Origin of the sequence: Undibacterium sp. Jales W-56 (genome assembly GCF_025548535.1) — a bacterium.
Taxonomy (GTDB): Bacteria; Pseudomonadota; Gammaproteobacteria; order Burkholderiales; family Burkholderiaceae_D; genus Undibacterium.
The window spans coordinates 57672-173014 of sequence record NZ_JAJLQW010000003.1 but is presented as its reverse complement, the minus strand read 5'-3'; the positions used below and the strand labels follow the sequence as shown (position 1 = coordinate 173014).

Here is a 115343-nt window from a genome sequence, read left to right as displayed (position 1 = left end):
CATTGACGAATATTTCCTTCAACGTCAAGGAGCATGAAATCCGCGCCATCATAGGGCCGAACGGCGCAGGTAAAAGCTCGATGTTGAACGTCATCAATGGCGTATATCATCCGCAAGAAGGCGATATTACTTATCGCGGCCAGCATCGGCGCGGCATGAATACCCATGCAGCAGCCAAAAGCGGGATTGCCCGCACCTTCCAGAACATCGCCTTGTTTAAAGGCATGAGCGTGCTCGACAATATCATGACGGGACGCAACCTGAAGATGAAAAGTAATTTTCTGATGCAGGCTTTGTATTGGGGACCGGCGCAAAAAGAAGAAATCGCCCATCGCCAAAAGGCCGAAGAGATCATCGACTTCCTGGAAATCCAGCACATCCGTAAAACGCCGGTCGGCCGCCTGTCGTATGGCTTGCAAAAGCGCGTGGAATTGGGTCGGGCGCTGGCAGCAGAGCCGGAAATCCTCTTGCTGGATGAACCGATGGCCGGCATGAACGTGGAAGAGAAGCAGGACATGAGCCGCTTCATTCTCGATGTGAATGATCAACTCGGTACCACGATCGTCTTGATCGAACACGACATGGGGGTGGTGATGGATATCTCGGACCGTGTAGTGGTGCTCGATTACGGTAAAAAAATTGGCGACGGCACGCCGGCAGAAGTGCTGGCGAATCAGGATGTGATTAATGCCTATCTGGGTGTGGCGCATTAATGAACAATCTTAAGACCCTTCACCACAGAGGCACAGAGAAAGGCAGGAGAAGAGCCAAATTTTCTGATGTTTTTCCTCTGTGTCTCTGTGCCTTTGTGTTGCGGGGTCTTGGTTAACAATTCATGTTTGCTTAACGTAAGCTGAAAGCTAGAAATGAATATCAATTTTTTCTTTGAAGTGCTGATCGGCGGCTTGCTGTCAGGCGTGATGTACGCGCTGGTGGCACTGGGTTTCGTGCTGATTTATAAGGCTTCGGGCGTGTTCAATTTTGCCCAGGGCGCGATGGTGTTTTTTGCGGCGCTGACTTGTGTCGGCCTGACCGAACAATTCCATCTCTCGCTATGGCTGGCGATCCCGCTGACGATGGTCGTGATGGTCGCGCTGGGTCTGGCGATTGAACGTATCGTCTTGCGCCCGCTGGTCAATCAGCCTGAGATCACGCTGTTCATGGCGACGATTGGCCTGACGTTTTTCATCGAAGGTCTGGCGCAATTATTATGGGGCTCGCAACCGCATCGCCTGAGCCTGCCGATTGACGATGTGCCTATCGAATTCCTGATGGAAAAATTCAATATCATCGTTTCGCAATTTGATGTGATCGCCGCCCTGATTTGCGCCTTATTGGTCACGGGCCTGGCCTTGTTATTCTCAAAGACCAAAATCGGCCGGGCGCTGCGTGCCGTCGCAGACGATCATCAGGCCGCACTCGCGGTCGGCATTCCTTTGCAACAGATCTGGGGCGTAGTGTGGGCCGTTGCCGGTTTTGTTGCGCTGGTCGCCGGTTTGCTGTGGGGCGCGCGCAATGGCGTGCAGTTTGCGCTTACCTTTGTCGCCCTGAAAGCCTTGCCGGTGCTGATCCTCGGCGGTTTTACCTCGGTCCCCGGTGCAATTGTCGGCGGCCTGATTATCGGTGCATCGGAAAAACTCGCCGAAGTGTATATCGGGCCGATGGTCGGGGGTGGCATCGAAGGCTGGTTCCCTTATGTGCTGGCGCTGCTGTTCTTGCTGGTGCGGCCTGAGGGATTGTTCGGGGAAAAAATTATCCGGCGTATTTAATCTTTGAGATTTTGTGCGAGCCCCTCGCCTGCCGGCGGTAGAGGGAGTGCAACGAAGTGTGCAGTGGATAGCGCAACAGGAATGCGCCTTCCAGGCTGAAAATGGCTCAAAACCCGCATGGATAGTGCGGGATCAATCTAGAGGAAGCCCATGTTTTATCGTGAAGCAGGTCAGTTCAAGCCCAGCTATGCTGCCGACAACCAGATTTTTCCTATAAGGCAGGACAGGATAGGCATTGCCATTATTCTGGCGCTGGCGTTTTTGGTGGTGCCGCTGATCGCCTCGCCCTATACGTTTTCGGCGATCCTGATCCCGTTCCTGATTTTTTCTCTGGCGGCCTTGGGACTGAATATTCTGACCGGTTATGCGGGACAACTGTCTTTGGGTTCGGCCGCGTTTATGGCGGTCGGCGCCTTTGCTTCGTACAACTTTGTATTGCGCATCCCCGGCATCCCGGTGTTGCTGGCGTTTGTGCTCGGCGGCCTGTGCGCTGCGCTGGTCGGGATTGCGTTCGGGCTGCCTTCGCTGCGTATCCGCGGCTTCTATCTGGCAGCGGCGACGCTGGCAACCCAGTTCTTCGTGGTCTGGTGTCTGACCAAAATACAGTGGTTCACCAATTACAGCTCGTCCGGCGTGATCACGGCGCAAGAGATGGTGATCTTGGGCATGAGCTTTAACACCCCGGTCAAAAAATATCTGCTGACGCTGTGCATCGTCTGCCTGCTGGCGCTGTTAGCAAAAAACATGGTGCGCTCGAATGTCGGGCGCTCGTGGATGGCGGTGCGCGACATGGACGTGGCGGCAGAGGTGATCGGTTTTCGTCTGATGCGCACCAAGTTGCTGGCGTTTGCGGTGTCCTCGTTTTACTGCGGCGTCGCCGGTGCTTTGTATGCGTATGCGTATCTCGGCACGGTCGAGCCGGAAGCCTACAACCTCGACTTATCGTTCAGGATCCTGTTCATGATCATCATTGGCGGCGTTGGCTCCATCCTCGGTTCTTTCCTGGGTTCGGCCTTCATCATCCTGTTGCCTATCATGTTGAACCTGATGGCGCACGCCTTGTCGCTGCCGACCAATGTGGCGTCGAATCTGGAGCTGATGGTGTTCGGCGCACTGATCATTTTTTTCCTGATTGTGGAGCCGCATGGCCTGGCGAGACTGTGGCAAATCGCGAAAGAGAAATTACGTTTGTGGCCGTTCCCATATTGATACGGCGATCCGCAAAACCTTCAAGCTCTCAACCCCGAGGCACAGGGACGCGGAGAGAAACAGGAGTCATTCTTATGATGCATGGCTGTTCTTGCACGAAGTCAGTTATTTGAGTTGTAAACCGGGAAAACATGGTTATTCCCTGATTCAAGAAGATGCGATGGCACTGTTGCGGTGTTCAGCAAGCATCCGGTAACACCTTTATCCAACCACGAAGGAGATATCATGAAATTACTCAAGTCAGTATTGCTGGGCGCTGCCTTTGCCGGTGCCGTCGGCATCGCCCAGGCGGATGAACAATTCATTCCTCTGCTGTCATATCGGGTCGGCCCGTATGCGGCTGGCGGGTCAGGCTTTTATGGCGGCGCGATCGATTACTTCAACCTGATCAATGCCAAAGGCGGCTTGAACGGCGTCAAGATTGCGTGGGAAGAATGCGAAACCGAATACAACGCGTCGCGCGGCATCGAATGCTATGAGCGCCTGAAAAAATCGAATGGCGGCGCCTCGCTGGTTGAGCCGCTGTCCACCGGGATCGCCTACGGTATTTTAGATCGCCTGGCGGAAGACAAAATCCCGATGACCACCCTCGGCTATGGCCGCTCTGATGCCGCGAACGGCAAGGTATTTCCGTATGTTTTTCCGCTGATTACCAGTTACTGGAATCAGGCCGCCGCGATGACCAAGTACCTCGGCGACAAGTCGGGCGGCATGGATAAGCTCAAAGGTAAAAAAATCGTGCATCTGTACCACGATTCTGCGTTTGGCAAAGAGCCTCTGCCGGTACTCGAAGCGCAAGCCAAGCAATACGGTTTTGAACTGATCAAGATCCCGGTCGCGCATCCGGGCAATGAACAGCAATCGCAGTGGCTGCAAATCCGCCAGGCCAATCCCGACTATGTGATTCTGTGGGGCTGGGGTGTGATGAATGCCGTCGCGATCAAGACCGCGCAGCGTAATGGCTTCCCGCGTGAAAAGATGCTGGGCGTGTGGTGGGCCGGTTCCGAGGAAGACACCATCCCGGCAGGCGACGCGGCCAAGGGTTATAGCACCATGACCTTCAATACCCCGGGCAATTATCCGGTGCTCGATGAAATCCGCAGCAAGATCTATGCGGCAGGCAAAGGCAATCTGGGCGACAAGAACCGGGTCGGCTCGGTGTATCACATGCGTGGCGTGACAGCTGCCATGTTGTGGGCAGAAGCGATCCTGAAAGCGCAAGAGAAATACGGCAAGGGAAAAGCCGTGAGCTCGGAACAAATCCGTTGGGGTTTTGAAAACCTGAACGTCGATGAGGCACGGCAAAAAGCCCTGGGTGCCTTGGGGATGTTTCCCCCGGTGAAGACCTCGTGCGAAGACCATGAAGGTTCCGGCGCCGTCAAAGTACAGCAATGGACTGGCGATAAATGGCACGCCATCACACCGAACTGGGTCACGGGCGACAAGGCTTTGACACGCGCCATGCTGGAAGAGTCGTCGAATAAATATGCGGTAGAGAAAAAAATCACGCCTGCCTGTCTGAAATAAGCAGGGCGTAACGCGGGAGTTTCCTTAGTGGATTTCCCGCTCCTGCGTCTTCATGCACACCGGATGAAGCACGGGAGCGGGTTCTTTTGCAGCGACGCAAGCAAGATGATGTCAGCAAGACGATGGTAACAATACCTGGCCAATGCAATTGCGGGTGCGCCGTTCGCACCCGCCTGAGATGAATGAGAACACCATGACGATGCCCACGACCAGCAATGCGAGCAACACAACCGCGATGGAACACAATCCGGCCTATCTGAGCGTCAACAATATCGAGGTTATTTACGATCATGTGATACTGGTGCTCAAAGGAATTTCGCTGCAAGTCCCGCAAGGCAAGATCGTGGCTTTGCTGGGCGCTAACGGGGCCGGCAAATCAACCACGCTGAAGGCGATTTCCACGCTGTTGCGCAATGAACGCGGCGATATTACCAAAGGCGATATTTGCTTTAAAGGCCAGCGGGTCGATCACCTGACCCCGAATGAACTGGTCAAGCGCGGCTTGTCGCAAGTGATGGAAGGACGCCATTGTTTTGCGCACCTGAGCATAGAAGAAAATCTGCTGACCGGCGCCTACACACGCAGTATTTCGCGGTCAGAATTAAAAGACTCGCTGGACATGGTGTACCGCTATTTTCCGCGCTTGCGGCAGCGTCGTAGTTCGCTGGCGGGTTACACCTCCGGCGGCGAGCAACAGATGTGCGCGATCGGACGCGCCTTGATGGCAAAGCCGTCGATGATTTTGCTGGACGAGCCATCGATGGGGATCGCACCGCAACTGGTCGAGGAAATTTTTGACATTGTGAAGAGCCTCAACACCGTGGAAAACGTCTCCTTCCTGCTGGCCGAACAAAATACCAATGTCGCTTTACGCTATGCCGACTTCGGCTACATCCTGGAAAACGGCCGGGTCGTGATGGAAGGTGATGCCAAAGATTTAGCGACCAATGAAGACGTCAAAGAATTCTATCTCGGGGTCTCCGGTGCCGGCCGCAAGAGCTTTCGCGATATGAAGTTCTATCGTCGCCGTAAGCGCTGGCTGGCGTAAGCATCACAGCGTCACTAATGGCTACCCCGATTTTTACCGATCAACTTAATCTCTACTCACCATGAGCGCATATCTGGACGCATTGGAAACCCGCCATCCGCAAAGCCGCGAACAGGCATTGATGACGCGGCTGCCGCAATTGATCGCGCAGGCACAGACAGCGGCGGGCTGGGCCGCCATTCTGCATGGTGTGCAAGCCGCTGATATCCAGAGTCGCGTAGCCTTGGCGCAGCTACCAGTGACACGAAAATCGGATCTGAAAAACATCCAGAGAGCAGCGCTGCCGTTTGGCGCTCTGACCACCACCGCAGCGCGCCAGATGAGCCGTATCTTTATGTCGCCTGGCCCGATCTTTGATCCCGAAGGCCGGGCCCAGGACTGGTGGCGTTTTGCGCGGCCATTGCATGCGGTCGGCTTGCGCGCCGGACATATTATCCAAAACTGTTTTTCGTATCACTTCACGCCTGCCGCCTTTATGGTCGAGGGCGGCGCTGCCAAAATCGGTTGCGCCGTGATCCCGGCAGGCACCGGGCAAACCGAGATGCAGGTCCAGGCGATCGTCGAGTTGCGTCCCGATGCGTATGTCGGCACCCCGAGCTTTTTAAAAATCATTATTGAAAAAGCGGCAGAGATGAACGCGGATATCTCCAGTCTGCAATATGCGATCGTTGGCGCCGAAGCCTTGCCGCCGAGTCTGCGGCAATGGCTGCAAGATCAGGGCATACCGCATGTCGTGCAAATGTATGCGACTGCCGACATCGGCAATATCGCCTATGAAACGGTCAGCGACGGAACCTTAAATCCCGGCATGATTCTCGATGAAGACCTGATTCTGGAAATCGTCCGGCCGGGCACCGGCGATCTGGTCGATGCCGGGGAGGTCGGTGAAGTCGTGGTCACCTCATTTAATCCCGACTATCCCTTGATCCGTTTTGGCACCGGGGATATGTCGGCGATCCTGCCGGGCATGTCGCCTTGCGGCCGCACCAATACGCGCATCAAGGGCTGGTTGGGGCGGGCCGATCAGACCACCAAGGTTAAAGGCATGTTTGTCCATCCGTCGCAAGTCGCCGAAGTCGTCAAGCGTCATCCGGAAATCCGCAAAGCGCGGCTGGTGGTCAGCGGTGAAATGGCGAATGATGTGATGACCCTGCAATGCGAGAGCGAGGTACGCGACGCGGCCTTGAAGGCAGCGATTATCGGCAGCTTGCGTGAGGTCACCAAATTACGTGGTGAAGTGATTTTTGTCGATTATCAGCAGTTGCCGAATGACGGCAAAGTGATAGACGATGCGCGCAAATACGAATGATATGTAGTAACTCAGACTTGGTCTGACGGTTCATGTCATGATCGGCGGCACCCGTGCCGAACCGGCGGTCGCTTACTTGCAGTCGGGCAGTCGATCACTCTACAAGGTAGCTGAATTTAGCGGAATTGCTGGGCTTTTCCACCGCCAGCGCACTAGGCTTCTGGCGCTGTCCAGACCAGGTTCCACAGGTGGCCATCGATATCCTCGAAGCCCTGGTCATACATAAAGCCATGGTCCTCGGGCGGATGCGGTGTGCGGCCACCAGCGGCAACGGCCTTGGCGATCAGGCTGTCTACCTCTTCCCGGCTTTCGCAACTAAGGCAAATGACGACTTCATTGGCTTCCTTTGCATTCGCGAGGGGCTTGTCGATCAGTGACTTGAAGAAAGGTTCGGTCGTCAGCATAGCCTGGATGGTGCCGTCGACGATATTCATGAACGCCGCGTTCTCTCCGCTAAATCGGGGATTGAAGGTAAAGCCAAGAGCGGAAAAGAAGGCCTTGGATTTGTCGAGGTCCTTCACGGGCAGATTGAGGATGATCTGTTTGTTCATAGCGTTTCCTTGGTTAAGGTGGAATGGACAACCGGTGCTTCATTCCTACGACGGATGACGGCACACAAAATCGACACGCTTGCAAAAAATATTTTTCTCTAGGATGGCAATAGATCAAAGCTCAGAAAGTGATGGGAAAAACGACGTGAACGATGCGCCACATCGTTCATATTCAGGTGAGCCCAATATTCTTTCCATATATTTCCAATCGAGATGTACGCTGCTGGCCGACAAATCATCTGACAGAGACTGTCAGCGCAAGTCTGAGCTACTACAAATGATATGGCCCAGACCAGCGTTGAGTGATGGGCTGAAATTGCCATCGTAAAAATCGCCATGGGGATTTTTACGATGAATGTTTAGTTGGATTCTTTAATCAGGCGACCCGAGAGTTTTTGGATCGGTCGCGCGTTCATGGGATATAAACGGTTAAAAATCGCCAGTTGTTCGGGTGAAATTTCGATCGGTTCTTTCATCACCAGCCACAACACGCCTTCGCTGCACGGCGGCGTCGTCAGCGATCCCATATAGGTGTAGTAGTCGCGCTTGGTGGGCAAAATCTGGTTCATGTCTATCGTGCTCAGGGCTTTGACCGGATCGTCTTTTTCTAAAGGTAAATTGTTCCAGATCATCTGCACCAGCGGCTGCGGTTTGCCGCGTTCGATCAGCACGGCGACCACGGCGAGTTTGCCGTTGCTGTCTTTATGCACCAGATGCGCGACCATCTCAAAACTCTTGCCATTCACGCGTTCTTCCGATGGTTTATGGAAATGGAATTGCACCAGTTCGTAGCTGCGCCCGCCGACCGTGATGTAATTGCCGGCGCCCAGATTGACCTGGATGGTGTGACCGTTATCGACTACGCTGAAGCTCGCCGCCTTGTAATCAAACCCGATCGGATCTAGCTCTACCCTGATGCCGTCGCGAATATCGATCGGCGACTGGCGTTCACCGGTGTCGCATTTGGCGTTGGCGGGATTCAGCTTGCCCCAGCTTAAAGGCCCGCCTTCACCTTCATAGCTCCAATGCTCGGCGCTGTGGGCGGCGATTGTGCTGACGCCATTGGCATTGCCCATCGCGGCGGGCTTTCGGACCGGCGCAATGAAGGAATTTCTGAGCAGCGGACGTGGATTCGGATTGGAGCGGGCCTTGGCTTCTTCTTTTTCCTTGCGAATGATCGCCAGTTTGTCGGCAATTTTTGCCGCTATATCATCGGCCGCCTGCTCTTCTTTCGCGCGTGCCAAGGCGGCCGCCTTACTCTCTTTGCTTGGCTTTTCCTTGGATTCTTTATCTTTGGATTCTTTGCCGGGCGGCTTGCTGTCCTCTTTGACAGAGGCATCTTCTTTCGCCGACGCTTGCTTGATCGGCTTGGACGGCGTGGCATCGTCACGCGCCTGCACCTGAGCACATAGCAATGACACAAACAGCACAAGCGGGAGACGATGCATCATAGGATTCTTCGGGGGAAAAGGCGGGAGATAGTTTGGTTACGGCAAACTATCGTAGAAACTTGAATGACGGCCGGTCGTTCCGGCTGATTTTTATTCGATTCTTCACGAAGTAGTCTGTATGTGCGGCTTGGTCTTTCTCATCGACATGCTGATTGCAGCAAGGATCCGAACTGCTGCCTCCATCTGCTCGTTGCTGAATCCACCTAAACCGAGGACGAGTCCTGAGCGACCATTGCCCTCCGAATACATTGGAGACACTGCACGCACAGCGACTCCAGCCTCCACCGCGCGTGACGCCAGCAAAACGTCGTCGATACCGTCCGCTAGCCAGAGGACCAGATGCATGCCTTGATCGCTAGGCTGCAGCCATCCAAGATCCTTGGGAATCCATCGCTCGAGCATGCCTAACAGCTGGCTGCGCCGGTCAGCGTACACACCGCGAATGCGTCGGATATGCCGATCCAGATAACCTTCGGTGATGAAAGCGGCGAGGACGTGTTGGTCGGCGCTTGGCGTATGTCTGTCCATCAGTACACGCGCACCGCAGAAGGCGGGTACCAAGGCGTCAGGAACGATGGCATAGCCAAGGCGCAGCGATGGAAACAGGATCTTGCTGAAGGTGCCAAGGTAGACGACGCGATCCGGTGCAAGCCCCTGCAGTGAAGGAAACGGATGGCCGGCATAGCGCAGTTCGCTGTCGTAGTCGTCCTCTACGATCCAGGCGCCGTTCTTCCGTGCCCAAGCCAGCAATGCATTCCTGCGCCCCATGCTCATCGGCATTCCCAACGGATATTGATGCGAAGGCGTGACGAATGCAGCACGCGCATCCTTTGCCATTGCCACGCCTGCGTCGACGTCGATGCCGGCATCGTCAACTGGAACGCGCACCATGCGATCCTGCCGCCCTGTGCTTTCGAGAATTCCGGTAATGCCCCGATAGGCGGGGTCTTCCACCCACGCGATGTCGGTGGCGCCCAGCAGCACTTGGCAGGCGACGTACAACCCTTGCTGGGTTCCCGTCGTGATGATGACTTGTTCAGCACTGCACTGCACCGAGCGCGACCTCCGCACGTACTCAGCCACGGCTTCCCGGAGGGCCTTGACACCTTGAGGATCGTCATACCCCGAGGGCGCGCCTGGTCCTCGGGCGCGGATGCGGTTGCCGAGTCGTCGCCACGCTTCATCGGGCGCTGCCGGGCCTGTGGGAACGGAAACGGCAAAGGGTACCGGCGGCAGCGGCTTGAATTGCTCCGCGACTTTAGCGAAGGCGGCTGCAGGCGCCGGCAGTGAAGCGGACGTCGCCTTTGCCGCCGGCTTTTGCGAACTGCTGGCAGCGGACCGCGATTGGGTCAACGCGGCAGCGACTCGCGTGCCCGCCCTTGGTTGTGCGTCGAGAAATCCCTCGGCGATCAGTTGTTCGTACGCCTCCGTGACGGTGCCGCGCGCGATATCGAGCGCGCTGGCTAGCTGACGGCTCGAAGGCAGAAGATCGCCAGGCTTCAAGTTGCCGCTACGTATTGCCTCGCGCAGAGCGTACGTCAATTGCCGGCCAAGATGCCCGCTGCTACGGTCCAGGCCGCTAATGGGCGGCAAATCCACAGCTTGGGGACGTCGTGGCATACGATTCTGGCCTGCTGAAATTGTTCAATTGTGGACCTACATAGTAATCCAGAAAATGGCGATAATCCACGTCGGATAACTGCCTCCAAAGGCATAAGCGTTTCAATCAGGGTTAACACCGGGAGAACTGAGATGTATGTACCCAACCATTTCGATGAGTCTCGTACAGAAGTGCTGCATGACCTCATCAAGCAACATCCTTTTGGAATGCTGGTCACGCATGGCGCAAGTGGACTGGATGCCAACCATATTCCTTTTGAACTCAATCCCCAGCAGGGTGAGATGGGTGTGCTGAATGCCCATGTGGCGCGCGCCAACCCGGTGTGGAAGGACGTATCCGATGGCGATGAGGTACTGGTGGTCTTTCGGGCCGCCGATGCGTATATTTCGCCCAATTGGTATCCGTCCAAGCATGAGTTCCACAAGCAGGTACCCACCTGGAATTACATGCTGGCCCATGCCTACGGACGCATCACCATCCGCGACGACGAGCGCTTCGTGCGCGGCGTGGTTGCCCGTCTGACCCGAACCCATGAAGCGTCACAGCCGGCACCATGGAAGATGACGGACAGCTCCAAGGAGGACATTGACACGATGCTCAAGGCCATCGTGGGTCTGGAGATTGAAATCACGCGCCTTGTCGGCAAGTCAAAACTGAGCCAGAACAAGGAAGTTCGCGACATACGCGGCGCCGGCGAAACGCTCAAGGCCCAAGGTGATCGCATGATTGGCGATGCCATGCTGGCTTGTGCTGACGCCAAGTCGGCATAAATTTTCTACCTATTTGTAATTAGAGCTCACAGGTCAGCCGACGCTGACCCTCACCTGAAAGACACCAACACCATGTCATTCCTTGCCTTCGTACTCGCCGCCGTGGTCCTTGCCATCACCCCTGGTCCGGGCATTGCTTACGTCGTCGCCCGTACGGTCGCTGGCGGTCGCGCAGAAGGCTTGGCCTCATGCTTCGGCACCGGAATCGGCGGAATGCTCCACGTTTTTGCGGCGGCGCTCGGCCTGTCCCTGATAATTGCCCAGTCCGCCGTGGCCTACAACCTGGTCAAGTACCTTGGTGCTGCCTATCTCGTCTACATGGGCATTCGCCTGCTTCTGCGCAAGGACCAGGCGCTCACGGTGGAGCCCGTTACTTCTCAGGGGGCGCGCCGATCACTGTACGAGGGAATCATTGTTGAGGCGTTAAACGTCAAGACAGCGCTTTTTTTTCTGGCGTTTCTGCCTCAGTTTGTCTCGCCAGGCGAACCCTTGGCCCCACAGTTGGTGATACTTGGAAGTATTTGCGTCACCCTTAACACGACGGTCGATGTCATAGCGGTTTTCGCAGCTGATCGCTTACTCAAGTCAGGCGTCGCGCGCGCCGCTCGCGCACGACTACTCACCAAGGTGTCAGGCGTCACAATGCTGGGGCTGGGCGCCTCCTTGGCGCTGGCAGGGCGTGAGGCCTAGCCCCCCGTTGCATCGATCTGCTACAGCGGGCTTCGTCCACTTCGGGGCGTTTGCGGACGGTGAAGCCTGACATGTATGTCAGGTCTAGTTTAAGCCGGTACAACTTATACGCAGTCGGGAAAACTATTTTCCGCAAAGACGCAGAGAACGCAAAAAAACCTCTTTTCTTACTCTGCGACCGTCCTTGCGGATATCTTTTCAAACGGCGTCCATTGATGATTCAGCTCGCCAATACGCGCTGCTTGGCCGCGTCGTATTCCGCCTTCAGGCGCGCTACCACTTCGGCCACGCTAGGCGCATCCTCCATCAAGCCTACGCCCTGACCTGCGCCCCAGATATCGCGCCAGGCTTTGGCTTTGCTGCCGCTGCCGGAACCGAAGTTCATCGCGGTCTTGTCGGCGACCGGCAGGTTTTCTGGATCGAGTCCGGCCGCGACTATCGATTTTTTCAGGTAATTGCCATGCACGCCGGTGAACAGGTTGGTGTAGACGATGTCGGCGGCGCTCGATTCGATAATCGCCTGGCGGTATGCCTCATCGACATTCGATTCTTGCGTGGCCAGCCAGCGTGAGCCGATATACGCAAAGTCGGCCCCCATGGCTTGCGCTGCCAGCACCGCATCGCCGGAGGCAATCGAACCGGACAAGGCGACCGGGCCTTTAAAAAATTTACGCACCTCGCCGACCAGTGCGAAAGGCGACAAACCGCCGGCATGGCCGCCCGCACCGGCAGCGACCAGGATCAGGCCGTCGACACCGGCTTCCAGCGCTTTCTTGGCGTGACGGATCGAGATCACGTCATGCAAAACGATGCCGCCGTAGCTATGGATCGCATCCAGCATCTCTTTGGGCGGCGCACGCAGCGAGGAGATGATGATGGGGATCTGGTGCTTGACGCAGACTTCGACGTCATGCGCCAGCCTGTCATTCGATTGATGCACGATCTGGTTGACGGCGATCGGCCCCACCTTGGCAGCAGGATTGGCGGCCTGAAACGCTGCCAGCTCGGCCTGCAACTCGGTCAGCCAGGTATCCAGCAATTCTGCCGGGCGGGCGTTCAAGGCCGGGAAGGAGCCGACGATACCGGCTTTGCACTGCGCCGCGACCAGTTTGGGACCGCTGGCGATAAACAAAGGGGAGCCGATCACCGGCAAGGAAAGATTCTGTAACGCTTTGGGCAAATGAGAAGTCGTCATAAGGGGATCCGGTCTCGTAATTAAAATGGTTCTCACTGGACTGCGCTGACGCTGGGTGTCGCAAGCGCCGGTAAAAACACATGGAAACGATGTTTTTGCTGGCGTTTTTTAGTGAGGCTGATATGATGTTATCAGAAAAAACGTTGTTTTTCACAAGAATTTTGCGGACCCTCCATGTCAACACCAAAAACCAAAGTCATCGATTTCAAACAAGGTCAGGAAGAGCTGCGCAATACCCTGCGTCAAGGCATGCTGGATGCCGCCACCCGCTTGCTGGTGGAACAAGGAGCAGCGGCGCTGACCGTGCGCAAGGTCGCCGATGCGGTGAATTGCTCCACCACCTTGCTGTATTCGCTATTCGGCGGCAAGGACGGTTTATCGAATGCCCTGTACCTGGAAGGTTTCAGCCGCCTGATCCGGGATTTCGCGAGTTACGAAGCGAGTTTGCCCGCCATGCAAAAGACCCACGGACTCGATCGCATTTGGATGTATGCGACCAATTACCATGAGTACGCCAGACGCAATCCCAGCTATTACATGGTGATGTTCGGCGATGCGATTGCCGGCTTTGTGCCGCCGCTCGAATCGCGGGTGGCCGCCTGGGAATCCTTCACCCCGCTGATCAATGAGTTCGAACACTGCATGCAAGAAGGCAGCTTACCCAAGTCGAGTCCGAGCGCTGCGGCCCGCTTGCTATGGGCCGCGATGCACGGCGTGATCAGCCTGGAACTCAAAGGGTATTACCTGAAAAAAGAACATTCGGACGAACTGTATCGCGCTGCCGTCAGGGCAGTATTGCATTCGCTGAAAAACCCCGAACCCGATGCAGGAAATTGAATTTGCCTCACGGCGCTTGCATCAATAATGACAATCACTGGAGACTGTATGACCTATCACTGTTTCGATTTCAGCATCAAGGATAAAGTCGCTCATTTGCAATTCAATCGTCCGGACAGCATGAATACCATGCAGCCGGTATTTTTCCGTGAGCTGGTCAGTATTCTGAGCGATCTGCAACGCGACGCTCCGGCCCGCGCCCTGGTGATCTCATCGAGCGGCAAGCACTTCACCGCCGGTATGGCGCTCGATGTCTTCGCCGGCGGCGGGGTCAGCCTGGACGATGCCAGCGCGGCCGGGCGCGCCAACATCGCCCTGGTGCTGCAAGAGATGCATCGTTCGTTTAACCTGATCGAGCAACTACGCATGCCGGTGATCAGTGCGATTCATGGCGGCTGCATCGGCGGCGGCGTCGATCTGATCTGCGCCAGCGACATCCGCCTGGCCAGCGCAGACGCTTTTTTCTGCATCCAGGAAATCAACATCGGCATGACCGCCGATCTCGGCACTTTGCAACGCCTGCCAAAACTGATCCCCGAAGGCATCGTGCATGAAATGGCCTACACTGGACGCCGCCTGCCAGCCCGACGCGCGCTCGCGGTCGGCTTGGTAAACGAGCTATTCGACAGCCGAGAATTAATGATAGAAGCCGCGCTGCAAATGGCCGCCGAAATCGCCACGAAGCCACCGGTCGCCATCTGGGGCAGCAAACAAGCCATCCACTACGCACGCGACCACTCGACTCACGACGCCTTGCAACAAATGGGCTGGCTGCAATCCGGTATCTGGCAAAGCAGCAACCTGATGGAAGCCTTTATGGCGAAACAGCAAGGCCGGGCAACGCACTATGCGGATCTGGCGCCCGTGAGTTCGTTTGACGACGCAGCATATCAACTGAAATAAGCGAAGGCAGCGATCAGTCCAGGCTCATGGATTGCTGGCCGCCATCACGAAGTCTTCGAAGAGGCAAGCTGGAGTTGATCACCGCACAAACGCGGCCGGTCTTCGAAGTGCGACGATAGTACGATGGAGGTCGTCGTTTTGCCGATCGCACCTAGCGATTTGATCAGTGCCTGCAGATGCTCGGGCGCCGTCACCGCGAGACGGATCAAGGCACAATGAGTCCCCGTGGTTGCATGCAGCGCCAACACCTCCTGATGCGAAGCCGCCCACGCATCGAGCGCATCGTGCGAATCCACCGTAATGTTGACAAACGCCTCGAAGCTGTAACCCAGTGCCCGCAAATTTAAGCGCGTCGTGAATCCTTCGATCACCTGCGCCTCTTCAAGCCGGTGTACCCGTTCGGCGACGGCGGGTGAAGTGAGATGAATCCTGCGCCCGATTTCTGAATAACTGAGTCGTGCATCGCCTTGTAAAAGAGCGAGAATTTTGCGGTCGTAAGCGTCCAGTACAAAGCTCAAAGAAAACCTTTCAAAAAACCTTAAAATTTGCCGTAGTCTGGTTGCAAAAACCGTTGATCCTACGTTGTTTCTGGCACTTGGCGACTATATCATGAGTTCTTTTTGTCAAGAAAGCAAAGCACGTGAAACAGCTCATTGAAATAAGAACGTATACCCTCAATGCGGGCATGTCAGAACAATTCCAACAGGTCATGGGGGAGCGATCTGTGCCCATGCTGCTGGCGGCAGGCACCGATGTCGTTGCCGCCCGCCCGTCACTGCATACACCGGATGTCTATTTGCTGATTCGAGCCTATTCCAGCCTGGCGCAACGCAGCCAGAGCCAGGATGAATTTTATGCTAGTGCTGAGTGGATACACGGTCCGCGTGACGCTGTCATGGCCTGCATCGATACTTATACAACTGTCGTGATCGAGGCCGATCCATTCATCATCGACGGTTTGAGGTACCTGCCACAGTCGGCATGAAGCAGCATCATTTCGAAAAAACCGGCAACCCAGCGAGACGGCGTACGCTGAAAGCAATCGTTGTTTCAGCGCATCCCTCATGCTTACTGGCGGTCTGTAAATCAATGAATCTCCAGCAGTCTAACCAAATAGAAATGAGCGCCATGCAAACCAATCACCATAACCACGACGGCATCCACGATTTCGATTTCCTGATCGGCCACTGGAGGGTTGAAAATCGGCGTCTGGTCAAACGCCTGCAAGATAACCACGAGTGGGAAACTTTTGAGGCCACCCAGTACAACCAGTCGCTGCCCGCAGGGATAGGTAATTATGATGACTTCGTCGCCGCCAGCTGGCGTCCCGGCTTTGTCGGTATGTCGTTACGGCTATTCAATCCACAAACCAGGCTATGGAGTATCTATTGGCTCGACAATCAGAGCGCGGGTCTGAATGCAGCGGGCGTATTGCTGCCGCCCGTGGTCGGCAAATTCGAGAATGGGATCGGCGTCTTTGAATGCGACGATGAACTGGACGGCAAGCCGATTCGGGTTCGCTATACCTGGTCGGATATCCAGCGCGATAGCGCCTGCTGGGAACAGGCCATGTCGCCAGATCAAGGCAAGACCTGGGAAATGAACTGGCAAATGCGGTTCCAAAGAATCGCCTGATGTGGTCGCGCGATGGTGATCCGGTCGGCACAATTGGCATCTCTTATCGGACTTGCGCAGAACGACCAGCTGTTTAAACACTTTGGATCGCCACCGCAAGCTGGATGCGGCTTTCAGAGGCTTTTCGCGCCAACAGGCGCATCCAGATTGCGGGTTCGTTTAATAGCAAACGCCATGTATCCAGTCCCTCTCTTGCCTTTTCTCTGTGTCTCCGTGTCTCTGTGGTGAGAGGTTTTGGTTTGTGCCTGAGTCGTATCTGATTGTTTAGATGGTCATCGATCAACATCGTCCTTGCTGCGCTACCGGGCGGATGGAATGGATCGCCACAGCCAGCTTAAAAATTGCAAGACATTTACATTGTCCTCAGATTTATGCATTATCTGCGGGGCAAGCCATTCTGGTCTGTCCTGACAAGAATCGCACTGAGCAACAGAATGGTTCTTTTAAGATGTCAACATTTTTAAGCTATCTTTCCCATCGCCTCAACATCAGGAGTACCGCAGAATGACCAGTTCCAGCAGTTGGTTTTATTGGGCAATGTTGTCCGCTGTCTTTGCTGCAATGACGGCGATTTTTGCCAAAATCGGTATCCAGGGTGTCGATTCTGATCTGGCCACGCTGGTCAGAACGGCGATTGTCATGATCGTTCTATCGGTCTTTATCTGGTTTGCCGGTAAATGGAGCAATCCTTTCGCCTTGTCGCCAAAAACCTGGTTATTCCTTGCGCTGTCGGCACTGGCGACGGGCGCTTCATGGGTTTGCTATTTCCGCGCACTCCAATTGGGAGAAGCGTCGAAAGTTGCTCCGGTGGATAAACTGAGCCTGGTATTGGTAGCGATCTTCGCATTTAGCTTTCTGGGTGAACGGCCATCCCTGCGCGAATGGACAGGCATCGCGATGGTCGCTGGCGGCGTGCTGGTGCTGGCTTTTAAACGTTAAACTTTAGCTACACTGCACCTACCATCAGACATTATTGCCGACGCATTGCTCGCTTTAATACCCGACTTATCCCTCTTAAGAAATAACAAGGCATTCAACCTGTAATGACCCGAGCGCCCGAACTATCCGGTAAATTCCGTCCCCGTATCAGCCTACAGACTCTGCATCGCGGCGATGGTTTGTTGGGCATGAAGCCGACCGGTACTTTTGGCCCGCGCGGCGGTAGCGTGACCGTAGTGCAGATCGACTGGCTGTACACGACAGAGCGCGGCGTCCACTGGCAGACTCCGGCACCGACTACCTTACTCAATCGCCGGCCGCAGTCCAGCCATACACTGACCGATGCGCAAGGGCAGTCTGTGGTCTTGTTACGCGATCTCGGTGCCGAGGCGGATGCCCTGGATAAGGTTTGGGACCTGAATTTGCAGCCGGTGCCGGCGGCGAGTCTGCAATGGCGTAGCGAAGACGCGGCGCTTGCGTTCGGTCCCTTATGGAGTTTGCAGCAGGAAGATTTTTTTGCCGACTTTTGGGCCGAGCAATTACCAGCGTTACAGGCGCTCGGCTGGTCGGTGCTGGTCCATCCCGGCTTTGCTCATGAGAGTGTGCCGGTCGATGCCTGGCACCTGATCGTCGATCAGCAGACTGGCGAAATAACGGGTAAGGAAGTCGCGTCGCGCCTGCGCGGATATGCCCCGGCGATCGTGCCGCTCGGCCTGCCTGCACGCGAGGGATCGTGGCTGCTCAGTTTAGGGGTGGAAATCGAAGGGCAGGTACTTGACCTGGTGCCCATGCTCGCGAATTTGATACAACGCGATGCACGCTGGCTTAGCGCGGCGCAAGTTGCCGCGATTGACGATCTGGCGGTGATACAGCTGCGTGCGCCGGGCGGCAAGCGGATCGATGCACTGGCTGCCCCGCTCAAAGCGATTGTCATGCACATGCTGGAACTGCTGACCGATGAAAAACGTTTGCACGATAAGCGGCAAAGTCCCTTGCAATTGTCTGCCTGGGATGCCCACAGGCTGGAAGCATTGCGTCTGAGCTTGGCAAACAGCCAGGCTGCGCGCGCCGGTGCGCATGGCGGCTGGCAATTGCAGGGTGAATTGGGGTTACGCGCACTGGCGAAACGCTTGCAGCTTGCCGGCAGTCCGCGGGACATCGTTGCGCCTGAAGGTTTGGGCGTCACGCTGCGCCCGTACCAATTGCATGGCGTGGCATGGCTGCAATATTTACGGGAAAATCATCTGGCCGGCATTCTGGCTGATGATATGGGGCTGGGTAAAACCGCCCAGGCACTCGCGCATATCCTGCTTGAAAAGCAGGCCGGACGGCTCGATTATCCCGCGCTGGTGGTGCTGCCGACCTCGCTGGTGTTTAACTGGCAGGCTGAAGCCCGCCGCATGGCGCCAGGCTTGCGTGTGCTGGCGCTGCAGGGATCGCAACGCGCCGATGAATTCGCCAGCATGGCAGACGCCGATATTGTGCTGACCACCTATCCGCTGCTGTGGCGCGATCTGGCGACGCTGGAAGCGCAGCCCTTCCATTTGCTGATACTCGATGAAGCGCAAACCGTTAAAAACGCGGCCAGCCGCAGTGCCGATGCGGTACGGCGCTTGCGTGCCCGGCACCGGCTATGCATCACCGGCACCCCGCTGGAAAATAACCTGGGCGAACTGTGGACGCAGTTCGATTTTTTGATGCCGGGCTTTCTCGGCGACATGCGCAACTTCACGCGGCTCTGGCGCAAACCGATCGAAGTGAATGGCGAAACCCTGCGCGCGCAATTGCTGGCGCAGCGGGTCCGGCCGTTTATTTTGCGACGACGCAAACAAGACGTCGCCAGCGAATTGCCGCCCAAGACCGAGGTCATCAAACGCCTCAAGCTGACTGGTCAGCAGCGCGATCTGTACGAGAGCGTGCGGGTCGCCGCCGATGAGCAGGTACGCCGCATCCTGCAGCGCAAAGGCTTTGCCGGCGCGCAGATCAGCATCCTCGATGCCTTGCTGAAGTTGCGCCAGGTCTGTTGCGATCCGTATCTTCTGAAGGGGACAAAAACACCGGACAGCATGGAACGCGCCAAACTCGGAATGCTCAGCGACATGCTGCCTAACCTGGTGGCCGAAGGCCGCCGTGTGCTGGTGTTTTCGCAGTTCACCGAAATGCTGGATCTGATCGCCGTCCAACTGACGATCTTGGAATTGCCCTACCTGGCATTGACCGGAAAAACGCCACCGGCGCAGCGTGGCACGGTGGTCGCACAGTTCCAGAGCAAGACCGTTCCCGTCATGCTGATCAGCCTGAAAGCCGGCGGCGTCGGCCTCAACCTGACCGCCGCCGATACCGTAATCCACATGGATCCGTGGTGGAATCCGGCCGTTGAAGAACAGGCCACAGCACGCGCCCATCGCATCGGCCAGCAGCAGGCCGTGTTTGTGTACAAGCTGGTGGTGGAGGGCAGCATAGAAGAACGCATCCTCGACCTGCAAGCGCGCAAGGCAGCGCTGGCAGAAGGCGTGCTGGGCAGCGATGCGGCTCTGGCACCGAAGTTTAATGCGGCGGATTTACAGGCTTTGCTGGCACCGTTGAGCGGGTAGAAACTGTGCCTCTGCGGCGACAGGTTTTACACAATGAGAGCACTATCTGCAGAGGGCATCCGCAATATCCATGCGCTTTTCCAAGGCTTATCGCTCCAGAAGGCGCATGGAATAAGCGGATAGGTTTTGCATTTTGTACATTTAGAAAAATCATATTCCAGAAGCGCCGCCGTAAAATTGACTTAAATTTACTTGCATCAATGTCGTAATCGTTCAATACCTTGCCCTTTCATCCGGATACTATTTCTTCCATGTCAGAGACCAATCTCAAAAATAGTCCGCAAACCAGCATGTGGCCGGCCAGCACGCGCTGGACTGAGCATGTCCTGATGTACGTGGTACGGGACACGCGCGGCTGCGGATTGAGCGAGACCGAGCGCATGAATCGTTTTCCTGCAACGCCGTTTTGCTGCATCTCCTGGATGCTGGAAGGTGAAGTGCATTTGCTGCAGCAAGGTGAACAAGTGCGTGATCAGCGCTTGCCGCGTATTGCTCTGGTTGGTTGCCAGAGTCACTACGGCAACTCGATCAATATCGGTGATCGACATAGCTTTATGGCGGTATTTTTTTCAGATGCGTTTCATCGCTTGTTTGAGGTTGACCTGTCGCTGCTGCAAGATCGGTTTGTCGATGCGTGCGACTACCTGAATGCAGCGGGACGGGATTTATTACAGGCAGTCGCGGCGGCATCGGATCATACGCAAAGACGTGTTTTGATTGAAGAGTTTGTCGCGGCGCACGCACATCGTTTGGAGAGCAATCCCTGGCTCAAACTCAGACGTCTGGGCAGCAATCTTAGTCTGCGTGTGACCAGTATCTTGCTCGGAGTCGGTGCGCGGCAGGCGCAACGTCGGGTGCGCCGTGAAACTGGCTTGCCTTTGCTCGGTTTATCTAAATTATGGCGTGCTAAACGTAGTCATCACAAATTGAAAGAAACCCTGGATCAGGGTAAGCCTTTGAATTGGGCAGAGCATGCCAGCGCTCAGGGTTATGCGGATCAATCGCATATGGTCAGGGACTGTAAAGAAATTACCGGGCGCAGCCCTCAGCAGATTTTGAACGACATCCAGAAGAATGAAAACGATTGGATGTATCGCCTGTAGAATTTTTTTGGATAGCCTGACTGGTATTTGGATTTGAAGCCGGTATTCATCATAGAAAGTATTTCATGAGCCAAGGACAACGCCTGCATTCACTCGACAACCTGCGCGCAATCATGATGTGGCTGGGCATCGTGTTGCATGTTTCTGTCAATTACACGGCAGGGCCGAGGATATTGCCGTGGCATGATAATCAAAGCACCTTGCTGGCTGATTTGCTGGTGGTCGTGATTCATGTATTTCGTATGCCGGTATTTTTTATATTAGCGGGGTTTTTTGTTACGCTGCAGATACATCAACGCGGTGTTGAAGGGATGCTGCACAATCGCATGCGTCGCCTTGCTTTGCCTTTTATGTTGTTCTGGCCTGTGCTCTTTCTCGCATCGGGTTTGCTGGTGAGTTTGTACGCGCATCTGAACCTCTATGGCACAGTCGGATTGGATGCATCGATTGTTCCAAAGATACCGGACAAGCCCTTGGTGAATACCGCACATCTGTGGTTTATCTATTACCTGATCTTATTTTGCCTGACTACTGCCGTAACGCATCACCTGAGCAAGTACCTGACCGAAGCACATAAAACACGCATTGCCAGCATTTGGAAAACATTATCAGAAAAATGGTGGGGTTTCACTGTATTGGCATTGCCATTGGCCCTGACCGGTTTTTTATATCGCGGCGGCGTGGTGATGCCAGGCGGGTCATTTATTCCGAATCCGGCCGAGTTCATTCATAACGGGATGTTTTTTCTATTCGGCTGTTACCTGTATCGACATCAGTCCGACTTGCTGGCTTTATATGTGCGCTATCGCTGGCGTTATATGCTGGCGGGTTTCCTTGTCCTATTCGTCTATCTGGCGCTCTTCAAACGCCTTGAATCTTTGCAAGACACACTGCTGCCGCTCAAGGCAGGAATGGCTCTCTTGTATAACTGCGTCAGTTGGCTGTGGTGCTTTGGATTGATAGGACTTTTTTTACATTACCTGCCAAAGCAGAATCGTGGTTTAGCGTATATCGCCGACAGTTCTTACTGGGTGTATCTGGTACATCTGCTGGCGACCATCGGTTTTGGGGCTTTGCTATACGACAGTCCGCTCAATGCCATTGGAAGGATGGGCTGTAATATTGTGCTGACCACAGCCACGTGCCTGCTCAGTTATCAATTGCTGGTACGTCATACCTGGCTAGGCCGGTTTTTAAACGGACAAATCGGGCTGAAGAAATTAAACCCTGTCACCAATCCATCTTAATGACTAAATCGGATTAGTGCGATACCAGCGGTGCTGGATTTCTGCCTGCGTCGCTTAGCACAAACTGGCTGACCGTATCCAGGGTCGGTGCCAGGCTGCGCAAAGGCCAGGCCATGCTGCCGATGAGACTGACGTGACTGGTTTTGTCGAAATGAAATTCCTGTACCGGCACACCGGCGGCACGCAGCTTGTTCGCCAGGCCGGTCGTATTGCGCACCGGGTTGACCAACTTGTCTTCCAGCGGCGCGATCAGCAAACTCGACGGCGCGCCGCTGCTGACATGGTTGATCGGCTGTGAATCAGCTGGTGTGTCCGGATAAAAAAATACCGGACGCGCTTCGACATTGGTAATCGGAATAAAGTCATACGGTCCGGCCAGGCCTATCCAGCCGCGCAACGCCGATGGCTGCATGCCGACCTCTGCCAGCCAGCGCGGATCGAGCGCCAGCATCGCCGCATTGTAAGCACCGGCACTGTGTCCCATCACGAACAGGCGCTTGGGGTCGCCGCCGTAATGCTGGATTTCTTTGCTGACATAAGCCATGGCTAAGGCGCCATCCTGTAAAAATGCCGGGTAGCGGACTTGTGGATACAGCCGGTAATCGGCAAGCACGCAAAGAATGCCGCGCGATGCCAGCGCCTCGGCCACAAACAGATAGTCCGCGCGCTGGCCCGAGTTCCAGGTACCGCCGTAGAAAAAAACCACCACCGGCCAGCTACCGGTGGGCGAGGTTTTGCTAGGTGTGTAGATATCCAGTTTTTGTCTGGGATCCAGGCCATAGGCGACGTCAGCCGTCTTGACATAGGCCGAACCCGGGGTCAGCGCATTAATCGTCCGCACTGGTGAGCACGCCGCAACCAGCCCGAACAGGATCAGCAATGCGCTAAAGGAAAGTAATATTTTGAGCCAGACTGTCACGCCACCTCCGAAATGAGTTCTATATCTTATTCGCTGGGAGAGTCTTTTCGGTTTCAACAAAATGCGTCAGCGCGTACTAACTAAACTACCGCCTTGCAGACGGGCGACGCCGGATTTGACCAGATCAGCAGTCAGTGATTCCAGCAATGGATCCAGCGGTTCATCCAACAGACTTGCCGATGCTTGCATCAGGCGATTGCGATTGAATGCCTGTCTGATCTGCGGCAGCGGTAGTTGCTGCGATTCCAGCAATTGAAACGCGATCATGACCTTGAGGGCATTGCGTGCATTGCGCCTGGGATCAGCCGACAGATAATCGAGCCGGCTGCGGGCACGTTCCAATGCGTCGGCAACATCGCTAAACGGCGCGCCATGCCCAGGGATCACGATGCGTACATCCAGCGCTTCAATCAGGTTCAATACGGCGGCTTGCTCGGCGAAACCCGACTCGCCTTCCAGCTCAGGAAAAATCACGCCGAAACCGTTTTGCCACAGCGCGTCGGCAGAGATCAGGATGGCTTCGCTGGCGCAATACAGCATGAACGAGTGGGGATCATGCCCCGGCGCCGCCAGCGCCTGCCATGTCAGCCCGCCCAGATGAAGTTGCTGGCCTGGGGATAAGCTGTCATCAAAAGTAAAGCGCTGACAGCGTTGTCCGGTCGCCTTGAACGTCAGCAGGTCTTCATCCCAGGCAGCCACCGCTAGCACATCGGCGACCGGAATCAAGGTGCGGCATCGATAGGCCTGCTGCAATACCGCGTTGCCGCCGCAATGGTCGGAATGCAGATGGGTATTGATCAGCAGCTCAAGTGGACGGCCTTGCAGCGCATGCTGTACCAGCGCCAGCGTTTGAGCGGCATGCGTCATGTAGCCGCTGTCGACCAAGGCAGTCGAGTTGGCATCGATGAATAAAATATTGTTCGACGACAGCCAGCCACGCTCGAATACCTGTAAGCCGGCGGGCAGTTCTGTTCGTGGCATTTCAGCGTGGGACATGAATGTGATCGCTTGTATTGAGGACTTACTAGGACTTACGCAAAACGGCAAGCTGCTTACCACCATGTACATTGAAGCCGCAGGCTGGATGCGGCTTTCAGAGGCATTTCGTGCCAACAGGCGCATCCAGCTTGCGGCTTCGTTTTGATATCAACACCGCATGAAGCCGGTTCCTCTTGCCTTTTCTCTGTGTCTCCGTGTCTCTGTAGTGAGCGGTTTTGGGTTTTGCCTCAGTCCTAATATGGTTAAACTAGCCCGGTTCAAACATGCGCTGTTTGATCTCTATCCAGATGCGGCGCTTGGCGTCGTTGGTGGCGCGGCTCCATAGTGTGATCTCATCAATGGTGCGGAAGCAGCCGACGCACCATTGCTGCGAACTGTTCATCCTGCAGATTCCTATGCACGGTGACGGCACATCGTTCAGCGGCGCATGCGCGGCGGCAGGATCATAGTCGTACAGGATGCTCATCAGGCCGCCCTCAACGCGATATCGACGACCGGTGCCTCGGTCATGCTGACTAACTGCGTCGGTGTGAGTTTAAACACGGCATGCGGGTGGCCGGCAGCGGCCCAGACTGCGGGATATTGCAGCAAGTCCCGGTCGATCAGCATGACGGTTTTTTCGATATGGCCAATCGGACAAACGCCGCCGATGGCATAGCCGATTTTTTCTTTGACGAACTTCGCATCGGCCTTGCCCAAGGGACCAACAATGGCAGCGACTTTGGCTTCGTCGACGCGATTGCTGCCGCTGGCAACCACCATCACGGCGGCATTATCGGACAAGCGGCGGAACACGATGGATTTGGCGATTTCGGCGACGCTGCAACCGAGACCTGCGGCGGCTTCGGCGGAAGTTTTACCGGTAGCCGGCAGCATCACGATGCTTTGGTCGTGTGCCAGTTGTTGCAACAGCCGGGCGACGCGTTGCGCCGTTTCCGGAAGAACGGAATGGGTAGATTCGGATAGAGACATGAGCTGGCGATTAAAACGGAACAGCTCATTTATAACACAGCATAAAGCGCCATGCTCGTGAAAGCTTTGCAGACAATGATTCCATGCCGACTGCAGCAGCGGCCAACTTTGCAGTAGGTCCTGACATAAGATGATTTATTCTTGCCGTGCCAGCCATTCGATCGCGCCGGATCCCGCTCGTTTGCCGGTTGCAAAACATCCGGTCAGCAGATAGCCGCCCGTCGGCGCTTCCCAGTCCAGCATTTCACCGGCACAAAAAACGCCGGGCGCATTACGCAGCATGAGCCCGGCATCCAGCGCGTCGAAACGCACCCCGCCTGCGCTGCTGATCGCTTCATCAATCGGCCGGGCCGCGTGTAAAACTAAGGGCAGGGCTTTGATCGCCGCCGCCAGCAAAGCCGGTTGTTGAAATTGCTCAGGCGCTAAACATTCCCGCAGCAAAGCCGTCTTCAATGCATCGAGCCCGACTTTACTTTGCAGATGACTGGAGAGCGAGCGCGATCCGCGTGGCTGCAGGACTTCTTGCGTGACGCGTTCGGCACTCTTGCCCGGCGCCAGATCGAGATGCAGAAGCGTTGTTCCGCGACTCGCAATACGATTGCGCAACAAGGCGGACAAGGCGTAAATCAGGCTGCCTTCAACGCCGTTCTGCGTGATCACAAATTGTCCCTGGCGCACCAGCGGCGTACCGTCGTCCTGTTCAAACCGGGCGGCCACCGTCATCAATGCCTGTCCGGCAAAACGCTGTCGCAAGTAATCCGACCAGGCCACATCGAAACCGCAATTGGACGGCATTAAAGGCGCAACCGCGATGCCGCGTTGCTGCAAAGGCGCCACCCATGCGCCGTCCGACCCCAGGCGCGCCCAACTGCCGCCGCCCAGTGCCAATACCGCGGCAGCGGCCGCTACGCTTTGTTCGCCGTCCGGGGTGACAAACACATAATCGTCGCCATCCCAGCCCAGCCAGCGATGGCGCATATGAAATCGCACCCCCGCTTGTCGCAAGCGATGCAGCCAGGCGCGCAGCAAGGGCGCGGCTTTCATATCGACCGGAAATACCCGTCCCGAACTGCCGATAAAGGTGGCAATTCCCAAACCATCAGCCCATGCCCGTAACTCCTGTGCGCCAAACTCGGCGAGCATCGGCGCCAACTCGCTCTGGCGTTCGCGATAGCGTGCCCGGAAGGCGTCTGCAGGCTCGGAATGCGTGAGATTCATGCCGCCTTTCCCTGCCAATAAAAACTTGCGGCCGACCGAAGGCATCGCGTCGTAGAGGTCGACCTGGATGCCTGCATCAGCCATGGTTTCGGCTGCCATCAAGCCGGCCGGACCGCCGCCGATCACGATGGCCCGGGGCGTTTCGGCAGTTCTATTTTTTCCGTCTTTTTTCATGCGCGCATTGTAATTCTATTTCACCGGCAAACCTAGATGTTGTTATGACCGGCGGCCCGTACCAACGCAAGAAGGGCGACCAGTTGCCTGATCGCCCTTCGTGAATTACTGGCTTTACGGATTAAGCGCTTCGCTTATTTGGCCCAGATTCTTTGGTATTGGCTGCGATAGTCGTTACCCGGATCAAACACATTTTTCGGTCCGCCGTCATACGCGATATTTTGTGCGGTGACCAAATGCACGGGGGTCACGTAACCGCTAGGCGCAACATCGGAGAAGGCGCGATTGAGTTCATCGACTAGTTGCCAGCCATGCATCAGCAAAGGCTCAGGCACCGTACCGATTTGCAATGAGCTGGCACGAATCCGTTTAAAGGCGCCGCTCGAGCCATCACCGGCCGACAAGCCGGATACCTTGTTGGTCGAGATCAGGGCGGCAATTGCCGGACGCTCCATCAAATCAAAATACACGTCATTGACGCCAATCGCGTGCGTCCATTTAGCGCCAAATTTTTTGGTCAGATTCTCCACCACATGCAGCATCTTGGTGTTGGCTTCCGCTACTGGGACATCTTCCACGCTTAACAAACGGCAGCTTTCGCATTGCTTGATGACTTCCACAATCGCATTCGATTTAGCCACGGAATAAGGATTCGAGGTATCTGAAAAAACCACGATACCCGCTTTGCTATTCGATTCGACGACGCCATACAAAGCGGCGATCTGCGCGGCTTCTTTCGGATTCGAAGTGATATTCGTGAACAGGCCATCGGCAGGGCCGCTCTTTATCGAGGCATGCCAGCCGACCACCGGGACTTTGGCGTGTGCGGCGGCGGCCAGTCCTTTTGCCTGCCCCGCGGCATCAACACCTGCCAGGATAATACCGTTCGGCGACATATCCAGAGCCTGGCTCACAATCGCGGCGCCCTGATTGCATCGACCGCGGCAATCGATATACAGGATTTCCCAGCCGGCACCGTTAATCGCTTCTTTGACGCCATTAAACAAGCCGGAGATACTTGGATCGCTCAGGTCGGAGGCGATGAAGACGATTTTTTTCTTCTTGAGTAACTTAGGTCCATCGACCGGACCTTCCCAGCGCGTCTTCAATGCGGCGGCCTTGGCTACTTTGGCATTCGCCCGGCTCAGGAATTGCATCGGGTTTTCCTGGGCTACGGCATCGGTAATCAGACAAAAAGCGACAAGCAACACGGTCAGGCACTTACTTTGGATAGCAGTCATGATTCTGGGTCGGTCAAGTTAAGAGGGAAAACCGGCATGTCGCTATGTTGTTGCAGACATCCGCACCACGTATGTAACTTTTTTTACAAATGCGGAACGATTATTGCAGAAAATTGTCCCAAGTAAATAGAGTTTCACTACCAAGTCATGCTCATCGAATTTTATTTCATTTTACTGAAACATTACTACATTATATTTGGTGCGAAGCAATATTTTCCAATGTAAATGCCAAAATCAGTGGTTGTAGCGCGACACCATTTCCCGGCCGCCATGCATTGATTTGCCGCTCATTCGGGTAGCGCCCAGCGCCACTCTCTGCCCTGCGATCTGGTAGCGAGATCCTTTCAATTTTCCCGACTTTTACTGCCAGTAAATATTCCCGGATCCGCTTTTGCTGAGCTGGCGTTTAGCCGGATTTCCGTAAATTCTGAGGTCGCCGCTGCCGCTCAATTGGCCTTTGATTTCTTGTGTGACCGTTACTTTGGCATTGGATGAGCCGCTGGCATGGATGCTCGCCAGACTGGTCTTTAAACCTGAGGCATCCAAATTGCCGGAACCGGTTAATCTGGCATTCAATGATCGGGCCTGCCCCTTGATCACGACATCGCCGGAACCCGTCATGCTGATGTCCACGTTTTCGCTGGCCGCCAGATTCATCTTCATATCGCCGCTGCCGGTTACACTGGCCTGTACTTCCTGGAAATCACTATCGAATTGCAGGTCGCCGGAACCGTGGATCGAGATATCCATTTTTTTACCGCGAAAACCTTTAATGCCGGCATCGCCGCTACCCTGCATCTGCAATTTTTCCAATGCCGGTAAAGCGATTTCCACGATCAAGGGCTGACGTATCAGCACAAACATGCCACGCGTGCCGATGTACAAGGTATGGCCTTCAATTCGGGTCGTCACGCGTGACAGCATATTGGTTTCGCCGTGCACCGTCAGCTCCGGTGCAGCCGCTTGTTTGAGCAGCAGATCGATGGGGCCGTTCATCACGATATTGACGACACCTGCCTCGATCGTGCGTGTTTCCCTGGAGACGGAAGCACTGGCAGAAGCTGGCGCGCCGGTTTCTGCATGAGCGCGCATGACGGCGGTGCTGAGCGCAATTAAGACGATCGCCAGCACCAACATGCCGAGACCGGTTTTAATTAATTTTTTCATGATGTTCTCCTGTTCCAGATGGATGGCTTAAGCATTGACCGGCAAGCGCAGCAAAGAAATATTCCATTGCAAATAGTTTTTAAAACCGACGAACGTGTATCTGGTCATCAGCAAACTCAGCAGGAACAAGGCAATGCCGCCCAGCAAAATACCGATGCCTTGCAGTGCGTTGTAATGCCGCAATTTATTCTCTACATTGACCTCAACCCGGCCGGGAGCGGCGGTCGTTATGCTGGCCGACGCGACCTTCACGCCCGCCATCGTGGCGACCGCAACAGGCTCGGCAGAGCTTGTTGCACTGGCGGCAGATGCGCTCGCAGCGGCATTTGCGGGACTATTTGCAGAGGCGCTTTCCTGATCCTCGACAACGATGCCTGACGATGAAATATCGACTTTGAAGCCATCGCGGGAACGCGACCGAATAGATAAATCTTCGTCTTCGTCATTCATGGTGGCGTGGTAATGATGCGATGGCAGATTGACTTTGAAGTGCTCAATGCCCGACAAGCTGCCTGCGGTAATGACAATGCCCATGACATAGAAAGTCATCGATGCGATGAAGGCGGTGAATAACATGCTGGCATACACCATCGCAGGGATGATCATAAAGAAGTTAAAGACCATCACGCCGATCAGGGATACGAACAGGCCAGCCAGATTGGCCGGACTGGCTTGCTGTTTAAATGCCTCCAGACGGAGTTTGTTGCGCTTTTGCGCCGCAACCAATTGTGGCGCTGGCAAGCTGGCTGCGACTTGTTCTTCGGTACGTCCTGCCACCAGGGCATTGACGAATTGCGCTTCGTAATCCCACATGGTTTCTTCCATCACCGATGCAGGCAAACCCTGCAGAGCTTGCTTGAGTGAGTTCATGTAGTCGGCTTTGTTCATGGCTTGTCTCCCTGATCAGGTAATGATGGATGCCGTAGCTGAATGAGGCGATACGGCTTGCTTATCTTGACTTTAAGCAAATCCAAAAGACAAGACCAGCGGGATGCGACAGTGCGCAGAAATCAGGGAATAGATGGTCGTGAACCTTGATGGGCGGATAAATATCAGATAAGCATCAGTCCAGCATTTTGTGCCCGCTGAAGCAGGTGATCGTCATTCGATCCGGGCATGGATGCGCCGGGCTTGCGTGCTTACTGTCGTTTTTTTTGCGCAATGTGCGCCAGCCAACAGATCAAGCGGCCGAATCGGCGAATAGTTCGTCTGTAGTCTCTTTGCCGAATTCTGTTTCGATCAATCATTTTGAATCTATCAAGATCTGTGCACGACCCGGTAGGTGATGTGAAGCCGCCACGAAGTCAATGATGCGTCAAGAAAAAGTACCGCCAACAAATCATTCACCCGCCAGTTCTACGCATAGCGCAATTTGCTCATCGCTCTTAAATAGAACCATCTGACATAGATCACAAAAGAAAAACACGATTTCGTTATGAGTGTTAATGAGTGTTAACCACCTGAAGGAAATAATATGAACGGCCTTAAACGTTACAGTAGTAACCTCTTCTATTCTGCAGGATTCCTGCTGGCAGCCCTCCTCGCAGGATGCGGCGGTGGCGATCAGGGACGGGATCCGATACTGGGATTGCCCGCTGCAGATTTAACCAGCGTCGCCGTAACTCCGGCGACTAGCTCAGTTGCCATTGGCAACACCCAGCAATTAGTAGCGACGGCAACGTTTGCAGACGGATCAACCCGCGATATCACCGCGGTGTCGGTATGGACTTCGGCGGCACCGGGCATTGCCACTGTCAATGGTATGACGGGTCTTGCTACCGGCGTCGCCAGCGGCACTGCGGCAATGACGGCCAGCTTCCGTAGCAAAACGGGATCGGCTAACGTCACCGTGCTGCCACCCGCCTTAGTCTCGATTGCTCTGACACCGGTTAACCCCACCGTCAATATCGGGGCATCGCTTCAACTGGTGGTGACCGGAACCTATTCGGATAAGACTACCGCCGATCTGACTAACGTCAGCACCTACGTTTCTGCCAGTCCGGCTATCGCGAGCGTCAATAGCACCACCGGAATGAGCAAGGGATTGTCCGGCGGTAGCGCAGTTATTACGGCAAGCTATGCAACGCAATCGGCCACCACGATTATCACGGTTCCGGCAGCGCCCGTTACGCCTCCAGCGACCCTGTCCTCCATTACAGTCACACCAGCCAATGCTTCTATTTTGGTCGGCGCTACCCAGGCTTACACGGCAACCGCCACTTATTCGGATAACTCGACGGTCAACATCACACAGTCGGCTATCTGGGCATCGGGCAATACAGCTGTTGCATCGGTGAACTCAACCGGACTGGCAACCGGCGTATCGGCTGGCGCAACCATGATTTCGGCGACTTCCGGCACTAAATCGGGCAGCGCAAACCTGATCGTGACTGTGCCCGTCAATCCACCGGCAAGCGGCATTAATCTCGGCACTGCTACCACCTTTGGCGTACTCGCCGGCACCTCCATTACCAATAACGCCGGCGGCACCACGCTGGTCACAGGTGATGTGGGATCGCCATCGCAGACCACCGACCCAGTCCAGGCTGCCGGTTTCACCAACTATAAATCAGGTGCGGTGTTGACTAATGCGCTGGCAGATCTGCAAACCGCCATCACGGACGCTAATAGCCGTACTTGCGACGTCAATTCGGCAGCCGGTATCGACCTGGGCGGCTTGACTCTCACTCCCGGCGTGTACTGCTACGCAGGTGCCATCAGCATTACCGGTACCTTTACCATGAGCGGACCTGGTTTGTATTTATTCAGAAGCAGCTCAACCCTGAATACTACTGCCAACTCGATCGTTGCCTTAACCAATGGCGCAACTTATGACAGCGTGTTTTGGGTGCCGGTTGGAGCGACAACCTTAGGCGCGAATAGTGTATTCAAAGGCACCATCATGGGCAAAGCCGCAGCGATCACTTTAGGTGATGGGGCATCGCTACTAAACGGTCGCGTATTGACCGGCGCAGCAGCAACTCTGCGCAATAACAAGATAACAAAATAAGTAGCTAACCACCCAAATGGACAAGCCTGACGGCTTGTCCTGTTCAAACAAAAAAAGCGACTGTTGACCTTTAACTGTTAGCAGGTTTCTTTGAATGGAGAAAATGATGAAATTACTCAAACAATTCGGCACTCTCGGCCTTGTCGGCTGCACTATGTTGACCAGTCAGATCGCACTCGGCGATGATGAGTTTAACAACCCAGAGTGGGCAAATTCAGCATGGTATATCGGTGCCGGCATCGGTAAATCACGCGCCACCATTGACGATAAAAGAATCATACGCAGCCTGATGGATAACGGCGCCAGCAGCGTCGATTTTCGTTCCAATGACCGCGATACCGCGTATAAACTTTTTATGGGCAAGCAACTGAACCAAAATTTTGCGCTGGAAGCCAGTTATTTTGATCTGGGGAAATTTGGTTTTAACGCCGCCACGACCCCTCCGGGAACCCTCAACGGTCAAGTCGGTTTTAAGGGCGTCAGCCTTGATTTACTAGGTCAGATTCCGCTCTCGGAACGCCTGTCCGCGTATGCCCGCGCCGGTGTGAATTACGCCAGAGCCGATGCTCATTTTAGGGGCGATCGCTTATTTGCCGTGACCAATCCCAATCCCTCCGAGCGTAAGCTCAATCCCAAACTAGGTATCGGACTTGAATATAAATTGTCTGAAGCCCTGGCGGTGCGCGGAGAAGTAGAACGTTATCGACTCAATGATGCGGTCGGCAATCGCGGAGACGCCGATTTTTATTCTGTGAATCTGGTCTACAAACTGGGGCGACCTGCGACGCGCGCACCCGTTGCCTACGCACCGCAAGCCGCACCGACACCAGCGCCCGTCGTGATGGAACCGGCACCGCCAGCAGCGCCGATGCCAGCACCGGTACCAAGTTCGGAAAAAGTCACATTTGCCGCAGAAGCCTTATTTGATTTTGACCGCTCGCTGGTGAAGCCCGAGGGCAAAGCCAGTCTGGATGACATGCTGAATAAACTGCAGGGGATGAATACCGAAGTCATGGTAACGGTCGGCCATACCGATTCCGTGGGTACCGACGCGTACAACCAGAAATTATCCCTGCGCCGTGCCGAAGCGGTTAAAGCTTACCTGGTGTCCAAAGGGATCGATGCCACCCGTATTTACACAGAAGGAAAAGGCAAAACCCAACCTATCGCCGACAACGGCAGCAAAGAAGGACGCGCCAAAAATCGCCGCGTCACAATCGAAGTTGTGGGTACGCGTACGGTAATGAAGTAATACTGAAGCAAGCGATAACAAAAACACGCCCGGGTATGTTGTACCGGGCGTGTTTTGCTATTGATTGAGAAACTCATCATCGTAAGCTCACATGGTTCGATCACTGCGGCCAATAAGCACTTGATGGGGAAACCTTGAGAAAAACACCTTGATGTGCCGTGATTTTTAAAACAAAACCCGCAATGCTGGCGCGCTTTCTGGCGGCTTTTTGCGCCAGAAAGCGCATGGAGCCTATGTAAATAGCTACCAGTTGCAATCTGACCTGACATGGTGTGTCAGATCAAGAGCGGCTGAAATCGGCACATTGCTGTCGCTCGCGGTTGTCGAACGTAGGTCTAGTTGGGACTGAAAAGAGATGGTCACGACTCGAAAATTTGATGTTTTAACGTTTGACTTGACCGGCGCACACGAAGCGCATGCGCGTCGAAGAACCTGTTATGTCGGATGCCTGAACTGGGCCACAACGCCCTCCTCGAAGATCTCAAGAAGCGTATCCATTGATAGTGAGGTCATGGTTATCGCGTTCTTGTGCTGCGACATTACCGGCAAGCTGGCGAGGTCGAGAACGAACTCGCCCTCGTGTACGAACTTGCTTCGCAGGTTATAAAGGAACTGAGCAACGTGCTTGATCGATTTCGCCGGCTGCTGATTAAAGGTGACGACCTTTAGCAGTTCCGCCTGACGAGAAGGCGCGAGGCGCTCGAAGAAGGCGACACAGCGGCGAATTGAGCCAAACGTGCTCTTGTATTGTTCATGAAGTACCTCCAGCGCGGCCCGGTCCGGGATCGGAAATACCTTGTCGGGATGGCATTGCAGCCAGTCATAGAAGTCCTGATGTCGCTCACCCGACATGGATTCAATGAGTGAGAAGAGCGAAACCAGCTTGAATGAGTTTGTGATGTAATCGACAACGGGATTTGAATTATCGACGTCAACATGCCAATCTCCCTGCTTGACGAGAAAGAGGTAATAGGACCCGACGCGCAGAAGCTCGTCTTTCTGTTCGTCGGTAAGCAGCGAGTAAAAGGCGTCGAACTGTTCGCGCGTGGGAAACTGGCGCGCCAATGCAGCCGCAGCGTATTCCTTCATATACGACTCTCGTGCTAGGTTCGGCAGACGACGGTCTTCGGGCGGTTGATTAGATTCTTGCAACATAACGTTTGACATGAGGGGCGGCCGACAACTGGCGAAGCCAGATGTTGGACGTCCCATCGATTGATGGGGTTAGCCCTTACTCTGCAAGAAGGGCTTGAGTGAAAGGACTCTATAGCCGCCGGCGCTGCTAGTGGTCATAGGGAAAGTTCCGACCACGAATATTCCTGCGAAGTTGGTGTCGGGCAGAACCTGTGTCGACAGAAGTTCTTCGAGTCGCTCCGCCGAGGTGACGCCGGGCGGCACTTCGATGAGAAGAGCCGTGTTCGCACCGTAGGCCTTCTTTGCCTTCTCTGCAACTCGCGTGGAGACGGCTGAGGCAAGCGACTTGTCAGGATTCTCTCCCCACCAACTAGCAGGAGCATCTGGCGCATTCTTCGCGCCTTTCCAAAGGAACTTCGCGTGTCTTCCGTCGTAGTAGGCAGCCGTGATCTCGATGAACAACTCGCGCCCTCGATAGGAATAGACGAGATCAGGGGCACGATCGGCTCTTCGCAAGAATATGCATGGATCGCCATAGGCGGCACTGATCCACGAAGCGAACCGATCGCCGACGCCTTGCTCGAATTGCTCTTGGAGTAGATCCATGCTCTGAGGGCTAACTTCAAATAGGGTGAAAAAAATTCCGCCTAACCTGGCGGTCCGTCCGTCTATCCTGGCTAGGCAGTTACTTCATAACCTTTGCCCGGCAATGCTTTCAACAATATACTGCAAATATACGCAGTACTAAATAACCGGGAAAGGCGGACAGCTTCCATGAAAGCCTCGCAGTTCACTTGCGCGGCATTTTCCAAACAAGCCAAGGTGTTCAGTCGCCTCAAAAATTGTCTGTGTGACAAGCGCCATAGCTTACGCACGGTTTAAGCCTATGTCTACTGGATTCGATGGTATGGCCACTTTGCTCCTATGCGGACGCTCAACAAATTCATGTGTCCGTCCGAATTGGGCACAACTGCGGACTTTCACGATCTGGCACATCCTGTAAGATCGAGTCACAACTTGTACACAAAGAATAGTGCGCCTTACGATAAGACATCCACTGCAGGTCACGCATCGAAGTTACGGTGACGGATTGGGTTTGCTTATCATCTACCTGAGCGAAAGATGTTTCTGCCTGCATTAGAAGGAGTGAAGCAAGGAGCAGGCAATTTTTGATATTGAACATTTGTAAATTTTAAGTAACACACCATCTCAATTGCCAAATATTACTCACTATGGCGATCTTCATTTTTAGATGGAGTTAAAAACAAAAGCTAAGCGGCCAGAGCCAATTTTTGCTTTGGGTGTGATGCCCGTCCAGAAACAAGCTGGATGCTCAGGCTTGTTGTATCCATTGGTCGAGAATAGCTAAAGCCTCCGGGCCATTATGCAAACCGAGTTTAGTACGGCGCCACAGTATGTCTTGCGCCGTACGCGCCCATTCATGCGACAACAGATATTCGGCTTCGGCTTCGTATAAGCCTGCAACGATCTGCTGTCCCATGGCAGCCAGAGAATGGCGTCCCTCCAGCAGCCGGTGGATACGCGTGCCGTAAGCGCGGGCGTAGCGCGCCAGCAGTGTCGCAGGCAACCAGGGATAGTCAGCGGCCAGGGCGCGCATGAACACATCGAATTCCAGTACAGCACGATTCTCTGGCTTACTGCTAAAGATATCGCCGCCCGGCAGGCAGGCATCCGCAGTCCAGGCTGTTTTGCGCGATTTTTCGCCTGCGATCACCGGTGCCAGCATATCGACCGCCTCTTCCGCGAGTTTGCGGAAGGTGGTTATCTTGCCGCCGAAGACGGTCAGCATAGGAGCGCCGCCGCCCGATAATTCGAGACGGTAATCGCGTGTAATCGCCTTGGCATCGACACTGCCGTCATCGACCAGCGGACGCACGCCCGCGTAGGACCACAGCACCTCGTCCGGCTTGATCGGCTGCTTGAAATACAGGCTGCTGAGCTGGCACAGATAATCTATCTCGGACGGTTCAATCGCGACCTGGTTGATATCGCCGTGATAGTCAATGTCCGTGGTGCCGATCAGGGTAAATTGATCCTCATAAGGAATCGCAAACACGATGCGGCCATCGGGATGCTGGAAGATGTAGGCATAGGGGTGTTCAAACAAGCGCTTGACCACGATATGGCTGCCCTTGATCAGGCGTAGCGTCTTGCCGGCCTGCTCAGGCGCGACCATTTGCTGGAATTGGGCGGCCCAGGAACCGCTGGCGTTGACTAAGGAGGCTGCGCGCACTTCCGTGAGTTGGCCATCCGCGCTGCGCAATTGCGCATGCCATTTGCCGTCTTGCTCGCGTGCCGATTCGCAGGCGGTACGTGTCAGTATCGTCGCCCCGCGTTCTGCCGCATCCATCGCATTCAATACGACCAGACGCGCATCGTCCACCCAGCCGTCGGAATATTCGAATCCCCTGAGCAGATGCGGTTGCAGCGGAACGCCGGCCGGATGCTGCCTGAGCTGGATGGCGCATGACGACGGCAATAGTTCGCGTGGTGCCAGGTAGTCATATAGAAATAGCCCAACGCGCAGTATCCATGCGGGTCTCAGCCCTGTCATATGGGGCATGACAAAGCGCAGCGGGGTGATGATATGCGGTGCCGAGCGCAGCAACACTTCGCGTTCGATCAGGGATTTTCTGACTAATCCGAATTCGTAATACTCAAGATAGCGCAAGCCGCCGTGGATCAGCTTGGAAGATGCCGATGAAGTATGCGAGGCGAGATCATCCTTCTCGCACAAGACCACCGATAAGCCGCGTCCGGCCGCATCGCGTGCAATTCCGGCGCCATTGATGCCGCCGCCGATCACCAGCACATCGCAGGTCATTGTGGTGGTGGGGGCAGGCTGAAAATTCGTTGAAGCTGACAAGTAACTAGACCTTCTCTACGCGATTACGTCCATTGTGCTTAGCACGATACAGTGCGCCGTCAGCACGACCCATCATCGCTTTGAGGTCGTCCCCTTGTTGAATATCCGTGACACCAAAACTCATCGTGATATGCAAACCGGCCGCGATACGTTGCCAGTCATTCGCCTCGATCGCTTTACGGATACGTTCGCAAGCTTCCATTGCCTTGGCCGTTCTATCCAGCACCAGCGCGAACTCTTCACCGCCAATGCGGGCCGCCAGATCGCCGGAGCGCAGGCAGGATTGTATCAAATGACCGACTTCGCGCAATACTTCGTCGCCGATCAGATGCGAATAATCATCGTTGACCTTTTTAAAGAAATCGATATCGCACATGGCGAACGCAATATTACTCACCCTGCCGGTCAGGTGTTGATGCATTTTTTCTTCGAGGGCGCGGCGATTCGGTAATCCGGTCAAGGTGTCTTCATGTACCTGGACCCGCAGGGTGCGGTTAAAGTCTTCCAGCTGATCGACCCGCGTTTTATGTACATTCGCTTCTTTTTGCGCGCGCTCCAAATCCATTTTGGCAGCAAAAATCTGTGCACTGATCTGGGCGCGCTGATCGCGCGATTTCAGCGTTACGCTATGAAATTCCTTATACGCTTTGAGCGCCGCGGCAAATTCCTGATTGGCTTCATAAGCGGTCGATAAAATCTTTAGCAGATCGCCCATGTAAGAGTAATTGCCGATACGCAAAGCCGAGTCGCGTGCTTCCAGCATGCACTGAATCGCCTCGGCGATCTGCCCCATATGCAATAGCAAGGCACCGATCCGGACTTTGATATCCAGTTCTTCTTTGGCAAAACCATGTCCAGAGGCGCTGGCCAGGCCGACTGCCAGCTCTTCCAGGGCGACGCTATAGAAACCGCGCGCCTCCAAAGCATGGGCGAGCGTCTCGGTCGCCAGCAACTGCGTCCTGAGCAAGGAGCCGCTCTGCGCATGCACCAGGGATTCGCGGGCAAAGCGGATCGAATCGTCCAGCATCTCCACTTTGGGCGAGGCATTGGCTTCGTGCAGCGCCTCAAAATACATGACCAGATTATCGGCCCAATTATTTTTAACCCTTGCCATCGCATCCTGATCGTTATGCAGCTGGCATAACTCCAGCGCCTCCGCATACATGGCGATTCCGCGGTCAAACTGCTGGGTATAAGTAAAAATCAGGCCGAGCGTGATCAGGATCTGGGCAAATTTTTTGGGATTATTGACTTCGCGCCCGATCAGCAAGGCTTTTTCACCATATTGCAGGGCGCTGTTGGTATCGCCGAAGGTGACAAAAGTCCGCGCCAGGCCATGAAACACGTCGGCTTTTAACGATGCATTGTTGCTGATTTCAGCGAATTCGAGCGCGGCCTCAAAGTCGCGCACGGCGACCGGGTCGTTGAGCATGATGCGGCAATTGCCGACTTTGCAGTACAAATCCCCCAGCAGCTTGGGGTCGGCGTCCCGATCCGCCGTCCGGATCGCCTCCATTAAGACCTCGATCGTCCTGGCGGGCTGGCTCTCAATCATGGCATCGGTCTGCTGATGCAACATAGCCAAGGCGTTATTGAACTGAGTTTGAGGCAAATCGGCAGAGTGAGACAAAATGTGTACTCCAGTTTGTCAACAAGCGGAAGGCGTTTTACCACATAGTAAGCCAATCTCATCTGAGTGCTAAGGATTTTACAATTGTTTGCTATACCATCATTTTGTCCAATGCCTGTACGCGCCCTAAGCTGCCGCGTTCAGCAAATCCATCATCGCCTGATCGATTTTCATCGCTCTGGCAGGCGGAATCACCAGGGTCGTGATCTGCTTCAGATTGGCTTGCGGCAAGTCGCCCAGGCGCAAGCGATCCATGCGGGTTTGTTCCAGCGGATGCGTGGCCGCCTCATACAAAATCACTTCGTGATCCAGCGGATAATCGCGTGCCAGCTTATTTACCAATAATTGCAAACGTTCGGCATTGGTATCAAAACGCTTCAGGCTCAAGTCCCCGGCGATACCCGGCTGCCACAGGATCAGCAAGGCGCTAGGATCGATGCTGCGCTGGTAGATCATGAACTGCGTCGTCTCCATCGATTGCATGCCGTGTTTGCCCGGATCGATTCCCAGGTCGGCGACCAGGCAATCTTCCGCAGAAATCCCCGGCTCCATCTCGGCACTGAAGCCCTCAGCCCGCGCGTCGGCAATCGCCATGTGCGAGATACAGGCAAAAATACCGGGATGCCCATAAAATGCCGCACACACGTTTTTACCCGCGCGCAGCTCGGCCAGAATGGTGTCCGCCATACGGCGATAAGTATCGCGCCGGTCTTTACCCGCCTCATCGCAATCGGCGTAATAGCCGAGCAGGCACACATATTCTTTAGCGATATCCTGCAACCATTTGCGCGTGAAAATATTCGGCACCGCCGCTACCACGACATCCGAGGTTTCGATATAACTCTGGGCGATAGGCGTCAATTGTCCAGCCATGCGCATGCCGGTGCCGACGCAGACTAATTTTCCTTTTTTTGTATTTGGCATTGATTACTTTGATGTGGGTGTTATTGAAAAGCCGAAACGCGATTGCGTCCATCTGTTTTTGATACGTACAGCGCTTTATCAGCGGCTGCCAGCATATCTTCAAAACTGGTAGAGGCATGTGCGGCGCGGGTGGCGACACCGAAGCTTGCAGAAATCGGGAAGCGATAGCCGCTGGGATTGGTATCGATCTCCATGATGGCGACACGGCAGCGCTCTGCCAGCGCTACCGTCTCTGCTTCACTAGCGCCCGGTGCGCAGATCACGAATTCTTCGCCGCCGAGACGGCCGAACAAGTCTTTTTTTCCCAGCAGCGTTTTGATTTTCTCTGCCACAGTGCGCAACACCCAATCACCGACCGCATGGCCGAAGCTGTCGTTGATACGTTTAAAAAAATCCATATCGAACAAGATCACACTAACCGCCGCATGATTCGACTGCATCGCCTGCACACCGCCGGCAATAAAGTGAGCGCGATTGCTGATCTGCGTCAGTCCATCAATTTGCGCGGTCTCACGGAATTGATTTTTTTGCTGCCAGATGCGGATCAGCCATGCAGTCAGGATCAGTAACATGACCGAGATCAGCGTCACCAGCAAAATCAGGTTTTGATTATTGCGCTTCTCCAGCTGACGCGCAATTGCCAGGGTTTTGTTTTTTTGTTCGAGCAAACTCAGCTGGTTTGCCTTGTCCTGGCTATCGTATTTGACGCGCTGATAAGCGAGATTTTTATGCAATTGATCGTCGAGAATTTTGTCTTTCAGCGCGAGGCTGGTGTCGTAGTATTCGAGTGCGCTGGAGAATTGACCTTGTGCGCGTTTGATTGCTGCCATGGTTCTGCTAGTTTTTTCTAATAATTGAACAAGATTTCTTGATTTCGCCTGTTGATAAGCTTGATCAGCAAAATGTTCTGCTTGATTTAGATTGCTCAATTTCAGATATGCGCGGGCAATACCTTCCTTTAACTGAATTACATAATCAGAATTTTCGTTTGTTTTTGCAAATTCAGTTAATACTGTCAATCCTGTTTTCAAACCTTGCTCAGTTAATCCAGAATTTACTGAGTCGACGGCATCTAGTGCTTTCAACATAAGGGCAATTGCTGCAATTCCATTTTCCTGACAAACTTGAATCGCCATAGGTAAAGCAGCTTTCGCTAAATTACGGGATCCCCTCAAAAAGTTAATTTCAATTTCATTACTACTCCCTAAACATGTCGCCAATTTGTTAGATCTATTTGGATCTATTAGATACATACGTTGAGCATACAAAATAGCATCATCATAGGCATGCAAAGACTTAAACAAAGTAGCTGCAGATTGCAACATACTTAGCTTTGCTTGCATATCCGATATTTGGGGTAACAGAGATATACTTTGATTCATTGCACTCAAAGCGTTCTCATACTCACCTTGATTTGTATATGCGTCAGATAACTCATATAAAAATTTGACTTTGCTATCTATATCAGAAACTTGTGCAATATAAGATTGAATCAATTCGATTCGATCTCTATGCATACCACTAAAGCCCAGCCATGAAGCTTTGAGAAGATAGTACCTATCAGTTTGCTTGGGAGTAAAGGTAGGTCGCAGTTTTTCAAGTCTAGCAAAAGTATCAAATGCTTTTTCTGGAGCTGAACCTAAATATTGAGTAGCTAAATTAAGTAGCTCATTATTTGAATTTGGTTCGTCGGAAGCAGCAATTGATGAAAAAAGGAGGGCAATCAAAAAAATTAAATTAGTAAATATAGAATTAGCATTTAACTTTAAGTTCGCCACGAGATTTTGCTTTCTTTAAGCAGCAAATTGAGGCATTTGAATAGCAGGAAGAGTATCTTCGTGAACACCAATCAACTTTGCAACTCTCTTTTTATCTCCAGAAATAAACGCTTCTTGTTCATGATCACTTAACCCAAATTTTTTCATCGCGCCTTTCGGATCTTTTTTGTGCGCTTCACGCGCTGCTGCATCTTTATCCAGAATATTCAGGTAATCCAATAATTTAGACATAATGACTCACTTTAGTTGTGGAAGAATGAATGTGTTACAGCAGAGAATTTTATAGCGTTTTGATATAGTCAAGCCAAGTATTTTTGACAAGTTTTGCTTTGCATCAAGTTAAATACCACTGCCTCGCGTTTTGGCAATGCATTTGTCTCGACAATGCAGATGAAAGTGTTCTCTTAAGGCAATCTGCGCTTTAGAAAATTCCGTGATGCCTGTTGTTCTGCCGCGTCATTTTTTTGCCAGCCAGGCGATGCTGCGGGCGCGCAGGCTCTGGAGATACAGGCGATCGGCGGTTTCGGTGACGCCGGAGGTTTCTGGATAGGCGCCGCTGGGGTCTTGCATATCCTTGAGTACTTTGCCGGTTTCATCGAAGGCAATCACGTGGCCGTAATCTTGCGGCACTTTCCACATTGAGCGCGGCAGCCGCAGGACCAGCGAGCGCAACCACGGCTTGACCGACATTTTGTCGAAATCAGCGCTGCGCGGTTTGACGATGCCGACCCACAATTTGCCATCGGTGCCGCGCATCAGGTTGTCCGGGAAACCCGGCAAATTATCCAGCACCACTGAGGCCAGTTGCGGATTCGGAGGATTCTGGAGTTGCAACTTATCCGCCAGTATTGAAAGCTTCCATACGCGATAACCGGCGGTCTCGCTGACGAACAGATGCTGTTCATCCTGGCTGAGCGCGATGCCATTGGAAAAACAGAATCCATCGGCTAATACGCGGGTACCCGCCGATGCCGGATCGTATTCAAGCACGCGTCCGGTACAGGAATGTTCTAAAAAATCGAGCATGCTGGCATTCAGCACGCCGCCAAATGCATTGACGCCAAAACGCTGTGTCGCATCGGTGAAATAGATTTTGCCATTTTGGGCCACCACTACGGCATCCACAAACTGCACTGGGACTTGATTAACCTGCGTGACCAGATCACTGACTTTTTTGTCCTGATCAATCATGAGCAAGCCGCGTGACGGCATGGCGACGATCATGCGCCCCCTGGCGTCAAACGCAAATCCTAATACGCGTTCGCCCATCGACATCCAGGTGTCAAGTTGTGAACCGTCGGGCTGCATACGCAAGATCGCACCGGACGCCACTGCCGCGTACAGCTTGCCGTCAGGACCGGGCAAAATATGCTCGGGGCCGGATTCGTTGCCGAGGGATATGACCTGTAAGCCAGACAGTTCGTGGTTGCGGGCATGGGCTCCGGTATAACCGGTATAGGGCGGCGCTTGCCAAGCGACAGGCTGGATCGCCACGGGGGCAAACAGCAGGTAGGCAAGCACTGCGAGCAGCAGTAGGAAGAGACCGATGGTGCCACGTGTAAGTATTTTTTTGAGCATGATTTGTCTGAGAGTGTGTAGTCAGGGTGTCTTGGTAGATGCAATGAGAATGACTGGTTTGTCGCTAATCACAATGGTTGTGCTAAACCGATAGCGGTTCTGGCATGCCCGGCGCGCATGTGCGACCTGGAATTACTGCGTTCTGCAGTCGTCAACATCCAGTTGGGAGTCAAAGGTGCGCAACCAGGTTAACTGCAGGATGCGGGCGTCGCTGCTGGCACGATGGCGTGAGACGTGCAGCTCTTCCTGAACGCGATCTTTGGTGGCATGCCAGCGCGTCTCTTGCTCATTCGAGATGATTTCACGCAGATCGGCCAATTTAAAGCGCGGTACTTTTTGAGCGGCATCGAACAGGCGTGCCATCCAGACGTAGTCTTGCGTCCAGCCATCCGTGTAAACGGTATAGCCGCTTAAAAAATAGTTCAGCTGGTCAGCGACGTAGATGGCAGAGCGGCCACGCTCAACCAGAATTTCACGCGGTATATGGTGCACCTTGGCGGCATCAAGGTCCCAGTGATTCCAGTCATCCTCGGGACGGATCAAGGTGCACCAGCCCTCACCATGCCGGCCGGAGAAGCCGACCTCGATGGGATAACTGCCCTTACCAAATCCTGATGCTTCAAAATCAATAATGATGGGCACGGTCATCATTACAAGCTCCTGTCTGGTAGCTGGTGCTTTAGCTTCGCTGTTAAAAAGCAAAACCGGCGAATGCCTGATGGGCGCTGCCGGAGGTATTTTGTTGTTGCCCGTTTTACTTGGAATATAGACCTGCTATCGTCAAATAACAGGCCAAAACCGCAGATGCGGCTTCATTTTGCGCTATTTACATTGCTTTGCAAGCCATATTCATCGTTTTTGCCGACACAACAACAGTCGACGTTGATGTTTGTATCGTGACAAGCAATAGCTCGCTGTATTGTCGTCGGACTGCTTAAGGTGGGTTCGGGTTCGGATGCGCCTTGATTCACTCCTTTGCAACTCTCGGCGCCACAATGTCTCTCTTCATCGGCGCCAATTTGGCGAGCAATTTATTTTGCACCGATGATGGAATCTGGTGCTTTTCCATCGCGATTTGTAAATCCTCGACCAGGGCATTGAATTGACTCACTGTGATGCCCAATTTGTCGTGCACCAATTTCATATCGTCGCCGGTGTAGTTGCACGGACCACCGCCGATGACACAAAACTGCTCTTTAAGTAATTTGCTCAGGCGCTTGATATTGGTTTCTTTGAACGAATCTTTGATGCGCGCATCGGCCAGTATCAAGACCATCAGGTCGTCCACGATCAGGTTGATGCCAGTCTCGCTGCCGAGCGCCCGATACAGGGCATCGGTACCGGTTTGCGCGGAATTATCCGGCGCCGCTACGAGCAAGGGCAGGCTGATCAATAATGCCTGCAAGGTTTTGTATAGAGGCGTATTGCGCATAACATGATCCGTGTACTTACTTAGTTATCAACTTAATTGCCGACTTGCAGTGACATATACCAAACCGCGTTTCTTGGGATTAAAAATCGTCATGTCAGCCTAGACTGATATGCGTTGCGGTGCTATCAATCAGATACGGAGTCGGAAAATTGCCTGCGACCGCATTCAATGCGGCACCCGGACAGCCGTACTCAATAAGCAATTTAAGAATAAGAGTAATCTGGGATGAGTCATCGCTTGTTTTGTAATTTTCTCAACGTACGGGTACATGAATTTAGTTTAAGCAAATAAAGGATGAGATTTCAATAAAAAATTTTAAATGAATCTCCGCCATCTGGTATTTACTTTAACAACGCTCTGCCAAAAAATACTGGATATGCTGATGGTATTTCCTACCATGTTTAAGCAAGCCTCTTTATATTGTTAAGTGCGCATACATTTGACGCTATTCAGATACTATCTCAGGTTGGCGCATCAAGTCAGGTATATCAAATGAGGCTGTTGCCGAACTGGGTCATGTTGAAGCAATTCACGACCGAAGCGATGCTAATTCAATTTTTGGGCAATAGAAAAAAAGTGAAAGACCTTTACCGATAGCGGCAGGGTAATTCAACGCACTTGTCGGATCGTCGCCAGGAACCTAAGGAAATGAGCAAGTCCTCATTACGCCGAGAGCTGGTCGTACCAATTACCGTGCTGGTGATAGGCGTATCTGTAGCTATTGCCTGGGTATCGATGAAGGCAGGTACTGATGCGGTTCATACCTTGACTCAAAGAATATTGATTGATATGGTCAACCGTATCAGTAGTGCAACTGAACGGCACCTCGATAGTGCATTGATTGTGCTCGAATCGGTTGCGCCGGATCCGAAGAAACAACCGCAGACGCAAAACTTCTCAGACGATCTGCATAACCTGGAAGACAAATTATGGGCTGCCAGCGGCTTGTTCATGGATGTGAACAATTATGTTTATTACGGCGGTGCAGATGGCCGCATGATTGGCGTGTTCAGGATCAGAAACGATTTTGTCGAATTGTATTGGCATGAGCCGAACGCTCCCTTGCGTCAGGTGTACAAAGTAAAAGCGCCTGGCGATCGCTCCGACAAGCTCCGTACGGATCAATATGATCCTCGCCAGCGTCCTTGGTATCAATCTGCTGTGCAGGCAACTCAACCCATATGGTCAAAAATTTACAATGACTTTACGTCTGCTGAACCCACGATCACTCTGGCAAAAGCGATCCATCGGCAAGACCGCTCCTTGGCTGGCGTGGTAGCGACTGATGTGACTTTAAAAGTCTTATCCGATTTTTTGCGCACTTTGGACATCAGTAAAAACAGCGTTGCTTATATTATCGACAGCGAAGGTTATATCGTCGCTACGTCTGGTGAAGAATCGGCGGTGAGGCGGGTAAATGGCGTACCTGAACGCTTGTTGGCGTCTGAGATGAAGTCGCCATTGATTAGCGAAACTTATAAAAAAAGCGATTACTGGCAGAGAAAGATTTTGCAGGACAACAACGCCATTTCTTCTACTCAGCAGTTGCAGCTGGCGATCGGCACGGTAGATGTAGCGGTTTCATCTTTGGGAGTCCGGCAGGGATTGAATTGGTTGACGGTAGTCGCGGTACCGCGCTCTGATTTTATGAGCAGTATTAATCAGGGATTTTTCCAGAGTCTGGTGATTGCGGTTGCTTGTGTCGTATTTGCCCTGACCATAGGTTTGACGATAGTCGACCGGGTGATTCGCGATATCCGTAAATTGACCAGCGCTGCAGAAAAGTTTGGCGATGGGCAGGCTTTGCCAGAGCTGCATATACGACGCGATGATGAAATCGGTATCCTGGCGCAAACCTTGATTGAAATGGAAAACAAGCTGCGTTTCGATAAATTGACCCAGGTCGCGAACCGCGAGTCTTTGTTTGCGCAAATCAATTATCTGCAAAAGAATGCGATCAATAAGGCCTATGGTTTAGAGGTATTTACCTTATTGTTTGTTGATCTCGACCGCTTTAAAGACATCAACGATAATCATGGTCACGATGCCGGCGACCGCGCCCTGGTGATTATCGCAGCGCGTCTGAAAGCGGCAATCCGCGACACCGATACCGTGGCTCGCTACGGTGGCGATGAGTTTGTTTTGTTATTGAAAGATACCAAGAACTCCATTGACATTCATAACATGGTCGAGAAAATTTCCAGTCTGGTAGAGGAGCCGATTGCGCTAGACGACGTGATCGTCAGCGTCGGGGTGTCGATAGGCTGGGCCAGTTATCCCGAGGATGGCGAAGATTATGTGCGACTGATTAAGATCGCTGACAGCCGTATGTATAAGCGCAAGCAGGATCGTAAAACCACGCAGATACATTTAGTCTGAGATCCTTTATCTTCGATTGCCCATTGCGCTACCGTGTATGTATCTGCGCATACTTTGTCACCAGCGGCGCTCAGCTTTGCGCAGATTCCCAGATGTGCAACCATGTCAGGAACTGATCCGATGGCATAGGTTTACTGATGTAGTAGCCTTGTGCCTGATCGCAGCCCATCTCCTTGAGTAAACTCATTACCTCCTTGTTTTCTACCCCTTCGGCGACGACCCGTAGTCCCATATTGTGACCAAGATCAATGGTCGATTTGACGATCTTGGTGTCGTCAATATCCTGCTCCATTTTCAGGACAAATGATTTGTCAATTTTGAGTTCGTCAACCGGCAGACTTTTCAGATAGGCCAGCGATGAATAGCCGGTGCCGAAATCATCGATCGATAAATCTGTCCCCATCGCATGCAGCCGTTCCAGGGTATTTTGTGCACGCACCGGATCATCCATAATCGCGCTCTCGGTAATTTCCAGACAAAATGCGGCAGGTGTGATGTGATGGCGTTCCAGGATATCGGCAAACTTATTCGGTAAATCCTGGTCCATCAAATCGCGGGTAGAGAGATTGACCGACATCTTCAATTGGTGACCATCGGCAATCCAGCTGCTGCAAACCCGGGCAGCTTCGTTCAATACCCAGCGCGTCAATTGCCGGATGAAGCCGGTTTGTTCGGCAAAAGGAATAAACTGGTCCGGGTAAATAAAGCCGCGCTCAGGATGGATCCAGCGTATCAGCGCTTCGACTGCAATCACCTTGCCACTGTCGAGCGCTACTTTAGGCTGTACATACAGGCGAAAATTTTCCTGTTCTAAAGCTGTTCGTAACTCACTCAGCAGCGACAAACTTTGCTGGCTGGTTTTGTCAATCTCCGGCATATATGTGACTGCGCCGCTGTTCGCATGCTTGGCGGCGTACATCGCGACTTCAGCGCGGCTCAGCAAAGACTCTGCGTCATTGGCGTTGTCCGGGAAACCGGCAATACCGATGCCAGCGCCCAAGTCAACGGTTTGATCTTCAATCGATATCGGTTTTTCCAATGATTGTAAAATTCTTGTAGCAAGCTCTTGAGCTTCTTTCAGCGAAGAATTCGGTAATAAAACAGCGAATTCGTCGCCGCCCAGTCGTGCCGGCTTGGTGGCACCCTGACCAAGTTCGTTGCTGAGCCTGAGGGCTACCTGTTTGAGTAATTGGTCGCCGAAACTATGGCCCATCACGTCATTCACATGCTTAAAACGATCCAGATCCATCATCAATACAAAACAGGCCTGTTCTTTTGCCTGTGCCTGCTTGATCGCATCTTGCAGCATGCTGACAAACAAAGCGCGATTCGGCAAATTGGTCAGTGTGTCCCAGTAGGCCAGCCGTCGGATTTCTTTTTCGCGATTGGCAATGCCGTCGCGCATCGTTGCGAAGGTTTGTGCCAGATCCCCGATTTCATCGTTCCGCTTTACCGTGATCGCGGCGGTATAGTCGCCAGCGCCCAACCGTTTGGCGGTATCGGCTAATTGACGCATAGGCCCGGTGATTCTTTTTGTCGTGAGTACGCTGATGACGCTGGCGATAAACACACCCAATACCGTGAGTATCAAGAGATTTCTTTGTAATTTTTTATACGGTGCAATCGCTTCACTGACCGAAATCTGCAGCACCGCCACGGTCATCAGCTCGGCATTTTGAGCGAGCTTTAAGACGCGCGCACTGTAATCTTCATCGCCGATTTTCAGATCGGCGATGAGTTGACTTTTATCGCTGATTCTCGGAACTATTTGCGCCAGTTGTTCAACTTGCTCGCGGTTCAGGGTCGATACGCCGGGTTTCCAGTTGCCGTCGCTTTTGCTGGTGAGTAAGCTCACTTGCATTGCCGATAGCTCGCGCATATCGGCAACAATTTTTTGATCAATGGGAATTGCCATGACAACCCAGGCAATTCTGACTGGCGCTTTGACAGAAATCATCACCAGTTGGTAAGGATGTCCCTCAACGATGGCGGTACTGGACGCACTGCCGTTGTCTGATTGTTCAGCTTGAACAAATAGCGGTAATAGCGCTGACGCGGTATTGTCTGTCAGGGAATTATTAGTTGAGGCCGCCGTTGTTCTATCTAATCTGAGCAACATAGAAAAGCTGGCGCCAAACCGATTGCCCAAATTATCCAGTGCAGAGACAATGGTCTCAGTATCATTGGTTGCGATTGCTTCCCGGAAGGCGAATTCGGATGCGAGTACGCGCGCGCCCTCAGTCAGTTTTTGTTTATTTTGTTCGAGTAAGTGGCCAAAAATTTTTTCACTTATTTTGAGTTCTTCCCGGATCGCCGCACGTGCATTACTATCGATAGCATTACGAATAGCAAAAAAACCCGCCAGCTGCACTGCGAGAATGAGAACAATAAATAAGGTAACGACACGGCTTTGAAGGCTATGCAAACGCATGAATTTCCTTACAGGTGCATTGGATGTATTCGTGGAGTTCGCCATTTGATGAGCGAATTTCCGGTTAGAAATAGCCTATTATTTTAATGCCTTGGATAGCAAGATGACGGGTCAATTTAATTTGAAACCTAATTTGACATTGAAAGTGCCGTTATCTTCTTTAATATTGACGATTTGTTCGCTCAACGCACCGCCACCCATTTGTTTGTAATGCCAGGTTTTTAGTGTGTATTTGCCATTCGGGATAGAAAGGATGCTCGCTTTGCCGTTCGCATCTGTTTTTGCAAAATAGGGTGTATCGACCACTTGAATATACGCCAACATCTGGTCGTGAATATTACATCCGACAACGATGGTACCCGACTTGTCGAACAAAATCGGCGCTTCAGGTTTGCCTGCATAGAGTTTCAGCTCAAACGATTTCGCCGGGGAGAATGAGTAGGCGTGATGTCTGACCGTATCGTTGTTGGGAAAATTGATCGCGGTTCCGGTTTGCACCACGGTGACCAGGGGCATGAATTTTTTATCTTTTTGCTGGATCTCGGCGCTGGCAGATTTGGTTTTTTCTGCATTGCCATTCTCAAAATACACTACCGCATCAGGAACCGCTTGTCCCGCACTATCCACCACTTGAACCAATTGACTTGCCTGCGCCGACAATATGAACGTCGAGAGGATTACAGTGACTATAAATTGCTGGAATTTTTTGTTATGAGGCATGGTGGCCCTCCTTGTGGGCGCCGAGCGGCATCGCTCTCTGGCAATCGAGAATAGGAATAAATGACGTTATCAGCGATCAACTTTACTAGTTTCTCTGCTTTCTTGCCGAGACTAAGGGCCTACTTGTTATAATGGTGTAAAAATTACCATAAAATAGTCTGTGTTTTCCTGTTTTTATATGGATAATGAGTAAAATCGTAAGATTTTTGAGCAAGTGCAGGCTTGCTGCAAAAATTGCCGCTCAAGGGTAAATGCACTGCAATTGTGGTAAATGTTTTCGCGCTTCTTGTGTCATGGCTGCAGCTAAGGTATTGTCGTTCGACTTTATTTGCTTTTTACGAACCTCTCTTAGATAGAGTATGGATTCCATCATTAAACACCTTGTGGAAATCACCGGTCACCGCGACCATGATCTCCTCAACATTTCCGTGATTTCTGCGCTGTGCGAGCTGACGAACGCAGAGTACGCGCGCGTGCTTGATATTGCGACGGTCGGTTTGCAGATCTTCGTGCAACCGCAAATTACGATTAAAGATGGCAAGGTAGTGGCGTTGGCAGAACATGCCGTTGCCAGCAAAGGTGGCGATGTGATCGGTCAATATCCGGCTTTGGAAGAAGGGGTTAAGCAGCATTTGAACTTGATCGAAGGCCGCTCCGACGAGGGGAAGCGCCTGATCTGGTTGCCTATATGGGTGAATGAGAAACTCAATACCTGTCTTGAAATCGCCAATCCGGCTTCGTATTCAGACAATACCATGCAGGTCATGGAGGGGATACTGATTGTCTATCGGAACTTCCAAAATCTGCTCGATTACAGCGAGCGCGATTCGCTCACGGGCTTATTGAACCGTAAAACCTTCGATGATAATTTCTCAAAAATTTTGCGCACCAGTTCTCAGCAATCCAGCGGGCTGGATCCTGAAGATGTGCAACAAGATCGGCGCGCCAATGAACCTGAAAAGCAAAACTGGTTAGCGGTGCTGGATATTGATCACTTCAAACGTGTGAATGATCAATTCGGTCATCTGTATGGCGACGAAGTATTGATTTTGATCGCGAATCTGTTGCGCTCTTCATTCCGGCCGACCGATCGCCTGTTCCGGTTTGGCGGGGAAGAGTTTGTGATTCTGTTACGTTCCACTTCGCAAGAAGATGCTCAGCATATTTTTGACCGTTTCCGCGAAAATGTAGAGCAATATAATTTCCCGCAGGTGGGTAGAGTGACGGTGAGTATTGGCTTCGCCCGGATCGATACATATGAACCGGCAGTGGCGATCATGGGCCGTGCCGATCAAGCTTTGTATTTTGCCAAGAGCAATGGCCGCAATCGCACCTGTTACTACGACACACTCGTTATCAGCGGCGACCTGCACGCAGAGCAGTCGAACGATACGGCTGAATTTTTCTAAAACCTGGCTCGCTGTCCGCTTATCCAGCTTATCAATTCATCGTTTTTGCTTATTACGTGCCGTTGTCAGCATAAACACGCTGGCTAAAATAATCGTCATCGCCAGCATTTCGCGCGCTGCGATTTGTTCGCCTCCGAGCATCACACCCAAAGCGACGGCAATTACCGGATTCACATACGCATAGCTGCCTGCCAGGGCTGGCGGTACTGCCGATAACAAATACATATACGCGGTAAATGCCAGCAAGGATCCTGCCACCACCAGGTAGGACCAGGCGAGCATCGCGTTGACCGTGATGGGTGTAATGAATTTTTCACCAGCAAAAAAACCGATCGCGGTTAAAAATACGCCGCCCAGCAACATCTCGCTGGCAAATCCCATCGCACCCGGTGCCATCTTCAATTTACGCTGCGACAGGACAGAACCAATATCCCAGCAAAGAATAGCGCCGAGCAAGCTGATGACGCCGATAGGACGCGCCGAAAATTCTCCGCCCAGCGAAAGCAGTACGGCACCGGCAAATCCTGCCACGATGCCTATCCACTCGCGCCGGTTCGGCCAGTCGCCAAACAGGCCGACGCAGAACGATAAAATCATCGGCGAACAAGCGATAAATACCGCGGTCAATCCCGAGGAAATGCTTTGTTGCGCGACCGCAGTCAACCCCATACCGCCACCCAACATCAGCACGCCGACCACACCGGCATCCCGCCATTCACGCCAGCTCGGATTGACGGCGCCACGCGATTTTTGCCATGCAAACAGCAAGCCGCCCGCCATCAGGAATCGCGTACCCATCAGTAAAAATGGCGGAAACGAGCTCAATGCGACATGAATGGCAAAATAAGTTGATCCCCACACGATATACACCGTGAGCAAAGCGATCAGAACAGGACGTGGCAGGCGCGACATGACAATCTTTCGATAAAACGAGCTTGAATATGAGCAGTTTAGGCGACTGAAACCAGTTTTTGAATGGATAAGCCAAGGTAAATCAGTTACATTACTTTGGAATTAATTGAAAAACAGGTGATTTTCCATGAAGTTGGATTTAGATCAGATGGATGCAAAAATTCTCGATATTTTGCAGGCCGATGCCAGGGTGACGCTGGCTGAAATCGGACGGCGCATCCACATGAGCCAGCCCGCAGTCGCGGAGCGGGTCAAGCGCATGGAGGCCGCGCACGTAATCACGGGCTATCATGCGCGCGTCAATCCCGAGGCGCTCGGATATGGCATCACGGCCTTTGTCCGTATTGCCAGCCGCTCCAGCGATATTCCGGTGACGAAGATTGCCGAGCAGGTTCCCGAGGTCATCGAGTGTCATGCGATTACCGGCGAAGACTGCGTGATTGTGAAAGTGGTCGCGCCATCCGTCAAAGAACTTGAGCGCGTGATCGTCAGCCTGGCGCGTTGCGGTGTGACATCGACTTCCCTGATCTTGTCCTCGTCCATAGAACGACGTGCCATCTCACCTGTTACAGCTATCGTGTAAGCCGGTATTAAGCCAGCAGCCAGTAAAATAAATTCTATGGAACTACGCCAACTCCGTTATTTCGTCGCCATCGTTGATCACGGCTCCTTGTCGCGTGCGGCGCGCGTGCTGCACATCGTGCAACCTGCATTGACCCAGCAATTACAGCAACTCGAAGAAGAATTGGGCACGATGTTGCTGCACCGTTCTGCGCAAGGCATGCAGGCGACCGATGCCGGCAAGCTGTTTTACGAACACGCGCAAGCGATCCTCAAGCAAGTCAGCGATGCCAAATCGGCAGTCGCACAATCCACGGATAAGCCCACCGGCACAGTCGTACTTGGGATACCGCAAAGCGTATCCGGAGCACTGGCTTTTCCTTTGCTCAAGGCCGTACGTGCTACCTATCCCGATATTGTGTTTCAGTTGACCGAAGAGCTGACCGGCAATCTGACGGAGCAGCTGCGTTCGGGGCGATTGAATTTAGCGATCCTGTTCGACGATGGTCAGTTGGGTAATTTCGCCGGCAAGCCGCTGGTTGAAGAAGAACTCATGTATATCACCCGCAGTGATTCCCAGTTTGCCTGCAAGCGCAAAACAATCACTTTAGAAAAGGCCTTGCAAGCGACCCTGATACTACCCAGCATTCAGCACGGCGTCAGGCCAAGGATAGAGCAAGTGGTGCGGCAACAAGGCAAGCAGATCGATCATGTCATCGACATTACGTCGATCGCTATTTTGAAGTCGGCTTTAATGGCGGATATGGGCGCGACGATTTTGCCGGTATCACCGCTGCTGGCAGAGATAGAACGCGGCGAGATGCGCGCCTCGTCTATCAGCGATGTACCGCTGTCGCGCACCGTGACCTTGTGCGCCTCAAAAAACATCCCCCTGACGAATGCGGCGATGGCGGTCGAGAATCTGGTGTTGACCGTCACCCGCGAGCTTTGTATCAGCGGCAAATGGCTGGGGACAACTAATTTAATGCCTTAGCCATGGTGATGTCGCTGTCATGACAGGTGTTCTTCATCAACACTGAATAGTGATGCAAGAACGCGCTGCATTCCCAAAGGGAACTTCTAAAGACCCCATGCTCGAGCGCATCGCGTCGTTACAAAGCCTCGCAATACCGACGTATTGCTGCGTTTGTACCTAGCGCTGCATCTTGATTAAAGGGTTTTTAGAAGTTCCCCAAAGCGAATCCGCAGACTGGATAAGCCTTCCGGCACGAAATGCCCCTGAAAGCCGCATCCAGGCTGCGGATTCAATTTTAGAAATTCCCTTTAGAAATCCCCATTATTTATCGCAATCCGAATCTCATGTTCTAGCTTCAAGCCAGTCGCTGCTCGCTCACTGCGTCAAAAAATACCGCTTTAGAAAGATCAAACGCCAGCCGCATGGCCTGTCCAGGCATCGCAGCGGCGCGTGGATGGGTGCGGCAGGTCGTACGCGCACCATTGAAACTCGAGAACACCAGGGTATCCGGGCCGGTCGGCTCGGTCAGTTCAATCACGCAATCGACTTCGGTAGGATGATAAGCGTCTGCCGTTTCTGAGCGGCGGGCGCTGGCGGCATCTGTGACATGCTCGGGACGTATGCCCAATATGATGTCCGTTTGCGTCTGGCCGGCGAGATTTTGTTTCAGGGATTGCGCTAATTTTTCCGGCAAGGGTAGCAGGGTCGTCTTGCCGGCATGTGTCAGCGTGAACGAGATACGCTCTGCATCGGTGACTAACTTTCCGCGTAAAAAATTCATCGATGGCGAACCGATAAATCCGGCGACGAACATATTCGATGGCTGATCATAAATCTCTTGCGGGCTGCCGAATTGCTGCACCACGCCGTCTTTCATGACGGCGATGCGATCACCCAGAGTCATCGCTTCCACCTGGTCATGTGTGACATACACGGTCGTGGTGCCGAGACGCTGGTGCATCAATTTGATTTCGGCGCGCATTTCTACCCGCAACTTGGCGTCCAGATTCGACAGCGGCTCATCAAACAAAAACAGGGAGGGATTACGCGCAATCGCCCGTCCCATCGCGACACGCTGGCGCTGGCCGCCCGATAAGTGGGCAGGCTTGCGATCTAACAGATGAGTCATCTGCAAGGTCTCGGCGACACGCTCAACGATGCGCTTCTGCTCATCCTTAGGGACTTTGCGGATGCCGAGTCCGAACGAAATATTTTCCCTGACGGTCATCGTCGGATACAAGGCATACGACTGGAATACCATCGCGATATCACGCGACTTCGGCGGCACATTATTTACGCAACGGTCACCGATACGGATTTCTCCTTCGGTCACGGTTTCTAAACCGGCAATCATATTCAGCAAGGTGGATTTTCCGCAACCGGAACCACCGACCAGGATCAGAAATTCCCCTTCTTTGATCTCCAGATTAATGCCTTTTAAAATCTCTGCACCGTTCGGATATACCTTGCGTATGTTGCGTATCGATAAACTTGCCATTGCTGCTGTCTCCTGAAACTTTATCTCGTCTATGACTTTATATGGTCTATATTGCTGACGAATTTACTTTGATGGTTATGCCAGATTCTTGTTTTGTATGGATCTCGACTTCCGCCTCATCCCTTCACCGCACCGGCGGTCAAGCCCCGCACAAAATATTTACCTGCGATCAGATACAACACTAATGTCGGCAGCGCGGCGATGATCGCAGCCGCCATATTCACGTTGTATTCCGTCACTCCTGTAGACGTATTCACCAGATTGTTTAAAGCGACCGTGACCGGTTGCGCATCGGACCCGCCAAACACCACGCCGAACAAAAAATCATTCCAGATCTGTGTGAATTGCCAGATAAAGCAGACCATGAAAATCGGCAAGGAAAGCGGCAGGATGATGCGCCAGTAAATCATGCTAAACCCCGCGCCATCAATGCGCGCCGCCTTGACCAGTTCATCGGGTACCGACACGTAGTAATTACGGAAAAACAAGGTCGTGAAGGCGATGCCATAAATGATATGCACCAGGATCAAGCCGTATGTCGTGTTCGCCAGATGCATCAAACCGAGCAAGCGCGCCATCGGCAATATCACGACCTGGAAAGGGATAAAGCAACCCACCATCAAAGCGGTAAACACGATCTCAGAACCGCGAAAACGCCAGTGCGCCAGCACATAGCCATTCACCGAACCGATGAAGGTTGAGATCAGAACCGCGGGAATCACCATCTTTACCGAGTTCCAGAAATACGGCGCCAGGCCTTCGCATTGCACGCCGGTACAGGCACCGCTCCAGGCCTTCGCCCATGCAACCGTATTCGGATGCAAAGGAATATCGAGCAGATTCCCGCTGCGAATTTCATCGAGCGATTTCAATGAGGTTGTGATCATTACATACAGCGGCGCCAGATAGTACAGGGCACAAAAAACCAGCAGCAGATAAATGGCGATGCGACCCAGGCGCACCCCTGACGATGTCGATGACTCAGCGTGCATGTCGCGCCTCTTTTGCTTCGAGATAAATCAATGGCACCAGCACGGCTAATACGGTTGCCAGCATCATCATTGCGGATGCCGCGCCCAGGCCGAGTTGTCCACGGGTGAAGGAAAACTGATACATGAAAATGGCAGGCACATCGGACGAGGTGCCGGGACCGCCTGCGGTCAGCGCCATGACCAAGTCAAAGCTCTTGATCGCGATATGCGACAAGACCAATAGCACGCTGAAGAACACGGGACGCAAGGACGGAATCACAATCCGGCGATAGATGGTTGGCAGGCTGGCTCCGTCGACCATGGCGGCTTTGATAATGCTGTCGTCGATGCCGCGTAAACCTGCAAGAAACAAGGCCATGACAAAGCCCGATGATTGCCAGACGCCGGCAATCACAACGGTATAAATCGCCATATCCGGATCGACCAGCCAGTCGAGCGTAAAGTTGGGGAAGCCCCAGTCCCGCACCATTTTTTCCAGGCCAAGACCGGGATTGAGTATCCATTTCCAGGCCGCCCCGGTGACGATGAAGGACAGTGCCATCGGATACAGGTAGATCGCCCGCAAAGCGCCTTCGGCACGGATGCGCTGATCGAGAAAAACCGCCAGCAGCAAGCCGACTACCAGGCATATCAGGATGAACAGTCCGCCGAAGATACCGAGATTGCTGGCGGATACCCACCAGCGATCGATATCGAACAAGGCGACGTATTGCGAAAAGCCGGACAAAGTGTAGTTCGGCATCAGGCGGGATTCGGTCAGCGACAGATATGCGGTGAGGCCGATAAAACCATACACAAAAATCAGGGAAGCGATGACGGTCGGCGATAACACGAGCCGGGGTAACCATACATCGGCAAAGCCGGCAAAACCATACGGCGTTTTGCGCGAGACGCTGGCGGGTGAAACACCCGGTGACGCGGGGGAAGACGTTGACATCAAAAATCTCCGGATCGATCAGATGGACAAACATCGCCTGACCGATTTTATACACATTTAAGTTGAACGTCAGCACGCCGACGTTCAACTTTGCACATTACTCTGCTGGATAATTTGGCGTAATTACCTCAGGTAATTACTTTACACAGTTACTTCGCCTTGGCGGCTTTAGCCAGGGCTTGAACCGCAGCCTGAGACGTCATGCTGGAGTTCATGAACTTGGCAATCACGTCCTGGATCGCACCTGCCTTGGCAGAATCGATCGCCATGCCGTGGGCAAAACTGGGCACCAGGCCGCCGCTCTTGCTGGTGGCTTCCATGTCGTCCATGGACTTAATGGCACAGCTATCGAACTTGGCGCGCGAGACGCCGGCTCGCGCCGGGATCGAGCCTTTATTCAGGTTGAATACTTCCTGAAACTCTGGGCTCATCACGGCACTCGCTAAAGTGAGCTGGGATTTTTGCTGCTCATCCTTGACCTTGAACATGGTCAGGGAATCGATATTGAAGGTAAAGGCTTTGTCGGTTCCCGGTGCCGATAGGCATAAGAAATCTTTGCCCGCGACCTTGCCAGCCGCAGTAAATTCGCCTTTGGCCCAATCGCCCATGAACTGCATGCCTGCTTTGCCGTTGATGACCATTGCCGTTGCCAGATTCCAGTCACGGCCTGCGGCATCTTTATCGATGTAGGTTTTGATCTTCGCCAAGGTATCAAACGTCTTGATCATGGTCGGACCTGTCAAACTTGCCGGATCCAGCTGGACAATCGCCTTTTTGTAAAAATCGGCGCCGCCTACACCCAGCGCAACGGATTCAAATACCGTCGCATCTTGCCAGGGTTGACCACCATGGGCGATCGCGATCATGCCGGCTTTTTTGATCTTGTCTGCAGCGTCAAAAAACTCCTCCCAATTGCCCGGCGTTTTAGCACCGGCTTTTTTCAGGACATCCGGATTGACCCATAACCAGTTGACGCGATGCACATTGACCGGTGCCGCGACATAATGCCCCTGGTATTTCATGATGTTGGAAACCACCTTGGGCAGGTTGGCATCCCATTTTCCCTCAAGCGCTGCGGCATCGATATTCGCCAATACGCCTTCTTTGCCCCATTCCTGTATCGATGGACCTTTGATCTGTGCCGCAGTCGGCGCGCTGCCGGCGATGACGCGGGCTTTTAACGCGGTCATCGCGTTCTCACCGCCGCCGCCTGCGACTGCGAAGTCTTTCCAGGCAACACCTTTGGCTTCCATCATTTTTTTCAGTTCCGCGACCGATTTTGCCTCACCGCCGGAAGTCCAGTAATGCAGCACTTCGACTTCGGCTGCCTGAACCTGTGTACCGACTGCCATCAGTGCAGTCATTGCCATTGTTGCCTGGACGATTTGTTTCAATTTCATGATGGTCTTCTCCATTACTTGCGAATCTGGTGATGTGTCCGCAATTAGATTGATTTGAGTTTGAGAGCAGGACGCGTATAAACTGCGCTTCCTGTTCTTCTATCTTGTTATTTTCTGCTATTCGACTTGCTATGTTCTTGAATCAGAACCAGGTTTCAAGGTGTATGCCTACCGATGTGCCGCTGGTGTTGTTGCCATAGACCGGGCCTGAATTATTGCTGGCATTAACCGCTGCGGTTGCTGCATTATTCCATTTGCCGTAGGTGACGAAGGCACGTAATTCAGGGCGCGACCAGTAACCTTGTCCAACGGTGATGGTCGGTGCAATCGTCAGCTTGGTCAGGCGCAGCGCATCGCCGCCATTGGCTTGCGTCACTCGGCTGGTACCGAGTTCAGCCTGGATTTTCAGATTTTTGGTCAAGGCATACACCGGCCGTGCTCCCAATGTAGTCCATGTAGACGAACCTTGCGCATTTGATTTGTCGCGTTGCATCAGGGCGATAAATTCCATGCTGAATTGCTCCGTTGGCTGGATCACCAGATCATCGAAAATGCGCAGGCGGGTGACATCGGAACCGAGCGTGGTGCTGCCCGAGCTGCCAATGCGATCGCAGCATGGCCCGCCGACGCCGGTACCCGGACCTACGCCATACTGGAAGCCCAGCGTATTGCTGCCGCCCATGAACTTGTCTTGTTTGTGGAAGATAGAAAATTGCCAGCCGTTATGCTTATTCTCACCCTGCGCACTGATCAGTGAGATGGCGGCATCTAAAGTGCCGCCTGCATTGACCGGCAAGCCTTCGTAGATGAAATTCTGGCGTAGCGCGGCATTGGTGCTGGTCACCTTACCCGTGACCGGATCGATGACATTGGTGTCATTGTCTTTGAACAGGGCATAGCTGAATTTGCCCGGGCCTGCGCCTATCTTGTCGAAACCGCCGCCGGTGCCGTTCAGGTTGATGTATTGCAGATCCAGCATATGGATATCGGGACGGAAGTAGTAACGCTTACCGATCCAGGCGACGCCGCCGTTCAGGAAATCGAGATTTTTGGCTTCCACATAGGCCTTGGCGATTTCCGGTTTCGCGTTACCGAAGTCAGAGCCGTTTTTATAGGCATCCAGCCATACGGTGCCGACAAAGCTGACGCCGTTATCGGCTTTGGCGAGTTCTTTGGTGTAACCGCCCTCAAAATAACTGTCGCACTCATTGCCGAGGCGATAGTTCATGGTATTGCCACCCAGTCCGAAACAGCTTTGCGGGCCATGGGTAGAGCTTGATCCTACACCGGCGCGGAAGTAACCATGGAATTCGCCTTCAGCTTCGCTGGCGTGCGCCAGGCCTGCTGCAAAAGTCAGGGAAAGTGCGAGAGGTAATGCTTTGAGGGCAGCACGAAATACGGTCTTGCTCATAATGTCTCCTTTGTTATTAATTGTTCGCTCGCTAGCAAGCTGACGCTGCTTTTGAGCATGCTGTCATTTCCGGTGTATCCCGGTTATTTATTCATTTGTTGCAGATGGTTGCCTGAATTTTCTGACCATCGTTTGCGCAAAACTCGTGCTGGAACTGCTCACGGCATTACTGCATTGTGTTGCGGCCAGCAGACATTAACATCGCAGAATATGTGTCGCCACCTGCCTGTGGTGCGACCTGTTATCTGATGTTAAGTGATTGATTTTTATGGAGAAGTGGAAAGTTGGGATGACGCGGCTTGTTACATAACTTTACGTTGGAGCTTTTGGGTTTTGCTTTTATGCTGTCAACTCTGCGGGGCGCTCTCATAGGGGAATTGCACCTATTTCCGGCAATTTTTAAGGCTGCAATAAATTGCAATGTAAGCTCACACTTCATTACAAATATCGATGCTTATTTACCTTCGCAACAACATTCACTTGGGCTATAGTCTGTACCGAGACAAAGAAGACCCGGAAAGATTCCGGAAGGACCCTCAGGTGCAAACAACAAATATAAGATTGTTGCCCTACACAAAATACCTATCCCCTCACTCCCCGCGATGGAGACATGCGCTGCGTGTGGTGATGGGGCTCATTTTGCTGATGGTGGCGAGCTCATCGACATGGGCGGATTCGTTACAGGTATTGCATTGGTGGAAATCCACCAGTGAGCATAAGGCCGTCGATTTTTTGGCAGGCAAATTAACGCAAGAAAATATCTTATGGCGCGATGCCGTGATCCCCAGCGGATCCGGTATCGGTGCCGGCATCGTGCTGAAAAGCCGGGTCTTGTCCGGCAATGCGCCGGAAGTCGCACAACTCAATGGCGTGCTGATCGGTGAGTGGGCGGAACTGGGCTTGTTGCTAGAATTTGATGCGGTGGGCAGCGTCGGTAAGTGGGACAAAATTCTGTTTCCCAGCGTCTGGTCCCTGACCCAATCCAAAGGGCATGTGGTCGCCGCGCCGCTTGGCATTCACCGCATCAATACCTTATTCGTCAATCGCAAGCTATTCAAAAAATACGACTTAGCCTTACCCGAAAGCTGGGACGACTTTGAACTCGCCGCCAAAAAATTACAACAGGCCGGCATCATTCCGCTGGCCCAAAGTAGCGAGCCGTGGCAGTTAGCGACTTTGTTTGAAACCCTGGTGTTATCGGAAGCGGGCGCCGGTTTTTATAACGATATTTTTGTAAAAAAAGAACAGTCGGCATTTTTTGATGCCCGCTTCGGTCAGGCCTTGAAGCGTTTCCGCTCGCTCAAGAAATGGATGCCGACGCCGCTTCAAGATCGCTCCTGGGATGAACTGGCACGCCAGTTTGCCGATGGCGGCGCGGCGATGATGGTGATGGGGGATTGGGTCAAGGCCGAGTTGAATGCCTGGGGGTTGGCAACCGATGTCGGCTTTGCCTGCATGGCGGTGCCGCAAACAGAAAATTATCATCTCTACGATATCGATACCCTGGTCATGCTGGCAGGAGACGGCTCGCACAGAGCCGCGCAGGAAAGGCTCGCGCAGCTGGTTCTATCGCCTGCGGTGCAGGTTGAGTACAACCAGATCAAAGGCTCGGTCCCGGTGTTGCGCAATCCCGATATGAGCAAAATGGATAGCTGTGCCCGGACTTCCTGGAAATTGTTTGCCCGCGGAGGTAGTACCCAGGTGCCTAGTCTGGCCCATCGCATGGCAACCGACGAAACGTCTAAAGATGCGATCATCGCTGAGATTTATCGTTTTTTTATGGATGACCAGGTCACGGTAAACGACACGCAACGCCGCCTCGGTGCGATCGCCCGTTCACTGAAAAAAATTTAGGCGACCAACAATGACGCGCAAGATACTCGTGGTCGATGACGACCAAAAAACCAGGACCCTGTTGAAGGCGTATCTGGAAAAGAACCAATATGAAGTCAAGCTCGCGCATAACGGCGAATCGTTTTTGACCGAATTTCAACGTTATGCCGATGAGTTATCGCTGGTGATTCTCGACGTCATGCTGCCTGATACCGATGGGTTTGCCTTGTGCAAAGTGGTGCGTAACCGCTCGAATGTGCCCATCATCATGCTGACCGCCAGCTCTGACGAAACCGACCGCATCGTCGGTCTGGAACTGGGCGCCGACGATTACATCGCCAAGCCGTATAGCCCGCGCGAATTGCTCGCCAGGATCAAGGCGATTCTACGCCGCACCGCTAATGAAAATCCTGCGGCTCCGCGCTATTACCGCTTCGTCGGATTTACCCTCGATACGGTGGAGCGTACCGTCAGTGATAGTCAGGGTGAAGTGATCGCATTGACGGGCCTGGATTTTCAGTTACTGAAATATTTTGTCGAGCATCCGGGCGACATCCTGGATCGCAATGTCTTATGCGAAGAGACCCGCGGTCGCGATGCCGGGCCGCTGGATCGCTCGCTCGATGTACAGATCAGCCGCCTGCGCTTGCGTCTGCACGACGATGGCAAGCAGCCGGCCTTGATCAAAACGGTGCGCGGTGCGGGTTATGTATTTTCCGCCGATGTCGTCAGCGCCCATGTCTAGCCTGTCTTTTTCGCAAGCTTTGCTGCAAAGAATCCTGCCGCAATCCTTGCTCGGACGTTTGACGGTCGTGATGGTGGCAGGCGTGATGCTGACCCAGGTGGTCGGCAATGCGTTCTGGACCTCGCAGGTACGCAAAGAATCCGAAGCGGAAACCAAGGCATCCTCGCAGCATGTGGCGCGCAGTGCGGCATCGACCATGCGCTATTTCTTTGGCCTGCCATCGAATTACCGCCCGCTGACCATACAATTGTTTCGTGAAATGGGCGGCACGCGTTTTTTCGTCAATATCAATCAGCAGCCGGTCAAGCTGCGCGAGATGACGGACAACCGGCTGACTACGCTTGCGGTGCAACAGATACAGACTTCACTTAAAGAAGAGTTGCCGAAATTATCCAAGTTGCGCGTAGGCTTCGCCTGGCCGGCGGATCTGGTGGTCTCCGACGATGGCTCCTTGATCAGCGAAGTGCCTGAAAAATGGGTGCAGCATATTCTGATCACAGAGCCGAATCCTGCGCCGATACTGGTGTTGCAAACCGAAATGGACGATGGTCGCTGGCTTTACATGGCAACCTTGATGCCGAATCCGTATTTTTTTAAAAGCGGCGATCCATTCTCCTCGGATCGGGTGCTGTTGCAGGCAATGTCGCTCGCCGCCGTATTGGTGCTGTCGATTCTGGTGGTGCGCTGGACGACCCGGCCGCTGGCGGCCTTATCGGATGCCGCCCAAGCCTTCGGCAAAGGCGAACACGCGCCGCCGTTGCCGGAGACCGGGAGCCGGGAATTCGTCAAAACCGCTCGGGCTTTCGGCGAAATGCGTGAGCGCATACAAAAATATATCGATGACAGGGAACGACTGTTCGTCTCGATTTCACATGATTTGCGCACGCCCATCGTGCGGCTCAAATTGCGCACTGAATTGCTGGACGACGATGCGGTGCGGGCCGAATTTCATGATGACCTGGATGAACTGGACATGATGGTCAAGGGCGCGCTGCAATGCGTGAAGGACAGCGATATCTATGAAAATCCTACCGAGATACGCCTGGACGCTTTGCTGGGACGCATGGTGAAAGGGGCGCATCTGGCCGGACATGAAATTTCTTTTAAGGAATCGGGTTTGACGGTATTTGCCAAACCGCTGGCCTTGAAACGGGCGGTCGGTAATTTGCTGGATAACGCGATCCATTATGGCAAGCAAGTCGAGATCAGCGTATCCGAGCAAGCCGAGCGGATCGCGATCGAAATCCGCGACCACGGTCCCGGCGTGCCGGAGGACGCGTTTGCCAGCCTGTTTGAGCCTTATGTCAGGCTCGAATACGGTCGCCATCAAAACGCCGCTGGCATGGGGCTGGGATTGGGAATTACGCGCAGTATCGTGCAGGCGCATGAAGGTGAGCTACATTTAAAAAATCATCCCGAAGGCGGATTGATCGCCAGCATCTTGCTACCGAAACGCCAGGATCCCTTAACGTCACATACGATACAACCAGACGCAGCTGGGGGATTAAGCTGAAACAACCGGATCCTGGAGATTCTTGCTCCGGATATTGCCTTGGTGATCTACCGCCAAATATCCCATGCCGGAATTTTCCAGGAAAGCTACACCATCTTCTTGTTTGAGCATCGCAATCGTTGCACAACTGCCTGCCACTATCGCCAATGGGCCGAGCACGCTGATGGAGCGCCAATGCGTAACGGGCATGCCGTCACGGGGATCGAGGATATGGCAATATCTTTGTCCGTTGACTTCGAAGAAGCGTTCATAGTCGCCGCTGGTGGCTAAGGCCCCGCGACTTACCGGGATGTGGGCAATCATACGCCCGGCGTGACGCGGATGCTGAATGCCAATTGACCATGCTTGCCCATCCGGCTGCGGCCCGATAAACCGCATATCACCGCCTAAATTGACATAACCATGCTCAATCCCAGCTTCCGCGAGTATCGCGGCAGCACGATCGGCAGCGTACTCTTTGCCAAAACCACCGAAGTCGATTTCCATTCCCGACCGGGGCAGATGGATATATGGCACATCGCGCTTCACCTGAGACCAGCCTACCAGCGACAATAAAGACTGCAATGTCTCATCGGCTGGGATAAGCGGCTGACGAAAATCCCAGGCCTGCCGTAATACGCCGGAGGTAATGTCAAACAGGCCGTCACTGCTCAGGTACAGGGCATGGGCATAATCGAGCAAGGCGAAGGTCTCCTGGTCGCACTCGATCCAGTCCTTGCTGGCGGCAGCGTTAATGCGAGCAACGATGCTATCCGGTCGATAGCGCGAATAGCTAATTTCGATACGCCTGACTTCGTTGATTGCCGACGACGCCAGTGTTTCGGCAATCTTTTTATCCGGCGCGGCTAATCGTATTTCACATTGGCTGGCCATCGCAATAAATGGAAACTGGAATACGGACACTACCACTTTCGTGTAATCCCCACTTGTACGCTGCGGGCACGCAATGGATCCAGTGCCAGCCCCCGTTTATCGAAGAACTGCCAATTGCTGCGCTGCTCATAGGTTTCTAGCTTGATATCGGCAGTCCAATCTGGTGTTATCTGTTTTATCAATTTTATACCCAGCGTTACTGCACCGAATCCTGATAGTCGCTGGTCTGCAGAAAGATACTGATTGCCGCCAAAGATATACCCCGGCGGAAACGGTGCGCCGTAGTCTTTGTCATAGACCGGATCAAAATAAAAGCTGGCAGCGTTTTGTGTATATAACCTGAATGAAGGGACGATAGTCCATCCATGCCCAAGCCGATCAAGGTATTCGCCCGTGAACGTATGCGCTTTGATGTGATAGGTATCCGTGTAGTAGCGATAACTGAGTCTGCTGGTTCCTTCAGTGCCTGAAAAATGATGATTCCACCTGACGAGTGCCGTGCTTTGATTGCGTGTGCGCGGCCGGTTGTCGAGGGTTTTATAGGGATCAGAAAAATAACCATCCCCCCTGGCATACGTCAGCGTGAATTGCCCTATATCCTGAGTCGATAGTATTTGCGTCAAGCCGAGCAAGAGATTCACCGTAGTTTTCTTTTCGTCCACGACAATTTGATTGACTGGATTAATCTTATCCTTGCTAACGCCGAAGCCTAAAGACCAGGTAGTATTTTTGTCTTCACCGGAGAAATCCCCCAGCATAGAAACCGCGCGCGACACATAATCGTGCTCGGTCGAATACGCGACGCCCATCGCAAGAGAGCCGCGGGGAAAATATTTAGTCACGGTTACATCTCCGGCATTGCGCTGGTCATTCATTTTCGATGCGCCTGAAATCGCCGTATGATAGCGGGGGGACGCGCCAGATACCGCATCTGAAGTCAAGGTACCCTCCAGGCTCCATTCACCGGCAATCGGCGCCAATACCGAAACGGATGGGGCATCGACCGAGATCCGCGTTAAGCCTGGCTGACTGTCCTGATATTTCAAATACTTTAAACTGATCAGGGCATGCTCCGGCATCGGCTCTGCACTGGCAATCCTGATCCCGGGCAGAATCAAGGCAGCAGACAGCAATGCCGTGCTTAATGTAGATTGAGTGAGTTGAACAGGTTCTGTCTTGCTTGCTAATTGCGCTGGCAATCCAGTTGGCAAATGAGCTGGAAAATGAGGAGGTAATCGAGGTGGCATAAGTGGTCTATTTGTCGGAAGAAGGATTTTTAACGCATCAATTGCAACCGCAGCCACCGCCACCCACGCTGGCACCACCTGAAGCAGCTTCACGGCTGGTATAGATATGTTCGGAAATCCGGTTATCCAGTTTGTCGCCGGTCAAGCTCATTTCCTGACGCGCCAATGTCCCTTTTTCCCATGCTTGCACCGGTCGAATTAAAGTACAGGCGCTGCTCAGGCAAATCAGAAAAAAACAGGGGAGCAGGCGTAATACTTGCGTAGTAAATAGTCTCATTTTTTTGCATCCAAAAAAGTATGGATCTGGTTTTCCAGATGAACCCGGTCGGTTTCCTTAAATCCAATATGCTCAAATAAAATCTTCCCCTCCGGATCAATTAAAAAACTGCTAGGCATGCCTTTTACTCCGTAGCTACGCGGCGTCGCCCCAACCGGGTCAAACGCAATGATAAAGCGGGCTGGCGTCACCGTTAAAAATTGACGGGCGTCTTCGGCGTTGACGTCGAGATTGATACCAATGACCTGCAGGCCCTGCGCGCCATATTTCGCTTGCATTTCATTCATCCAGGGGAATGACTGACGGCAGGGGCCACACCAGGATGCCCAAAAATCGAGATAAATCAGCTTCCCCTGATACCGGGCCAGTTTCACAGAACCGTCCAGACCATGCAACTCAAATCCGGGTGCCGCATGATTCTTTTCCAAGGCGCTGACCTGAGGCGAAAAAAAACAAACCGAAAGCAGGCCCCAGGACAGATAGCGAATGGCTTTTTCCATGCAAAATCGATGTGTCATATTAAGATCCCAGATGATATGCATGTAAGTCCAGTGATTTGCCGGATCGCAGGCACAAATTCGCCAGCTAAAAGCTAAAGCGCTGTATTGAAATCTGCCGGCCGTCAGGCAGCGTCAAGACAGCCGTCGTGGTAGTGCTGAATTGGATGGTGATACTGCCTACGTTGGGATTGACAATGGATGCCGGTTTATACAAGCCAGTCAAGGTTTGACCGTTGCCGTATTGTAGCCATTGCCCTTGATACGTCATGGTATTGGTCATCGCGGTAGGGCCGGAGACGTACCAGATAGGATTACCCCCGGTGTCGTACATATACCCTGCGAGGAACATAGTGCCATTTTGAATTTCAATGGAAAATCCCCGTCCTCCTTCATTGGGATTCCACCACCAGCCGGCCTGTGGCGTGCCGGCAGGCGGCACGGCGCTGGCACCGCCAGGCACAATGTCAAAGCGCTCAATCGGAACTATGCCTCCCGGCCAGGTAATCGTGCCGTGGCTCGGATCGGTAAAAGTCACACTGATATCGCCGCTGCTCATCGTACCCGTCGTCGGGTGAAACGTACCGGTCAGGGTTTGACCGCCTAAATAGGTCGTCAATACGGAATTGAAAGTAGAGCCTGTCGTTGCCGTGGGCCCTGCCGCGTGCCAGCTGGCACGCCCTGAAGGATCATACAAATAGTCGGCCATGAAGATATTATTGCCCTGTTTTTCTATGGTAAACCCCCGCCCGCCTTCTGCCGGATTCCACCACCAGCCTGTTTGCGGCGTGATCGCCGCTGGCGGTGGTGTTACAGGCCCCAGGTAAGCGGCTATATCGCTGATATCGGTGGCGCTAAGCCTGCGCAGCGAGGCCATTGAGGATACGCTATTGATGGCACTGGTAATTTGCGCGGCAGTGCGGTCGGCAAGACCGCTTGATGTATGGCAGGCGAAACAACGTCCTTGCGGACCATTGAAAAGCGTTCCGCCCCTGACGGCATCCGCCGCCATTACTGTGCCAGACGAAAACAATGCATACACACACAACAACGCCATGAGCATGATTTGGCGCAGGTAAGCAATTCCGGTTGTTTTTAAGCTTTGCATCATTTCCTCATCAATACAAGAATCCGAAAAAAGAAAACGTCCCCGATTCAGGCCCCGGCGCTTCTGGGTATCCTGCTCATGGAAAACCGCTTCAAGCTCATGGTTCGCAATTCAGTTGCAGCTTTACTGTCAATACGGAATTATCCTGAAAAGGTTCAAATTTAACCGACACTATTTTTTTCTATCGCCATGCTGAATCTCATCAAGTATCCTTTTCAGGTAATGGCTTATTTTAGGATTAACCTGAACTTTATTGGCGGGGGCCGGTATTAACAGCAAGTGACGGGGAAAACAATGTTGATACACGCGGATACTGAGGTGCCGGATTGCTACTACTGTCGAAGATAGGTGTGAATGGAAGAACATGAGGTGCAACTCCTTGGACTGATTGCTAGAGGAGATCGTCAAGCGTTTGAGGTTTTATATCGCGCTTATTTTCCGCGCTTGGCGAGATTTCTCGACAAGATGTCCCGTAACGCGTTTCTCATTGAAGAAATCGTGAATGACACCATGCTGGTGGTCTGGCAAAAGGCGCACACCTTCAATCATAGCTGCAAAGTCTCGACATGGATTTTCTCGATTGCCTATCGACAAGCGCTAAAAGCCATTAACAAGTCGGATGATCCCATTGAGTCCGATTTTGAGCTTTACCATGGCGCAATCAGGAATGAACCGGAACAAGTAATCACTCGACAGCAATTACAAATGGCAATTCACAAAGCACTTAACGAATTACCCATGGAGCAAAGGGTCGTGGTCAGCCTTACGTATTTTCATGACATGGATTACAAAGAAATTGCAGTGACCATGGATTGCCCGGTCAATACCGTCAAAACCCGGATGTTCCACGCTCGTCAAAAGTTAAAAAACATACTTTCCAGCCACCATGAGGAAATATTGTGAACACGCAGATACATCAAATAGATCCCGATACGCATGAATTGGTGCAAGCGCTGTTGCCGTGGTTCGTTGCGCAGACATTGGATGCAAGAGAGTTTGATCAGGTACAGCGTCATTTAAGCGTTTGCCCGCAATGCAGAGCAGAGTCAGAAGCGCTTGCTGTGCTGAAAGGTTCAGGACAAATAATGCATTCACAACCGGATGTCGACCAGGCATTGGCGCGGCTCTTGCCCCGATTGAATCAACCGGCTTCGCCGTTACCTCGTATCAGGCAATTGTTACAGGCCGGATGGGATTGGCTATGTAGCCAGCAACGACAATGGAGGCCAGCGGTTCTGGCCTTGCAATCGGTAGTTATCGCTGGCTTGATTGCCTACATCGCTATCCCACAAAAAGACTCGCCGCAATTTCATGCATTAAGCAGCCCCAATGCGCCTTCAATCGGTAATATTGTCGTGGTCTTTAAGCCAGATGCAAAGATCAGCGACATTCAAAACATCATGCATAGGACTGACGCAAGGATAGTCGATGGACCGACTGTGGCGGATGCCTACCTGCTGAGTGTGGATCCTAAGGAGCAAAATCACATCATCGAACAACTCAGGGCGGAATCCAGTATGCAGTTAGTCGAGTCACTCGATGCCAAGAGTGCGCCATGAGCAGATATTGGCCAGGTATAGTATTGAGCTTGGTTTTGGGGATGGCCTGTGCGCAGGATGAAAGCAGATCAAGGGATCAGGTGCAAAATAATGCTGTCGCTAGCGCAGTCACCAGCGCTGCCACTACCTCGCATCAAATTTTGGTGATGCTGCATTTGCCGCTATCGCACTTTCGCCCTGACGCAAGCTATGGTGGACGCTATAAAAATACTATGACACGTTTATCGCGTCGTCGTCTGGCGGAAGAGCTGGCGCAACTACATGGCTTAAAGCTGGTCGATGATTGGCCCATGCCCGCGTTAAACATCGACTGCTATGTGATGGAAGAATCCGCCAACGAACCCTTGGATAAAATCATCGAATCCCTATCCAGGGACCCGCGCGTAGAGTGGGCGCAAGCTGTTCATCAATTTGATGTCCAGGCGAATAATGATCCCCTGTATCCGGTACAGCCCGCCGCTAAATCCTGGCAATTATCCGACGTTCATAAAGTAGCAACCGGCCGCAACGTTGTGGTTGCCGTGATTGACAGCGGCATCGAAAGCAAACATCCCGATCTGATCGGGCAGATTACAATCCAGGAAAATTTTGTCAGCGCCAATCCCTATATTGCAGAAAATCATGGCACCGGCATCGCAGGCGTGATAGCGGCACGCGCGGGAAATGGCGGCGGCATCATGGGGGTCGCGCCGGATGCGCACTTAATGGCCTTGCGAGCGTGCTGGCAAGAAAACGACCTGAGCACAAAATGCAATAGCTTTACCCTGGGTAAGGCACTGCATTTCGCCATCATGCGGGATCCCCAGGTAATCAACCTGAGCTTAAGCGGCCCTGACGATCAATTATTATTGCGCCTGCTGGAGCTTGCTCACAAGCGCGGGATCAAGCTCGTCGGCGCAGTCGATCCTGGAAAGTCGGACGGCGGCTTCCCCGCATCGCATCCAGCGGTCTTTGCCGTGTCGAATCAGGATACGGGCAAGCTTGGCGATCGTGTTTTAATCGCGCCGGGACGCGATATACCCACCACGCTGCCGGGTTCGCGCTGGAATTTTGTGTCGGGATCGTCGTATTCGGCCGCGCATATTTCCGGAATGATGGCATTATTGAGCGAATTGAAACCCTCGGTCAGCGCATTGGAAATTCGCCAAAATATCATCATGAAATCATCCGGCCATACTGAAAAACAGTCTGATAGAAATATCGACTTGTGCGCCACGATCACGAAAATAAGCGGCAAATGCGCGTGTACTTGCGAACAGGCGCATGCCGTTGCCAATCGCCACTAACCATCATCGGGCATTCATTTGAACAGGTTAGCGCTCCTCCTGATATTGCTGTTCCCTTTGGTGATGGCAGAAGTACGCGCTCAAATCAGCGGAAGTGTTGCCGTCACCTCTGACTACGTCTATCGCGGCGTTTCGCTGAATAACGAAAAACCTGCCTTGCAACTCAATCTAACCTTTGATGGCAAGGACGGATGGTATCTAGGGGGCTTTGCCTCACAAGTCGCACTGGGTAAGCAAAACAGATCGGGGGAGCAATTGATCGGGTACGCAGGTTATGCCAGGCAGCTGCCTTCGGGGTTGATCTGGGAGTTAGGGGCGACACAATCGGTTTTCCCAAAAGAAGCCAGTCTCAATTACAAAGAAGTTTTTGCTACGGTGAGTTTTAAAAATATCAGTGGCAGGCTGTATTACTCGCCGGATTATTTAGGATATGGCCTCAGAACGGCCTATCTTGATATCAGTGCCAGCTATCCTATGAGTAGTGAACTCTATTTTTTTAGTCATATCGGCTTACTCAAATATCTCTCCGAGCAAGCATCTGTTTCCTATCCCTATGAGAAAACCTATGTCTCGCTACCTGATAAATACGACACCAGACTTGGTGTGGGATGGAATTATCTGAATTGCGAATTTCAACTGGCCTGGCATCATCTCTCAGGCGACCACAGCACCGATTCTCAATATAAGAACAACTCGCGCAACAGCCTGGTTTTTAAAGTAGTTCGCGCATTTTGACACTAAGAGCGTTTTACCGGATCGATGAAAAATCAATGGTATCAATTTTTGTGATACCTCTATTTTAATTCCATATTTTCCTAACAGCAGTCACTCGCCTACACTGTGTACACAGCAGATTTCAAAGGAAGTCGAGGAAGCGCTGCAGCGAAATTCATGAAGCTTCCTTTGATGTCTCTTTGATTCGATGAATTCTTGTGCAGGCACCATCTGGCCTCGTTATGAGCAAGGCCGATGGTGCCCGATTGACATCGAATTTTTCATCGAATTGGAATAAAATGGTTGATATCTCAGCCAACGCAAACAAACCTATATCCGATACCTCGCTATAGGTGACGAGCAAACTTGTGTCTTACCGGATGCAACTCATGTTCTTTGCGATCTAAATCACAAATTTTGGAGCTACTATGTCATCCGACCCGACCGTGGAGTCTGCTGGACTCACGTCCGCCTCATCTTCTGCGCCAAGCCGCGCAATACCGCTTACTCCTCCTGTTCCAAGCGAGGCCGAACTCAGTGATGTCAGGCTCGACGATAAATATACGTCGACCAGCGGCACGATATTTTTATCCGGCATCCAGGCCTTGGTCCGTTTGCCGATGATACAGCGCCAGCGCGACCTGGCCGCAGGCTTGAATACCGCAGGCTTTATCTCCGGCTATCGCGGGTCGCCGTTGGGCGGTCTCGACGAAACCTTGTGGAAAGCCCAGCAATTACTCGACGATAGTCATATCAAATTTGTGCCCGGCGTGAATGAAGATTTAGCCGCAACCGCGGTTTGGGGCACGCAAACCGTCGACCTGATCGGCCCTGCCAGATACGATGGCGTATTTGCCATGTGGTACGGCAAGGGTCCGGGCGTGGATCGCTGCGGCGATGTGTTCAAGCACATGAACCATGCGGGTACCGCCAAACACGGCGGCGTCTTGCTGGTGGCCGGCGATGATCACGGTGCGTATTCCTCTACCTTGCCGCATCAGTCCGATCATATTTTTTCCGCCTGCATGATCCCTGTGCTGTATCCCTGCAATGTGCAGGAATACCTGGATCTGGGTTTGCATGCCTGGGCCATGTCGCGTTACTCGGGTTGCGCGATCGGCTTCAAGGCGCTGGCTGATACGGTAGAGTCAAGTTCCTCCGTCGATGCGGATCCCTTCCGCTTGAAGATCGTCTATCCAGCCGATTTCGTGATGCCGGAAGGCGGCCTGAACACCCGCTTGTCGCTCGATACCCTGGGAATTCAGGCGCGCAAGCAAGAAGCGCTGATGCAGGATTATAAGATCTATGCAGCGCTGGCCTACGCCCGGGCGAATCAGTTGAATCACACCACCATTGACAGTCCGAATGCCAAGCTCGGCATCGTGGCATCCGGCAAATCGTATCTGGACGTACTGGAGGCCATGGAAGAGCTCGGTATCGATGAAAAATTCGCTGCCGAGATCGGCATCCGTTTGTATAAAGTCGCCATGCCCTGGCCGCTGGAGCCGGACGGCGTGCGCGAGTTCGCGCAAGGTCTGGACGAGATTCTGGTGGTCGAAGAAAAACGTCAGATGGTCGAATACCAACTCAAAGAGCAACTCTACAACTGGCGCGATGATGTGCGGCCACGCGTGATCGGCAAGTTCGACGAAAAAGGCGAATGGGTGCATCCACGCGGCGACTGGCTGCTGACCTCGAAGGCAGATTTCTCGGTGGCACAAATCGCCCGCGTGATCGCGGCAAGGATTGCGCGCTTATTTCCGTCACCCTACACCAGCGATCTGATCAAGGCGCGCCTGGCTTTTCTGGAAGCCAAGGACGTGGTGCTGAGCAAGGATGTGAATACGCCGCCGCGTCCTGCCTATTACTGTTCAGGCTGTCCGCACAATACCTCGACCAAAGTACCGGAAGGCAGCCTGGCGCTGGCCGGTATCGGTTGCCATGTGATGGCCACCGCGATCTATCCCGAGTTCAATAAACTGACTACCCACATGGGGGGCGAAGGAGCGCCGTGGATAGGTCAGGCGGCCTTCTCGACTTTGCCGCATGTGTTCCAGAATCTCGGCGACGGCACTTATTTCCATTCGGGCTACCTGGCAATTCGCGCGGCCATTGCCGCCAAGGTGAATATCACTTACAAGATTTTGTACAACGACGCCGTCGCGATGACCGGCGGGCAGCCAATCGACGGTATCATTTCCGTGCCGATGATGGCACAGCAAATGGCGGCCGAAGGTGTCAAGCGCATTGCGCTTGTTACTGAGGACTTATCCCGCTATGCCGATCGCTCCGCTTTGCCGGATTTTGTGACGCTGCATGACCGCAAGGAGATGGATGCCGTCCAGCGCGAATTGCGTGAAATCGCAGGTGCCACGGTGCTGATCTACGACCAGACCTGCGCCGCAGAAAAACGTCGGCGCCGCAAAAAGAAAGAATTCCCCGACCCGAATCAGCGCATGTTCATCAACGAAGCGGTATGCGAAGGCTGCGGCGACTGCGGTGTGCAATCGAACTGTACCTCGATCATGCCGCTGGAAACCGAATTCGGCCGCAAGCGCACGATTGATCAATCGTCTTGCAACAAGGATTATTCCTGCGCCAAAGGTTTTTGCCCCAGCTTTGTCACGGTCGAGGGCGGCAGCTTGCGCAAATCCAAAACCGGCACTGCAAAAATCGACGACTTCGGCGGATTGCCAGAACCCGTGTTGCCGACCTGCGCGGTACCGTACAACATTTTGCTCAACGGCATCGGCGGTACCGGCGTCATTACCATCGGCGCCTTGATCGGCATGGCCGCGCATCTGGAAGGCAAGGGCGTCTCGGTGCTGGATATGACCGGGATGTCGCAGAAAAACGGTTCCGTCACCTCGCATATCCGTATCGCGCACAATGTCGCCCGTTTGCGCGCGCAGCGTATTGCGACCGGGGAAGCGGATCTGATCCTCGGCTGCGATATGCTGACCACCGGTGCACATGACGCGATTTCCAAGATGCGCGCTGGCCGCACCCGCGCAGTCGTGAATACGCATGAGCAACCGACCGGTCCTTTCGCTAAAAATCCCGACTGGCAATTCCCGGCAGAATCGGTAGAGCAATTGATTGCCGAATCGGTGGATCACAAGGTCGACTTTATCAATGCGACCAGACTCGCGACGGCCTTGATGGGCGACTCGATTGCGACGAATTTATTCATGCTCGGTTTTGCCTACCAAAAAGGCGCGATCCCGGTATCCGAGGCCGCCCTGATGCGTGCAGTCGAGCTGAACGGCGTCGCCATTGAATCGAATAAAAAAGCCTTCCTGTGGGGCCGCCGGGCCGCCGTCGATCTGGCCCGCGTAGAAAAAATCGCGATCCCGTCCGCGCCTGTCATCGTGCAGATGCCGCAAAGTCTGGAGCATCTTATCAAGCGCCGCGTCGACTACCTGACGGCCTATCAGAACTCTGCGTACGCACAGCAATATCAGGACCTGGTCGCCCAGGTCCGCGCTGCCGAAGCCGTGCTCGGCGCCGGCAATAAACTGGCAACCGCCGTGGCGAAGTATGCATTCAAGCTGATGGCGTATAAGGACGAATATGAAGTTGCGCGCCTGTACACCGACGGCCAATTTACCGACCAGCTTAAACAACAGTTTGAAGGCGATTTCTCCCTGAAATTCAATCTGGCTCCGCCGCTGTTCTCGAAGAAGGACGGTCAAGGCCATTTGATCAAAGCCGAATACGGCTCCTGGGTCTGGCATGCCTTCAAGTTACTGGCGAAATGCAAGGGCCTGCGCGGCAGTAAGTTCGATATCTTTGGCTACACCGAGGAACGCAAGTCCGAGCGCGCCCTGATCGCCAATTATCGTGAAACCGTATTGAGCCAGATCGCAAGATTGACCAAGGATAATCTGGACAAAGCGGTGGCGCTGGCTAATTTGCCTGAACATGTCCGTGGTTTTGGGCATGTCAAAGAAAAAGCCATGGAAAACTACTATGCTGAACAAGCGCGTCTGTTGCAAAAGCCCAAGGCGCCAGTGATAGGCGAGATCACCCGCGCTGCTTAAGACTCGCCCCCTCTCGCGCTCGCTCCTGCGAACGGGAGAGGGGGATTACAACAAACGAATTGAAAAACTTACCGCAATATCCATAAGGGTTCCCAGCCGATTCTGGCCGATAAGCCGCATATATATTGCGTGTTCACTTAAAACTATTTAGATTGACGTTTACGTTAACGTCATATAACTTAGCTTACAACCATTAGAAAACCCAGATTGTTGAGGAAGACATGACTGACCTGTCCGTAGCCCAAAAACTGACCGAATACAAACCTGCCAACAAAGTCCGCTTCGTCACCGCGGCGTCCCTGTTCGACGGCCATGACGCCTCGATCAACATCATGCGCCGCATCCTGATGGCGAATGGCGCCGAAGTCATTCACCTCGGCCATAACCGCTCGGTGGAAGAGATCGTGACGGCGGCATTGCAGGAAGACGCGCAGGGGATTGCGATTTCGAGTTACCAGGGCGGTCATGTCGAATACTTCAAATACATGATCGACTTGCTCAAGCAGCGTGGCGGCGAGCACATCAAGGTGTTCGGCGGCGGCGGCGGCGTCATCGTGCCGGACGAAATCGCCGATCTGCATGCCTATGGCGTGACCCGTATTTTCAGCCCGGAAGACGGTCAGCGCCTCGGTCTGGTCGGCATGATCCTGTCGATGATACAAGCCTGCGACGTCGATCTGTCGAGCTATGCGCCGACCGCGATAGACAGTTTGCAAAGTGACGACATCGTCGCCATCCATCGTCCCCTGGCGCAACTGATTACCGCTTTGGAGAACGACCGCGTTGCGCCGGAATTGCGCAATGCCTTGCATCAGGCGGCAGACAAGATCAGTACGCCGGCCTTCGGTATCACCGGCACCGGCGGCGCCGGTAAGTCATCGCTCACCGATGAGCTGATACGCCGTATACGTCTGGATCAGGACGATCAGCTGAATATCGCCCTGATTTCGATCGATCCGTCGCGTCGTAAATCGGGCGGCGCTTTACTGGGCGACCGGATTCGTATGAATGCAATCAATCCCTGGGGCGGCAAACTCAAGGTATTCATGCGTTCCCTGGCCACGCGCGAAGCGGGTTCCGAGATTTCCCAGGCCTTGCCGGACGTGATCGCCGCCTGCAAAGTTGCCGGGTTTGATCTGGTGATCGTCGAGACTTCGGGTATCGGCCAGGGCGATGCGGCGATCGTACCGCATGTCGATTTGTCGATGTATGTCATGACGCCAGAGTTCGGCGCAGCCTCGCAACTGGAAAAAATCGACATGCTGGATTTTGCCGATTTCGTCGCCATCAATAAATTCGACCGCAAAGGCGCACAGGACGCGCTGCGCGATGTCGCCAAGCAGTATCAGCGCAACCGTGAAATGTGGAGCAAAAAGCCCGATCAGATGCCGGTCTACGGCACCCAGGCTTCGCGCTTTAACGACGACGGCGTGACGGCGTTGTACCAGGGCATCTTGCCGGCACTGGCCGAGCGCGGTTTAAAAAGTATTCCAAGTAAGCTGGCACCCGTCAGCGCCAAATTCTCGAGCGGCAAGAACGTGATCGTACCGGCAGCGCGGTCGCGCTATCTGGCCGAGATCGCCGACACGGTGCGGCAATACCACAAACACACAGGCAGGCAAGTGGTGTTCGCCCGCGAGCGCCAGCAGTTGCAGGAGTCGTCCCGCATGCTGCGCGAGTCTTTGGATAAAGCCGCTCGCGGCGCTGTCATGCCGGGCGATAAAACCCCGGGCTCGCCGCTGGAATCGCGTTTGCGCGAGAACGATATTCTGTTTGAACTGAATACCCTGGCAGAAGAAAAAGACGCATACCTCGACGCCGAATCCAAAAAACTCATCGCCATGTGGCCCGACATGCAGGCAGCGTATGCCGGCGACGAATACGTGGTCAAAATCCGCGACAAGGAAATCCGCACTCAACTGGTCAGCAGCACCCTATCCGGCACCAAGATACGCAAAGTCGCGCTGCCGCGCTTCGTCGATCACGGCGAAATCCTGCGCTGGCTGTTGCTGGAAAACGTCCCGGGCTCTTTCCCGTTCACCGCCGGTGTATTCGCCTTCAAACGCGAAGGCGAAGACCCGACCCGCATGTTCGCCGGCGAAGGCGATCCTTTCCGTACCAACCGCCGTTTCAAGCTGGTGTCGCAAGGGATGGATGCCAAGCGTCTGTCGACCGCATTCGACTCTGTGACCTTGTACGGCGCCGACCCGGCAATCCGTCCGGACATCTACGGCAAGGTCGGCAACTCCGGCGTCTCGGTCGCCACCCTGGACGACATGAAAGTCCTGTATGACGGCTTCGACCTGTGCGACCCGGCCACCTCGGTCTCGATGACCATCAACGGCCCGGCCCCGACGATTTTGGCGTTCTTCATGAACACCGCGATCGACCAGCAAATGGAGAAATTCCGCGTCGATAACAAGCGCGAAGCTACCGCCGACGAAGCCGCCAAGATCAAAGCCTGGGTGCTGATGAACGTGCGCGGCACGGTGCAGGCCGACATCCTGAAAGAAGACCAGGGCCAGAACACCTGCATTTTCTCGACCGAGTTCAGCCTGAAAGTCATGGGCGATATCCAGGAATATTTCGTGCATCACCAGGTGCGCAATTTCTACTCGGTGTCGATCTCCGGCTACCACATCGCCGAAGCCGGCGCCAACCCGATTTCGCAACTCGCGTTCACCATGTCGAACGGCTTTACCTTTGTCGAAGCCTACCTGGCGCGCGGCATGCACATCGACGATTTCGCCGCCAACCTGAGCTTCTTCTTCAGCAACGGCATGGACCCGGAATACACCGTGCTGGGCCGCGTGGCGCGCCGCATCTGGGCCGTGGCCATGCGCGACAAATACGGCGCGAACGACCGCAGCCAGAAGCTGAAATACCATATCCAGACCAGCGGCCGCAGCCTGCATGCGCAAGAGATCGACTTCAACGATATCCGCACCACGCTGCAGGCGCTGATCGCGATCTACGACAACTGCAACAGCCTGCACACCAACGCCTACGACGAAGCGATCACCACGCCGACCGACGAATCAGTCAGACGTGCGCTGGCGATCCAGTTGATCATCAACCGCGAGTGGGGTCTGGCCAAAAATGAAAACCCGATCCAGGGCAGCTTCATCATCGAAGAGCTGACCGACCTGGTCGAAGAAGCCGTGATGCAAGAATTCGAGCGCATCGCCGAACGCGGCGGCGTCTTAGGCGCGATGGAAACCGGCTACCAGCGCGGCAAAATCCAGGAAGAATCGATGCACTACGAACACCTGAAACACGATGGCACGCTACCGATCATCGGCGTCAACACCTTCCGCAACCCGAAGGCCAGCGACACCCCGCAAAAAATAGAACTGGCGCGCTCGACCGACGAAGAGAAGCAATCGCAACTATCCCGCCTGGCCGACTTCCACCAACGCCATGCCCACGTCGCCCCCAAGGCGCTGGCCGCCTTGCAGCAAGCGGCGATCAATGACGAGAACGTGTTCGAGAAATTGATGGATGCGGCACGGGTCTGCTCGCTCGGGCAGATCACCACGGCGCTGTTTGAGGTGGGCGGGCAGTATCGGCGCAATATGTAATTTGCCGCGCCGATAAATCCAATTAGCGGCACGTCATTAGCGTACGGTAGGGTGCGCCATGCGCACCAATGAAAATCCCGGACCGGCTCCGGGATTTTTTATTGCAATTGGCGTAGATGCGATTAGCGCAGCGTAATTGCAAGCATGTCTGGCTAACGTGATTGAAAGCATACGATTACGCTACGCTAATCGTACCTACGCGGGCTGATGGCACGAAGGCTTGAAAAGCATTGTTAAATTCTTATCGACCTGATAGATTGCCTCTTTGTACTTTTAAACAAAATAGACTCTGCAATGAAACTTTCGAACATCTGGTGTGTACACGTTGCTGCGCTAATAGCGTTCGCAGGTGTAATCATCCACGTGGGCGCCGTCTTTGTCGGTCCATCGTGGTTCGAGTTCTTCAACGCCCCACCTCGCGTTGTCACCTCGGCACGCGAGGGTACTTGGCTTGCCCCAGTCAGTGCCTTGGTCATCGCTGGCCTAATGGCCATGTGCACCATGTATGCGGTCTCGGTGATCGGGCTGGTTCGGCGGCCGCCTTTGCAGCGCTTGGGCCTGGTTAGTATTGCTGCTGTATGCCTCCTGCGCGCTCTCATCCTTCCTCTCTTGGCGATAAACCACCCCGAGCTGCGCAATACCTTTGAGGTTGTTGCCGCTATTGTCTGGTTTGTCGCAGGTGTCGGATTCGTGGTTGGCTTCCGCATTGCCAAGGTGGGGCCTAACGATTCGTCCAAGCCGACCCCGCTTTGCGGTGCTGCTTAACTCCTCCGTTAGCCTATTCTGAAAAAACACAAAGGATTACGACATGAGCAAATGGACAAAGTGGGTCTGGGGATTAATCGCGGCAGTTCCGTTCGCAGCGCAGGCGCAGGTCGATCTGAGGGCGCTCGATCGCGACATGGCTGGACCGCGAGCGCAGGTATTGGTGCTGGGCACCGTGCACCTGAGCGGCATGCCGGCAGACTTCAATCCTGCATCGCTGGATGGCGTGCTCAACCGGCTGGCGGCGTTTCGGCCCGACATCATCACCATTGAGACTGAGTCCGGCGAGGAATGTGATCTGGCGGCGCGTCATCCTGCAAAGTACGGCCCCGATTACTGCGTTCCGACTGACGCGGCGATGGCGGCCACCGGATTGGACGTGCCCGTCGCCATCGCTGAAGTGGACAGGATGCTCAAGACCTGGCCTGCGCAACCGGCACCGGCGCAGCGGCGGCGCCTGGCCGCGTTGTTGCTGGCGGCGAATGACCGCGCCTCGGCCTATGTGCAGTGGCTGCAACTGCCCGAAGCCGAGCGCCGCACTGGCGACAGCTTGAACGCTGCGCTGGTGGAGTTGCTCGGTCAGATAGAGAAACGCAACAACGAGAACTACCAGTTGGCTGCGCGCCTGGCGGCACGGCTGGGCCTGCAGCGGGTTCACGCCGTCGACAACCATACCGGCGACCACATCGATGTGCCGGACATCAAGGCCTTCGTCCGGGGGATCGAGGCGGCCTGGGCCGCAGGCGGTACGGCCTTGAAAGAGCGCGAGAAACGGGAGGAAGTTTTATCGCTGGCCCCCGACCTATTGCCGTTGTACCGCGTCATCAACGACCCGGAAGGCCTGAGGATACGCGCCGATGTCAACGTTGGCGCGGCCATGCGCGCAAAGTCAGCGGAAGGCTATCCGCAGATGTGGGTCGCCGGCTGGGAAATCCGCAACCTGCGCATGGTTGCCAACATCCGCGAAACCTTCCGCGAACGCCCCGGTGTCCGCGTCCTTTCCATTGTCGGCGTCACACACAAGCCGTGGTTCGACCACTGGCTCGGCCAACTGCAGGGTGTGGATATCGTCGACGTGGCAGGGGTGCTGAAGTGACGCGATGACAGAGGCTGCACTGGGCACAAATCCGCAGCATTCCTCACCATCACCTTAGTTGCCGTTGCCATGAAGGGCTACCAGCCATGAAATTGATGATCCCTATTACCTTTTTTCTGATGGCTATCGTTGCATGCATTACTGTTTGGTTCGTGAGCACACTTAAGCCAGCCAGCGTTGGTGGCTTCGTATTTTTCGCGATCTGGCTAGTTTCCCCTTACGCAATGATGAGCGCGGCATTGATGTTTTTACGCCCCAAAGACAAGCCTTCTTTTCATTGGTATATTGTCGCAGTCATCGTATCCATTGGCGGCATTCTCTTTTTGGCGGACGTCATTTTCTGGCATCCAGATGCGCAGGGAGCGATGGCAGTATTAATGACCCCAATACTGCAGGGCGGCGCATGGATTCTTTTGTTACCAGTTGTCTGGTGGGTGTCGCGGAATGCACGCACCTAAGCCATCATTTATTTAAGCGGGACACTTGACGGCACAATTTAATTCAAACCTCAGGCGTCACGAACCATTTAACTTAAAGGTCTCTACCATGTCCGACAAAGCTGCTTCCCTTGCCGCGGCCCTGATCCGCAACTTCAATGAAATGCCGTTGACGCGGACGCAGCGGGAGCCGCACTACGATGCACAGGGCGTGCGTTTGGCGCGCGGAACTGCTGCACAGAAACTGGGCGCTTCGTTCGATATCCTGGCGCCGGGAAAGCGAGTGTGTCCATACCATCTGCATCATGCCCAGGAAGAGATGTTCATCGTACTCGAGGGCAACGGAACCCTCCGTGTAGCCGATGAGATGCTGCCGCTCAAGGCTGGCGATGTCGTGTTCATTCCACCCGGCCCAGAGTACCCGCACCAGATAATCAACACGTCGGAGGCACCGCTGAAGTATCTCTCGATCAGCACCATGGAAGCGCCGGAGATCTGCGAATATCCGGACTCTGGCAAGTTCCTGGCTGAGGGCAGCCTCGACAAGAGCGAGCCGTTTGAGGTGATCGCACGCAAGGGACAAAGCCTGGACTACTGGGACGGAGAGCCTTGACCGCAGTGATGCCTCACCTCCTGTATTACCCTCCAAAATTCAAGAAATTGATATTTAAAATGTTAACAAGCCCTAATGTGCCATCGGAATTTTTTTGCAACCGGTGGCGAATGATAGGTTTGATTTAATGATTGACTGAGAGTCCCTATGTCCGCTTATGAATTAGCTCAACTGAATATCGCTGTAATGAAAGAGCCGCTTGATTCGCCAGTGATGGCCGATTTTGTCGCCAATCTTGATCGCATCAATGCGCTCGCTGAAGCGTCCGACGGATTTGTCTGGCGCCTGCAAACAGAAGAGGGCGATGCGACCACAGTGCGCCCATTGGGCGACGAGACGCTGATCAATATGTCGGTGTGGCGCGATGTCGAGTCCTTGAATAATTATGTATACGGATCCGCGCATGTGGACATCATGCGCCGTCGCAAGGAATGGTTTGAGCGTATGCAAGAGTCCTACATTGTGCTCTGGTGGGTCAGCAAAGGACATCGTCCCAGTCTGGATGAGGCAATCGCTAAATTGGCTTTATTACGATCGGATGGCCCTGGCGAAGCCGCCTTCACTTTCCGTCATGCCTATGCGCCGCCGGACGCGATTCAGAGGCGTTCTCCGGCCGCGTTTGATGATGCCTGTCCGGCCAATTGATTAGGTGTGACGACGCCGGTTCGCCATACCGGCTGATTTATTTCAAAGTAACAGTGCAAATCTGATAGCTAGAAAAGTTGCTGGGTTATACTGCAGCCCTTGGATTTAACGCATTTTGAAAGAATGTATGTCGACACCACCCGCTTGCCCGCAATGCGCGATGGAAAACACCTACCCGGATGGCGATAACTATGTTTGCGCTGATTGCGGGCATGAATGGCCACTACTTGCTGTCGCCGCTTCCGATGATAGTGATGACAGAATCGTGAAAGATTCTAACGGCAATGTGTTGAGCGATGGCGATGCGGTAGTGCTGATCAAAGATTTGAAAGTCAAAGGCTCTTCGACCACCTTGAAAATGGGAACCAAGGTCAAAAGCATTCGTTTAGTCGGTGGTGACCATGAAGTGGATTGCAAAATGGATGCAGGCAGCTTTATGTTGAAGGCTTGCTATCTGAAAAAAGTCTAAGCCGTACAAAACCGGCGGATTCCAATCAGAACTCAGGATGCTCTAAATTGAATTAGATGATAGATGAAAAAATACCTCACCAAGGTGAGGTATTTTTGGTCATTTACTTCTGAATCGCAGATAGCGCGCGCAGCTGTTTGGACAGCACATCCTGTATTTGAGGCTGCACAGGCGTACCTCCTTTGCTTACATCAGCAAGAGATTTGTCACGCGCCAGTCTTGCTTCTGAGGCAGTTTGCAATACATTTGGATCAACCATCATCTCAGATTTCTCGGTTGCTGGCGCTATCAGGCCTAGTACAAAGCTTTTTGATGCAGTTCGGAATGCTACCCAGTTCTCACCGCTTCCTGCTATCGTGCCACCTTTCAGGAAAGTCCAATGTGTACCTTCCATGCGGTTAAAACCAGTGAATTTGAATTGAAAAAACTGGTAGTAAGAGGTTGATGAATCAAGAATCATGGACCAATATCCGGAGTTTGCATCGTATGAACATAAAGCGATGTTAGCGGTCGATCCTGTCCTGTAACCTTTCAGGTAGTTGGTGCCATCGGTGGCGATATATGTGCTATTGAATTTTATTCTTTCACCATTGTAGACTGGGAAACTGGGGCTGCCATAAACACCCGACCATTCGCCGTAGCACGCATTCGGATATCGCGTGTTGTCCCCGTTCGCGAAATCAAAACGGGTGATTTGTGTCGTATATCCCATGATTGTCAATGTTGCGTCTTTAGCGCCATTAAATTTGATCGTTATGGCTCCGGAATCAAGGCTTTGAGGAGTGCCTTGTGAGCATCCAAAACAAGAGCCGTTAACTGCTTTGACAACTCGCCCGGAGTAGGATGAGTCACCGCTTAATGTCCCGGAACTGTAATACCAGACGGGTTGTTTATTTGCATCATATGTATAAGCCGCAACAAAGATTTGATTATCTTGAATTTCAATTGAGTAGCCACGGCCAGCTTCAGAGGCATTCCACCACCAGCCGGATTCAGGCATATTTGCTTGCGCTGCACCAGTCAAAGAGCAAAAAAGCAGGAAAAATATTGTTAAACGCTTGATAAACATTGAGTTGATTCACTGAAATTAATATTGTCGGAATGTATCATATTGTCTAAAAATAAGTAATGCTTTGTTAGCATTTTTGGTCGAACGACAATTTATAAAATGCAATAAATACTTTTCTATTGATCTGTAAAATGCGTCATTCCTGCCTTCGCAGGAGTGACAAAGTGAAAACTAAATAGAATTTATTTATTTAATTGCCCGATCAATAAAATTGATAATTTCAATGTGCCGAGCCATTATTTTTATGTAAAAAGTACTATTAATTCTGCAATTTGATCCGATGACATCCTACAAACCAATTTCAGATCTGCCAACTCTGCTCAGTTCAATGGAACCTGTGTTGAACGAGGGTAGGTATGCCTATGTCTGCGTGCCGATGGCATTTGATTGGCGCGACATTCACATCATCGCTGCAATACGCGAAATCGAAGGTATGACTTTGGTGGTGCCTGAGGCCGAGGCCGAACGCCTTGGTTTGACAATATTGTTCCGCGCGGCCTGGATTACGCTGAATGTGCATTCCGATTTACAGGCGGTTGGTTTGACTGCTGCGTTTGCGCAGGCTTTGGGTGCTGCGAATATCAGCTGCAATGTGATTGCAGGCGCTTGTCATGACCATATTTTCATCCCGGTTGAACAGGCTTCTGCGGCGATGATGGCCTTGCAGAAATTACAGATGACATCCGCCAAATAAGCTTGTTATGCATCCGGAAACCTTGCAGCTTCTCGTCACCCGCACTATGCCTTATGGCAAATATCAAGGGCGCTTGCTCGCCGATTTGCCTGGGCATTATCTCGGCTGGTTTGCGCGCGAAGGTTTCCCTAAAGGTGAACTGGGTAGTCTGATTGCCCTGATGTATGAGCTGGATCACAATAACTTGCGATCTTTGCTTGATCCGCTGCGAGCAGCATGAAACAGACTAGGGCCTGTTAACATATAAATCGGGAGTGCGAATGAGTCTAAACGGGTACAGGCTAGGCAAGGGTTTCAACTAAACGCGCCGTAGTGCGAGCACTATAAGCGATTTGCGCCTAGCCCTGTACCCGTTTAGGTCATTCCCGGAGGGGCGCCTTGCCATCCTGCGTTTGGGAGTGAACGCATCTTCTGATTTACATGTTAACAGGTCCTAATAGACGTCGCGTCTATATCTGCCCTTTTCCAGCAACTTGTGCTGGACACAGATACGCTCTGCCTGATCGCATGAAAGTGCCAGATCGAGTGGTTGAATCACGCCTTGGTTTTGCCATACACGAATCTCTTCCCGATAGAAAAAAATCCTGATTTTCATTACGCTCACTAAAAAAAATAACCAGTTATGCCGTACTTACTTCGCTTTGCAGGAATAGCAAAGCAAAGCAACAAAAAATGCATACCTACCACTTTGGCCTGCGTTTTTTTACTTAAAGAAATTATACCGAGCGAGCGGGCAATAATGTCCCCGCAACTTCGCCAAAGCCGATGCGCGGCAAGCCGGGTTTTTGTGTCCAGCCGCGCATGATGATGGTGTCGCCATCTTCGATGAAGACGCGTTGCTCGCCATTCGCCAGAGTCAACGCCTGTTTGCCGCCGGCAGTCAGTTCCAGCAGGGATCCGGCTTCTTCCGGTGTCGGCCCCGATTGGGTGCCGGACCCCAGCAAATCACCTGCGCGTAAATTGCAGCCGTTCACCGTATGATGCGCGACCAGTTGCGAGACACTCCAATACGAATGACGGAAATTCGACAGCGACAGGCGCTGCGCTGCCAGGCCTTGTTCTCGCATCGTCTTGGTTTGCAATAAGACTTCGAGCTCGACATCGAAAGCCCCATGCTGGCGTAATTCGGGTGATTCCAGGTAAGCCAAAGGCTGGGGATCGGTCGTCTCGCGTTGCCATGGATGACGGTACGGCGCAAGGGCTTCCAGCGTGACGATCCAGGGTGAAATCGTCGAAGCAAAATTCTTCGCCAGGAAAGGGCCGAGCGGTTGATATTCCCAGGCTTGCATGTCGCGCGCCGACCAATCGTTCAGCAGACACAAGCCGAACACATGCGATTCTGCCTCCTCGATATTGATCGCATCACCTGGCGCATTACCATTGCCGATGAAGATACCGATTTCCAATTCATAATCCATGCGTTTGGCGGGGCCGAACACCGGTGTCGCGGCATTTGGCGGCATGGTCTGTCCGAGCGGACGACGGAAGCGCTGGCCCGACACCCCGATGGACGATGAGCGGCCGTGATAACCGATCGGTACCCATTTGTAATTCGGCAGCAGAGGATTATCCGGCCTGAATAATTTGCCTACGGCGGTCGCATGATGAATCGAGGTATAAAAATCGGTGTAGTCACCGATCTGCGCAGGCAAGGCATATTCAGCGTCTGCTTGCGCGATCAATGCGGCTTGCAAACTCGTCTGTTGAGGGCTACCTTCGCGCAAGGCGCGCGATAACAACAGGCGCAAGATGCCCCAGGTGGTATTGCCCAGATCCATTAAAGCGTTCAGGCTGGCGCTGGCGATGGCCTGGTCAAATTGCGGCGACTTCAGTGTCGCAAAAATACCGGCGGCATGCGCTGCTTTCAGATCGAGAATCTGGTCGCCGATCGCTACCCCGATACGGAACGCCTCAGCGCTGCCTGAGCTACGGAACACGCCGTAAGGCAAATTCTGAATCGGAAAATCGCATTGCGCATCGTTGGCCGAGCCGACCCAGCTGCGCAAGCCGGCGTCATGGGTTTCGTTGAGTTGGATCGTCATTTTATGCTTGCTCCGGATTAAAATTTTTCTTGATGCCCATCCAGCATTGGAAATAATCCGGCTGGAGCTGTGGCGAGTTCATCGCGGCCCGGGTCGGCTTGATGATCGTGCGGGTTTCTATCATGAAGGCCATGGTGTCGGCGACTTTATGCGGTACGCTGGTGTCGCTGTTGCTGGCCTTCTCGAAGGTCGATGCATCCGGCCCATGACCGCTCATGCAGTTATGCAGGCTCGCGCCGCCAGGTCGGAAACCGGTCGATTTCGCATCATACTGGCCGTGAATCAGTCCCATGAATTCGCTCGCGACATTCCGGTGGAACCAGGGTGGCCGGAAAGTATTCTCGGCTGCCAGCCAGCGCGGCGGAAAAATCACAAAATCGATCGTATCCACACCCGGTGTATCACTAGGGGATTGCAGCACCAGAAAGATCGACGGATCAGGATGGTCGTAGCTGATCGAACCTATCGTATTGAAGTGGCGCAGATCATATTTATACGGCGCAAGATTACCGTGCCAGGCGACCACATCGAGCGGCGAATGGCCAATCTTGGCCGCCCACAAATTGCCGCTGAATTTAGCGACCAGCTCAAAGTCGCCTTCCTTGTCTTCGTAACTCGCATGCGGCGTCAAAAAGTCGCGCGGATTCGCCAGACCGTTGGAGCCGATTACGCCGAGATCGGGCAACTTCAGCATTGCGCCGAAATTTTCGCATAAATAGCCGCGCGCCACGCCATCGGGCAAGCTGACTTCAAAGCGGATGCCGCGCGGGATCACGGCAATTTCTTGCGGTTCAATATCCAGGACGCCGAGTTCGGTGCGGATGTGCAAGCGGCCCTGTTGCGGAATGATCAGCATCTCGGCATCGGCGTTATAGAAATACCGACCCGTCATATCGCGGTTCGCCGCATACATATGAATTGCGCAGCCGCTTTGCGCATCGGCCGAACCATTGCCTGCTATGCTGACCCAGCCGTCAATGAAGTCGGTCGCGATCTCGGGCATTGGCAGCGGATCCCAGCGCAATTGATTTGGCGTCGACGGCACCTGATCGAATTGATTGGTCATAGCGCCGCTATCGATTTTTGTGAAAGGCTGATGCATTGCCGCCGGGCGGATGCGATACAGCCAGGAGCGGCGATTCGCATGGCGCGGTGCGGTGAAGGCGGTGCCCGACATTTGTTCGGCATACAAGCCGTACGCACATTGTTGCGGCGAATTTTGATTTTTCGGCAATGCACCGGGCAAAGCCTCGGTGGCAAATTCATTGGCGAAGCCGGTTTGATAAGCGCGACCGGCGCTGGCGGGCTTGGACAGCTTGCTCATAGGAACCTCATTGCAAAGCATAAACTCAAACTAAAAATTTTGAGAAGATAGATTAAGACGCTAATGTAGTGGAGTCTAGTAAAATACGCGATAGAAATACAAAAATGTACTACATTGATTTTGTGAATAGTGGTCGGCATTGATCTGACCTGACCGAGCTGCAGCTTTCCGATAAGAGCATGATAGAACCCAAAGACATTGACCTGAACTTGCTGGTGATATTTCAGGAAGTTTTTCAGGATAAGCAGATCTCTTCCGTTGCCAAAAAACTCGGTTTGTCGCAACCGGCGGTGAGTAATGCACTGGCGCGCTTGCGCCGGACTTTTGCTGATGAGCTGTTTGTCAGGACGGCACAGGGGATGCAGGCCACGCCGTTTGCTGAATCATTGGCGGAACCGATTGCGAATGCGCTGGGCAGCATCGCGCGTGCGCTGAATCAGCATGACAGTTTTGATCCGGCATCCAGCAAGCGCCAGTTCACGATTGCGATGAGCGATGTCGGTGAAGTGTATTTCATGCCGGTGCTGGTCGAGTCATGCCGGCAATTTGCGCCTTCGGTACAGCTGTCGACGGTGCGGGCCAGCAGCATGGATTTAAAGTCGGAGATGGAAGCAGGACGGGTTGATCTGGCGATCGGCGCGTTTGATACGATCTCCGGCGCGCTGTATCAACGGCGTTTGTTCAAGCAAAATTATGTCTGCATGTTGCGCAATGAACATCCGCTGGCGAACAAAAAGATCGAGTTGAAAGAATTTCTCGCGGCCCGCCATCTCATCGTCGCTTCGCAAGAAAGCCCTTACGATAAAATTAATCAATTGCTGGAAAAGGCCGGCATCATTGCAGAAGCGCAGTTCCGGGTGCCGCATTTTGTGGCGGTGCCGTACATCGTCAGCAGTACCGATCTGTTGGTGACTGTGCCGCAAAAACTCGCGGAGCGGGCGGCAACGCCATTTAATTTGCGCTACATCAAATCGCCGCTGCGCTTACCTGCATTGCAGACCAATATGTTCTGGCACCGGCGTTACAATCAGGATGAAGGCAATCAGTGGCTAAGGCATTTTATCGCTGAACAATTTGCCGAATAAACGCATTTCGCTATGAAACAGAAGGCTGGCGTGAAAATACTTCACCCTCGTCTTGAATGCTTTTCCGCCATGGCTCAGCGCTTTTGCCCTACACTTTGCGCATTCTATTCGTCTCTCTGGGAGTATCAGCATGCCCGTCATTACCTGCGTAGAAGATTTACGCTTGCTCGCCAAAAAACGCGTTCCTAAAGCGTTCTATGATTATGCCGACAGCGGCTCTTATACCGAGAGCACTTACCGGGCAAATACCGATGACCTGGCGGCCTTGAAATTGCGTCAGCGGGTGGCGATCAATGTCGATCATCGCTCCACCCGCACTACCATGATAGGACAGGATGTGACGATGCCGGTGGCGATTGCACCGACCGGACTGACTGGCATGCAATGGGCCAATGGCGAAATGCTAGGCGCGATCGCCGCGGAAAAATTCGGTATTCCATTTACGCTATCGACCATGAGTATCTGCTCTATCGAAGATGTCGCCAGCGTGACGACGAAACCGTTCTGGTTCCAACTGTACGTGATGCGCGATCGCGGCTTCGTGAAAGAGATGATACAGCGCGCCAAAAATGCCGGATGTTCGGCGTTGGTCCTGACGCTGGATTTGCAAATTCTCGGCCAGCGCCACAAAGATATCCGCAACGGCATGTCGGTACCGCCGAAACTCACACTCGCCAATATCCTCGATCTGGCGACCAAGCCGGCATGGGCCTTACGCGCGCTGACCGGACGTAAAACCTTCGGCAATCTGGTCGGGCATGTCAAGGGCGGCGACGGAATTTTGACTTTAAGCCAATGGACTGCCAGCCAGTTTGATCCGACCTTGAATTGGGACGACGTTGCCTGGATTAAGCAAGAATGGGGCGGCAAATTAATCCTCAAAGGCATTCTCGATGTGGAAGATGCCAAGCTGGCGGTTGCCGCCGGTGCCGATGCGATTGTGGTCAGCAATCACGGCGGTCGTCAGCTCGACGGTGCGATCTCATCGATACAGGCGCTGCCAGCGATTGTCGAGGCGGTCGGCCATCAGACCGAAGTCTGGTTCGATGGCGGGATACGCACCGGACAAGATATCTTGAAGGCGACGGCACTGGGCGCGAAAGGCAGCATGATAGGTCGCGCCTTCTTGTATGGACTGGGTGCCATGGGCGAACAGGGTGTGACCAAAATGCTGGAGATTTTGCACAAGGAATTAGATGTCAGCATGGCTTTGACGGGAACCAAAGATATCCGTGAAGTCGGTCGCCATACTCTGGTCGGACTGAAATAAGTTGACTAAAATTCGCTCTGACAGCAGCTGAAAAAAACGCAAAAAGAATCGCAGCAGATGCAAATTCGACGGAGCCGCTTGCAAACGGCTTCGCTTGAAAAATAAACAGGGCGACATCATGTATCGATGCCGCCCTGTTTTATTTATGCTGCCTGTAATTCAGCGGCTTGAACGACGTTTAGATTATCGCCGTCAATCGCAATTTTTCGTGGTTTGTACACTTCCGGTACTTCACGGATTAATTCAATGTTCAGCAAGCCATTATCGAGTTTCGCACCGACCACTTTGACATGATCCGCCAGACGGAAGCGATGTTCAAAATCACGCGCTGCGATACCGCGATGCAAGAAGGTGCCCTGGTTTTCGGCAGCGGCTTTACGACCGACGATTTTGAGTGTGTCGTTTTCACTTTCGAGATCGAGTTCAGAGCGATCGAAACCGGCGACCGCCATCGTGATGCGGTACTTGTCTTCGGCGATCAATTCGATGTTGTAAGGTGGGTAGCTAGGGGTCGCATCGGTGCGCTGCGCTTCGTTAAATAAGTGGGCGAGACGGTCAAAACCAATGGCAGAACGGTATAGTGGAGCAAAGTCAAAATTACGCATGATATATCCTTTATAAAAGTAAGCGATATGCAATTGGCAGGCCTCTCCTGAGCGCCTGCTGGTACGGATATGGGCATAGCTATTTTGGATTTCAAGAGCTTTTTTTGCAGAATATAACTACAATCTCGGACGCATTATTTTTGCTCTTATTTAATCTAAATTCATCAGGGAAGCACAGTGGCAAAACTCTATTTCAGATATTCCGCAATGAATGCAGGCAAATCGACGGCCCTGCTGCAAGTCGCGCATAACTATGAAGAGCAAGGCCAGGTCGTACGTTTATATACGGCGGCGATCGATCATCGGTATGGACCAGGCAAGGTCACCTCGCGCCTGGGACCGCAGCGCGAGGCCGAGGTATTTGACAGCGAATTCAATTTTTTAGAAGCGGCGCCGCAGGTCAGCTGCGTGCTGATCGACGAGGCGCAATTTCTAACGGCGCAGCAGGTCAGGCAATTACATCAACTTGCGCAAGTCAAAGGCGTGCCCGTGATTTGTTACGGTTTGCGCAGTGATTTTTTGGGCGAGCCGTTTCCGGGGGCCGCCTATTTATTGACGCTCGCCGACGATATCGAAGAATTAAAAAATATCTGTGCATGCGGAAAAAAAGCCACTATGAATATTCGTCTGGATGCCGATGGCAAGCGGGTGAAACAAGGCGAGCAGGTAGCGATCGGCGGCAATGAGCGCTATCTGCATGTGTGTGGCCGCTGTTTTTATTCCTAACATTAATTTCAATGTGTTCGGTTGTTTTTGCTGATGTCGCATCGTAACAATTGGCAACAATTTGTGTGTCAACAGGATCTCGTCGGCTGGCGTTCTTGGCATACGTAGATTGACTACGTAACACCAACTAAATATAGAACAGGATTAATCATGAACAAGCTGATCGCCGCCTCCCTCGTTGCTGCTACCTTCGCCATGGGTACAGCGTTCGCACAAACTCCGGCCGCTACGCCAGCAAAAGTCGCTGCGCCAGCAGCACCGGTTGCCGCAGTTGCTGCCAGCGCTGCCGCTAGCGTGCCTGCAACGCCAGCGCCTGCTGCCAAAGCATCTGCTTCCGCCCATGCCGCAAGCGCCGCCTCGGTCGCCGCTGCGATGCCAGCAACACCGGCAGCCTCAGTCACTCCAGCCGTAGAGGCCAAGCCAGCAATGCCAGGTGACGAGCATAAAGCAGTCAAGCATATAAAGCATGCCAAAGTAAAAGCAGAAGTGAAAACTGAAGAAGCGAAGGCGGCTCCAGCGAAGTAATTGATTTGCCAAAAGTCTGACTTCTACAAAGAAAAATCCGGTGCGATAAGCGCCGGATTTTTTTATGCAGAGTTATCGATCATCAAAACAAGCCATGTTTTGCCAGAAATCCGCTGTTTGTTTGTAAAAAAATAAATTATTTATCTTAAAAATTAGATAATGAAATTAACAATAGAAATATTCCGTTACCAAAAAAATCTTGAATTTATTAATTTAATTTCATCAAAAAACATATAAAACACAGTTTTTTTGAAAAAAATCGAAAAAAATTCCAATTTTTTGTCAACCAAGCGGCGGGGATAAACGCTTTTAGTTGCGAGGGTAAGACATTTCTGAGAAAGGAATGCTCCGATAAAAAAAGGAGTACAACACATGATTTACGAATTATTAATCCGCTCTTCTGGTAAAAACACCATGACATCCGACAATCTGGTCTGGATCGATGCCAATTTAACGACACGTGGTTTTGAAAAGTGGATGATGGATCGTTCCCTGTTGAACAAATCCGGCAGTGCGCCTGTAGCGCGCTGGAGCATCATGCAAACGGTATTGCCGGCCCAGTTCATGCTGGAGACAGATACCGCCGCGCTGGAACATCACATCTCCGATCTGATGAACGGCACGCTGGAAATCAACGCCGTACCGGATGCCGTGAAAGCATTGCGCATTTTCCAATTACCGGCAGAAAAGAAAGAACTGGCTGAGGCTTGCTAATGTGAGCTAAGGCGGTAACCATAAAAAACGCATTTCATGCTGAATGAAATGCGTTTTTTTATGGCGATGCGGAAAACGACACAGTAATGATCGCCTGATCTGAATCAGGTTTTACGTCGGGTTTCCACCGCGTCCCTGGAGGGCCTTTTCGCTGAATGGCGACGGTCAGACTGGCCCAGCACATGCTCCGGGTCGCCATTCGGAATATCTGAAATCAGGCGGTCAAACTCGGCTTTCACTACGGCATAACATTCGCACACGGCTTTTTCCAGGCCTTTCCTGTCGATCACCTCGATGTGACCGCGGCTGTACTTGATCAGATGCTGTCGCTGTAATTTGCCAGCGGCCTCGGTGACTCCCTCGCGCCTGACGCCAAGCATATTGGCGATCAACTCCTGGGTCATAATGACCGAATCCGAGGAGAGCCGATCCAGACTCAACAATAACCAGCGGCAGAGTTGTTGCTCTATCGTATGGTGCCGGTTGCAGACGGCGGTCTGGCTCATCTGGGTGATCAGCGCCTGGGTGTAGCGCAGCAACAGACGCAGCACCGGTCCGGCGCGGTTGAATTCATCCTTGAGTAATTGCGATTTGAGGCGATAACCGAAACCGGCGCTCTGTACCACGGCGCGGCTAGGCGTGGTTTCACCGCCCATGAATAAAGACACACCCAATATGCCTTCGTTACCGACGATGGCTATTTCGGCGGAGGAGCCGTTCTCCAGCACGTAAAGCATCGATATGATCGCCGTCGTCGGAAAATACACGTAATTTAATTTGCCGCCAGCTTCATACATAGCCTCACCCAATTGCAAGGGAATTAATTCCAGGTGCGGTAACAGGCGCTCATATTCCGCAGCCGGAAGCGCCGCCAGCAGATGATTTTGGGTAGGGGAATGAAGAGTGGACATGGGTGAATTCGGGTGAAGAGTCCCAGCGGCAGACTGGTATTGAGATATAGCGATCAGACGATCTTGATGCAGGATAGCAGAACCAACACACTTGTATGTGCGTTATCGCGCTTATAGCTATTATTATGTCTATCAGACAATAATTAAGCGGTGATTTGAATAAATGATGAGGAGTATCGGTATTTATTGCTTATCAACCGCAATAAACACGTGGATATATAAATATACTTGGTGGAGTATATTTATTGAATAGATAAGATTAATTTCTTATTTCTAAGCCAATAAACCAGAATGAATGATATTAAGAGGCGAAAACGACTTATCTGGCGAAGCCATTTTGAGTATGGCTGGCGAAAAATGGCTATTCACGAATAAATGAGTAAGTCTTTAACGCAAAGGACAAATAAGCTCTTTGCATTTAACGAGAGGTATCATTGCCCGGCATGTCCCACAGCAGGCGATCGAATTCGGTTTTAATCACGCCATAACATTCGCATACGGTATTTTCCAGGCCCGGGCGATCGAGCACGACAATTGCGCCGCGGCTATAGCTGATCATCTCGGCGCGTTGTAAATTCCCGGCGGCCTCAGTGACCCTCTCCCGACGCACACCCAGCATATTGGCGATCATCTGCTGCGTCATATGCACCGAGTCGGATGACAGGCGATCCAGGCTCGACAATAGCCAGCGGCAGAGTTGCTGTTCCACCGAGTGATGGCGATTACAGACGGCAGTCTGGGTCATTTGCGTGATGAGCGCCTGGGTGTAGCGCAGCAATAAGCGCAATACCGAACCCGCCCGGTCAAATTCTTCTTTCAGAAACTGGCCTCGCAGTCGATAGGCATACCCTTCGCTTTGCACTATCGCGCGGTTAGGCGTGGTTTCGCCGCCCATGAACATCGAGACGCCGACGATGCCTTCATTCCCGACCACGGCGATCTCCGCACTAGCGCCATCTTCCAGCACATACATCAGCGATACGATGCAGGTAGTCGGAAAATACACATGCTGCAAACGCACGCCCGCCTCATATACCGCAGAGTTATGCGGCAGGTGAACGAGTTCTAAATCATTCGAGATGCGATCAAATTCAGCCGCCGGCAAAGCAGCCAGAAGATGATTTTGCATTGGACTATTTGTGATCGGCATCAACGATTTCTCAGGTGAAATCTCTGCCAAGAACTAGCAATAACAATTTAGGCAAGCAAAGAAAATAATTTTCCTTAAGCGTAGCACGAAGGCAAATTTTTCTATGCGCGATAGCGCACACATGATGCAATGAATGCTTTAAATTTCTTTGGGAAACCTAAAAAAAACAGTTTGCCGGGAGCAATGGATCAAAAAATACGCGACATATGGCCTATATGTTGTGTATCGCACAGATTGATAGCAGTATCTCCCCTATTTTTGGTGTTCGTCGAGAATTTACAGGAGAAATCGCATGACATCATCAAGCCTCCCCAGTAACGAAAAAATGATTCATGACATTAAAGAGGTCATGGCGGATGCGGAATTTTTTTTGCGCATCACGAGTGATCAGGCGAATGGTGATGTGGTTAAGCTACATGATCTGATCTCGGCGCGCTTGGCAGATGCCAGATGCAGGCTCAATCTGTTGGAGCAAAACGCAGTCTCTCCGGAATTCGATCACAGCGAGCTTTCTCGCCGGGTATAGCTAGTCTCATTTAACCATCATCTTTATGTCATCGTTGCAACGAGCAAAAAATGAATTTGAAATGAATGCCTGTCTTTAATAAATCAGTTCCGTCTGAAAAAACACATCGCTTTTTAAAGGATTAGATGGATCATGATGAATCGAATTTTAATTATCACCAATGTAGCAGCCGACGCCGATATTTTAGAAAATGTATTGCAAAAAGCCACTGACGGACCGTTCGAGATTGAACGCGCCACGCGGCTGGCGGAAGGTCTGACGCTATTAAAAACCCAGCATATCGACGCGATTCTAGTCGACCTGTCACTCCCTGACAGCCGGGGCATGGACAGCTTCCATCGCCTCTTTTCTGCGGTGCCTTATGTACCGATCCTGACGCTGAATTCAGAAGACGATGAAGTCTTGGGACGGGAAGCGGTACAGCATGGCTCGCAAGGTTATCTGTCGAAGGGGCATTTCGGCAGTTATCTGGTGCCGCAATCCTTGCGTAATGTGATTCAGCGCAAAGCGGTGGAAGAGCGCCTGTATATCCATAAAGCCAGAGCAGAAATTACCCTTAACTCCATCAGCGACGCCGTCATCGGTACCGATCTGGCCGGCAATGTGGATTATATGAACGGCGCTGCGGAGCGTATGACCTTATGGTCGCGCGCCGAGGCGCGCGGACATCCGATCAGCGAAGTGATGACCTTGCTGAACGGCGACTCTCAAAAAACCGAAACCAATCCGGTGAAGGTCGTGTTAACGCAGGGTAAGCCGACCTCCCTGGTATCCGGAACTGTATTGCTCAGGCGCGACGGCAGCGAGGTCGCTATCGAAGATTCTACCGCCCCTATCCATGATTCGGCAGGTCGCATGGTCGGTGCGGTGATCGTGTTCCATGACATCACTGCCTCGCAAGCGATGGCGGTCAAGATGGCGCATCTGGCCCAGCATGATTTCCTGACCAACTTACCGAACCGGGTATTGCTGACCGATCGCATTGAACAGGCGATTGGCCTGGCCAAGCGCCGCAACAGCCAGATCGCTTTACTGTTTTTGGACCTGGATCATTTTAAACATATCAATGACTCGCTCGGTCATGCTGCCGGCGATAAGTTATTGCAATCCGTTGCCAAGCGTTTAACCAGTTGTGTCCGCAGTTCCGACACGGTGAGCCGGCAAGGCGGCGATGAGTTCGTCATCCTGTTGACCGAGGATCAGGGCGGCGCTTATGCCTCACTCACGGCGGAAAAAATTCTCGCTGCAATGGGCGCGGCTCATTCGATCGCAAAAAACGAATTACATGTCACAACGAGTATCGGTATCAGTATCTATCCGGCAGATGGACTGGATGCAGAGACGCTCATCAAAAACGCCGATACCGCAATGTACCAGGCCAAGGAGAAGGGGCGAAATAATTTCCAGTTCTTTAAAAACGAGATGAATATCCGGGCCGTAGAGCGGCAGGTGATCGAGGCCAATTTGCGTTTTGCCCTGGAGCGACGGGAATTTATATTGCATTATCAGGCCAAGATCAACCTGATCACGGGCGCCATCACCGGGTCCGAAGCCTTGTTGCGCTGGATCCATCCCAAGTGGGGCATCGTGCCGCCGGGTCGCTTCATTGCCATCGCCGAAGAGTCTGGGTTGATTGTCCCCATAGGCCGGTGGGTATTGCGGGAAGCCTGTCTGCAAAACAAGCACTGGGAAGAGGCTGGCTTGCAGCCCGGATCGATTGCGGTCAATATTTCTGCCCTCGAATTCCGGCGTCATGATTTTATCGAAGAAGTCCGCGCTATCTTGCTGGAAACCGGGCTGAAACCCGAGAGTCTGCAATTAGAAATTACCGAAAGTGTCTTGATGCGCGAGGCCGAATCGAGTGTCGCCATCTTGAAGCAACTCAAGCAGATGGGCGTGCTGCTGGCGATCGATGATTTTGGCACCGGCTATTCCAGCCTGAGCTATCTGAATCAATTTCCGATCGATGTCCTCAAAATTGATAAATCCTTTGTGCAGGATATCGGCTCGGTAAAAGGCAATGGGATCATTGCCAGCGCCGTGATTGCCATGGGGAATAGTCTCAAACAAAAAGTCATTGCCGAGGGGGTGGAAGAGCAGGCGCAATTACAATTTTTAAAAGAGCAGCATTGCGAAGAGGGGCAAGGCTATATATTTAGTTACCCATTGGCCGCCGATCAATTTACTGCGCTACTTGATCAAGGTATTGTCGGCACTGCGATCCATTGAGCTGGCCGGCTGCTTTGCGTTTTGATTTCTTATTGCGTACTTAGTTCGTCATCGTACATACATATCAATCCACAGTAAGTATCCTGAATTTATATTGAGTGAGCCTCAACGAAAATCGTTGTGCGCAACTTATCAGGAGAATTTGATGAACAGGCTGGTCCGACCACCGTCCTCCAATACGCTATTTGCCCGCTTGTCGCAGTTGGGCCTGAATGAACTGATCTTCGATCAGGACCGGATCGCCCTGATAGCCGGGCAGGTACTTCATGATGCCGGGGAAGAAATTACCACGGTCTATTTTCCGGAAGACAGCCTGGTTTGTTTGTCTGACCAGTCGAATCCCAACTCAAGCCATGAATTAGGATTGGTGGGCAGAGACGGCCTGGTGGGCGTGACGGCAATGCCAGGCAACAACGGCAGCCACCATACCAGTCACCTGAGAGCGATCGTACAAAAATCGGGTAACGCGATCAAAATCAGCGCAGTGCTTCTACAGCTAGAAATTCAGAAGAATCCGAAAATCCAATTAGCGCTGTTTGAATACATCAATCAATTTTTAGCCCAGACCATACAGATCGCGGCCTGTAGCAAATTCCATCTGCTGGAAGCCCGCCTGGCAAGATATTTATTGACGACCAGGGATCATTTGAATTCAACGCAATTCCATCTAACGCATGAGTTTATTGCCAGCTCCCTCGGGGTACGCCGGGTCGGCGTCACCAAAGCGGCAGTCGCTTTGCAGCGCCAAGGCCTGATCAGGTATTCGAGGGGTGAGATCCAGATTCTGGATGAACCGGGATTAGAGGCGGTGTCTTGCGAATGCTACCGGATTCTGCGCGAGATCAGCGGTGTTCGCTGTCACCAGCATTGAGACGGGATTCACGCACAACGATCAGTTGTTAGTCGCAGTGCGAATTGAATTCGTAGGCTGGATGCGGCTTCCAAAGGCATTTCCGGCCAGCAGGCGCACCCGGCGTGCGGTTTCGTTTTGGAAGCTGTTTTATGCATCGACAACCGTAGCGCGGATTACGCTGGAATTTTTCCGCTGTGTCGATTTTACTGCGGTGAGATGTACTGGTTTTCGGCAGGGTATTGCGTCCACCAGGATTAGGTGCGAAAAAATAAGGTCTGCCAAAATTCAAGTCGAGAGGTTTGGATCTTGGCAGACCCTAAGGTGCTAATGTTTCTTAATCGCATCCTTGATGATTTCTTTCGCGTCCCCTATTTTTTTCTCTGCTTTCCCATGCGCCTGTTTTAACTGGCCTTTCACTTCCTGTTCACGATTGCCGACCAGTTTGCCGGCACGTTCTTGAATCTTACCGGACATATCTTTAGCAACACCTTTGATTTGGTCTTTGTTCATAATCTTTTCCTTAGATGAAAGACAGATTGCAAATACCACCTTCAAGATCAGCCGAATCACACCACATCCTACTTAAACAATATTCGGTGTGTATCAACTGGCACCAATGCAAACAATCTTGCATTGCGGCACCGAAGATGAACTGCGCTAAGCGTCAGCACAGTGAGATTATGAGCACTGCAAAATATGGTCTGTACGATAACGTACGTTATCAAAATAAGTTGTGGTCAGCGCATTTCATTTGATTGTGGCTACAGACGATACGGATGGCTTTTTCTCGCCTGCATCGGTCATGCTGTGTGCGTTGACGCACCGAGTAATTACTGTCTCTCGTCTATAACAGGGTATCGCCGGATTACTCGCCTGATCAGGTCAAAGAGTGCGCGTGAATTCAGCAGAACAGCACCGGATACCCTATCAATGTCGACCTTGCGCGGCTGATCGTAGGCAGTCGCTTACGGTTCCCGATTTATTCGGGTAGTTACGCAGAGTCCTTCAACGTTAAAGCGCCATGATAAAAATAAGCAGTGCATCCCGATCTTATTCAGATGATGAGCAGCAGCTACCGCCACTAAAATCCGAATTATTTAGTGTGGCGCAAATGGAGATGCACGGCCGGGTGCTGGCGGGCCGGCATAAGATTGGTATCGATAAATCAGCCGATCAGTTGTTGCCCCGGCTGGCGGCAAATGAAGTCGCATTGATCGATGCGTGTGCCGCGCTGACCGCCGCCTTGCGGGAGAATCGTCAGATTACGCCGGCAGCCGAATGGCTGCTCGATAATTTCTATTTAATCGAAGAACAGATCCGTATTGCAAAACAACATTTGCCGAAAGGCTATAGCAAGGAATTGCCGCGCCTGACAAACGGTCCGTCAACCGGCAAGCCGCGAGTATATGACATCGCCTTAGAAACCATCTCGCATGGCGATGGCCGGGTAGATCCGGAGGGCCTGAGCCGTTTTGTGACTGCCTACCAGCAAATCACCGTGCTGCGCCTGGGTGAGTTGTGGGCCATTCCTATCATGCTGCGCCTGGCCCTGATCGAAAACTTGCGGCGCGTCGCGACGCGGATTGCAACCGGTCGTATACACCGCAATCTGGCGAATGCCTGGGCTGACGAATTAATTGATGCTGCCGATAAAGAGCCGGGAAACCTGATTTTGCTGGTAGCAGATATGGCACGCGCCGAGCCACTATTGGATAGCTCGTTCGTCGCCGAAGTGGCCCGTCGCCTGCAAGGACAAAGTCCGGCGTTGACGTTGCCGCTGACCTGGGTCGCGCAACGCCTGTCCGAAACCGGTGTGACAATTGAGCAGTTAGTGCAGCTAGAGACCCAGCAGCAGGCGGCGGACCAGGTTTCTATCAGCAATAGCATCGGTAGTCTTCGATTTTTAGGCGCGATGGATTGGCGTGATTTTGTCGAGACCATGAGTTATGTCGAGCAGGTATTACGACGCGACCATACCGCCATCTACAGCAATATGGATTTTGCTACCAGAGATCGCTACCGTCATGTCATAGAAAATCTGGCGAAACATGCGGCGCTCACCGAAGTCGAGGTGGCGGAGCAGGCATTGTTGCTGTCAACACCGCACCGCGAAACTATTGAAGCTGACCGGCAAACCGATGCTGCGGGCGGCTTATTTACTGGGCCGCCCAGCGCTGATGCCGCTGCGCCTGTTCAGCCCAGGACAGCGCATATCGGGTATTTCCTGATCGGCCAGGGATTGCCCGCATTGGAGCAAGCGATCGATGTCCGGTACGGGTTTTTTAAAAAAATAATCAAAAAAAACAAACACGCCTTACCCGATTTTTATCTGAGCGCGATTTTTGCGTTGACCGCTTTATTCACTCTTGTTGTGCTTAAAAAATCGTACGACGACGGATTGCGCGATCTGCTTTTGGCGGTGTCCGGCATCTTGGCTTTTTTTGCCGGCAGTCAGCTGGCGCTGGCCCTGGTCAATTGGTTTGCCACCTTAATGGCCACACCGAATCCCTTGCCGCGCATGGATTTTTCATCGGGTATTCCGGCTACGGCTCGCAGCATCGTGGTCGTGCCGACCATGTTGCTGCATGAGCAGACCATAGACAGCCTGATTGAGGCATTGGAAGTAAGATTTTTAGCGAATCGCGACCCCAATTTATTTTTTTGTTTGCTCACCGATTTTGCCGATGCGGCGACCGAGACCACTCCCGCGGATCGGGCCCTGATCGATTTAGCCGCAGCGGCGATTACCCAACTGAACCGGACTTACGGCAATGATGCCCATAGTCCGTTCTTTCTGATGCATCGTCCGCGACGCTGGAATCCGCAAGAAAAATCCTGGATGGGTTATGAACGCAAACGCGGCAAATTATCCGATTTGAATGCTTTTTTGCGCGGCAGCACGCAGCCCTTATTTTCCCATATTGTCGGCAACATCGCCTTGCTGTCGGACATTAAATATGTCATCACCCTGGATTCTGACACCCAATTACCGCGCGATTCTGCCCGGCTGTTCATTGCGACGATTGCGCATCCCCTGAACCAGGCTGTGTACGATGAAAACAGGCAGCGGGTGATTGAAGGCTATGGCATTTTACAACCGCGTGTTGTGTCCAGCCTGCCGACTGCCAATGCCTCATGGTATGAAAAACTCTGCGGCGGAGAAGCGGGCATCGATCCCTATACACGCTCCGTTTCCGATGTGTATCAGGATCTGTTTCAGGAGGGGTCATTTATCGGTAAAGGCATCTATGATATTGATGCTTTTGAGCTGGCATTAAATGCGCAGCTACCGGAAAACCGTATCCTGAGTCACGATTTACTTGAGGGATGCTATGCACGCTCCGGTTTGATCAGCGATATCCAGTTGCATGAGGAATATCCGTCACGCTATAGCGCAGATGTCAGTCGCCGCCACCGCTGGATCCGTGGGGACTGGCAGATCCTCAGCTGGTTGTTGCCAAAGATTCCCGCGGTAGAAAAAAGTGCGGCGGGTTCAATGCCTGTTTCAGGCAGCAGTCCATCGACCAGGACGCGCCCGCGTAAGCGCATTAACCCCTTATCGATGCTGTCGCGCTGGAAAATTCTAGATAATTTACGGCGCAGCCTGATCTCCCCTGTATTGATCCTGTTACTGCTGTTTGCGTGGTTTTGCTTGCCTTCGGCCTGGGTCGGCAGCGCCGCCGTTCTGATTATCCTGTTTCTTCCTTCGCTGGCAGCGTCTTTGTGGGGACTCGCGAATAAATCGCGGGAGGTACTGGTCAGTCAACATCTGCTGGTCGCGCTACGCAGCACCGAGCGACACCTGATGCAGGTGGTGCTGAATTTAGCGTTTCTTCCGTATGAAGCCTGGTATAGCCTGGATGCGATCGTCCGCACGCTGTGGCGCATGACGATTTCTCATCAGCGCATGCTGGAGTGGAAACCGTCCAGCGAAGCGAATCAACAAATGGATAGCGGCCTGATGCAGTCCGTGCGCAGTATGTGGCGTGCGCCGTTTTTTGCGCTGGGTTTGCTGGCCGCCCTGTTTTTTATTCGTCCCTCTGCATTGCCGGTCGCCTTCCCGTTCTTATTGCTGTGGCTGGTTTCGCCGGTCATTGCATGGTGGGTCAGTCGGCCTGTGGATAAAAAAACCTCGGAGCTGCGCCCCGAGCATCTGGTTTTTTTACATCGTTTGGCGCGTAAAACCTGGGCCTTCTTCGATACCTATGTTGGTCCGCAAGATCATTGGCTGCCGCCCGATAATATGCAGGAACATCCGGTCGCGGTGGTGGCGCACCGAACCTCCCCGACCAACATCGGCCTGGCATTATTGGCCAATTTATCTGCCTATGATTTTGCCTATATCCCGATGAGTCAATTGCTGTACCGTACCGACAAAACCTTGGCGAGCATGGCCTTGCTTGAGCGTTATCAAGGGCATTTCTATAACTGGTACGACACGACCACGCTGCAGCCCTTGCATCCCATGTATGTGTCGACGGTAGATAGCGGCAATCTGGCCGGGCATCTGATGACCTTGAAGGTAGGTCTGCTGCAGCTAGCGGATCAGCCCATCGTATCGCCCGCGGTATTTCAGGGACTTGCGCATACTTTTCAGGTATTGCTGGACGCTGCGGACGTGCATCCTTCCAAAGAAATGCAGGCTTTCCACCAGTATTTAGACGATGCTTGTACCGGTTCGCCAAATAGCCTGTATGCCGCTATTGCGAATCTCGATTTATTGGAGCGTAAGGCCCTCGATCTTCTGGATCAGATCGAGCGGCAGAGCGGGTTGGCCGCCGATAGCGCGATAGCGCCGGAGAAAAAACAGCAGCAGGTAAGGTGGGCCCATGCACTGGTGCGCCAGTGTGCCGACACACGGGATGATTTGCTGTTTCTGGCGCCTTGGCTCACTGAGCCGCAATTGATGCCGGTGTGTAGCGACATTGCGGCATTGACGAGGATCCCGACCTTGAGCGAGTTAGCCAGATTCGATGTAGAGATACCGCCCGTGATCGCCCGCATGACGGGCTACGGTACGACGCAAGCTGGTGATCCGGCGGTATGGGCGCGACTCGCAGAGGTGGTGGCAAAAGCCAGCTTGCGCGCTACCGAGCGTATCGCCCAGATTCAGCAACTGGCACTCCGGTCGGTTGAGTTCGCCCGCATGGAATACGGCTTTCTTTATGAGCCAACCACGCACTTGTTAGCCATCGGCTATAACGTGACGGATCGTCGGCTGGACACGGGTTGTTACGATTTGCTGGCATCTGAGGCGCGCTTGTGCAGCTTTGTCGCCATCGCGCAGGGACAATTGCCGCAGGAGACCTGGTTTGCTCTGGGACGTCAACTGACTCTGGCGGGCGGCGAGCCTATTTTATTGTCATGGAGCGGCTCCATGTTTGAGTATCTGATGCCGTTATTGGTGATGCCGAATTATGACGATACCTTGCTTGACCAAACCTATAAATCGGTGGTGCAGCGTCAGATCGAATACGGTGCGCAACGCGCTGTGCCATGGGGCATTTCCGAATCCGGCTATCACGCATTCGATGCCAGCCTGAATTATCAATACCGCGCCTTCGGGGTTCCCGGGCTTGGCTTGAAACGTGGCCTGGGAGACGATCTGGTGGTGGCGCCTTATGCCTCCATGCTGGCCTTGATGGTGGCGCCGGAGCAGGCCTGCGAGAACTTGCAACGCCTGGCGAACGAAGGTGTTGAAGGCGACTTCGGTATGTATGAGGCGATTGATTACACCCCATCGCGGCTGCCGCGCGGACAGACCCAGGCCTTGATCCGGTCATATATGGCACATCATCAGGGCATGAGCTTATTGTCGCTCGCCTATGTGTTGTCAGACCGTCCTATGCAAAGGCGCTTCGAGTCCGATCCCTTGTTCCAGGCGACGCTGCTACTGCTCAAAGAGCGGATTCCAAAACCGAGCGCGTTTTATTCGAATACCACCGAGCTGGCGGATATCCGCTCTGCCGCCGGTGAGCAGGAGATGCCGATGCGCATCATCACCAAAACGGATCTGCGGATACCGGAAGTTCAACTGCTATCCAACGGCCGCTATCATATGATGGTGACCAATAATGGCGGCAGCTACAGCCGCTGGCGCGATCTGGCGATCACACGCTGGCGCGAGGATAGCACCTGCGATAACTGGGGCAGTTTTTGCTACGTACGCGATTTGTTGGACGGCAGCTTCTGGTCTGCTGCCCATCAACCTACTTTAAAACCATCCAAAGCGTACGAAGTCATTTTTTCTGAAGGGCGGGCAGAATTCCGGCGGCGCGATAACGGCCTTGATACCTACACCACGATCGTCGTCTCGCCGGAAGACGATATCGAGTTGCGGCGCACGCGCATCACGAATCGCTCACGGATTGCCAAGACCATCGATGTGACCAGCTATGCCGAGGTCGTCCTGGCACCGGCGGCGGCAGATACCATGCATCCGGCATTTAGCAATCTGTTCGTACAAACCGAAATCTTGCCGCAGGAGAGTGCGATTCTCTGCAGTCGTCGTCCGCGCTCTGAGAATGACTTTACGCCGTCGATGTTCCATCTGATGGTGGTGCATGGCGCGCAGAGCCAGGCCAGTTCTTATGAAACCGACCGCATGGCGTTTATCGGCCGCGGCAATACAGCCCGAGCGCCGCTGGCAATGACGGATAAAACCCTGTCCGGCAATCAGGGGTCGGTGCTGGATCCTATCGTGGCGATCCGCCATCAGATCACGCTGGCGCCGGAACAGACCGTCATCATCGATATGGTGACGGGGGTAGCGGAAACCCGGGCCCAGGTGCTTGGCCTGATTGATAAATACCAGGATATGCATTTGGCGGACCGGGTATTTGAGCTGGCATGGACGCACAGCCATGTGGTGTTGCGCCAGTTGAATGCCAGTGAGGCCGACGCGCAGTTATATGGCCGGCTGGCCAATTCCGTGATTTATTCGAATGCCTTGCTACGGGCCGAGGCCAGCATCCTGGTTAAAAATCGGCGCGGTCAATCGGGTCTGTGGAGTTATGCAATTTCCGGCGACTTGCCGATAGTCTTGCTACAGATCAGCGCCGCCGAGAATATTGAATTGGTCCGTCAGATGGTACAGGCGCACGCGTATTGGCGCATGAAAGGCCTGGCGGTTGATCTGGTGATCTGGAATGAGGACAGGGCGGGTTACCGGCAAATTTTGCAAGAACAGATCATGGGCCTGGTTGCCTCCGGGATTGAGGCGCACGCAATGGAGCGACCCGGCGGGATTTTTGTCCGGCTGGCAGACCAGATACCGAATGAGGACAGGATCCTGCTGCAATCCGTGGCAAGGGCTATTTTGTCCGATGCCCGGGGTACTTTGGCTGAACAGATTAACCGCCGCGGACAGGTCGAAGTGCGTATGCCCTTGCTGACACTCAGCAAACAGCCGGCAGCGCTTTTCGCTCCTTTTGCATCGTCGATTGCCCGCAACGACCTGCTCTTGTTTAACGGTATCGGCGGATTTTCGCCGGATGGACGCGAGTATGTGATCAACACGTCGGCAGAAAAGACCACCCCGGCACCGTGGGTCAATGTGCTGGCCAATGCGCATTTTGGCACGGTGATTTCTGAAAGCGGACAATCCTATACCTGGGGTGAAAATGCGCATGAATTCCGTTTAACGCCATGGTCTAACGATCCGGTATCGGATGCGGGCGGCGAGGTATTTTATTTGCGCGATGAAGAAAGCGGTCATTTCTGGTCGCCGACGCCCTTGCCCAGTTGCGGTCAGGGCGCCTATGTCACCCGTCACGGCTTTGGCTACAGCGTGTTCGAACATATAGAAGATGGCATCAAGTCGGAACTCACGGTGTATGTCGCGCTGGATGATGCCATTAAATTTTCCGTGCTCAAAGTGCGGAATGATTCCGGCGCTACCCGCCTGTTATCGGCGACCGGCTACGTCGAGTGGGTGTTAGGCGATGTACGGCAAAAATCAGTCATGCATATCGTGACCGAAGCCGATCCGGCGACCGGCGCGATCTTTGCCAGAAATTCCTATAACGCCGAATTTTGCGACCGCACCGCTTTCTTTTATTCCGATGGAATGGCGCTGAGCATGAGCGGCGATCGTACCGAATTTATCGGCCGTAACGGTAGCCTGCAACATCCCGCCGCGATGAGCCGTACCCGCTTGTCCGGCAAGCTGGGCGCGGGTTTAGATCCCTGCGCTGCGATCCAGATTCCATTTGACCTGGCCGACGGCGAACAGCGTGAAATGATCTTTATGCTGGGTACCGCCGGGCAACGCAGCGCCGATGTCAGCAACCTGATACGGCGCTACCGCGGAACGATGGCAGCAGGCGAGGCGCTCGCAGCCGTCAAGCAATACTGGAATACCGCCTTGGGTGCGGTGCAGGTAGAAACCCCCGATATCTCTCTCAACATCCTCAGCAATGGCTGGCTGATGTACCAGACGCTTGCTTGCCGCTTATGGGGACGCAGCGGCTTTTATCAATCGGGCGGCGCTTTCGGATTCCGTGATCAATTGCAGGATGTGATGGCGCTGATCCATACGCAACCGCAGCTCGCGCGTGAACATCTGGTGTTGTGTGCGGCTCATCAATTTGTGGAGGGCGATGTGCAGCACTGGTGGCATCCGCCGACCAATCGCGGCGTACGCACGCATTGTTCGGATGATTATTTATGGCTACCGCTGGCGACTTGCCGATATGTGACGAGCACACACGACTACCAGATCCTGGATGAAAAAATCACGTTTCTTGAGGGACGCCAGGTTAATTTCGACGAAGATTCCTATTACGATTTGCCCGGTCAATCGAACGAAACCGCAACCCTGTACCAGCATTGTGCGCGCGCCATAGCGCATGGCTTGCGCTATGGCGTACACGGCCTGCCCTTGATCGGTTCCTGCGACTGGAACGATGGCATGGATAAAGTCGGCTCTGAAGGCAAGGGTGAAAGTGTCTGGCTGGCTTTCTTCTTGTACCAGGTGCTGATGCGTTTCTCAGAACTGGCGGCGCAGCGCGATGATCCGGTATTTTCAGAACGTTGCCGGCTCGAAGCGACGACCCTACAGCGCAATATCGAGCAGCATGCCTGGGATGGCGGCTGGTACCGGCGCGCCTATTTCGATGACGGCACGCCTTTGGGCTCCGCCAGCAATGAAGAATGTCAGATCGATTCAATTTCGCAAAGCTGGGCGGTGTTGTCAGGGGCCGGTGATGCTGTCCGTGCACGCACGGCGATGCTGGCAGTCGATCAGCGCCTGGTGCGCCGTAAGGACGCGCTGGTACAGTTGCTCGATCCACCGTTTGATCATTCCGACCAGAATCCCGGTTACATCCGGGGCTATGTACCAGGGGTGAGGGAAAACGGCGGGCAATATACGCATGCGGCGATCTGGACTGCCATGGCATTTGCAAAATTAGGCGACAGCCAGCGCGCCTGGGAATTATTCGACATGATTAATCCGCTCAATCATGCGCGCACGCCAGTCGAAGTGGCCCGCTATAAGGTCGAGCCTTATGTCGTGGCGGCGGATGTGTACGGTGTCAGTCCGCATATCGGGCGCGGCGGCTGGACCTGGTACACCGGATCGTCCGGCTGGATGTATCGCTTCATTCTGGAATCTTTATTGGGACTCACGCTGGAAGGCGATCAGCTGCGGATCCAGCCTTGCCTGTCGGCAGACTGGAATCAATTCACACTGCATTATCGTTACCGCGATACCACTTATCATATTCATGTCACGCAGACCTACGGTGAGCGGAAAGCGGTTGCGATATCGATAGACGGCGTGATACAGGCATCGCCATTACTCCAGATGGCGAACGATCTGCATGATCATCAGGTCGAGGTAGCGGTCACTGAGTTGCGGAGCTAAATGCAATCCGACATTATCGCAATGCCGGGGCCGTTAATCGTCAGAATTGTTGGCATTGACGGAGAGTTTTCGCGTCGATTTCAGCGCATGCGGTCACGGCAAGTTGCAGGTGGCTTGCCGGGTCGTGTCTTGCAAACTGCCAAACACCAGGGCATATTGGCGCGTGAATTCTGCACCCAGCAAGAAAATTTGTGCAGAGTAATACACCCATAATAAAAGAGCGATCATCGATCCTGCCGCACCGAAACTATTCGCTACGCCACTGTTGCCGATGTACAGGCCGATACCATATTTGCCGATGGAGAACAGCGCTGCCGTCCCCAGCGCGCCTACCCAGACATCGCGCCACGACAAACGTATTTGCGGCAGCATTTTAAAAATCACTGCAAACAGGGAGGCGATTACCACGAAGCTGATGAGCGACGAGATCGGTATCAGGATCAGCGCGACATTGATCTGAATGCCGCTCCAATAATGTTCCAGAAACACCAGCGCGGCACTGACGATCAAAGACACCAGCATCAGAAAAGCCAGCACCAGTATCAAGCCGAACGACAGCAATCGCGTGCGGATCAACCTCCAGATGCCCGGTTGTCGTAGTTTTGGGACTTGCCAGATTTCGTCCAGGCTCTTTTTTAATTCTGCAAATACGCTAGTGGCGCCGACCAGCAGCAATAGCGTGGCCAGCATGGTCGCCATCCGGCCTTCTTCCGGATTGCGCGCGCCGGCCAATAAAAGTTGAATCGCTTCGGCGCCGCTGCGTCCTACCAATCCTTGCAGTTGATTGAAAATTTCGCCTTGAGCCGCTTGCTGCCCATAAAAAAAACCGGCAATCGCCAGCACCAGCACCAGGATTGGCGCCATCGAAAACAAGGTGTAAAAGGCCAGCGCCGCCCCTTTGCTGGCAGCGCGGTGATGTATCCATTCCTGCACCGCCCGACCAATCACGATGCACATCAGTTTGATCGAAAACGGCAACAGAAAGACCAGGTCGCGCAGTGCGCGTGTCGCGGAGTTTAACTGCTGCAGAGGTCGTAGAAAATAGCGCGTCATAGAAAATGGGCTTGCGCATAGCGCTTGTTGTACCCGCTGGAGAAGCGGTCATGGTGGTTCGGTCAGTTGAGCATGCCTTAACTATTTTTGCCAGTAAGTACGTTAGCGCACAGAGTGCCATAGTTAAAGCGGCGATCATTACTGCAAGCTCAATCCTGGGGGGCGTTACTGACGCTCATCGCGGCGATCTGCGATCGATTGCCTGCGAAGAGGTTTAAATGTACCCGGTTTGCCTCAGTTACTTACCTAATCAAGAATGGACACACTGCGATGAGAAAATTAAATACGGGAATCTTTTTCGGTGCCGCTGGCGCCTTATTGGTGCTGCTGGCTGGCTGCAACAAGCCGACCGATATTGCAGGGCCTTCCGCGCCATCGATTACGGTCGGCACTCAGATTGACGACACGGTGGTCAGTGCCAAGGTATCGTCCGCATTGATGTCCAATGAGGATATCAAAGGTTACGACATCAAGGTGGCAGTGCGTAAAGGCGAAGTCATGTTGAGCGGCTTCGTCGATAACCAGGCGCAGATCGACAAGAGCATTGCGGTCACTCGCGCAGTCGAGGGCGTCACCAATGTCGATAACAAGTTGGTGCTCAAACCCAGTTCCAGAACCATCGGCAACAAAATTGACGATGGCGTGATCACCGCAAAAGTGAAATCGGCCCTGCTCGCCGATTCTGCCGTGAAAAGCTTTGACATCGGCGTGGTCACCAGCAAAGGCGATGTGCAGCTCAGCGGCTTTGCCGATAGCGAGACGCAGATCGTACGCGCGACTGAAGTCACCAAGGGTATTGAGGGTGTGCAAAAGGTCACTAACCAGATGAGCGTTAAAAAATAAATACGCCCGGCCTTTGCAAAAGGGCCAGGGTATTTGCCATCAGCCGGTGCCGACTTAGATGCATAGATCGGCCGGGCGGTTGATCTATGCGGCACCTGAGATTCAGGACGCTACCGCTTTACCAGGGCAAAGACTCACCATGATGGTTGAAGAATCCCCCAGAATGCGCCGGTAGCAACTGCTCAACCACGGCTAGCAAGCGTGCTGCAGCGATTTCCGGGGTTTGTACTTCCAGCCCGGATTTACTGAATGCGGACGATAGACGTGTCTGTACCGTACCCGGATGCAGCGCCACGCAAATCGCGTCGGGCTGGCGACGGCGCAGTTCAATTGCGGCAGTGTGAATCAGCTGGTTCAGGGCGGCTTTCGATGCTCTATAGCTATACCATCCACCCAGCTGATTGTCGCCAATACTGCCGACTTTGGCGGACAGGCTGGCAAATACCGCTTTGCCTTCGCGTGGCAGGCGCGGCAAAAAATATTTCATCAAAAGAGCCGGGCCAATTGCATTTACTGCAAACGATTCCCTCATTTGCGCGGCATCGATTTGCTGCAAACTTTTTTCTGGCTGCAGGCGTTCATTGTGCAGCACGCCGGTGGCATCGATAATCAGGCGAGGCGTACCCAGCTGAGCAATATACTCGGCGCAGTGTTTAATCTGCGATTCGTCCAGCAAATCGAGCGCCGGGATGCTGTGGCGACTCAGTCCGATTACCTGCTCAAATGCAGCCGAGTCCTTCAGTGCGGCCAGTAAAGCCTGGCCGATGCCGCCGCTTGCGCCGATGACGACCGCGACGCCACCGGCTTCAAAAGAGGGTAAGCTGATCGGAACTGATCCCATCTCAGGCTTTTTTATTCCAGGCACTGCACCAGCCTTTGGCATTCACTTGCTTGCCGCCGACTGCGCCGCAGACACCCCAGGCATCAGCGGGTTTACCTTGGAAAAGCTGGCAATTGGCGCAATTATGCCCGGCAGCAAATGCCGCATATTTTTTTGTATCCACCTTGCCTGCATCATGTTTGTAACCCAAGGCAACGGCGATCGGGTCGCTTTCTTCCAGCCTGGCAGCTTGGGCGGTCGCGATGGATGCACCGCTTAGTAGCACGGCGGCGGAGGGAAGGCTGGTGAGTATAAATTGTCTACGGGAAGTCATGATGTTTCCTTGGTTAGCTGATGGATAGTGGCGGGAGCCGGAAATTTTGCTGTCGATAACACTTCAGTCAAAACAATTTTTGTTTTGGCTTTGAACCGCTAAATTTAAAAAAATCAAATTGTGCTTATAATTTAGGCGGATTAATTGAATGTGTCCAGTCAATGAATCGTAAAATATGATATAAAGCGGTTCAAACGTATTTCATTTTGATGGTTTGAACAGCTTAAACTTAAAGAGGAATGATGATGTCCACGACAAATCTTGCAAGTGACCCGCATACACCAACTTACCGCAGCGGTGTCGCCGCCCGGCTCGCAGGCGTACCGGTAGAGACTTTAAGGGTCTGGGAACGGCGCTACAAAGTCGTCGGGCCGAGCATGAGCTCAAGCGGACAGCGTCTGTATTCCTCTGCCGAGATACGGCGTTTAGCCTTGATCAAGCAATTGGTCGATATGGGGCATCCGATCGGTTCCATCGCCACCATGTCAACCGATGCCCTGATTGCGATGCGCAGCGCCACTAAAACGCTGGAAGCGCCGCGTGATGCCAGTGTGGTCGCGGCCCGCGCCTCGCGCGTTGTGCTGGTCGGCCCTTTGTTGTCCTCGCGCCAGTTTGAGAATACCTTGCATGACAGCGCCCTGATCGTAGTGGAGCGTTACGTGAATCTGACCGATGCGACCAACCCGGCGCGGCGGGTCGATGCGGATATTCTGGTGACTGAATTTCCGATTCTGAACGAGGCATCGCAGGAGGCGATTGCCAGTGTCAAAAATGCCTGTGGCGCGACCCAGGTCATCGTCCTGTATCGATTTGCGCCCAGCGCGGTGATACGGCGCTTGCGTCTGGCTGGCTATGAAGTTGCCCGGGCGCCCTCGGATTCGGTTGAAACCGAAGCCCTGTGCCGTGCACTGCTGCGCATTCCTTCGATTGAGTCGAAGCTGGCGGCCTCGATCCCTGTATCTTTGGCGGGTAATCCAGCGCCGCCGCGTTTCGCCGAACAAGAACTGATTGCGCTGACCAACGCATCCAACACGGTGTATTGCGAATGTCCGCGCCATCTGGTCGAGTTGCTCTTGAGTATGAGCGCCTTTGAACGCTACAGCGCCGAATGTGCGAACCGCGGTCCCGACGATGCGGCACTTCACCTGGATCTGCAGCATGCTGCCGGGCATGCCAGAGTCATACTGGAAGACGCTTTTCTGCGGGTGGCGATTGCAGAAGGTTTAACTGTGCCCAAATCACCGGATGAACAAGCCGCGTAGGCCAATCTGTGTTTTAATTCAGGCTTACGTCAAGCAATAAAACCAAGCGCCTCGATGCAAACATATTGAGCAAGATCCATTTTTTAGATTGTTTGCAGCCGTGCGCCAAGGCTTTGCGTTATTGTGCGTAAGTCCTGTTGATTGAACTCATAGCCAAAAAATAGACATATTGTGGTGAAACTCAAGCGCCGATCCAGATTGATCGCTGTATGCCTCGCACTCGTCAGCATGTTATTCATGCAGTTTGCGCTGGCGTCCTACGTCTGTCCTGGAATGGCCGGTGTCAAGCATGAATTAGCCGATGCATCCAGCGCATCCGCCAGCACCAGCATGATGGCGATGGTCGATTGCGCCGCCAAGGATATGGCGCAACCGGCACTCTGTCACACCCATGCGCACGATCCTTTGAGCAAGCAGTCGCCCGACCAGCCTCAATGGCCCGATGTACCGCCTTTTATCAGTGCCGGCATATCGCTGACGATCGACCTCATTGAGCCAGCCAATTTGACTGAATCGCTGCAAGACCGGGCGCTGTCATTGACGCGTACCACTTCGCCTCCGATCGCAATCCGCCACTGTTGTTTCCGTATTTAAGCTTCTGATGACCTGCTTGTCACCGTCGCGCCTTGCAGGCGACGATGCCGTTTCTTGTTATCCGGAGGTTCTATGTTCTTCTCATTCAACGCGTCCATCGCTGCGCGCCGCTGTATTTACCTTATTTCTCGCCTTATTTCTCACCCTATTATGAATTGTGTCGGCACGGCAGTCGTTGCGAGTGTCGTCGGCACTCATTTTTTCAATGCGCAGGCAGCAGATAAGCCGCTGACTTTGGCTGAGGCGCAGCGACTGGCCGTGGCACGCTCGCGCCAATTGCATGCCCAGGACCTGTCGATAATCGCGTCGCGCGAGATGGCCATCGCGGCAGGACAGTTGCCTGATCCCGTACTCAAACTGGGGATCGACAATTTACCTGTCAATGGCCCGGATCGCGGTAGTCTCACCAGTGATTTCATGACCATGCGCCGGATCGGCATCATGCAAGAATTTACCAGAGGCGATAAACGTCGGTTGCGCGCCGAACGCTACGACCGTGCCGCCGATAAATCGCTGGCAGAAAAAGCCGTCGTCATTGCGGCGATTCAGCGTGACACAGCCATTGCCTGGTTAGCCCGCCTGTATGCAGAGCGCATGGCGGCGGTCATAGCGGAACAGGCGCTCCAGGCCAGACTGGAAATAGAAGCCGCTGAAGGCAGCTACCGCGCCGGTCGCGGCAGTCAGGCCGACATCTTCGCGGCACGCAGTGTCTTAGCGATGGTGGACGACCGCAACAGCGATATGCAGCGCAAAGTCCGTAGTGCGAAAACCATGCTGGCGCGCTGGAGCGGCGACGTGGCGGAGCTGCCGCTGGCGGAGCCCCCGCGCATGGATGGCGTCCGTCTGGATTCGACCGCACTGGATGCATCGCTAGTTCATCATCCGCAGATTGAGGCATTGAGCAGACAAGCCGAGATGGCAGAAGCCGATGTCAAACTCGCCGATGCCAACAAAAAATCCGACTGGACGCTGGAGCTCAGTTATCAGCAGCGCGGTCCCGCTTATTCCAACATGCTATCGATAGGACTGTCGTTGCCGTTCCAATGGGATCAAAAGAATCGCCAGGAGCGCGAACTCTCCGCCAGGTTGGCCACCGCAGAACAAGCCAAAGCGGAGCGCGACGATGCCTTGAGAGCGCATATCGCCGAAACCCGCGTGATGATGGAGGAATGGCAGAATGGTCTGGAACGCATCGCCCGCTACGAA

100 protein-coding genes (2 of these 100 cut by a window edge) are annotated in these 115343 nt (G+C 53.2%); 53 read left to right on the top strand and 47 right to left on the bottom strand.

Going from position 1 to position 115343, the window contains the following annotated elements; translation table 11 throughout:
- From LPB67_RS09980 to LPB67_RS09955, 6 genes are all read left to right on the top strand, one after another.
- A protein-coding gene (locus tag LPB67_RS09980) for an ABC transporter ATP-binding protein (protein ID WP_262837410.1) crosses the window boundary here: on the top strand, positions 1–713 show its 3' portion. 88 nt of this gene lie to the left of the window's left edge; 713 of the gene's 801 nt are visible here — the last part of the coding sequence; the start codon falls outside the window, past its left edge; it ends in the stop codon at positions 711–713.
- Positions 714–872: 159 nt separating this feature from the next.
- Entirely contained in the window at positions 873–1769 is an 897-nt protein-coding gene (locus LPB67_RS09975) for a branched-chain amino acid ABC transporter permease (protein ID WP_262837409.1), read from the top strand.
- Between the two features lie 150 nt (positions 1770–1919).
- Complete coding sequence (locus LPB67_RS09970) at positions 1920–2978, top strand: branched-chain amino acid ABC transporter permease (protein WP_262837014.1); 1059 nt, start codon at positions 1920–1922, stop codon at positions 2976–2978.
- Between the two features lie 225 nt (positions 2979–3203).
- Positions 3204–4505 (top strand): ABC transporter substrate-binding protein, encoded by a 1302-nt coding sequence (locus LPB67_RS09965; protein ID WP_262837013.1) that lies wholly within the window; start codon positions 3204–3206, stop codon positions 4503–4505.
- A 199-nt stretch (positions 4506–4704) separates the two neighbouring features.
- On the top strand, positions 4705–5553 hold the full coding sequence (locus tag LPB67_RS09960) for an ABC transporter ATP-binding protein (protein ID WP_410482729.1): 849 nt from the start codon (positions 4705–4707) through the stop codon (positions 5551–5553).
- Positions 5554–5614: 61 nt separating this feature from the next.
- Positions 5615–6862 carry a phenylacetate--CoA ligase family protein gene (locus LPB67_RS09955; protein WP_262837012.1) on the top strand — a complete coding sequence of 416 codons (1248 nt, stop codon included), beginning with the start codon at positions 5615–5617 and terminating at the stop codon, positions 6860–6862.
- 152 nt (positions 6863–7014) lie between these two features.
- On the opposite strand, the gene LPB67_RS09950 is transcribed toward LPB67_RS09955, so the two are convergent.
- The 3 genes from LPB67_RS09950 to LPB67_RS09940 all read right to left on the bottom strand — a co-directional run bounded on the left by LPB67_RS09950 (position 7015) and on the right by LPB67_RS09940 (position 10484).
- A complete protein-coding gene (locus LPB67_RS09950; protein ID WP_262837011.1) occupies positions 7015–7413 on the bottom strand; it encodes a VOC family protein in 399 nt (132 codons plus the stop codon).
- Between the two features lie 359 nt (positions 7414–7772).
- Positions 7773–8864 (bottom strand): carbonic anhydrase family protein, encoded by a 1092-nt coding sequence (locus LPB67_RS09945; RefSeq protein WP_316685174.1) that lies wholly within the window; start codon positions 8862–8864, stop codon positions 7773–7775.
- A gap of 102 nt (positions 8865–8966) precedes the next feature.
- Entirely contained in the window at positions 8967–10484 is a 1518-nt protein-coding gene (locus LPB67_RS09940; RefSeq protein WP_262837010.1) for a PLP-dependent aminotransferase family protein, read from the bottom strand.
- Between the two features lie 132 nt (positions 10485–10616).
- On the opposite strand from LPB67_RS09940, the gene LPB67_RS09935 reads away from it, so the two are divergent.
- Both LPB67_RS09935 and LPB67_RS09930 read left to right on the top strand, forming a co-directional pair.
- Positions 10617–11255, top strand: a complete 639-nt coding sequence (locus LPB67_RS09935; protein ID WP_262837009.1) for an FMN-binding negative transcriptional regulator — start codon at positions 10617–10619, stop codon at positions 11253–11255.
- A gap of 72 nt (positions 11256–11327) precedes the next feature.
- Positions 11328–11945: a LysE family translocator gene (locus tag LPB67_RS09930; RefSeq protein ID WP_262837008.1), complete on the top strand. Its 618-nt coding sequence runs from the start codon at positions 11328–11330 to the stop codon at positions 11943–11945.
- Positions 11946–12165: 220 nt separating this feature from the next.
- On the opposite strand, the gene LPB67_RS09925 is transcribed toward LPB67_RS09930, so the two are convergent.
- Positions 12166–13140 carry an NAD(P)H-dependent flavin oxidoreductase gene (locus tag LPB67_RS09925; protein ID WP_262837007.1) on the bottom strand — a complete coding sequence of 325 codons (975 nt, stop codon included), beginning with the start codon at positions 13138–13140 and terminating at the stop codon, positions 12166–12168.
- Positions 13141–13314: 174 nt separating this feature from the next.
- On the opposite strand from LPB67_RS09925, the gene LPB67_RS09920 reads away from it, so the two are divergent.
- Positions 13315–13977 (top strand): TetR/AcrR family transcriptional regulator, encoded by a 663-nt coding sequence (locus LPB67_RS09920; RefSeq protein ID WP_262837006.1) that lies wholly within the window; start codon positions 13315–13317, stop codon positions 13975–13977.
- A gap of 48 nt (positions 13978–14025) precedes the next feature.
- Positions 14026–14880 (top strand): enoyl-CoA hydratase-related protein, encoded by an 855-nt coding sequence (locus tag LPB67_RS09915; RefSeq protein ID WP_262837005.1) that lies wholly within the window; start codon positions 14026–14028, stop codon positions 14878–14880.
- Positions 14881–14924: 44 nt separating this feature from the next.
- Here LPB67_RS09915 and LPB67_RS09910 read toward each other — a convergent pair whose 3' ends face one another.
- Positions 14925–15398 carry an Lrp/AsnC family transcriptional regulator gene (locus LPB67_RS09910; protein ID WP_262837004.1) on the bottom strand — a complete coding sequence of 158 codons (474 nt, stop codon included), beginning with the start codon at positions 15396–15398 and terminating at the stop codon, positions 14925–14927.
- A gap of 122 nt (positions 15399–15520) precedes the next feature.
- On the opposite strand from LPB67_RS09910, the gene LPB67_RS09905 reads away from it, so the two are divergent.
- The 6 genes from LPB67_RS09905 to LPB67_RS09880 all read left to right on the top strand — a co-directional run bounded on the left by LPB67_RS09905 (position 15521) and on the right by LPB67_RS09880 (position 22398).
- Positions 15521–15865, top strand: a complete 345-nt coding sequence (locus LPB67_RS09905) for an NIPSNAP family protein (protein ID WP_262837003.1) — start codon at positions 15521–15523, stop codon at positions 15863–15865.
- Between the two features lie 143 nt (positions 15866–16008).
- A complete protein-coding gene (locus tag LPB67_RS09900; RefSeq protein WP_262837002.1) occupies positions 16009–16515 on the top strand; it encodes a hypothetical protein in 507 nt (168 codons plus the stop codon).
- 504 nt (positions 16516–17019) lie between these two features.
- A complete protein-coding gene (locus LPB67_RS09895; protein ID WP_262837001.1) occupies positions 17020–17454 on the top strand; it encodes an EamA family transporter in 435 nt (144 codons plus the stop codon).
- A 104-nt stretch (positions 17455–17558) separates the two neighbouring features.
- Complete coding sequence (locus tag LPB67_RS09890; protein ID WP_262837000.1) at positions 17559–20048, top strand: DEAD/DEAH box helicase; 2490 nt, start codon at positions 17559–17561, stop codon at positions 20046–20048.
- A gap of 251 nt (positions 20049–20299) precedes the next feature.
- Positions 20300–21151 (top strand): helix-turn-helix domain-containing protein, encoded by an 852-nt coding sequence (locus tag LPB67_RS09885; RefSeq protein ID WP_262836999.1) that lies wholly within the window; start codon positions 20300–20302, stop codon positions 21149–21151.
- A 65-nt stretch (positions 21152–21216) separates the two neighbouring features.
- Positions 21217–22398 carry an acyltransferase family protein gene (locus LPB67_RS09880; protein WP_262836998.1) on the top strand — a complete coding sequence of 394 codons (1182 nt, stop codon included), beginning with the start codon at positions 21217–21219 and terminating at the stop codon, positions 22396–22398.
- 13 nt (positions 22399–22411) lie between these two features.
- Here LPB67_RS09880 and LPB67_RS09875 read toward each other — a convergent pair whose 3' ends face one another.
- Both LPB67_RS09875 and LPB67_RS09870 read right to left on the bottom strand, forming a co-directional pair.
- Positions 22412–23317 (bottom strand): alpha/beta hydrolase, encoded by a 906-nt coding sequence (locus LPB67_RS09875; RefSeq protein WP_262836997.1) that lies wholly within the window; start codon positions 23315–23317, stop codon positions 22412–22414.
- Between the two features lie 66 nt (positions 23318–23383).
- Positions 23384–24298: an MBL fold metallo-hydrolase gene (locus LPB67_RS09870; protein ID WP_262836996.1), complete on the bottom strand. Its 915-nt coding sequence runs from the start codon at positions 24296–24298 to the stop codon at positions 23384–23386.
- Positions 24299–24311: 13 nt separating this feature from the next.
- On the opposite strand from LPB67_RS09870, the gene LPB67_RS09865 reads away from it, so the two are divergent.
- Positions 24312–24461: a hypothetical protein gene (locus LPB67_RS09865; protein WP_262836995.1), complete on the top strand. Its 150-nt coding sequence runs from the start codon at positions 24312–24314 to the stop codon at positions 24459–24461.
- A gap of 102 nt (positions 24462–24563) precedes the next feature.
- On the opposite strand, the gene LPB67_RS09860 is transcribed toward LPB67_RS09865, so the two are convergent.
- The 6 genes from LPB67_RS09860 to LPB67_RS09835 all read right to left on the bottom strand — a co-directional run bounded on the left by LPB67_RS09860 (position 24564) and on the right by LPB67_RS09835 (position 29976).
- Entirely contained in the window at positions 24564–24782 is a 219-nt protein-coding gene (locus tag LPB67_RS09860) for a DUF1289 domain-containing protein (RefSeq protein WP_262836994.1), read from the bottom strand.
- Positions 24782–25288 (bottom strand): YbaK/EbsC family protein, encoded by a 507-nt coding sequence (locus LPB67_RS09855; protein WP_262836992.1) that lies wholly within the window; start codon positions 25286–25288, stop codon positions 24782–24784. Before LPB67_RS09855 ends, LPB67_RS09860 begins: the two co-directional genes overlap by 1 nt.
- Before the next feature lie 135 nt (positions 25289–25423).
- Positions 25424–26680, bottom strand: a complete 1257-nt coding sequence (locus LPB67_RS09850) for a TIGR03862 family flavoprotein (protein ID WP_262836990.1) — start codon at positions 26678–26680, stop codon at positions 25424–25426.
- 134 nt (positions 26681–26814) lie between these two features.
- Complete coding sequence (locus LPB67_RS09845; protein WP_262836989.1) at positions 26815–27921, bottom strand: substrate-binding domain-containing protein; 1107 nt, start codon at positions 27919–27921, stop codon at positions 26815–26817.
- 360 nt (positions 27922–28281) lie between these two features.
- Entirely contained in the window at positions 28282–29088 is an 807-nt protein-coding gene (locus LPB67_RS09840; RefSeq protein ID WP_262836988.1) for a head GIN domain-containing protein, read from the bottom strand.
- A gap of 27 nt (positions 29089–29115) precedes the next feature.
- Positions 29116–29976, bottom strand: coding sequence for a DUF1700 domain-containing protein (locus tag LPB67_RS09835; protein ID WP_262836987.1), 861 nt, complete (start codon positions 29974–29976; stop codon positions 29116–29118).
- Between the two features lie 586 nt (positions 29977–30562).
- Between LPB67_RS09835 and LPB67_RS09830 the strand changes: the two genes are divergently transcribed.
- Both LPB67_RS09830 and LPB67_RS09825 read left to right on the top strand, forming a co-directional pair.
- Positions 30563–32098 carry an Ig-like domain-containing protein gene (locus LPB67_RS09830; protein ID WP_262836986.1) on the top strand — a complete coding sequence of 512 codons (1536 nt, stop codon included), beginning with the start codon at positions 30563–30565 and terminating at the stop codon, positions 32096–32098.
- Positions 32099–32204: 106 nt separating this feature from the next.
- Positions 32205–33350: an OmpA family protein gene (locus tag LPB67_RS09825; RefSeq protein WP_262836984.1), complete on the top strand. Its 1146-nt coding sequence runs from the start codon at positions 32205–32207 to the stop codon at positions 33348–33350.
- A gap of 100 nt (positions 33351–33450) precedes the next feature.
- Here the strand turns inward: LPB67_RS09825 and LPB67_RS09820 are convergent, their stop codons facing one another.
- The 11 genes from LPB67_RS09820 to LPB67_RS09770 all read right to left on the bottom strand — a co-directional run bounded on the left by LPB67_RS09820 (position 33451) and on the right by LPB67_RS09770 (position 44713).
- A complete protein-coding gene (locus LPB67_RS09820) occupies positions 33451–33576 on the bottom strand; it encodes a hypothetical protein (protein WP_262836982.1) in 126 nt (41 codons plus the stop codon).
- Between the two features lie 209 nt (positions 33577–33785).
- Entirely contained in the window at positions 33786–34439 is a 654-nt protein-coding gene (locus LPB67_RS09815) for a hypothetical protein (protein WP_262836981.1), read from the bottom strand.
- A gap of 135 nt (positions 34440–34574) precedes the next feature.
- Entirely contained in the window at positions 34575–35090 is a 516-nt protein-coding gene (locus LPB67_RS09810; protein ID WP_262836979.1) for a hypothetical protein, read from the bottom strand.
- A gap of 727 nt (positions 35091–35817) precedes the next feature.
- Positions 35818–37329, bottom strand: coding sequence for a glycerol-3-phosphate dehydrogenase (glpD, locus tag LPB67_RS09805; RefSeq protein ID WP_262836978.1), 1512 nt, complete (start codon positions 37327–37329; stop codon positions 35818–35820).
- Between the two features lie 46 nt (positions 37330–37375).
- The gene (locus LPB67_RS09800) at positions 37376–39001 is read right to left on the bottom strand and encodes a GGDEF domain-containing protein (RefSeq protein ID WP_262836977.1); all 1626 of its coding nucleotides are present in this window, start codon (positions 38999–39001) and stop codon (positions 37376–37378) included.
- 126 nt (positions 39002–39127) lie between these two features.
- A complete protein-coding gene (locus tag LPB67_RS09795; RefSeq protein ID WP_262836975.1) occupies positions 39128–39925 on the bottom strand; it encodes an SAM-dependent methyltransferase in 798 nt (265 codons plus the stop codon).
- A gap of 20 nt (positions 39926–39945) precedes the next feature.
- Positions 39946–41703 (bottom strand): GGDEF domain-containing protein, encoded by a 1758-nt coding sequence (locus LPB67_RS09790; protein ID WP_262836973.1) that lies wholly within the window; start codon positions 41701–41703, stop codon positions 39946–39948.
- 15 nt (positions 41704–41718) lie between these two features.
- Complete coding sequence (locus LPB67_RS09785) at positions 41719–41934, bottom strand: hypothetical protein (protein WP_262836971.1); 216 nt, start codon at positions 41932–41934, stop codon at positions 41719–41721.
- A gap of 225 nt (positions 41935–42159) precedes the next feature.
- On the bottom strand, positions 42160–43281 hold the full coding sequence (locus LPB67_RS09780; protein ID WP_262836970.1) for an SMP-30/gluconolactonase/LRE family protein: 1122 nt from the start codon (positions 43279–43281) through the stop codon (positions 42160–42162).
- A gap of 132 nt (positions 43282–43413) precedes the next feature.
- Positions 43414–43932 carry a hypothetical protein gene (locus LPB67_RS09775; RefSeq protein WP_262836969.1) on the bottom strand — a complete coding sequence of 173 codons (519 nt, stop codon included), beginning with the start codon at positions 43930–43932 and terminating at the stop codon, positions 43414–43416.
- A 316-nt stretch (positions 43933–44248) separates the two neighbouring features.
- Positions 44249–44713: a group I truncated hemoglobin gene (locus tag LPB67_RS09770; protein ID WP_262836968.1), complete on the bottom strand. Its 465-nt coding sequence runs from the start codon at positions 44711–44713 to the stop codon at positions 44249–44251.
- Between the two features lie 648 nt (positions 44714–45361).
- Between LPB67_RS09770 and LPB67_RS09765 the strand changes: the two genes are divergently transcribed.
- Positions 45362–47092 carry a sensor domain-containing diguanylate cyclase gene (locus LPB67_RS09765; RefSeq protein ID WP_262836967.1) on the top strand — a complete coding sequence of 577 codons (1731 nt, stop codon included), beginning with the start codon at positions 45362–45364 and terminating at the stop codon, positions 47090–47092.
- Positions 47093–47162: 70 nt separating this feature from the next.
- Here the strand turns inward: LPB67_RS09765 and LPB67_RS09760 are convergent, their stop codons facing one another.
- Both LPB67_RS09760 and LPB67_RS09755 read right to left on the bottom strand, forming a co-directional pair.
- On the bottom strand, positions 47163–49523 hold the full coding sequence (locus tag LPB67_RS09760) for a putative bifunctional diguanylate cyclase/phosphodiesterase (RefSeq protein ID WP_262836966.1): 2361 nt from the start codon (positions 49521–49523) through the stop codon (positions 47163–47165).
- Positions 49524–49634: 111 nt separating this feature from the next.
- Positions 49635–50243 carry a methylamine utilization protein gene (locus LPB67_RS09755; protein WP_262836965.1) on the bottom strand — a complete coding sequence of 203 codons (609 nt, stop codon included), beginning with the start codon at positions 50241–50243 and terminating at the stop codon, positions 49635–49637.
- A gap of 359 nt (positions 50244–50602) precedes the next feature.
- Between LPB67_RS09755 and LPB67_RS09750 the strand changes: the two genes are divergently transcribed.
- Positions 50603–51652, top strand: a complete 1050-nt coding sequence (locus LPB67_RS09750; RefSeq protein WP_262836964.1) for a GGDEF domain-containing protein — start codon at positions 50603–50605, stop codon at positions 51650–51652.
- Between the two features lie 36 nt (positions 51653–51688).
- Here LPB67_RS09750 and yedA read toward each other — a convergent pair whose 3' ends face one another.
- On the bottom strand, positions 51689–52564 hold the full coding sequence (yedA, locus tag LPB67_RS09745; protein WP_262836963.1) for a drug/metabolite exporter YedA: 876 nt from the start codon (positions 52562–52564) through the stop codon (positions 51689–51691).
- Between the two features lie 127 nt (positions 52565–52691).
- Here yedA and LPB67_RS09740 point away from each other — a divergent pair, with 127 nt between their 5' ends.
- On the top strand, positions 52692–53147 hold the full coding sequence (locus LPB67_RS09740) for an Lrp/AsnC family transcriptional regulator (protein ID WP_262836962.1): 456 nt from the start codon (positions 52692–52694) through the stop codon (positions 53145–53147).
- Positions 53148–53183: 36 nt separating this feature from the next.
- Complete coding sequence (locus tag LPB67_RS09735) at positions 53184–54119, top strand: LysR substrate-binding domain-containing protein (RefSeq protein ID WP_262836960.1); 936 nt, start codon at positions 53184–53186, stop codon at positions 54117–54119.
- A gap of 337 nt (positions 54120–54456) precedes the next feature.
- On the opposite strand, the gene LPB67_RS09730 is transcribed toward LPB67_RS09735, so the two are convergent.
- From LPB67_RS09730 to LPB67_RS09710, 5 genes are all read right to left on the bottom strand, one after another.
- Positions 54457–55599, bottom strand: a complete 1143-nt coding sequence (locus LPB67_RS09730; protein WP_262836959.1) for an ABC transporter ATP-binding protein — start codon at positions 55597–55599, stop codon at positions 54457–54459.
- Between the two features lie 116 nt (positions 55600–55715).
- On the bottom strand, positions 55716–56591 hold the full coding sequence (locus LPB67_RS09725) for a carbohydrate ABC transporter permease (RefSeq protein WP_262836958.1): 876 nt from the start codon (positions 56589–56591) through the stop codon (positions 55716–55718).
- Positions 56581–57528 (bottom strand): sugar ABC transporter permease, encoded by a 948-nt coding sequence (locus tag LPB67_RS09720; protein WP_316685173.1) that lies wholly within the window; start codon positions 57526–57528, stop codon positions 56581–56583. The genes LPB67_RS09725 and LPB67_RS09720 overlap by 11 nt, the downstream gene beginning before the upstream one ends.
- A 149-nt stretch (positions 57529–57677) precedes the next feature.
- On the bottom strand, positions 57678–58928 hold the full coding sequence (locus LPB67_RS09715; protein WP_262836957.1) for an ABC transporter substrate-binding protein: 1251 nt from the start codon (positions 58926–58928) through the stop codon (positions 57678–57680).
- 142 nt (positions 58929–59070) lie between these two features.
- Positions 59071–60339, bottom strand: coding sequence for a maltoporin (locus LPB67_RS09710; protein ID WP_262836955.1), 1269 nt, complete (start codon positions 60337–60339; stop codon positions 59071–59073).
- A 627-nt stretch (positions 60340–60966) separates the two neighbouring features.
- Here LPB67_RS09710 and LPB67_RS09705 point away from each other — a divergent pair.
- Genes LPB67_RS09705 through LPB67_RS09695 form a run of 3 tightly spaced genes read left to right on the top strand, consistent with a single transcriptional unit; the run spans position 60967 to position 64430 of the window.
- Positions 60967–62193, top strand: a complete 1227-nt coding sequence (locus tag LPB67_RS09705) for an ABC transporter substrate-binding protein (protein WP_262836953.1) — start codon at positions 60967–60969, stop codon at positions 62191–62193.
- Positions 62194–62203: 10 nt separating this feature from the next.
- Positions 62204–62917: a response regulator gene (locus LPB67_RS09700; protein WP_262836951.1), complete on the top strand. Its 714-nt coding sequence runs from the start codon at positions 62204–62206 to the stop codon at positions 62915–62917.
- Positions 62910–64430, top strand: a complete 1521-nt coding sequence (locus tag LPB67_RS09695; protein WP_262836950.1) for an ATP-binding protein — start codon at positions 62910–62912, stop codon at positions 64428–64430. Before LPB67_RS09700 ends, LPB67_RS09695 begins: the two co-directional genes overlap by 8 nt.
- On the opposite strand, the gene LPB67_RS09690 is transcribed toward LPB67_RS09695, so the two are convergent.
- The 5 genes from LPB67_RS09690 to LPB67_RS09670 form a co-directional block, all read right to left on the bottom strand.
- Positions 64422–65333 (bottom strand): FAD:protein FMN transferase, encoded by a 912-nt coding sequence (locus LPB67_RS09690; RefSeq protein WP_262836948.1) that lies wholly within the window; start codon positions 65331–65333, stop codon positions 64422–64424. The genes LPB67_RS09695 and LPB67_RS09690 overlap by 9 nt on opposite strands.
- The gene (locus LPB67_RS09685) at positions 65333–66643 is read right to left on the bottom strand and encodes a DUF3570 domain-containing protein (protein WP_262836946.1); all 1311 of its coding nucleotides are present in this window, start codon (positions 66641–66643) and stop codon (positions 65333–65335) included. The genes LPB67_RS09690 and LPB67_RS09685 overlap by 1 nt, the downstream gene beginning before the upstream one ends.
- Positions 66588–66827 (bottom strand): DUF4266 domain-containing protein, encoded by a 240-nt coding sequence (locus LPB67_RS09680; protein ID WP_262836944.1) that lies wholly within the window; start codon positions 66825–66827, stop codon positions 66588–66590. The genes LPB67_RS09685 and LPB67_RS09680 overlap by 56 nt, the downstream gene beginning before the upstream one ends.
- Positions 66824–67327 carry a TlpA family protein disulfide reductase gene (locus LPB67_RS09675; protein WP_262836943.1) on the bottom strand — a complete coding sequence of 168 codons (504 nt, stop codon included), beginning with the start codon at positions 67325–67327 and terminating at the stop codon, positions 66824–66826. The genes LPB67_RS09680 and LPB67_RS09675 overlap by 4 nt, the downstream gene beginning before the upstream one ends.
- 85 nt (positions 67328–67412) lie before the next feature.
- A complete protein-coding gene (locus LPB67_RS09670; protein WP_262836942.1) occupies positions 67413–68432 on the bottom strand; it encodes a c-type cytochrome in 1020 nt (339 codons plus the stop codon).
- A gap of 354 nt (positions 68433–68786) precedes the next feature.
- Here LPB67_RS09670 and LPB67_RS09665 point away from each other — a divergent pair, with 354 nt between their 5' ends.
- The 12 genes from LPB67_RS09665 (at position 68787) to LPB67_RS09610 (ending at position 83640) form a co-directional block, all read left to right on the top strand.
- Entirely contained in the window at positions 68787–69335 is a 549-nt protein-coding gene (locus LPB67_RS09665; RefSeq protein ID WP_262836941.1) for an RNA polymerase sigma factor, read from the top strand.
- On the top strand, positions 69332–69991 hold the full coding sequence (locus tag LPB67_RS09660) for an anti-sigma factor family protein (protein ID WP_262836939.1): 660 nt from the start codon (positions 69332–69334) through the stop codon (positions 69989–69991). The genes LPB67_RS09665 and LPB67_RS09660 overlap by 4 nt, the downstream gene beginning before the upstream one ends.
- A 212-nt stretch (positions 69992–70203) precedes the next feature.
- Complete coding sequence (locus LPB67_RS09655) at positions 70204–71277, top strand: S8 family peptidase (protein WP_262836938.1); 1074 nt, start codon at positions 70204–70206, stop codon at positions 71275–71277.
- A 63-nt stretch (positions 71278–71340) separates the two neighbouring features.
- Positions 71341–72012: a TorF family putative porin gene (locus LPB67_RS09650; protein ID WP_262836936.1), complete on the top strand. Its 672-nt coding sequence runs from the start codon at positions 71341–71343 to the stop codon at positions 72010–72012.
- 407 nt (positions 72013–72419) lie between these two features.
- Complete coding sequence (locus tag LPB67_RS09645) at positions 72420–76034, top strand: indolepyruvate ferredoxin oxidoreductase family protein (RefSeq protein ID WP_262836934.1); 3615 nt, start codon at positions 72420–72422, stop codon at positions 76032–76034.
- A gap of 221 nt (positions 76035–76255) precedes the next feature.
- A complete protein-coding gene (gene icmF, locus LPB67_RS09640) occupies positions 76256–79615 on the top strand; it encodes a fused isobutyryl-CoA mutase/GTPase IcmF (RefSeq protein ID WP_262836933.1) in 3360 nt (1119 codons plus the stop codon).
- Between the two features lie 294 nt (positions 79616–79909).
- Positions 79910–80380 carry a hypothetical protein gene (locus LPB67_RS09635; protein WP_262836931.1) on the top strand — a complete coding sequence of 157 codons (471 nt, stop codon included), beginning with the start codon at positions 79910–79912 and terminating at the stop codon, positions 80378–80380.
- Between the two features lie 43 nt (positions 80381–80423).
- Entirely contained in the window at positions 80424–81476 is a 1053-nt protein-coding gene (locus tag LPB67_RS09630; RefSeq protein ID WP_262836930.1) for a DUF5694 domain-containing protein, read from the top strand.
- Between the two features lie 86 nt (positions 81477–81562).
- Complete coding sequence (locus tag LPB67_RS09625; protein ID WP_262836929.1) at positions 81563–81934, top strand: hypothetical protein; 372 nt, start codon at positions 81563–81565, stop codon at positions 81932–81934.
- 88 nt (positions 81935–82022) lie between these two features.
- Entirely contained in the window at positions 82023–82526 is a 504-nt protein-coding gene (locus tag LPB67_RS09620) for a cupin domain-containing protein (protein WP_262836928.1), read from the top strand.
- 147 nt (positions 82527–82673) lie between these two features.
- Positions 82674–83171, top strand: coding sequence for a DUF3291 domain-containing protein (locus LPB67_RS09615; protein ID WP_262836927.1), 498 nt, complete (start codon positions 82674–82676; stop codon positions 83169–83171).
- A gap of 127 nt (positions 83172–83298) precedes the next feature.
- On the top strand, positions 83299–83640 hold the full coding sequence (locus LPB67_RS09610; RefSeq protein WP_262836926.1) for a zinc ribbon domain-containing protein YjdM: 342 nt from the start codon (positions 83299–83301) through the stop codon (positions 83638–83640).
- A gap of 103 nt (positions 83641–83743) precedes the next feature.
- Here LPB67_RS09610 and LPB67_RS09605 read toward each other — a convergent pair whose 3' ends face one another.
- Positions 83744–84709: a hypothetical protein gene (locus LPB67_RS09605; RefSeq protein ID WP_262836925.1), complete on the bottom strand. Its 966-nt coding sequence runs from the start codon at positions 84707–84709 to the stop codon at positions 83744–83746.
- A gap of 280 nt (positions 84710–84989) precedes the next feature.
- Here LPB67_RS09605 and LPB67_RS09600 point away from each other — a divergent pair, with 280 nt between their 5' ends.
- Complete coding sequence (locus tag LPB67_RS09600; RefSeq protein WP_262836924.1) at positions 84990–85403, top strand: ACT domain-containing protein; 414 nt, start codon at positions 84990–84992, stop codon at positions 85401–85403.
- A gap of 7 nt (positions 85404–85410) precedes the next feature.
- A complete protein-coding gene (locus tag LPB67_RS09595) occupies positions 85411–85623 on the top strand; it encodes a DUF3820 family protein (protein ID WP_262836923.1) in 213 nt (70 codons plus the stop codon).
- 496 nt (positions 85624–86119) lie between these two features.
- On the opposite strand, the gene fahA is transcribed toward LPB67_RS09595, so the two are convergent.
- Both fahA and hmgA read right to left on the bottom strand, forming a co-directional pair.
- Positions 86120–87445, bottom strand: coding sequence for a fumarylacetoacetase (fahA, locus tag LPB67_RS09590; protein WP_262836922.1), 1326 nt, complete (start codon positions 87443–87445; stop codon positions 86120–86122).
- A 1-nt stretch (position 87446) separates the two neighbouring features.
- Positions 87447–88769: a homogentisate 1,2-dioxygenase gene (gene hmgA / locus LPB67_RS09585; RefSeq protein ID WP_262836921.1), complete on the bottom strand. Its 1323-nt coding sequence runs from the start codon at positions 88767–88769 to the stop codon at positions 87447–87449.
- Between the two features lie 179 nt (positions 88770–88948).
- Here hmgA and LPB67_RS09580 point away from each other — a divergent pair, with 179 nt between their 5' ends.
- Together LPB67_RS09580 and LPB67_RS09575 are read left to right on the top strand one after the other, a co-directional pair.
- Positions 88949–89854, top strand: coding sequence for a LysR family transcriptional regulator (locus tag LPB67_RS09580; RefSeq protein WP_262836920.1), 906 nt, complete (start codon positions 88949–88951; stop codon positions 89852–89854).
- A gap of 130 nt (positions 89855–89984) precedes the next feature.
- Positions 89985–91124 (top strand): alpha-hydroxy acid oxidase, encoded by a 1140-nt coding sequence (locus LPB67_RS09575; RefSeq protein WP_262836919.1) that lies wholly within the window; start codon positions 89985–89987, stop codon positions 91122–91124.
- A 143-nt stretch (positions 91125–91267) separates the two neighbouring features.
- Here the strand turns inward: LPB67_RS09575 and LPB67_RS09570 are convergent, their stop codons facing one another.
- Positions 91268–91729, bottom strand: coding sequence for an Hsp20 family protein (locus tag LPB67_RS09570; RefSeq protein ID WP_262836918.1), 462 nt, complete (start codon positions 91727–91729; stop codon positions 91268–91270).
- Positions 91730–91906: 177 nt separating this feature from the next.
- Here LPB67_RS09570 and LPB67_RS09565 point away from each other — a divergent pair, with 177 nt between their 5' ends.
- The 3 genes from LPB67_RS09565 (at position 91907) to LPB67_RS09555 (ending at position 93694) form a co-directional block, all read left to right on the top strand.
- Positions 91907–92455 carry a thymidine kinase gene (locus LPB67_RS09565; RefSeq protein WP_262836917.1) on the top strand — a complete coding sequence of 183 codons (549 nt, stop codon included), beginning with the start codon at positions 91907–91909 and terminating at the stop codon, positions 92453–92455.
- Between the two features lie 150 nt (positions 92456–92605).
- The gene (locus LPB67_RS09560) at positions 92606–92980 is read left to right on the top strand and encodes a hypothetical protein (RefSeq protein ID WP_262836916.1); all 375 of its coding nucleotides are present in this window, start codon (positions 92606–92608) and stop codon (positions 92978–92980) included.
- A gap of 372 nt (positions 92981–93352) precedes the next feature.
- Positions 93353–93694 (top strand): hypothetical protein, encoded by a 342-nt coding sequence (locus LPB67_RS09555; protein WP_262836915.1) that lies wholly within the window; start codon positions 93353–93355, stop codon positions 93692–93694.
- A 104-nt stretch (positions 93695–93798) separates the two neighbouring features.
- Here LPB67_RS09555 and LPB67_RS09550 read toward each other — a convergent pair whose 3' ends face one another.
- Complete coding sequence (locus LPB67_RS09550) at positions 93799–94605, bottom strand: Crp/Fnr family transcriptional regulator (protein WP_262836914.1); 807 nt, start codon at positions 94603–94605, stop codon at positions 93799–93801.
- 418 nt (positions 94606–95023) lie between these two features.
- Positions 95024–95755, bottom strand: a complete 732-nt coding sequence (locus LPB67_RS09545; protein WP_262836913.1) for a Crp/Fnr family transcriptional regulator — start codon at positions 95753–95755, stop codon at positions 95024–95026.
- A 292-nt stretch (positions 95756–96047) separates the two neighbouring features.
- Here LPB67_RS09545 and LPB67_RS09540 point away from each other — a divergent pair, with 292 nt between their 5' ends.
- From LPB67_RS09540 to LPB67_RS09530, 3 genes are all read left to right on the top strand, one after another.
- A complete protein-coding gene (locus tag LPB67_RS09540; RefSeq protein ID WP_262836912.1) occupies positions 96048–96281 on the top strand; it encodes a DUF883 domain-containing protein in 234 nt (77 codons plus the stop codon).
- A 135-nt stretch (positions 96282–96416) separates the two neighbouring features.
- Complete coding sequence (locus tag LPB67_RS09535; RefSeq protein ID WP_262836911.1) at positions 96417–98510, top strand: EAL domain-containing protein; 2094 nt, start codon at positions 96417–96419, stop codon at positions 98508–98510.
- A 145-nt stretch (positions 98511–98655) separates the two neighbouring features.
- On the top strand, positions 98656–99381 hold the full coding sequence (locus LPB67_RS09530; protein WP_262836910.1) for a Crp/Fnr family transcriptional regulator: 726 nt from the start codon (positions 98656–98658) through the stop codon (positions 99379–99381).
- Between the two features lie 306 nt (positions 99382–99687).
- Here the strand turns inward: LPB67_RS09530 and LPB67_RS09525 are convergent, their stop codons facing one another.
- Positions 99688–99873 carry a CsbD family protein gene (locus LPB67_RS09525; protein WP_262836909.1) on the bottom strand — a complete coding sequence of 62 codons (186 nt, stop codon included), beginning with the start codon at positions 99871–99873 and terminating at the stop codon, positions 99688–99690.
- A 511-nt stretch (positions 99874–100384) separates the two neighbouring features.
- Here LPB67_RS09525 and LPB67_RS09520 point away from each other — a divergent pair.
- A complete protein-coding gene (locus LPB67_RS09520; RefSeq protein ID WP_262836908.1) occupies positions 100385–109231 on the top strand; it encodes a glycoside hydrolase family 94 protein in 8847 nt (2948 codons plus the stop codon).
- A gap of 93 nt (positions 109232–109324) precedes the next feature.
- Here LPB67_RS09520 and LPB67_RS09515 read toward each other — a convergent pair whose 3' ends face one another.
- Complete coding sequence (locus LPB67_RS09515; protein ID WP_262837400.1) at positions 109325–110188, bottom strand: YihY/virulence factor BrkB family protein; 864 nt, start codon at positions 110186–110188, stop codon at positions 109325–109327.
- 366 nt (positions 110189–110554) lie between these two features.
- Here LPB67_RS09515 and LPB67_RS09510 point away from each other — a divergent pair, with 366 nt between their 5' ends.
- Positions 110555–111127: a BON domain-containing protein gene (locus tag LPB67_RS09510; RefSeq protein WP_262836907.1), complete on the top strand. Its 573-nt coding sequence runs from the start codon at positions 110555–110557 to the stop codon at positions 111125–111127.
- 118 nt (positions 111128–111245) lie between these two features.
- Here LPB67_RS09510 and LPB67_RS09505 read toward each other — a convergent pair whose 3' ends face one another.
- Both LPB67_RS09505 and LPB67_RS09500 read right to left on the bottom strand, forming a co-directional pair.
- Entirely contained in the window at positions 111246–111968 is a 723-nt protein-coding gene (locus LPB67_RS09505) for an SDR family NAD(P)-dependent oxidoreductase (protein WP_262836905.1), read from the bottom strand.
- A 1-nt stretch (position 111969) separates the two neighbouring features.
- Positions 111970–112281, bottom strand: coding sequence for a high-potential iron-sulfur protein (locus tag LPB67_RS09500; protein WP_410482724.1), 312 nt, complete (start codon positions 112279–112281; stop codon positions 111970–111972).
- 245 nt (positions 112282–112526) lie between these two features.
- Here LPB67_RS09500 and LPB67_RS09495 point away from each other — a divergent pair, with 245 nt between their 5' ends.
- The 3 genes from LPB67_RS09495 to LPB67_RS09485 all read left to right on the top strand — a co-directional run.
- The gene (locus tag LPB67_RS09495; protein WP_262836903.1) at positions 112527–113543 is read left to right on the top strand and encodes a MerR family transcriptional regulator; all 1017 of its coding nucleotides are present in this window, start codon (positions 112527–112529) and stop codon (positions 113541–113543) included.
- A 228-nt stretch (positions 113544–113771) separates the two neighbouring features.
- Complete coding sequence (locus LPB67_RS09490) at positions 113772–114137, top strand: hypothetical protein (RefSeq protein ID WP_262836901.1); 366 nt, start codon at positions 113772–113774, stop codon at positions 114135–114137.
- Positions 114138–114287: 150 nt separating this feature from the next.
- On the top strand, positions 114288–115343 hold the 5' portion of the coding sequence (locus tag LPB67_RS09485; protein WP_262836899.1) for a TolC family protein. The gene runs 237 nt beyond the window's last position; the window shows 1056 of its 1293 coding nt (coding positions 1–1056); the start codon lies at positions 114288–114290; its stop codon lies beyond the right edge, outside the window.

Coding starts and splice junctions, on each gene's coding strand:
- LPB67_RS09970 (WP_262837014.1), top strand. CDS start 1,920: ATGTTTTATCGTGAAGCAGGTCAGTTCAAGCCCAGCTATGCTGCCGAC.
- LPB67_RS09965 (WP_262837013.1), top strand. CDS start 3,204: ATGAAATTACTCAAGTCAGTATTGCTGGGCGCTGCCTTTGCCGGTGCC.
- LPB67_RS09960 (WP_410482729.1), top strand. CDS start 4,705: ATGCCCACGACCAGCAATGCGAGCAACACAACCGCGATGGAACACAAT.
- LPB67_RS09955 (WP_262837012.1), top strand. CDS start 5,615: ATGAGCGCATATCTGGACGCATTGGAAACCCGCCATCCGCAAAGCCGC.
- LPB67_RS09950 (WP_262837011.1), bottom strand. CDS start 7,413: ATGAACAAACAGATCATCCTCAATCTGCCCGTGAAGGACCTCGACAAA.
- LPB67_RS09945 (WP_316685174.1), bottom strand. CDS start 8,864: ATGATGCATCGTCTCCCGCTTGTGCTGTTTGTGTCATTGCTATGTGCT.
- LPB67_RS09940 (WP_262837010.1), bottom strand. CDS start 10,484: ATGCCACGACGTCCCCAAGCTGTGGATTTGCCGCCCATTAGCGGCCTG.
- LPB67_RS09935 (WP_262837009.1), top strand. CDS start 10,617: ATGTATGTACCCAACCATTTCGATGAGTCTCGTACAGAAGTGCTGCAT.
- LPB67_RS09930 (WP_262837008.1), top strand. CDS start 11,328: ATGTCATTCCTTGCCTTCGTACTCGCCGCCGTGGTCCTTGCCATCACC.
- LPB67_RS09925 (WP_262837007.1), bottom strand. CDS start 13,140: ATGACGACTTCTCATTTGCCCAAAGCGTTACAGAATCTTTCCTTGCCG.
- LPB67_RS09920 (WP_262837006.1), top strand. CDS start 13,315: ATGTCAACACCAAAAACCAAAGTCATCGATTTCAAACAAGGTCAGGAA.
- LPB67_RS09915 (WP_262837005.1), top strand. CDS start 14,026: ATGACCTATCACTGTTTCGATTTCAGCATCAAGGATAAAGTCGCTCAT.
- LPB67_RS09900 (WP_262837002.1), top strand. CDS start 16,009: ATGCAAACCAATCACCATAACCACGACGGCATCCACGATTTCGATTTC.
- LPB67_RS09895 (WP_262837001.1), top strand. CDS start 17,020: ATGACCAGTTCCAGCAGTTGGTTTTATTGGGCAATGTTGTCCGCTGTC.
- LPB67_RS09890 (WP_262837000.1), top strand. CDS start 17,559: ATGACCCGAGCGCCCGAACTATCCGGTAAATTCCGTCCCCGTATCAGC.
- LPB67_RS09885 (WP_262836999.1), top strand. CDS start 20,300: ATGTCAGAGACCAATCTCAAAAATAGTCCGCAAACCAGCATGTGGCCG.
- LPB67_RS09880 (WP_262836998.1), top strand. CDS start 21,217: ATGAGCCAAGGACAACGCCTGCATTCACTCGACAACCTGCGCGCAATC.
- LPB67_RS09870 (WP_262836996.1), bottom strand. CDS start 24,298: ATGCCACGAACAGAACTGCCCGCCGGCTTACAGGTATTCGAGCGTGGC.
- LPB67_RS09865 (WP_262836995.1), top strand. CDS start 24,312: ATGAATGTGATCGCTTGTATTGAGGACTTACTAGGACTTACGCAAAAC.
- LPB67_RS09860 (WP_262836994.1), bottom strand. CDS start 24,782: ATGAGCATCCTGTACGACTATGATCCTGCCGCCGCGCATGCGCCGCTG.
- LPB67_RS09855 (WP_262836992.1), bottom strand. CDS start 25,288: ATGTCTCTATCCGAATCTACCCATTCCGTTCTTCCGGAAACGGCGCAA.
- LPB67_RS09850 (WP_262836990.1), bottom strand. CDS start 26,680: ATGAAAAAAGACGGAAAAAATAGAACTGCCGAAACGCCCCGGGCCATC.
- LPB67_RS09845 (WP_262836989.1), bottom strand. CDS start 27,921: ATGACTGCTATCCAAAGTAAGTGCCTGACCGTGTTGCTTGTCGCTTTT.
- LPB67_RS09840 (WP_262836988.1), bottom strand. CDS start 29,088: ATGAAAAAATTAATTAAAACCGGTCTCGGCATGTTGGTGCTGGCGATC.
- LPB67_RS09835 (WP_262836987.1), bottom strand. CDS start 29,976: ATGAACAAAGCCGACTACATGAACTCACTCAAGCAAGCTCTGCAGGGT.
- LPB67_RS09830 (WP_262836986.1), top strand. CDS start 30,563: ATGAACGGCCTTAAACGTTACAGTAGTAACCTCTTCTATTCTGCAGGA.
- LPB67_RS09825 (WP_262836984.1), top strand. CDS start 32,205: ATGAAATTACTCAAACAATTCGGCACTCTCGGCCTTGTCGGCTGCACT.
- LPB67_RS09820 (WP_262836982.1), bottom strand. CDS start 33,576: ATGCGCTTTCTGGCGCAAAAAGCCGCCAGAAAGCGCGCCAGCATTGCG.
- LPB67_RS09815 (WP_262836981.1), bottom strand. CDS start 34,439: ATGAAGGAATACGCTGCGGCTGCATTGGCGCGCCAGTTTCCCACGCGC.
- LPB67_RS09810 (WP_262836979.1), bottom strand. CDS start 35,090: ATGGATCTACTCCAAGAGCAATTCGAGCAAGGCGTCGGCGATCGGTTC.
- glpD (WP_262836978.1), bottom strand. CDS start 37,329: ATGACCTGCGATGTGCTGGTGATCGGCGGCGGCATCAATGGCGCCGGA.
- LPB67_RS09795 (WP_262836975.1), bottom strand. CDS start 39,925: ATGCCAAATACAAAAAAAGGAAAATTAGTCTGCGTCGGCACCGGCATG.
- LPB67_RS09785 (WP_262836971.1), bottom strand. CDS start 41,934: ATGTCTAAATTATTGGATTACCTGAATATTCTGGATAAAGATGCAGCA.
- LPB67_RS09780 (WP_262836970.1), bottom strand. CDS start 43,281: ATGCTCAAAAAAATACTTACACGTGGCACCATCGGTCTCTTCCTACTG.
- LPB67_RS09775 (WP_262836969.1), bottom strand. CDS start 43,932: ATGATGACCGTGCCCATCATTATTGATTTTGAAGCATCAGGATTTGGT.
- LPB67_RS09770 (WP_262836968.1), bottom strand. CDS start 44,713: ATGCGCAATACGCCTCTATACAAAACCTTGCAGGCATTATTGATCAGC.
- LPB67_RS09765 (WP_262836967.1), top strand. CDS start 45,362: ATGAGCAAGTCCTCATTACGCCGAGAGCTGGTCGTACCAATTACCGTG.
- LPB67_RS09760 (WP_262836966.1), bottom strand. CDS start 49,523: ATGCGTTTGCATAGCCTTCAAAGCCGTGTCGTTACCTTATTTATTGTT.
- LPB67_RS09755 (WP_262836965.1), bottom strand. CDS start 50,243: ATGCCTCATAACAAAAAATTCCAGCAATTTATAGTCACTGTAATCCTC.
- LPB67_RS09750 (WP_262836964.1), top strand. CDS start 50,603: ATGGATTCCATCATTAAACACCTTGTGGAAATCACCGGTCACCGCGAC.
- yedA (WP_262836963.1), bottom strand. CDS start 52,564: ATGTCGCGCCTGCCACGTCCTGTTCTGATCGCTTTGCTCACGGTGTAT.
- LPB67_RS09740 (WP_262836962.1), top strand. CDS start 52,692: ATGAAGTTGGATTTAGATCAGATGGATGCAAAAATTCTCGATATTTTG.
- LPB67_RS09735 (WP_262836960.1), top strand. CDS start 53,184: ATGGAACTACGCCAACTCCGTTATTTCGTCGCCATCGTTGATCACGGC.
- LPB67_RS09730 (WP_262836959.1), bottom strand. CDS start 55,599: ATGGCAAGTTTATCGATACGCAACATACGCAAGGTATATCCGAACGGT.
- LPB67_RS09725 (WP_262836958.1), bottom strand. CDS start 56,591: ATGCACGCTGAGTCATCGACATCGTCAGGGGTGCGCCTGGGTCGCATC.
- LPB67_RS09720 (WP_316685173.1), bottom strand. CDS start 57,528: ATGTCAACGTCTTCCCCCGCGTCACCGGGTGTTTCACCCGCCAGCGTC.
- LPB67_RS09715 (WP_262836957.1), bottom strand. CDS start 58,928: ATGAAATTGAAACAAATCGTCCAGGCAACAATGGCAATGACTGCACTG.
- LPB67_RS09710 (WP_262836955.1), bottom strand. CDS start 60,339: ATGAGCAAGACCGTATTTCGTGCTGCCCTCAAAGCATTACCTCTCGCA.
- LPB67_RS09705 (WP_262836953.1), top strand. CDS start 60,967: ATGGGGCTCATTTTGCTGATGGTGGCGAGCTCATCGACATGGGCGGAT.
- LPB67_RS09700 (WP_262836951.1), top strand. CDS start 62,204: ATGACGCGCAAGATACTCGTGGTCGATGACGACCAAAAAACCAGGACC.
- LPB67_RS09695 (WP_262836950.1), top strand. CDS start 62,910: ATGTCTAGCCTGTCTTTTTCGCAAGCTTTGCTGCAAAGAATCCTGCCG.
- LPB67_RS09680 (WP_262836944.1), bottom strand. CDS start 66,827: ATGAGACTATTTACTACGCAAGTATTACGCCTGCTCCCCTGTTTTTTT.
- LPB67_RS09675 (WP_262836943.1), bottom strand. CDS start 67,327: ATGGAAAAAGCCATTCGCTATCTGTCCTGGGGCCTGCTTTCGGTTTGT.
- LPB67_RS09670 (WP_262836942.1), bottom strand. CDS start 68,432: ATGCAAAGCTTAAAAACAACCGGAATTGCTTACCTGCGCCAAATCATG.
- LPB67_RS09665 (WP_262836941.1), top strand. CDS start 68,787: ATGGAAGAACATGAGGTGCAACTCCTTGGACTGATTGCTAGAGGAGAT.
- LPB67_RS09655 (WP_262836938.1), top strand. CDS start 70,204: ATGACACGTTTATCGCGTCGTCGTCTGGCGGAAGAGCTGGCGCAACTA.
- LPB67_RS09650 (WP_262836936.1), top strand. CDS start 71,341: ATGGCAGAAGTACGCGCTCAAATCAGCGGAAGTGTTGCCGTCACCTCT.
- LPB67_RS09645 (WP_262836934.1), top strand. CDS start 72,420: ATGTCATCCGACCCGACCGTGGAGTCTGCTGGACTCACGTCCGCCTCA.
- icmF (WP_262836933.1), top strand. CDS start 76,256: ATGACTGACCTGTCCGTAGCCCAAAAACTGACCGAATACAAACCTGCC.
- LPB67_RS09635 (WP_262836931.1), top strand. CDS start 79,910: ATGAAACTTTCGAACATCTGGTGTGTACACGTTGCTGCGCTAATAGCG.
- LPB67_RS09630 (WP_262836930.1), top strand. CDS start 80,424: ATGAGCAAATGGACAAAGTGGGTCTGGGGATTAATCGCGGCAGTTCCG.
- LPB67_RS09625 (WP_262836929.1), top strand. CDS start 81,563: ATGAAATTGATGATCCCTATTACCTTTTTTCTGATGGCTATCGTTGCA.
- LPB67_RS09620 (WP_262836928.1), top strand. CDS start 82,023: ATGTCCGACAAAGCTGCTTCCCTTGCCGCGGCCCTGATCCGCAACTTC.
- LPB67_RS09615 (WP_262836927.1), top strand. CDS start 82,674: ATGTCCGCTTATGAATTAGCTCAACTGAATATCGCTGTAATGAAAGAG.
- LPB67_RS09610 (WP_262836926.1), top strand. CDS start 83,299: ATGTCGACACCACCCGCTTGCCCGCAATGCGCGATGGAAAACACCTAC.
- LPB67_RS09605 (WP_262836925.1), bottom strand. CDS start 84,709: ATGTTTATCAAGCGTTTAACAATATTTTTCCTGCTTTTTTGCTCTTTG.
- LPB67_RS09600 (WP_262836924.1), top strand. CDS start 84,990: ATGACATCCTACAAACCAATTTCAGATCTGCCAACTCTGCTCAGTTCA.
- LPB67_RS09595 (WP_262836923.1), top strand. CDS start 85,411: ATGCATCCGGAAACCTTGCAGCTTCTCGTCACCCGCACTATGCCTTAT.
- fahA (WP_262836922.1), bottom strand. CDS start 87,445: ATGACGATCCAACTCAACGAAACCCATGACGCCGGCTTGCGCAGCTGG.
- hmgA (WP_262836921.1), bottom strand. CDS start 88,769: ATGAGCAAGCTGTCCAAGCCCGCCAGCGCCGGTCGCGCTTATCAAACC.
- LPB67_RS09580 (WP_262836920.1), top strand. CDS start 88,949: ATGATAGAACCCAAAGACATTGACCTGAACTTGCTGGTGATATTTCAG.
- LPB67_RS09575 (WP_262836919.1), top strand. CDS start 89,985: ATGCCCGTCATTACCTGCGTAGAAGATTTACGCTTGCTCGCCAAAAAA.
- LPB67_RS09570 (WP_262836918.1), bottom strand. CDS start 91,729: ATGCGTAATTTTGACTTTGCTCCACTATACCGTTCTGCCATTGGTTTT.
- LPB67_RS09560 (WP_262836916.1), top strand. CDS start 92,606: ATGAACAAGCTGATCGCCGCCTCCCTCGTTGCTGCTACCTTCGCCATG.
- LPB67_RS09555 (WP_262836915.1), top strand. CDS start 93,353: ATGATTTACGAATTATTAATCCGCTCTTCTGGTAAAAACACCATGACA.
- LPB67_RS09550 (WP_262836914.1), bottom strand. CDS start 94,605: ATGTCCACTCTTCATTCCCCTACCCAAAATCATCTGCTGGCGGCGCTT.
- LPB67_RS09545 (WP_262836913.1), bottom strand. CDS start 95,755: ATGCCGATCACAAATAGTCCAATGCAAAATCATCTTCTGGCTGCTTTG.
- LPB67_RS09540 (WP_262836912.1), top strand. CDS start 96,048: ATGACATCATCAAGCCTCCCCAGTAACGAAAAAATGATTCATGACATT.
- LPB67_RS09535 (WP_262836911.1), top strand. CDS start 96,417: ATGAATCGAATTTTAATTATCACCAATGTAGCAGCCGACGCCGATATT.
- LPB67_RS09530 (WP_262836910.1), top strand. CDS start 98,656: ATGAACAGGCTGGTCCGACCACCGTCCTCCAATACGCTATTTGCCCGC.
- LPB67_RS09525 (WP_262836909.1), bottom strand. CDS start 99,873: ATGAACAAAGACCAAATCAAAGGTGTTGCTAAAGATATGTCCGGTAAG.
- LPB67_RS09520 (WP_262836908.1), top strand. CDS start 100,385: ATGATAAAAATAAGCAGTGCATCCCGATCTTATTCAGATGATGAGCAG.
- LPB67_RS09515 (WP_262837400.1), bottom strand. CDS start 110,188: ATGTGCATCGTGATTGGTCGGGCGGTGCAGGAATGGATACATCACCGC.
- LPB67_RS09510 (WP_262836907.1), top strand. CDS start 110,555: ATGAGAAAATTAAATACGGGAATCTTTTTCGGTGCCGCTGGCGCCTTA.
- LPB67_RS09505 (WP_262836905.1), bottom strand. CDS start 111,968: ATGGGATCAGTTCCGATCAGCTTACCCTCTTTTGAAGCCGGTGGCGTC.
- LPB67_RS09500 (WP_410482724.1), bottom strand. CDS start 112,281: ATGACTTCCCGTAGACAATTTATACTCACCAGCCTTCCCTCCGCCGCC.
- LPB67_RS09495 (WP_262836903.1), top strand. CDS start 112,527: ATGTCCACGACAAATCTTGCAAGTGACCCGCATACACCAACTTACCGC.
- LPB67_RS09490 (WP_262836901.1), top strand. CDS start 113,772: ATGTTATTCATGCAGTTTGCGCTGGCGTCCTACGTCTGTCCTGGAATG.